Source organism: Priestia sp. SB1, from assembly GCF_038898415.1.
The window spans coordinates 221884-333993 of sequence record NZ_JBBJSS010000006.1 but is presented as its reverse complement, the minus strand read 5'-3'; the positions used below and the strand labels follow the sequence as shown (position 1 = coordinate 333993).

Here is a 112110-nt window from a genome sequence, read left to right as displayed (position 1 = left end):
TATGTACAAAATGAAAGAATTAAAAGAGCTGTGATACTGCTCAAAACAACTGATTTATCGATTAGAGATATTGCTCAAGAAACAGGATTTCCAGATGTTCACTACTTTACGCGGGTTTTTACAGCTTCAATGCGCAGTTCACCAGGACGTTTTCGTAATCTATATACAAAATTAAAAACAACTGCATATAAAGATTAGCCAACTCTTCTTTGCTTACATGTGTCCCAAGCAGAGGAGAGTTATTTTTATGGAATAAAACTAATAAGGTTCAAAAATGTCCTGAAAAGATAAAAAGTAGTCTTCTTAAAGCAAAGACGATTAAGATTCGGAATTATATAATAATAGCTATACTTTATTAAAATTAAATAAAAACGTTTACAATCAGTGTTTTTAGCTTATTGAGATTAAAAGCTGTAGACGAAATTTTTAGGAGGAGAAGACAATGAAATTATCTTATGTAACAGACAGTTTGGGACATTTACCTTTTGAAGAAATGTTAGATGTAATCACAGAGATGGGAATCAATACAATCGAAATGACCACAGGGGGTTGGTCTCCGGCACCCCATTTAAAACTAAATGAATTAGTAGAAAGTGATGATAAGAGAAGTGAATTTTTACATGCATTAGAAAAGCGTAACATCAAGCTTTGTGCGTTAAACTGTTCTGGAAATCCTTTAGATCCAGGTGAACTGGGAAGAGAACATCGGGAAGTAACGGATAAAACGTTTGAACTGGCAAAGTTATTAGGTGTAAAGAAAGTGATCATGATGAGCGGATTACCAGCCGGAAGTCCTGAAGACAAGATTCCAAACTGGATTACGTATACAGTAAGCTGGCCTCCAGTGTTAAAAGAGATTTTAGATTACCAGTGGAATGAAGTAGCCATCCCCTACTGGAAAGAGCTCGTTAAGAAAGCTGAAGCCTGCGATATTGAAAAAATCGCTCTTGAAAACTTCAGCTCTCAACTAGTCTATAACCCTGAAACGTTATTTAAACTTCGTAATGCGGTAGGACCTATCGTAGGATTAAATTTAGATCCAAGCCACTTAATCTGGATGGGCGCAGATCCTATTTTGTCAGCTAGAGAATTAGGAGCGGCCATTCACCATGTTCATGGAAAAGACGTGCGCCTTGAGAGACATCTATCAGCAGTGAACGGAGTGATGGAAACAAAAGAAGTGACGGATGTAGCAAATAGAGCCTGGAATTACGTGGCCGTAGGCTGTGGTCAAGATTTACAGTGGTGGAAAGAGTTTTTCTCTGTTGTTAAGATGATGGGCTATGATGAAGAAGTTTCTTTAGAAATGGAAGATTTAACAATGTCGGTTGAAGCGGGGTTTCGAACTTCTATTGAGGCATTAAAACAAACGCTTAGCTTTTAATTTAAAGGAATTTACACGTTCTAACCAGAAAAACCATATATATTGTTTTTTGGAGGAATACGATGAAAGAGCTAAAAAGGTTAGAACCGCTGCAAGCAGCTACACAATTCATTCTTAAACATTACCCTAACTGTCAAGGCGCATTACTCGCTGGAAGCGTGGTGAGAGGAGAAACTACGCGCACGTCCGACCTTGACCTTGTTATTTTTGATGAGAGTTTTACTTCTTCTTTTAGGGAGTCCCTCATTGAATTTGGATGGGCAATTGAAGTTTTTGCTCATAATCTGACTTCATATCAAGCCTTTTTTAAAAGCGACTGTAAGAGGGCTAGACCGTCACTGCCAAGAATGATTTCCGAGGGAATTATTTTAGAGGATAAAGGAGTGATGCAGGCTATAAAAAAAGAAGCTGCACAATTGCTTGAAAAAGGCCCTGAAAAATGGTCGGAAGAGACGATTAGATTAAAAAGGTATTTTATAAGCGATGCCTTAGATGATTTAATTGGTTCTTCAAATACAGGTGAATCACTTTTTATAGCCAATACGCTCGCTTACATAACGCATGAATTTGTTTTAAGAACGAATGGTCATTGGATCGGGGATTCTAAATGGATTGTCCGGTCTTTGAATGATTATAATGAACGCTTTAGCAAAGAGTTTGTAGAGGCATTTGATACCTTTTATAAAACAGGAAATAAAGATAAAGTAATTCAACTGGTGGATAAAGTGTTAGCGCCACATGGAGGCCGGCTGTTTGAAGGATTTTCACTGGGTAAATAGAGGTTGAATCAGTAGCCTTGTTAGAACCCCGCTACTATTTCTTGCTAGTAGTGGGGTTTGTTTTTAGGAATATTCACGTATGCTTAAAGAGTTTGCCCGTTATCAATCGTAAACACTTGGCCCGTTACGGACTCTTGCTTTACCTGAAACAAAATAGCATCTGCGATATCTTCAGGAGAAGAAATGCGCTGAAGAGGTAGGTTTCCTGCCAGCTGATACATTTTATCTTCGTTGCCAGACCACCATCTTGTATCGACTGCACCAGGAGAGATACAGTTTACTCGAATATGGGGGGCTAAGGCAATCGCTAACGACTTCGTCATCGTATGAATCGCTGCTTTTGTTGCTGCATAGGGAATGGAAGAGCCAATTCCAGTTTTGCCGGCAACACTTCCTACATTAACAATCGCCCCTGACTTTTGTTTTTTCATATGTGGAACGGCTGCTTTTACACAGTGAAACATGCCTTTTACGTTTACATCATATAAAGAGTCCCATACGTCATCCGTTGCAGACTCTAAGTCATGCATCGGGATTTGAGCAGTAATACTAGCGTTATTCACTAATCCATCTAACCGTCCGAATTGTGTAATCGTTTGATGAATCATTTCATTCACTTCGTGCTCGTTGGCTACGTTCGCTTTAAAAGCAAATGCGATGCCTCCTTTTTCAGTAATCTCCTTCACAACTTTTTTCGCTTCTGTTTCTGAGTTGCTGTAGTTTATCACAAGTTTTGCGCCTTTATCGCCTAGCTTTAAAGCTGTTGCTTTGCCTACACCAGTGCCGCCGCCGGTAATAATAAATACTTTATTTTTAAAATCATTTTTAAAATCGTTCATTTCTCTTAACCTTCCTTTCTCTCAACATCTTTTATTATATCTTCGATAGAAAAAAGGATATAATAGGTAATACTAAGAGAGGTATCATTTAAAATGATATCAACGGAGGAATTGAAATTGGAAAGCCAAGACTTACGAATTTTTAAATGTGTGGCAGAAGAAAAATCACTATCAAAAGCTGCGGAAGTATTAGGGTATGTTCAACCGCATATCAGCCAGCGAATAAAAAACTTAGAGGAAGAGTTAGGTACTAAATTACTGACACGTACAAATAGAGGAGTTACGTTAACGGATGAAGGAGAAGCTTTGTTTAACTATGCCCAGCGTATTTTACTGTTAATGGAGGAAGCTAAAGCAGAAGTTAATCCGAATAAGTTTAGAAAATCTTTAATCATTGGTGCGTCGCAGACAGTTTCTGCTATTAAAATTCCTTCTTTGTTCTCATCTTTTCTGAAAGAATATCGAAATATTGAAGTTAAACTAAAAACAGATAGAAAACAAGTCTTGCAAGAAATGCTTTCGTACGGGGAAATTGATGGACTTTTTCTTAGCGGTACCTATAACGGGGCTCAGTTTGAAAGAGTTTATCACTACGCAGAAAAGGTGGTACTCATCTCACCTACGTCTGAAGATATAGAAGAAAAAACCTCACCAATGCTGCTCATCAATAGTGATGCGAACTGCATCTATAGAAACAGACTATTAGCGTTTTCAAAAGAACATCATACACATAAAGCCAACATGATGGAATTTGATTCATTAGAAGCGATTTTACAAGGTGTCCGCGATGGACTTGGGATGAGTGTAGTCCCGGCCAGCGTAGTAAATTCTCGTGGTGATATGAAAAGAATTGAATACCAAGAGCTTGCAGAAGACGTTCAAATTGATTTTATAGTAAAGAAAGGGAAGCAGCGCTCGCAAAGTCTTAAAAGGTTTATTCGTTTTTTAGAAAGCCTATAGATTCTCTCTTCCCGCATCACTAAAAAGAACCCTTAATGCCTGAAATGCGCTTCAAGGGTTCTAGCTTTCTTATGTTCCAAAGATTATGCAGCTAATTTTCTACATTCATCCGCGCATTTCAAGCAGGCCTCTGCACATCTTTGACAGTGATCATGATCGTGTTTCTTACACTCGTTACCGCATTTTTCGCAAATTTCGGCGCAAACTCCAGCCAGTTCAGCAACGAAAGGCGTTCCTCTTTCTAAAGCTTGTTCCAAATATCCGCACATATCTGCACACTCTCTGTCAAAGCGAATACAGTCCACCATCATACCCACATTTTCTTCTTTTAGACAAGCATCAAAGCAATGGTTACAAGCACTCATACAGTCATGCAGCGTTTGAATAACAGTTTGATAATTTTCGTTAGACATTGTAAAATTCCTCCTTATTTTTTCTTCTCCCTATTACATTAGACTATAGTTTAGTTTAGTAAACATAATAAACATAAGAGTGCTGTAAAACTTATTAAGTAATGAGCAGTCTCTCTTTTTACGTTTAAATATAGGGGTGGAGGGTATGTGGTTGATAGATAAATCTTAAAGGAGTGTAGCACATGAGCTGGCTAGAAATACTTTCTTATATCGCTATTGCAATCGGAATTATTCAATTTTTAGTTATTACAATCGACGTGATCAGGCATCCGCAGATGATGTTTGTGATGAATATTGTGTGGCCTATTACGGGGCTATATTTTCCTGTCGCTGGGATATGGTTTTACTTTAAATTAGGGCGTAAAGATCGAAAAAAACACGATCATGCTCATCATTCCTCTGATCATACGCATGATGCTCATGAGGGTGATCATCACGAGCACCATCATAGTGAAAAGCCTTTTTGGCAAAGTGTTTTTGTATCGACTACGCACTGCAGCAGCGGGTGCTCGGTCGGAGATTTAATTGGTGCACCAATCGTATTTTTAACGGGATGGACGATTGCCGGAAGCGTACTTTTTGCAGATTACGTAGTGGAATTTATTCTTGCTTATATAGCGGGAATTGCTTTTCAATACTACGGTATGAGTATGAAAGATAACGGCTCAAAAGATGAGCTGAAAAACGCGGTAAAAGCAGATACGTGGTCGCTTATTGCGTTTGAAATAGGGATGTTCGGCTGGATGGCTTTATCACATTATGTCTTTTTTACACAGGCACCCAAACCAGACAGCGCGGTCTTTTGGTTCATGATGCAAATCGCCATGATTATTGGCTTTTGTACAAGCTATCCAGCGAACTGGGTACTTGTTAAAAAAGGTGTAAAACATGCAATGTAATTTTACTTGGGGCTGCTGCCGTTGATATCAGGTTTAAAGCTACAGGATGGGGCAGAATAGTATCGACTCCGAGTTTCGTCTAAAAAAGGAAATCATTTTAATTTAACAGGAGGAGATTTGATGTTTGATTACACGGTAAAAACATCGAAAAGCTTAGAAGAAGCGATTAGTTCTCTAGAAGAAAACTTAAAAAGCGAAGGGTTCGGTGTGTTGTGGAATTTTGATTTAACTGCAAAGCTACAGGAAAAAGGGCAGGACTTTCATACACCGTTTACAGTATTAGAAGTGTGCAATCAGAAAGAAGCTCAGCGTGTTCTTTCGCAAAACCTTTTAGTAGGATATTTTCTCCCTTGTAAAATGGTTGTATATCAAGATGAAAGTGAAACAAAGATTGGCATGCCTAGGCCTACGGCTATGATTAATATGCTTCATAATGAAGAGCTCCAAACACTAGCAGAAGACATCGAAACAAGATTAATACGCTGCATTGATCAATCTGTATAAGTCCTGTGATTCCGAGAAAGAAAATAACAAAACAAAAAGATACCTTTACGTAAGGTATCTTTTTGTTTTCTAACTTTATTAGGGTATGAGGAGTGGAAACGAAATTTTTGATACATGAATAATTTGCTTTCAGATGCCTAATCTAAAAGCAGACTGTAATAAAAAGGATGATATTATGAATTTTATTTGGCAATCTGTAATCTTGATTTTATCGGGAATATTATTACTAAGAATAGCGGGGAGGAAATCGATTGCTCAAATGACGCTCGCTCAGACGGTCGTTATGCTTTCTCTAGGTACCATCATCGTGCAGCCCATTGTTGAAAAAAGTATGTTAAAAGCGATTGGCGGCGCAGCTATTTTTGTTCTTGCTATTTTAGTTTTAGAGTACTTACAATTAAAATTTAATGGGTTTGAAAAATTTCTGACAGGTAAGTCTAAAATCGTTGTAAATAATGGTCAATTAGATACTAAGCAGCTTAAAAAATTACGTTTAACCGCCGATCAATTAGAAATGAGATTACGAAATGCAGGCATATCAACTATAAAAGATGTTAAAACCGCAACAATTGAACCAAATGGACAGCTAGGGTACGAACTTCAAGAAGATGCAGAGTCTTTGACTGTAGGTGACTTTAAACAGTTAATGAAGGTATATATGTCATCCTTTTCTCAAACAAATGGACCTTCGCAAGATTTACATAACGAGGTATCGTCTAACCCTTCTTCAGATATATTTGAAGAAATTAATCACGGTTCTAAACCAAACCCTAAATACCTTCAGTGATACAGTCACTAAAAAAGACGGCTTTTTCATATAATAATTATTAAGTAAATGAGCATAGTTGTTTTAGGTTCAAATCGCAGATGATTTGAACCTTTTTTGGGATTAAACTCAGAAGCTAACGTTTATAAATCATTACCACTATGTAGGATGGTTTTTATCGTATACATACTTGTAACGATCTACCAAGGACTTTTGTTTTTGAAAACAGAAATAGTTTATAAAAAAACAAAAGGAGTAGATTCTATGAAGGTTTCTTTTTCAAATTCTATAGAAAATGTTGAGTGGTCGAGAATGAAAGAAATTTATCACTCGGTAGGATGGACGAACCATAATGAAGAAAAAATTAAAAAAGTATTTCAATCAAGCAACGTAGTAACGATTGCTTATGATGAAGATAACATAGCAGGGTTTGGCAGAGCTCTTTCAGACGGTGTGTTTAATGCTGCGATTTATGATGTTGTGGTTGATGAGCATTATCAAAACAAAGGAATTGGACAGAAAGTTATAAAAAATTTGCTTGCTCAGCTTGACGATATTTCCTGCGTTCATCTTGTTTCTACAGCAGGTAATGAAGAGTTTTATAGAAAAGCAGGATTTCGGAAAATGAAAACCGGAATGGCTCGTTATTTAAATCCTTCTTTAGCGGAAGAGTATTTAGAATGAGCGATGTCTAAGATCATCGCTTATATAAATTAGCTTTATATATCCATATATAATTACAATAGAACTTCTTATTTTTTATCTAAAACGACTATTATTTATTAAAAAAGATATAAAAATTATTGTTTTTCGATAAATAATTGTTGATTTCCTTATATATACATGGTAAATTAATCCTAACAACAGTTATGGAGGATGTTTACATGAAACGAACAAATGGTTATCGAATTCTTTTTTATCTGGTCAACACGTTATTTTGGTTTAATATTTTTGTAGCAGGTATTATGGGCATGCTGGTTATTTATCTTCATTTTGACGACTCAATCTTACAGAACTCATCTTTTAATTTATCATTAGGAAAAGGATTGTTTGATATTAAGCTGAATGAAAGTCCCGATACAAAATTAGTCCAAATTTGGGTTCTGGCCTTATTGATTTCTTGTTTTCTATCGATTGCAATGCTTTGGAATTTTAAAGTATTATTTAAAAATGCAGCTAAGGGAATTATCTTTGTTTCAAGTAACACAAAAGCCATTTTTGCAACAGGTATTATCTTTTTAATAGGATCGTTTGCAGCTGGAGTTCCCAAGTTTTTTATAGCAGCTAAGTTAGCTCCTTTATTAAATGTCAAACATGGAACTATTACTATTTCATACTCAATAGATGGTATTCTGTTTATAGCAGCTGTTTTTATTCTTCTTTTAGGGGCCTTCTTTAAAAAAGCAGTTGCAATTGCCCAAGAAAATGAACTTACTATATAGGAGGTCAGAGATGATTAGAGTCAATTTAGATGTCATGATGGCCAAAAGAAAAATATCTTTAAATGAACTAGCAGATCGAGTAGGGATTACTAAAAGCAACCTCTCTATCTTAAAAACTGAAAAAGCGAAGGCCATACGTTTTACTACGTTGGAAGCCATTTGTGCAGTGCTAGATTGTCAGCCAGGTGACATTTTAGAATATGTACCAGATGAATAAAAAAAGAGGACGTAGATAAAATCTATGTCCTCTTTTTCTTTCTGGTGTTGAGAATTTATAATTTGTATATTTCAATTTAGTACTATATGGTATTATTTTCTTTAGTTAGAAGGGTATTTGAAATGAGTGTTTCCAAAGAAAATAAGCCGATTTTATTAACCGTTATTTTGCTGGCAGCTGCGTTTGTTGTATTTTTTGCAAATCGGCTGCTTCCCCAAAATTCAATTTTTCCAAGTGAAACCGGTGATTTGACCACTCTGCTGTGGCTGTTTTTTGCGATAGATATTGGCTTTATTGTGGCGTTAGTTTTAGGAGTTCGAACAAATAAGCCGAGCGTCGTGTGGTTTAGCATTATCACAAACAGCATCTTTTTTGTGTTGCTTTCTGCTTTGATGTTTTTATTAGCGATTGCAAATGGAATTTCTGAGCCGTGAGTTTATTATTTTTATTATAGGTGAATGATTAGGATTTAGAGAGGTTGATAGATATGATGATAGGCGATCCTTTACTGATTGCCCTGCTGCCAGGTGTACTTATACTCATGTTAACTTGGCTGTTCAGAAAAATGAAATGGAACAAGGTCATTAGAATGCTTCCTTCCATGCTAACCGTTATGGCTGCCGCTGTGTTTGTTTATATTGGCTATGTAGAAGTAAGAGGGTTTGAAGGCGCTGGCTATTTGTTTTTATCCGTATGTTTACTGTTGTTTGCGACTGTTGCATTTATCATTGCCAAAAAACCTGTACGATAATTTTTATAAACTTTATAAATTCTTTATAAATCCCTCCTATACTACGTGTAGGGGGGATTTAAGATGAAAAATATTATTTTAGAGGTAAAGAGCGTTTCAAAAAAAGTGAGACGTCGTCACTTAGTTAAAGAAGTATCGTTTCAAATTGGGGAAGGAGAAATATGCGGACTGTTAGGGCCAAACGGAGCTGGTAAAACGACGTTAATTCGTTTATTGACGGGGTTGATTAAGCCAACTGGGGGAGAAGTTTTTATTACTAATAAACCTATTGTTTCACAAAGAAAAGAAGCGCTGCAAAGCGTTGGTGCAATTGTGGAGTCACCCATCTTTTTTCCTTATATGACGGGAAAAGAAAACCTGACAAATTTAGCTCGATTGCATCCATTTTCAACAAAGCAAGAAAGGCAGCAAAGAGTGAAAGAAGTGCTTGATATTGTGGGATTAACCGGCAGAGAAAATGATAAAGTTCGAACGTATTCTCTTGGGATGAAGCAAAGGCTCGGTATTGCTCAAGCACTCCTAGGCGACCCGGACTTATTAATACTAGATGAGCCAGCCAACGGCTTAGATCCAATGGGCGTACGTGAATTGCGCGAGCTGCTTTTTACCTTAAAACGTGACTATAACAAAACGATTCTAATCTCTAGTCATTTACTGGATGAATTACAGCGAGTATGTGATCAAATTGTGGTGATGAGAGAAGGAGAGCTAATGTGGGACGGCGCTTTAGATCAGTTAGCATCCGGTAAAAATCTTGAAGATGCGTTTGTAGAGCTGGTGTTGCAATGAAGGAGCTGTTAGTAGCGGAGTGGGAAAGACTTTGGAAACGAAAAGTGGCCTGGCTGACCTTTTTGTTAGTGCCGGTGGTGCTGTTAGTTGCTTCTTCTTATCTCCAAAAACAAAATGGAGCACTCACAGTCGATTTACCACAGTATACGTTTGCGGGAAACTTTCCTGTGCTGAGCTTAGCCGAAATGTTATTTACAGTTTTTAATGCCATGTTCTTAGTTTTTATTACGCTCGTGGTTACTGAAGAGTACCGGTCAGGACAGCTGCGAATGGTTATGATCCGCTCGTATTCGTTTAAAGAAATTATCATCGCAAAGGCCGCAGTGATTTTGCTGTTTAATTTACTGTTTTTTATCACGTATTTCTGTGTGAGCTATGCGATAGGCTTTCTAATGTTTGAACACCCGCAAAGCTACTTTGTATTTTATCACAGTCATACTTTTAACATAAAAGAAGCGCTAGTATATAATCTTGCATTCTATGGATATGCCTATTTAACGACGATTGCAATATGCTGTGTGCTGTTTTTTATCTCTGTTATTAGTAAAACGACCACTACAGCTGTTGGAATTGGGGTTGCTTTTATACTAATCTCGTTTTCGTATCCGACTTTACTAAGAGGATTTAGGCAGTGGATGAGTGAAGAGTTTTTTGGACAGCTGTTTTTCACTTCCATACCGATGATTCAATGGCAGGGGATCACAGTCATGATGGCAGAGAAACCGCAGTTTGTAGGCTGGAATTTCGGCGTTTTAGGTTTTTATATTTTATTTTTTGGCGGTTTAACATATGTAGCTATTCGAAAAAAAGAATCGTTTCTATAAAAGGAGAGAAGACATGATGACAGGACTTTTTATCAGTGAATTAGAGCGAACGTTTAAACGGAAAAAGACAGCAGTGGTACTAGGTGTGTACATAGGATTACTTGCTTTTATTTGGTTCTTTTTCTTTCAAAGGGGAGGCATTTCATTTTTTGATGCGGCTCATGACGTAAAAATTGATTCTTTAAATTCAGCACCACTGCTTCTTCGAGACCTATCGTTTGTGATTACGTTTATTGTTATTCCTATGTTTGTGGCAGATAGTTTTAACGGCGAGTACACGTCCGGAGCGCTACGTATGGTATTAATTCGGCCGCATCATCGTTTGAAGCTGTTTTTTGTAAAGTGGGCAGTTCAATGTTTACTAGTTTTTATTATTCTTTGTATTACGTGGGTAGTGGGGACATGTCTTGGAAGAATGGTTATGCCTCATGTAAATGAAACCACATTTTTAGGCGGACATACGCTAGGGACTTTAGGGGCGTTACTATATTCGTTGAAATTTTACGGCATTTGTTTTTGCATCTTTATAGCGGTTATTAGTATCGGGAGTATCCTGAGTGTTCTTATGCCTAATTCCATTTTATCTTACGTCGCAACCATTGGTGCTTTAATTGGAAGCGTGTATGTGTCAGATAAACTAAGCTTCTTTTTCTCCGTAACCGATTCTGTTTTTCATGAATTAAGTAAGTCTAACTCTGAATTTTTAGTGAACCTATTATTTCCAATTTTACTCATTAGCCTTATAATAAACCTATTCGTGTGGAAAAAGAAGGAATGGGTAGGGTGAGCTGGAGATGAACCAAACAATTTTACTAGTGGACGACGAAAAAGACATTATTTCCTTTATGAAAGATGCGCTCCAAGATGAAGGATATGAGGTGGTGTTTGCTTACGAAGGGCAAGAAGCGTTAACAAAGTTAAAAATAAATCCAGACTTAATTGTGCTGGATGTGATGATGCCAGGCATGGACGGCTTTGCGCTTTGTGAAATGATCCGAAAAAGCATATCATGCCCCATTATCTTTCTAAGTGCCAAACAAACGGAGCAGGACCGAGTAAAAGGACTATTAGTGGGTGGAGATGATTACTTAGTTAAGCCTTTTAGCATGAAAGAACTAAAAGCCCGCATTTACGCCCATCTGCGCCGAGAGCAGAGAATTAACAGTAACTCCTATAACAGGCTTCATTTTGGAGAGTTAACCATTGATTTAAACGGCTATCAAATTTTACATAGCAATGAAGTGATCCCGTTTACTTCAAGAGAATTTGAGATTATTCATTTTCTGGCTCTTCATCCAGGTCAGGTTTTTACACGCGAGCAGCTGTATGAAAAAGTTTGGGGCTACGACGCGGAAGGGGATTCGTCTACGATTACGGAACACGTAAAGAAAATTAGAGCAAAACTATTAAAGTATGACGCAACACCTTATATCTCAACCGTTTGGGGCATTGGCTACAAATGGGTAAAATAAAAAAATGGATGAACCGGGCGACGTTAAAAGCGCAGTTTGTTTTATCTTTTCATTTGATTTTGCTGTATAGCCTGCTTGCGACGCTTTTAACGTGGGGAATCGTTATTGCAGTAAACTGGTTTCTTATGCCTGGAGCACTGAACCCCGCAAATTATTATGAAAAACAAATTCCTGATATTCTTCAGTTCGTAAAAGAAAAAGAAGATGCGCTCCTTTCAAAAGATGCTAAAAACCAAGTAGAATCGGTGATTCCGCTAGAAGGAATGGATTATCAAATTATAAATAAAAAAGGGCAAATTGTGTATGGGTCCATGTCCACTTCATACATAAAAAATAAACGGGATTTTTACTCTCAGGTCAATACCAATATCCGCTCAGGTAAATATATTATAAAAGTTTATCCGCTTTTTAATTCAAAAGACGAAGTAAACGGGGCGATTGCGCTAAGATATCAATTAAATATGGCTTCTGCTAATCCGAATATTAAATGGATCGTTGCGCTTGTCACATTTGTATCGCTAGCCAGTCCGTTTCTTTACTTTTATTTGTTTGCCTATTTATTTGGAAGACGATTTAGCAAAAAAATTGAACGGCCTTTTAACGAGCTGATGGCAGCTGCGAAAAACATCCAGCATAATAATTTAGATTTTTCGCTGTCGGTCACTCAAGACGCCAAAGAATTAAGTCAGCTGCTTCATGCCTTTGAAGAAATGCGAAAAGAATTAAAGCAATCGTTAGCTAAACAGTGGCAGCTAGAAGAAGACCGCAAAGATATGACGGCTGCGATTGCGCATGATTTACGAACGCCTCTTACGATTATTCATGGACATACGGAAATTTTAGTAGAAGGAAGCAAAAAGGACCCGGAGAGGCTTAATCGATATTTACATACAATCTACACGAATACACAACGTTCGATTCAACTATTAAATCAGCTGCAAGAAGTATCTGTGATCGAAAATCCGGGCTTTACTATAAAAAGTGAGCCAATTGATATACTTTCATTTGTTCACGAGAAAGCAGACGAGTTTCAGCTTTTATGTCAAAAAAAAGAGATTGCCTTTTTATCTTCGGTTAGTGAAACAGAAGCATCAAACCAATTTTACGGAGATCCTCAGCGCATTTCTCAAGTGCTAGATAATATTATTACAAACTGTATTCGCTACACGCCTGAACGAGGGGAGATAGGGTGGAATACCGTCATTCATCAGAACGAAGTAATCTTTGAAATACATGATACGGGTCCCGGCTTTGCGTTATCGAGCAAAGGGCAGGTGTTTAAAAAGTTTTACAGAGAAGATGCGTCGAGAACAAGCGGCCACGGAAACTTGGGGTTAGGTCTTTATATTGCTCATTCTATTGTGAAAAATCACGGAGGAAGCATCACAGCCGATAATAAAGAGACGGGAGGGGCATTGTTTAAGATTGTTTTTCCGATGGGAAAGAAGTAAACGCATAAAGAAGAACCCTCAAAAAAGAGAGTTCCAAAAAGGGTAAGTAAGAAAGAAATGTACATGTTCCTTTGGGGGGACTGCATCTGTACAGTAAAAGTTATACCCGGTATGCACTTGTTAAAACGTTGAAAAATAAACCAATCATGTAAAAAATAGATGAAATCAGCTTTTAGCATTTAAAAAAAGAATGCAAAACGGCGGTATACCGTATTCTGCAGTCTTTCTCTCGTTTATTTGCTTAAAAACTCTCTCATAAATTCATTCACTTTTTCTGGCTGCTCATGCTGAGGAGCATGCCCTACACCGTCTAAGCGATGAATCGTTACGTTTGGAGCGTACTCTTCAATTCCGTCTAAATTACTGTTTTCAAACGCTTCGTCCGCATTTCCCCATACAATTAAAGTCGGAGATTCGAATACTTTGTGCGGAAGGGAAACAGGTTTATGAACGCGCTCTTCAAACGGGTAAAGTGAAGACGCACGGTAGTAGTTAAGCATCGATTTCATCGCATTCGGCTGATTCCACGCCTCTACATATTTAGCTTCTTCTTCTTTTGTTAAATAGCCTTTTTTGATGCCGGGCTCCGTCAGCATGTTTCTTAACTTTTCACTATGATTCGCGAGTAGCTCATCTTGAGAGTTTGGCTGTTGGAAAAAGCTCATATAGCTGCTTGCTTCTCGCTGAGCAGGATTTTCAGCAAGCTCTCTTATAAATGTGTAAGGGTGCGGTGCATCAAACATCACTAACTTTTTGACATACTGCGGATATGTATAAGCAAATGCCCATGCTACAGCGCCGCCCCAATCATGCGCCACTAACACACACTCTTTTTCACCAAATGCTTCAATTAGTTGCTTTACATCTTCCATTAGATGGGGCATGCTGTAAGAAGAAATTTCTTCTGGCTTATCTGATAAGTTATAGCCTCGCATATCTACAGCTACCACGCGATAATCTTTGGAAAACTCTTCCAACTGATGGTGCCACGTGTACCAAAAGTAAGGGAATCCGTGTAAAAACAGCATAAGCTCGCCTTCACCTTTTGTTACGTAATGAAGATTTACATCATTTACTTTTACATAACCGTCTTTAAACATCTTACTCATCCTTTCGCTTTTAACCTTTATTATAGAAAAACTTTACTCTTTATTAGTTGATGTATCAAACAATAAGGTTTTCTTACGCGATAAATGAGCTATAAAGCTCTCTTAAAACCCTTATTTTGGTTATTATTTGTGAAATATAACCCCAGTTTTATTTTGAATAATCTTAATCTATTAGAAAAACTTGGAATTTAAAAGAGTATGTAATAAGATAGTATATGATAAATATTTCCATATATAGGAGGAGACATATGCAAAAGAAAATTCTACATACGGTGCTTTCACTGGCAGTAGGAGCAGGAATATTTGCTGTTGGCGGAGTTCCTACTCAAGCTAAGAGTCAAGATCAAAAGGTAAGTAACACATACACAATCGCTTTTAAAAATGGATTGCCAGACAACTATCAAGAGATTATTCAAAAAGCTGGTGGCAAAGTGACTAAAGCGCTTCCTGAAGTAGGAGGGATAGAAGCTCAATCTGAACAGGCTTCTTTTCTTAATAATTTAAAAGGGAATTCTTCGATCGAAGCTGCTAATAGGGAAATTCCTCTAAGCTTGGACAAAACATCAGGTAGTCCTTATAACTATCAGTCTAATATTATCAGTTCACAGAATGTAGATAATTATTGGGACTCTCAGTGGGATATTCAACGAGTGACAAATGGCGGAAAATCTTATGATGTAGAAACAGGCGGATATAAAAATAAAGACGGTAGTACAACTCATAAAGCAGTGGTGGGAGTAATTGATATGGGTATTGATGCATCTCATCCTGATTTAAAAAATAATATACTAGGTGGACGTAATCTTGTTCCGGCTGGAATGGACGAATCTGAAACTGGAGATCCCGCAGATATAAAAGATCGCAATGGACACGGTACGCATGTTGCTGGGATCATTGGAGCGAATGGAAAAGTAAAAGGAGTAGGACCAGAACTTGGAATACGTTCTTATCGCGTACTGTATTCAGAGCAAGCTCTTGGAATGCCTGCTTGGATTATAGACGGAATTATTGCCGCAACCAATGATAAAGTCGATGTGATTAATATGTCTCTTCGTTTCTATAATAATAACAAGATGACTATTGAAGGAGAAAGCTATAAATCAATTGCGGAAACACTGCTTTGGAAAAGAGCCATTCAGTATGCCGTGAAAAATGGCGTAACGGTCGTAGCCGGTAGTGGAAACGAAAGTTTAAATTTAGATAATAAAAAGGAAGTAAACGACTTTTTAAATACCCTGTATGAACCATATGGTATAAGTGTCAAAGGGCCAGCAACTGTCGTACCGGCGCAAATGCCAGGAGTAATTAATGTTTCGGCTTCCACAAAATGGTCGACTCAGCAGCTTGCTTTCTACTCTAATTATGGAAACAGCGCCATTGACATGGCGGCTCCAGGAGGAGATTTCGGAGAGAAATATGCAAAAACTAATGATCCTGCAACAGCTGATCCAAACAATTTAATCCTAAGTACATGGCCGACTTATTTAGGGACTTCCTATGAGTTAAACGCCGGTACTTCCATGGCAACTCCTCAAGTAGCTGGAATTGCAGGAGTTCTTAAAGCAGCTCATCCTGAGTATAAACCCGCTCAAGTAACAGCACGTATTAAGCAAACAGCTGTTGACTACGGAAAAAAAGGACACGACGCTTTATTTGGTTCAGGAGAAGCAAATGCTTATAGAGCGTTAGAAGATATAAAGAATTAGTACTTGTAATGGATACAGTAAAAAGTCTCCCTAAAACATTGCTTTTAGGGAGACTTTTTTGAAAAATTATCATCTTGAGCATTAGTGCTTTCTTAAAAATCACCGGCCTTGGCAATTCCTAAATTAGATTCAAAGTCAGTAATGTACACACAGGCATTTGTATATTTATCATAGGAATTATAGCGAAAGTTTCTGCTTATATTATAATCTCCACTTATAGGTTTATAGGATTGAATTGATTTAATTTGATCGTTAAGAGACAAATCAAAATTATGAGTGGCTTTTTTTAATTGCTCGAGCTGGAGCTTGGTGAAACTATCGCGGTGCTTTTGGATTTCGTCTTGCATGAGCTCTATTTTATATTTAGATGCGGTGTTGATATGATTAATCGCAGGCCCCATATCTTTTTTTATTTGTGCTTCGGAAGAATGAAAGTGTTTATCATCAAATGAGTCTAACACGTTACTGCTTTCTTCCGAAGTTTTTGTTGCATCTATAACGTCATGCATATTGTTCATGAGCGTAACTTCATAGATCGTCTTGCTTGAATTGAATTTTTTATAGGATGTTACATACTCTTTTTCTGTTAAAGTATCTACGTCTTTTGCTAAGTGGGCTATGCTTTTTTTTAGCTCGCTATCACTTTGTGTTTCTACTTTTGACGTACTATTAATAGACGCAGACAGCAGGTTAAAATCATTTTTGTAGCTTTGAAACGTTTTATCTTCTATCTTTCCGTCATTATTAATTAAGCGTTCGGACTCGTTTTGCAGAAATTTCAGCTCTATGGTCAGCTCTTTTTTTGCTTCGGTTTCATCTATGCTTTCATTGTTTGAACGTGCGTGACTGCACCCCATTAATCCAAGCGCCAAAGCGATTGTAAGGGTCCCCGTTGTTATCTTGCTTATGTTCTTCATGCTGAAACTCCATTTCTATTTGTTTATTACTTACTTATAAAGACTATATCATATAAATGGAATATTTATCTTTATATACTATTAAATGTTACATTTTGTATAGGTAAACTTAAAAAAGTATTATAATGGAATTTATAAAAATAGTACTAAAAGAAGATAAAGGTAATAGAAAAATTAATTATGCATTTATACTTTTTTACTATTAATATGACGTCTAAAGGAGGAAATCAATATGAGTGGAATTGCTAAAACCCCCGAACCGCCTTATTATGCCGTTATTTTTGCTTCTGAAAGAACAGAAGGCGAGAAGGGTTATGGAATAATGGCAGATAAAATGGTGGAGCTTGCATCTAAACAAAAAGGCTTTTTAGGAATAGAAAGTGCCAGAGATCAAGATTTAGGCATTACCGTTTCGTACTGGGACTCTTTAGAATCAATCAAAATGTGGAAAGAACATTCAGCTCACCGCGCAGCCCAGCACAAAGGAAAAACAGAATGGTATCAAACGTTTTCGCTTAGAGTGTGTAAAGTGGAAAGACATAGCTTTTTTGAGATGTAAGACGTATATGGCTGATTATTTTGCAACAAGGGAGAAGCCGTTATGTTTTATGGCGTTATAGGATTTATAGCCGTTTTTATCACTTTGTGTTCGATAGAAGCAAAGCTAAAAACACTCGTTAAGCAAAATGATAGAATCATTGATTTACTTGAGAAAAAGAATAGAGGATAAGAAAATGCTAATGAACTCACCGTTTATAGTGTCATCTCCTGAGTTTAGTTAAGGGAGATGTTTTATTTTAAGAGTGCATAAAAAAAACCTCAGTAGGAGGTCTAGTTATTACTTTTTAAAAAAGCACTTATAACAAGCTCACTTACTGTCGTATGTCATCTAGAGGCTGTATTAAAAGCTAATTATAAGGTAAGGTTATATCTATCGTTTCACCAGGAAAGACGAGCTGAACTTCTTTATTTGTTACTTATGATCGTTCAATTAATCACCGTATTTTTTTCTGTAGGTAAGAAACGTTATCAAATATATAACTGAAATCATTGTTAGAAATATTAGTGGCGAAATGCCAATGCCATCATAAGAACTTTTCCCTTGAAAAGTCCGGTAAATGGACTCTATAACTTCTAAAATCAGCATACCTATAACTACCACAAATGCGTATGATTGAGCCTTCGTACTGATAAACTTCTTTCTTTCATCACCTTTTCGAGAAGATGATGAAACAAAAATCAAAATTCCGCAAACTAACAGGATGAATGAATACACAACTTTAACCCAATCCATTCTTACTCCTCCTTATAATAAATGTAAAAAGTATTTTACATTTATTATTGTAGCATCAGTTCCATAAATGTCAAACTCTTTTTACATTGTAAATTATTTGTATAGAAGAATCGCTATAGAAGAGTGGATATCTTTAAATGGATTTTATAACACAATGTCACGCTACAAAGTGACTTAAATCAACTCCATTGGTAAAATGGAAGTAACAGGAATTTTTGTATTTCACCAACTAAAAGTGAGGTGGGTTGTTTGGTTCTTCATAAAAAAACAGTGTCCTTTGTTGCTCTTTTCTTTTTGTTATTAGTGATAAGCTCGAATTATGTGTTATATCATTCTTCTTTTGGACTTCAGTCGTTGCCTGGTAATTTCAACGGAGTAGTAGTAGGTTCTATTTTAGACTTAAGCCTTGTGGCTCCGCTCTTATTTCTAGCTTGGCAGCGTAAGTTCAGTCTAAAATACTTTATTGTATTAATGGCTACAGGCCTTATTGCTGCGCGTTTTATCATTCCGAGTGAATACTTGGCTTCTTTTCAGTCGGTTATGTGGCTAGGAGTTGGCATAGAAGGACTACTTATTTTGTTTGAACTTTCACTGCTATTTATGCTAGTCAAAAACGTACCGCCTATTTTAAGAAGGATCAAATCAAGCTCTTTACCGCTGTTATTTTCCTTTTCGCGGGCTGTAAACGAAAAGTTCTCCAAACAACCGTTTATACACGTACTGTGTTCAGAAATGCTGATGTTTTACTATGCGTTTGGAACGTGGAAGAAGCAGCCGAGTACTGAAGAGAATACGTTTACTCTGTATAAACGCTCAAGTTTTATCACATTTCAAATTATGATTATTCACGCGATTGTTATTGAAACATTAGGACTTCACTGGCTGCTGCACAATACGTCTATAATTCTTTCAATCGTTTTACTGATCCTTAATATTTATAGCATTATTTTCTTTATAGGAGATATTCAAGCATTAAGGCTTAACCCTTTACGAGTGGAAGAGGATCGCATATACATTTCGTTTGGTTTAGCTAAGCGTATGGAAATCTCTTTTAAAGATATTGAAGAAATAATAGAAGACACTCACATCCTGAAACAAAAAATACCCAGCACCACGATTGAATTTATCGCACGCGATTTTGAAACCGTTCATCCTGATCTTTTACTAACATTAAAATCTCCAGTAGAGGCGACGCTTTTTATGGGAATTAAAAAGAAATACCAGCAGGTCGCCATTCGTGTAGATGATCCACATGCGTTTAAGAAAATAGTCGAAGAACGTTTGGAGAAAAATAAACAAAATATGTAATCGGTGGGTTGAATTCGAAATTAACGAATAAAGAGGTCACGCACATTGAAAATCTACAAATTCAGTAAAGAACATGGCAAAAAAGTAGAAAAATATCAGTCGCATTTAGCTACTTATGTAAAAATAACACAAACAAATAAAGCGGCTACGATTGGCTATATGTATATAGATGGAGAAGGAACGGTAGGACATCACCCAGCGCCTATACCTCAGCTGTTTATCGTAGTCGAAGGTGAAGGATGGGTAACAGGAGGAGATCAAAAACGAGTATCCATTAAACGTGGAGAAGCGGCGATGTGGGAAAAAGGAGAGTGGCATACGTCGGGAAGTGAAGAAGGCATGACGGCCATTGTCATTCAATCCGAGGAGCTACATCCTGAAACATTTATGGAGAGAAAAAAGCACGCTTAGATAAATTATCTAGGCGTACTGCTTTCTTATAAAATGCCAAAATTTTTAAGGGCAAATTCAATTCCGTCTTCACCGGATTTCTTCGTAACAAAATCAGCAGCGCTTTTTAACGTATCAGATCCATTTCCCATCGCAATTCCAAGGCCGGCTAACTCGATCATATCAATATCGTTTTCGCCGTCTCCAAATGCGATAGCTTCGGAGTGATCGATGTTAAAATAGTTTAAGACGTTTAGGATAGCTACCGACTTTGTGATTTCTTCTTGAAGAACACTTACGACAAAAGGATGCCACCTTTTGAACATTAAATGAGGAAATCGCTGTGCATACTGTTCAGCCGTTTTTTCATCAGCGAATAAGCACATTAAATAAATATCTTCATCGTAAATACGCTCACTTATTTGAGGATAATCACTAAGCGATAGCGTTTCCTTCAGGGCTTTTAAAATATTATCATCTTTGATCCCATTCATGCTGAGCTCTTTTGTGTAAAATGAAAGGCCGTGATTTTGGGAGGCTGCGTATTCAAAGACTTCGCGCGCAACGTCCTTATCCATGGACAGCTTATGAATAACTTTTTCATCGTGTACAGTAAACGCTCCGTTTGCGGTAATGAGCGTATCTATACCTAATTCTCTAATTTCTTCACAGAGAGATAAAGGCCTTCCGGTAGCGGCTACGATTTTTAATCCTTTGTGCTTTAAACTTTTTACAATCTCTCGAGTTTTGGAGGAAATAGTCCCGTTTTCGTGATGAGTAAGAGTTCCGTCCACGTCAAAAAATACAATTTTATAGCTCATAGTAATCTCCTTGCTTAAACAGCTCGATCTTTTTTTACATTTACAAGCAGTAGCGCACAAATTAAAATAGCAGCTACATATAAAAGCGCAGAAACAACCGGTTTATGTAAAAAAGCAGTATGATTGTATGAAGAGTCATACAAATAAAGAGCGGCTAAAAATAGAAAAGGCAGTAGTTTCTTCATGCTGTCACCTCCTGGTTTTATTATACATATTTTCCTTGTATTTGTATGTAATCTTAATAAGAGTGATAGAATAATAGTATTTTACATAAGCAAAGAGAAAGAGAAGTGACTAATATGACTGTACATCACTATATAGGATCTCCTTATGAATTGCCTACAGGAAGTTTTGGCACAAAAGAAACGCTGGTGCCTTTATCCGAAGTTTCTTCCTTTAATCGAAATTCAAAGAAAGAAAAGATAATTACAATCTATGAAAAAGAAGAAGATGCGTACGGTATTAGTGTTAATCGTTTAACCGACGGGTATAGCGACATCAAGCACGTATTCACCTTGCCATATATCTACGAATTATCTTGTGATGCACATTCTAAATCAATAAGAGAGCTGTTTACTTATATTGAAGAACAGCTGATAGAGGGCTGTCACATGGAATTATATTCATGCTTAGACGGTGATGAAGCGGATGAAAAAGATTTAAGTCTAGATAGGAGTATTAACTTAAAAACGCTGTATTTTGGAAAGTATTATAAATTAGACAAAAAGAAGTATATCTATGAATTAGGGGAAATGTTCAAATTTGAAGACAAACAATTTGTAGTGGTGGTGAAATGAGGGGATTAGCCTGTAACCTTTAGATAAGAGTTATAGGCTAACCAGTTTAGGCAGACTAATATTTATAAAAAAGGCTTAATATACGGAAGGCTCAAACCAAAATAAATAACAAACGACATAAGCAAGTAACAGCCAATAACACTTCTTCTAACGAGTGTAGAAGCTTTCTTCAACCAGCCCCAGTGCTTATCTTCATAGTCAAAAATAAAGTAATCTAAAATGATGGATAGCGTGATAATAACCGCAATTAGTAACAGGCCCATATGTATCCTCGCTTTCGGTTTATGAAATTATTACCATTTATAACAATATACCTTATTATTCCATTCATTACAAAGTAATTTTCTATAAACGGTTTATCGACACTACTAGATTATGGTAAAATTCACAGAGTATAGTAGGATCATTTTTTAAAGAAAGATGGGAAGAAGTTGGATGTCGTAAAAGAAGTGAAGCTATTAAAATATCAAATGAGTCTCATGAAGCACATGATTAACGCAGAGGAACATCCTTTTTTTATGTTTGTGATTGATCATGAATTTGAAGAAAATCAAGTGAAGGCATTCTTGAAGATACTAGGTGTGTTTAGCTGCCGAATAAAAGGTGAAGAAATTTTCGAATGGTATCAAAATGATCAGCTGTTCTCTCAATTTAATCTTCCGTTCGATAAACTATATGCGTCAGAACAACCAAATTTAGAGGAATTAAAATCGGTTGTTGCTAAAATCTTTTATCAGGAATTTGAACTAGAATATTTATTGTACAGTTTAAAGAAGCAGTGTATTCAAATGGAAGTGTGTGATTTTTTCTTGCAGCGTTTAAAAACAGATTTGAAATAACTCAATTCCGAATGTGTTTAAACGTGGAACTTTTAAAGGTAGAGGAGGGTAGTGAGATGGCGCGAATTATTAATTTCTGGTCATTTATCTTTACGCTACTATGCGTTGGTTTCTTTTTCATCGCTTTTTATTATCCAGCGTTATTGAATATCAATCTTTGTTTAGCAATTATTCTATTTTGTATTGGTATCGCAGGGTTCTTTGGAATAAACAATTGGGTATCGGCTCTGAGAAGTATTTTGACAGTAATAATTAGCGGTGGATTAATCCTAGTAACAGGATTAATTATCTTCATCGGCAATCTTTTTTCATAGCACATACATAAGAGGTACAACAAAAGGTTCTCGTGTAGAGAATCTTTTTTTATGTACATGCAATTATCTAGAAAATAAAAATGAAAATATAAAAACCTTTTTATAAAACGCTTCGTCTAAGAACAAGAAAGGAGAGGCAGAAGTGAAAGAACTAACCGTAGAATGGATACACGTACAAGACAAAGAACTAGTGATAGATGAAATTATGGATCGATATGGACAGGAAATCTTGCAGCTAGCTTACTCATATGTAAACAGCGTAGCAGTTGCGGAGGATTTGACGCAGGAGATTTTTATTAAATGCTACAAAAATCTTTACAAGTACAGCGGTAGATCCAAGTTTCGGACGTGGTTATGGCAAATCGCAATTAACCACTGTAAAGACTTTTTAAAAAGCTGGTACAACAAAAACATCATACCGGCGACAGACTATTTTCCAAATCATATCAGTGAAAAAGAAAACATAGAGGAAGCTGTTATTCAACACGAAGAAGATCACGAGCTGATGTCAGCCGTTATGAAGCTGCCTACCAAATATAAAGAAGTGATTTACCTCTTTTACTATGAAGAATTGTTAATTAAAGACATTGCGCTCTTAACCAAAACCGGAACGAATACAGTAAAAACGAGACTGAGGCGTGCAAAATCACTTTTAAAAGAAATGCTGGAGGAATGAGTCATGGATAAACGTCTTAAAAATCTTAGAAAAACAATGAATCGTGAAGTATTTGCTCAGCTAACATTTACAGAAAAACATAAGAAAAGTATTCGAGAAAAAATAAAGCAAGAGACTCATAACGAAGAAGGAATTCTGCTTGCTATGATGCAGCTGCTTGTGCAGGAGAAAACGGGCTATGAGTTAGTCAGCTTACTGCAAAGCCGAGGAATTTTAAATTTTAAAGAAAACGAAGGGTCTTTATATATCATCCTGCATCGACTAGAGCTAAAAGGTGTATTGACGAGCAGCTGGCAAGAAGACGGAGCAAAATTTTATCAATTAAATCAAAAGGGGCGCAAACTGCTCAAAAAAGTGGAAGAGCAGCCGTTATCTAACCACATAAGTTTTAAAGAAATACTAGAGGGGTGAAGAAGGATATGAGTGAACAAAGAAATTCATTCTTGGAACAAGTGAAGGCACAAATAAAATCAAAAGAAGCCAAGGCATTTGTTTCTGCGGAATTGCATCATCATTTAAACGAAGTAAAAAGCTATTGGCTGCAAAAAGGGATAAGCGACGATCAAGCAGAAGAAAAGGCCGTTCATCAAATGGGAAACCCTGTCAGTATTGGTCGGAACCTTAACCGTATTCATCGTCCAAAAATAGACTGGGTTACACTAAGTTTATTTGCTGCCGCTCTGCTTCTAGGGTTTTTGCCACTGCTGTCTCAAGATGGTATGGTCGACAATCATTTCTCTACCTATAAGGTTGTCTTTGTTATCTTGGGAGCGATGCTAGCTTTAGTTATGATGTTTATAGACTATAGAAAGTTAGCCACTAAAGGGTGGTTATTCTATTTATTAGGTACCTTACTTTTATTATTTCTGACAACAAATTTTAACACATTTACAGAAGGTCAATCTGTTTTCAAAGTAGGGCCTCTAAAAATTGAAGGTTTAATGGCCATTCCTTTTTTCTTTTTGGCATGGGCAGGGTTCTTTCAAAGCAATCGCTTTAAAATGTGGAAATTCCTTCTTTTATTTCTTCTGTCACTGTATTTCTTTTTGCAGTGTGGCCTTACAACCCTCTTTATATATGTAACCTTGACCTTTACAATGATTTGGTGGAGTAAGTTAAATAAAAAGAAAATAGCCATTGTCTTAGGATCTGGCTTTGCGTTAGTCGCTGCTTGGGGCATAATTGGATGGATGACCGTTGCTTATTATCAGAAGTATAGAGTTCTCTCATTTATAAACCCTTATAATTCAGAAGAGTACTTTGGTCTTTCAAAGGTTCATCATTTATTTATGGATGCAGGATGGTTTGGAAAACATTCATTTGTCGATCAAATGATTCCTCAAGCTGACACGAACTTTGTATTTCTAAGCTTTACTTATTATTATGGGTGGCTGTTTGCATCTATTCTTTTTCTAGTTCTTTCTTTAGTTGTCGTCAGAATAGTGCTTATTGCTAAGAGAATTGGTGATTCGTATACTAAACTGCTGCTAGTAGGAGTTATAATAATCTATACGGTACAACTTGTTGGTCACGTAGGAATGATTGTCGGATTCTTTCCTATGACCAATATGTCTTTACCGTTTATTAGCTATTTATTAGCTATGGATGGATGCCGGTTCTGTTAAATGCATTCTTAATAGGAATTGTGTTGAGTATTTATAGACGCAAGAATTTACTGTCTACAAACACCTTGCATGCTAATCAGCAATAAAGTATAAATCGATAGACTCTTTTATAAACAAATAATTAATTATTTACTTTGTAAAGACAAACAAAACAAACGCTAAGATTCATTTGTCAGCGTTTGTTTTACAGCTAGAAGAACCCTTACAGGACTTTTGATTCTTTTTTATTTACATTCAAAAGAATAATCATTAATAATTGGATTATGTATTTCTACTATCGCATCTCCGCCGTTATCATAACATTTTGAGGTCAAAGTTTTTATTTCTGTACTATTAAAATAGCTATAACAGTTAATCAACACAGAGATTACTAGTAGTAAAGTAAGTAGAACAATTATGATTTCTTTTATTCCAGATTCAACGATAGATTTAATTTTTCATTCTCCTTTGCAATTTACATTAAAAGCTATAGACGTAGTAACAATGAGTCATAACGTTTAAATTTCAAGAGCTTGATTTTCGGATAGTCGAAAATCAAGCTTTTATTCTTTCATATAGAAAATTCAATAATCCTATCTAAATCTCGATTTTCTTACATTTTTAATTGACCTGTTTTATTCATAGTCAACTGTTGTTCCTCCAAACATAAACGTAATAATTCCTAATATAAAGAGTAGCTGAGAAATCATGCCTACTATACTGCAAATCAGACCGGCAATCGCGAGTCCTTTACCGCTTTGATTCGTAGCAGCTATTTGATTAGATGCTTTTTTGTAGAAGATAATTCCAATAATCCCTGTAATAAACCCAATGATTGGAATGAAAATAGATACGATACCTAGAGTTAGAGAAACAATAGAGTTGGTGTTTACTTGAGGTTTTGTATTAGTTTCCAATGAATTCACTCCCTATGAATTATATTTTTTGATTATACCATAAAAAGGAATAATATCCTTTTTACTAATAAAAGTAGAAATTTTTAGAATTATATGTGTCCCAGTATATGTTCTATTCGTTGTTTCATCAAACGTATGAAGGTATGTGCAAAAGAAACGTAGCTTTTGACTTTCCTATAAGAAAACCAGCTTTGTAGAGTATATTTACTGAGATAGCAGATTCTGCGCCATAAAATCAATTAACCTAAATTAAGGAAAATATGATACAATAATCCATAAGGATGTGAATAAATGGAATTGTTTATACCGGATGCCTTTCTGTATGTGTCATTTGCGATTATGACGGCCTTTTTTGTACATGCGGCTATTAAACTAGCTACCTTTCAAACGCTACATAAGCATGTTTGCCTGCAGCAAAAAGACATGTATCTCATACAAAACGTAAATCTGTTACGCGCTCAGAATCTCATATGCTGCGTGTATCACAAATTTAAATTTATACATTCTGTTCACAGACAAGAAGCAATAGGTGAACAAGATGATGAAGGTCCGCATTCGCCAGTATTTTTTTCGGTTAACTAAAAAAATACTGGAGGAATATAAATGTTAAAACATAAAAAGAAGCTTTTCTTTATTGCTGTTTCCGTTTTTCTACTTGCCGGCTGTGATTCAGCAAACGTGATTCAAAGTTCGCACACTCACTTTTTGGATCACTATTTTATTTATCCTTTTTCACTGCTCATTTTGTTTATAGGAAATACGTGGCTTCATCAAAGCGTTGGCTTTTCCATCATGCTTGTGACCGTTGGTGTACGTATGCTGTTGGCGCCTTTAAACATTCTTCAATATAAAAATCAGCTGAGCAATAAACGTATACAGCCTCAGCTTCAACAGCTAAAAGAGAAGTACAAAAATAAAGATCCTCAGAGTCAGCAGCAATATCAGCGTGAAATGATGGAACTGCTTAAAGAAAATGGAGCCAATCCTCTTATGGGCTGCCTTCCTTTACTTGTCCAGCTTCCGGTCTTTTCAATTGTGTACTACGCGATTAGACGAATAGATGAAATTAGCGCATCATCTTTTTTGTGGCTTGACTTAGGACATGCGGATCCGTATTTTATCCTTCCAATCGCTGCGGCATTAGCTACGTATTTGCAGACAAGAGTCATGCAAAAGGATGTAGCAGGAATGAATGGATCGCACGCAGTGTTATCTCAAATTCTTTCGCCTGTCATGGTGCTTTCATTTGGGATATTTTCACCGTCTGGTCTCGTTTTATACTGGATGACAGGCAGTTTGTTTATGATTTTTCAGTCTCTTGTATTAAAGAAGGTTTTTCAAGAAAAGGCAGTGCTTGAAGCAAAATGAATAAATTAAAAGGTTGCTTTGCTTGAAGCAGCCTTTTAATGAAAGGAGGAGTACGGTGAAAAAATATATTCTTTCATTCGGCGTAACAATTGGCACGATAGCACTTTTATTTTTTATTGGCAATACCTTTCATATTTCGTTACTTTCAGTTCAGTGGCTTTATGTAAACGAACCGGAAAATTTTCAAATGGAAGCAAAAGGCGGTTTGATACCGGTAGCCGTTGGGCTTATTCTTGGTTTTATAACAGACTACGTATTAAGTGAAAAAGAAAAAAAGCAGCGTCATCAATTATAGTGAAGGAAAAGGATCTTTTATGGGAGATCCTTTTTTTATTTGTGATTTGGGTAAAAAGGTAAGGCAAGAATAGTACAGGCAGATGTTGTCATACATATTACGGTCATAAAAAATGAATGAGTTAGAAACAAAGCTTTATGTCGTCATCGACTTTTTATAGTTTACTAGCTATAATTGGTAGTGAATCGTCATTTTTGTAAAAAAAAGGTGATATTACGAATCATCATAGGGATTAGATTGCACTAACTACTAATAGAGAAAGTGAAGTGAGCACATGACAAATCTTTTAGAAGTTAGAAACATGGCAAAATCGTTTGGCCGAAATGAGGTTTTAAAAGATGTTTCATTTCATGTATCTCCTGGATCTATTGTTGGATTTATTGGTGATAACGGAGCAGGGAAATCGACGACGTTTAAAGCAGTACTAGGATTAATTTCGAGAGATAGCGGTACGGTCGAAATATTTGGTGAAGACAATTTGAATAAAGATGCGACGATTAAAGAAGATATTGGCGTCGTGTTTGATGCGATTAATCTGCCGGTTTCTTTAACAATAAAACAGCTAAACAACGTTTTTAAGAAGCTATTTCATTCTTGGGAAGAAGCTGATTTTTACCGACTGATTCATTCTTTTTCACTGCCGGAAGATAAAAAAATACATATGTTTTCACGGGGCATGTCAATGAAATTATCTCTAGCGGTAGCGCTGTCTCACGGTGCTAAACTATTGCTGTTAGATGAAGCGACAGGAGGACTTGATCCTTCATCTAGAGAGGAAATATTAGATGAGTTAAAAGCTTTTGTGAGCGACGTTGAAAAAATCGCGAGCCATCTTGTTGTGATTAAAAGCGGAAAAATTTTATTAAATGAAGAAAAAGAGAAAGTGTTTGAGGAGTACGCAATTGCCGTTATGAATGAAGAGCAGCTAAACGTACTTCCCGAAGAGATAGTAGTAGCAAAAAGAACGTATGATACGAATGTCCGCGTACTCGTTACAGCTAAACATCAGCTGCCAAGTGGAACTGTAACTGAACCGATGTCGATGGAAGAACTAAGCGTGCTTTTAACAAGGAGTGAAACGTAAATGAAAGGTCTATTGTTAACGAACTACTACCTCATTCACCGAAGCTTTTTGATGTACACAGCGCTCGCCATAGTTATTTCTGCGGTCATTTTTTATTTTGCGGATCCTTCATTTTACCGTATTATAGCGATGTTAATTATTTTATTAATGGCAATGCCCGCGCTTGAAGTGATCAAATTAGAAAGTAAGACCGGCTGTGACAAATACGTGCTCACTCTGCCAATTAGCCGAAAAAATGTGGTGCAAAGCCACTATGTTTTTTACTTTTTAATTGTCGTCATCGGAACGACCCTGTCCTATGGTGTTTTCTCAATGTATTCGCTTATTTCTAAGAGTGCAGTAGAGAATATAGTAAATATCGTTTCGTTTGGTACATTTATCGTCCTTTTCGCCGGTGCACTTGCTTATCCGCTTCTTTATGTATTCGGAGCAGAGAAATCTGATGGAATAGTACTTGGAGGGGGAATGGGAGGTCTTTTCGTTGCGATTGCTTTACAAGGAGTTGTTGGGTATATAGTTGAAATATTAGCAGCATCCAGGTTACCGATCGCTTCTTCTTTGCATGTTCCTATTTTATATACTCTTTTTGGGGTGGGGATGTATATTGCTTCTTACTTTATTGCGCTGTCTATCTACCAAAGGAGAGAATTTTAGTGTGAATTGATTTTGAAGTAAAGACTACAAAGCGTTCTTTAAGGCTATTTATCAACCAATAGTTCAAATAAAAAAACAGCCATAACGTTTGATAAACCAAACAAAGAAGATCTCAAAAATATAACCGATATTATTGGTGATAAAGCTTAAGTGAAGGGTACTTTTAAAAAAGTTAATTGTGTCCTCTAAGCACATGTATTATAGTAAAAGATGCAGTTTTAAAATGTGAAAGGAGATCATATGGGGAATTTGTTTAAACGGGCTTCAAACGTATCAAAAACCGCTTTTATTGCTACACTGATTTTGTACATAATTATTGTAGCGTGTTTTATTCCGTCAATTGTATTTGCAGGAGCTTTCTTTGCTATAGTAATTAAAATAGCAGCAGCACTTTTAATCTTAGTAACAATCCTAGGAATGATTTATTCGTGCTTCATTAAAGGCGGCCAAAAATTTCTTTTTTTACTGTTACATGCCGCTTCTTTATTGATTGTTTTGTTTAGTATCTCTGCTTTTATGCTCGCTAAAAGCGCTGAGTTGACATAGTAAAGAGGAATTACATATGCAAAAAGGCAGGAGAAATCCTGCCTTTTTTATTTTTGTATGATTTCAACAGGACTCGTATGTTCTAGGGAGGCGCCGCTGACTATTTGGCTAAACTTGTTTAACAAGAAGAAAAGAAGGAAAAGGAAGAAAAAGAAGATGTGATAATTTGGAAATGATCATAGCTGTGACAGCGGGTATGGGTTTTCTTTTATCTTTTTACCCTGTTATGAGTGAAAGAAAGGGGAAACCTTTGAGTGAAAGCCAAACCTATATGATAAGAGGGCTAGCCGTAATCGTTCTTTTAGCCAGCGCTATAGCGGGAAGTTATTTTACCTAAACAGGATTGTGCTATTAATCGGTGCATCTCTTAATTGCTGACAAATAAATCGTATGCTGAGACTATCAAGCTAGGCGGGGTGAAAAAGAGGGGAGGCTAATACAATGAAATGGTATAAGCACGCGCTCATTCCTTTAGCTATAGGCTTTTTAAGCTTTGTGTGTTCTATCATTTATAGTAAGGCAGCGGCAAATCCGAGTCTTCAGCTGAACCAGTCGCTGTTTATTTCGATTGGTATAGGTATTGGAGCAGTTCCAGTATCCTTTTTTGTAGAGTATCAAAAGAACAAAGAAAATAAAAAGTTTCATAGCTGAGTTGTTTGCCGAATGTCTCTTAGATCTTTAGTTTGTTGAAATGGATGTGATAATCTGTTTATTCTTGTGAAGATTGGTTTGTTTGCTTTCGTTGTTTTACTTCACATTTCCTTTCGAAAACTGGTTTTGTATGCCCATAAAAAACAAAAGAAATCCCCAAAAGAAGGACGAAGGATATTAATAGGAGGAGTTTTGGTTATTTTGATTATCCTGTTATCCATTTTAAACTTTTTAAAGTATTACTACGGTGGTTAAAAAGGGCGGGCATATGTATTTTATATCTGTCTAGTCCTCGTCGATTAACCCATTGGTACCTCAACACTAGACTAGGAAAGTTTTTTAGGTGATCAATTCTGTAATGCATGAGATTCAGATAACCAAACGTCTCATGGATTCAAATGTAATTAAATCAATGGGCATCGTTATGTAGTTTACTCGCCAATTCTTCTAAACTGTCAAATTGTTTTAGTGAAATTTTACACATCTCTCGGCTGGACCCGATTAAAGAAATAAAAAGCCACTAATTACGATCAGTGGCTTAGAGAAATCTTCATTGTTGATGATTGTTATTGCTGTTCCGATTTAACCAGAATTTTAACTTGGTTTTTTTCTTTAATCAGGCTTTCAAACCCTTCTTCAATTACATCGTCTAGAGCTATCTTTTTCGTTACTAACTTTTCGGCTGAGAAGTAGCCTTTTTGCATAAGAGACAATACTGCTGGGAACACGTTACGATAGCCAATGATTCCTTTAACAGTTCGTTCTTTAATTACAATATCATTCGGTAGAATTTCTGCTCCTTTTTCCCATATGCTAACGATAATCGTTTCTCCGCCAATTCCCGTAGATTGGATGGCTTGACGTAATACAATAGGTACGCCTGTTACTTCAAATGATACATCTACGCCACCGTCAGTTAATCTAGCAATTTCGGCTACCGTATCTTCAACTTCAGCAGGATTAATGATGATTGCTCCTAATTCTTCTGCTTTCGCTTGTCTTTCTGGAGATAATTCAACTGCATAAATATCAGTTGCACCTGCTGCTTTCAACGCTTCAATGACAAGAAGTCCAATTGGTCCACATCCAAATACAGCAACTTTGTCTCCGGCTTTCACTTTACTTGAACGTACTGCATAAAGAGCTACTGCCGCTGGTTCTACTAGAGCACCTTGTTCATAAGATAAATCATCTGGAAGTTTGAATAAAAGTTCTTCGTCTACTGCGACATATTCACTAAGACCGCCACCGCCTCCGGCTAAACCTAAGAATCCCATTTGTTCATCTAGGTTATAAGCACCTTGGTGTCCGTGTGTAGCAAAGATTGGCTCAACAACCACACGATCACCAACTTTATAATGGGTTACACCTTCTCCAACCTCTACTACTTCACCTGAAAATTCATGTCCAAGCGTCACTGGAGCAACCTCATTAGTGAGAGGGTGCGGTTTATCAACTGGAATAAAGATGGGACCACCTAAGTATTCATGCAAATCACTACCGCAAAGTCCACACCATTTAACTTTCATTTTTACCTGACCAGCCTGTACAACTGGTTCATTTATTTCTTCAAGACGAATATCTTTTTGATTATGCCATCTTAGCGCCTTCATATACTCCATCTCCTTGTGTCATTTCTTTTACTATATCTATCAGTATACAACCAGATATACTTATGGTAAATTTAGTTAATATTAACGATTGTTAAGTAATACTTAACTAAAAGAAAAAGAGGGCATTATGAATATTGAACAATTAAAACATATAGTGGAAATAGATAAAACGGGTTCACTAAAAGAAGCAGCAGGTAACCTGCATATTACGTTACCTGCATTAAGCCAATCTATAAAAAATTTAGAGAAAGAACTAAATATAATGATTTTTCATCGTTCCAGAAGAGGATCTATTCCAACTGAAGAAGGTCATAGGTTAATTGAAAAGGCCAGCGCTGCTTTATTGAAAATTCAAGAATTTATGGATGAAGCAGAAGCGTATACAAATACAATGAATGGTGAAATAAAGATTGCAACCTACCCAGGACCAATGGAGATTCTCGTTCGCTTAATAACAGAAATTAAAAGAGAATATCCGAACATAAAGGCTTCTGTCTATGAAAATAGCACCGAGTATATTATAGATAAAGTTCTAGATGGGGAAGTAGATGTAGGTTTCATTACTTATACAGAAAAAGAAGAAAAAAAGTATCGGAACTTGGTATTTAAAAAGTTATTGGATGGTCATATGGTAGCTGCAGTAAATAAGAAGTCGCCATTAGCCACACAAACACTCATTACTGAAGAGATGTTAATTAACCAGCCAATTGTTTTATATAACGACAAGTATATTCAGGAATTTATGAAAGGTTTTAGTTCACTGCCATGTGATATCTTGTTTACTACCAATAATGTAGATACAATTCGTCATACATTGGAAAATAATACGGCAATAAATATAGGATTTGACTACGCATTTAAAACAGATGCTGGTTTATCTAGAAGTAATCAATATGTAGTCGTTAACTTTGCTCCACCGCACTATAAAACTTATTCTTTTGGGTATTTTTATAACGCCAATAATGGGCTTTCTAGAATAATAAGAGAATTCTTAAAGCGGATTCACAGAACTATAGTAAATAATGAATGATAAAGAGTGAAGGTTAAAAAGAATTATTTCAGAGAGAGGGAAATATGTGAAACGTCATTTAACTTTGCTTTTATCGTTATGTAGCAGTTTGTTCATTTTTTTATTGTCCCTGTTTCAATGGGATTTAGATGATCGTATAGGGAAATACGTAAGTCCATATATATGGTTATTCTTTGTCCTTCCTTTCTTTTTATTACTAACGCTGTGGACATTGATTTATCTCTTTAGTAGTAGAAAGTGGCTACCACTGGTTATTCAAGTGATAACCGTTGTGCTGTGGTTCTTCATTCCGTCTGAGCAGCTTAATTTAGACATAAACTTTAAACTCCATCAGCAGAAAAGAGAAGAAGTGGCAGCTCACATACAAAGTGGCGTCTTGAAAGCCGATGGAGTCGACTACCCATCGCTCATTCCTTTCTCCAATGAACCCGACAACTCATCGCTAATTGATCTACCGAAAGAGTATGCGAGTGTGTCCAGAGGTCGAGATGATGTTGCAGTAGAAACCAAAGGAAAGGCAATCTCCGTACTTTTCTTTACAAGCAGTGGACTATTCGGGCATTTCTCGGGTTTTGTGTATGACCCAAAAAACCGTAAACCTTCATCGGGCGATTTTGGTATGAAGTTTGATGAAATAGAAAAGATACAAAAGAATTGGTATTATATATCTTATTAGTAAAAACAGGGGCTTTGAATTATGATTCAAAGCTCCTGTCTTTTAGTGTTCACGTTTGTAATTAATTGGCCTTATGTAACCGAGCTTCCTATGAATTCGAATATAGTTAAACGAATGGAGGTAGGCGTGTCGTCTACTTAAACTTAAAGATTTTTAAACACAGCCTGTCCACATCCATTCATTCTATCGTTACTATAGGGTCTGGTTATCTTGCTTTATTTACAACAAAGAACCGCATTTTATCTAAAAAATAACTAAAAGAATAAAAAGTAAGAATTTTTAAGAAAATTTTAATAACTGTCTAAGAAACTTCTAATTTTCTCTTTATTTTTTTGTAAGTTGTCTCCTTTAAGATAGAAGTAATCGAGTAGCCCACCTTATTCTGAGAAAGCTCAATAAGGTTGTATGACGAAAATACGAATGGGTAACCTCACTACTTAAAATGGAGGCTGATGTACACTTATGAATCTAGAGGTTTTTCGAAATTACTCCTTGCAGCATTTGAAGAAAGATATACTATCGGGTATTGTTGTTGGCATTATAGCTATACCTTTAGGGTTAGGATTTGCGATAGCTTCTGGAATATCGCCTGTTACAGGACTGTATACAACGATTGTAGCAGGATTGTTAATTGCTATTTTAGGTGGATGTAGGTTTCAAATCGCGGGACCTACGGGTGCGTTTGTTCCTGTTTTATTAGGAATTGTGTTGCAATATGGCTATGAAAACTTATTAATTGCCGGCTTTATGTCAGGGATTCTCCTCATTATCTTTGCGCTATGTAAAGTAGGAGCTTTAATCAAGTATTTTCCGTCTTCTATTATTGTAGGATTTCAGTCAGGAATTGCGCTGATTATCTTCAGCGGACAAATTCCAAACTTCCTTGGGCTGCACGCGATTGACAAATTTCAATTTTTTCATTTGAATATAAAAGAGATCTTTGGTAATTTACACTTCATCAACATCTATAGTATCGCTACAGCAGGATTGTGCTTAGCTACGATTTTAATAGTTCTTTACTTTTCGCCTAAGTCGCTGGGAATGTCCTATTTACTTGGAATTATTGTATCAACGGGATTAGCATCTTTTTTCTTTGCAAATCAGTTTGAAACGATTGGTGCGATTTACGGAGAGATACCTCGTCATTTCCCGGCGCCAGCGTTTCCAGATATAACAGTGGAGAGGGTGGTAACTCTTTTACCTTCTGCGTTTGTAATTGCTGTACTTGTAGGGTTACAGTCTTTGCTGACAGCTCGCGTTGCGGATGAAATGACAAAGTCAAAGCACAGCAGCAAAAAAGAACTGATTGGCCAGGGAATCGTAAACATGGTAACGCCGATGTTTTCAGGTATTCCTGCAGCAGGAGAGATTGCAAGGACCGTTACCAATATTAAAAACGGCGCTTCATCTCCAATTGCAGGAATCACGCACGCTATATTTGTGTTGATTGTGCTGCTAGTGCTTGCTCCATATGCTTCATACGTGGCGCTTGCGAGTCTCGCACCCGTATTGATGGTCGTAGCGTGGAATATCAGTAAAAAAGAACAGTTTGCAAAGGTGATAAAAGAAAAATCATTTCATTCACTGGTTTTACTTACGACATTTTCGCTAACGGTGTTTACAAACTTGACGATCGGAATCGCCGTTGGATTATGCCTGTCGGGTGCCCACTTTATGATAAAAAAGAGCAAAGAAAAGCAGAAATTATTAAGAAAAACAGGTTAACGTAAAGTAGAATAATACGCGGAAAACCCCCACTGTAAGCTTGCACAGTGGGGGTTTTTTATAATATTTTAATTACTTTCCTTCAAACCAGCAGCGGGCGTTATCAAAAAGCATATGCTGAATCTGCTGTTTCGTTACGCCTTTTCTTTTTAACTCAGGCACGACTTCTTCTAATACAAAGCTCATCGACCATTTTGGAAAACGTTCTTCAATCACGCCTTCTGGAAACCAGTCCATTGTACAGCAGTAGTCTTGTGATAGAAACATGCGGTTTGAATAGCCTTGTTTAGCCAATTCAATGACCGTTTCATTTCTATTTTCAGTTGAACATTCTCTTGTCAGGCCGTAGCGGTCCATACCGATAAAGGCACCTTGATTTAATATGTTTGAAATATACTCAAGGTTATCCGTATCTCCCGTATGTCCAATCAGAATTTGATTTGGATTAGCGCCTTCATCGAGTAAGATGTCCAGCTGCTTTAAGCCTGTGCCGCTTGCAGGATGTGAATGAGTCATAATTGGTACGCCCGTTTTTTTATGAGCTCTTGCGACAGCGCGCATTACTTTTTCTACATCAGCCGTTACGCCAGGTGCATCCGTAGCGCATTTTAAAAAGCCTGCTTTAATCGATGTGTTTTGAATGCCGACTTCAATGTCTCGAACAAACAGGTCTGCCATATAGTCAATGCTCCGAGTTTGAAAGTGGGTAGGAATGTAGTTATACGTATAAATTCCTGTGGCTGCGATGATTCGAGTATCCGTTTCACGGGAAATTCGCTCAATAAAACGAATATCGCGTCCTTGTTCCATCACCGTAGGATCACAGATTGTTTTAACTCCAAGTTTCTTTGCACGATTTACTTGTTCGACTGCTTTAGCGATTTCTTGTTTCTCATCATATAAATGAGGAAACTGTGCGTGAACAGACTCAGAACGAACGTGCATATGCTCATGGATTAGTGTTAGCCCTAGTTCTGACGTGCTGACTGGGCCTGTTACAGAATTGATAAATGTCATGTGACGATTCCTTTCATTATATACCTGTAAATCAAACAGCTGGTGATTAGGTACAGTTTTACTATAATCTGTTTTTATAGATAGACTTCTGTTATAAAAAACACATATTGCATTATACAATATATAGGTTGTCTTACACAACACGCGAGACTTTTACTGACTATGACAAAAAATCCTTCTTTCCAAACAGGAAGAAGGACTAGTCATATTGATGATTATCCAGCATTTACACTGTAATTATCACCATTTAATTTACGGAATTTTAAATAGCTGCCAACTCTCCAAATGACAATATATATAAAAGCTAATGTCATCGTTAAGACCGCGAAGTCTATGGAATCTAAGCCTTTGAAGTACTGGCTCAAAGCCATTCTTATAAAAATAATGGCGATAATCACATATTTAAAATTCTTGTTTGGCTTTGAATAAATAAAGCCATCTTCTCTTACTTCATAGTCCGTTTGGCTAAGCATAATGAGCCCGAATATCACACCTAATACACCAGCAATCATCATTTCCCAGTAGGGTGGTAAGTGAAATGATTGGCCCGGTATGTGCATCATCTGACTTAGACTAAGAGAAAATGCAATGACTATAAAGAAAATAGGTGCTAATATACCAAGTCCATTCTTTTTAATGGGCTTATTTTTCTTTTTCATTTTTCTCCAAATAATGAATCCAATAAGAGCGATAACAAATAGATAAATAAGCAGCATTTCCATCGTCATGTTGCCTCCTTTTTCATTTCTATGTTCGTACAATCCACTATTTAGTATAAACACTAAAAGGCTGTAGATAAAAGTGCATTCTTTCATTTTTTACACATGAGAATTCTCACTATTTTTTAGTATTGTCGTTTTATGGTTTATACGTCTCGTTACTGTTTCTCTCTTTTTTACCACAATATGTTAGAATGGTAGAAAACGAGAAAACGTAGTGCAAGCAAATTTTGTTTATACGCTGCCATAGTTATAGAGGTGAATGAGTTGAGGTTAGGAAAGCAATTAAAAAAATTAAGAGAAGAACAAAAGATGTCAGAAGAAGAGGTTGCTACGCAGGTAGGTGTCCCTGTACAAAACATACATAAGTGGGAAAATAATCAGGGCTATCCTGACATTCAGCATCTTTTAAAGCTAGGAGACATCTACAAGACAACCATTGATGAATTTATTAAAAAGGATGCTGCATTACAAAACAGACTAAACATTGAGGAAGAAGAAAAAGAAGATGACTATGAACTGTTTCACCCAGGTTTTTATATCGGAATAGGTATTATGTTTCTTGGTACTTTACTTAGCCTGATTATCGGCAATCTTACAATTACGATGGTCACCAACATCGCGGGCATGTTAATTACTTGTTTTTATAAAAACATCTTAAAACTTTTAAAAGATGTCAAAAAGGATTTTTATGAACAAGGATAAAAGAGCAAGCTAGGTCATCCTATGAAATAGCAAAAAAACGATGAGGTGTACAAGGTGAAAGAGTTAAATTTAAATTTTATGACCATCTCTTTTTTATGTTTAGCCAGCTATTACTTCTTTCGAGTGGGTGCATACGCTTTAGCGAGAAAGTATGTAGATAAAACGTCTGAGGGAAGTGTTTTGAATTGGCCTGTAAATGTACTCGTGAGAGGCGATAAAAAAATGGAGTTCAGTGATTACGTCACATGGGCAGGTTTTTGTGCATTTTTGTACCGTGTGTAATCACAGTAAAAAAGGAGGAACGATCTTCTTATTTTAAAAGGAAGAAGCGTTGCCTCACATGGTCTTTGAGCTTGAATGATAAAAAGGTGAAAACATATAAAATCCTTAAAACGAATATAGGTTATCAATGAAACCTAAAGTAGAAAGGTAGTGTAGTGATGATCAAGTCAAAGCTTTTGTGGAAAGTTATTGGCCTAGAAATCTTAGTTATCTTTTGGTTTGTGGTAAACGGTGCATACGTGAGCATGACGCATCCTACTGCACATTATCTTCAGTTTTTAGGAGTTGTCCCTTTAGCAATAGGAATAGCTTTTTATCTAACAAAAACAAAAAAGTGGCAGCATTTTTTCTCCTTTCAACAAAACATGTCCTTTAGAACAAGAATCCTCGTTCTTTCTCCGCTTCTTTTGTATTTGCTTATTATCCTCATCGGGAACAAAGGTGTACACGGAAGTTCCATTGCAGATATTGTTCTTATTTTGCTTACCCAAACTCTAGTCATAGCATTTGTAGAAGAGATGGTATTTAGAGGATTTATGCTGAATTTGCTGTTATCAAAAAGCTATAAAGTAGCGGTTCTTCTATCATCGTTCCTATTTGCCTTTACGCACAGTTTGAATATGTTAAGCAGTCAATCGGTAGCAAATACAATTTTTCAAATTCTATTTGCATTTGTTATTGGGTTGGTCTTGGCTTTACTGATCGTTAACGGTCAATCGATTGGAGTGACGATTGTATTTCACGGCTTAAATAATTTTCTCCAGTTTACAAGCCCTGTCAACGCAAATGATTCTTTATTTGTTAATTACGCGCTGCTTCTATTTTTAAGCGGATATGCCTTTTATTTATGGAACCGAAAATCTACTTTATCTGTTTCTCACCATCAGATTAGTAGCTAGTTAAAAAGAGGTGGAGATGTAACGAAACCAGCCCAACCTAAAGACAAATAACTACTATACACGAGCTGAACCGCTTCTGACACCGCAGTTGATTTCCGTGCAAGGCTTCGCTTTCCGCGGGCGGCCGATGAGCCTCCTCGTCGCTTACACTCCTGCTGGGTCTCACCTGTTCCGCTTTCCCCGCAGGAGTCTTCGTCTTGCCCTCCAATCAACTGCTAGAAAAACCTACACACATGAAAATTATGTTTACCACAAACAAACGAACCACGAATCAAAAGTATTGATCAATGACTCATTTTTCACTTCGTCTAATCTCCTTTTGTCCCAGTCTCTTTTTAGTGTTTTAAAGCAGGGATTAATCTACCCAAAGCTGAATAACTTCTATGGCTAGTGTTACTCAATTTAATTTGTTGAGATTTTATTAAACGCAAAAGGGGAGAAACGTATGTTTGAAGAAAAAGTAGGGATTATTACGGGTGGAACGTCAGGGATTGGCTTAGCAACAGCGGAATTACTCGCAAAAGAGGGCATGCATGTTGTGATTGCTTCTAGAAATAGTGAAAAAGGAGAAGAAGCTCTTTCTAGATTAAGAAAGTGGTCTCCTCACTCTCTTTTTATCAAAACGGATGTAACGAATAGTCAAGATGTCAAAAACCTTGTGAGCCACACATACTCTACTTTTGGAAGAATTGATGTGGGCTTTAATAATGCGGCTAACACGGAGGCAGCTTCTAATGCTACCCATGAATTCAAAGAAGAAGACTTTGACCATTTAATAAACGTTACGTTAAAAAGCGTATGGCTTTGTATGAAATATCAGCTGCAGGTAATGACCAAACAAAACAGCGGTGTCATTGTGAATACGTCGTCAATGGACGCTATTTTATGTTCAGCAGGGACAGGCGTATACGCGGCTGGGAAAAGCGGTGTGATTGCTTTAACGAAGTCAGTTGCTCAGGAATATGGCCATCAACATATAAGAATTAACTCTCTGTGCCCAGGTGCATTTCGTACGCCTATGTTAGAAGAAAGGTTTTCAAATCTATCTGAAGACGAAAAAGCAAAGCTCAATGAATCCTATCAAAAGCTAAACGCGCTGGGCAGAATTGGTGATCCGGTTGAAGCCGCAAAAGCAGTAAAATGGCTCCTTTCTGATGATGCTTCGTTTGTTACGGGTCAAAACATTATTGTAGACGGTGGGATTGGATTTAGGTTTGAGTAAGAATAATGGAATAAAAAGATATTTAAGGGGATGCGTATGTCGTTCATTCTTAATAATTGTATGGCCATTAGTATCGTATTTACGGTAATCCTTTTTGTAAGTATCGTATGTAACAAAAGAACAGTCGCCCTTGTTATTTCATTCGTTACTATGTTATTCGGTTCATTTTTACTTCTTTATGCTTTTGCGAAAATAAGCGGGTTTGATGCTCTAGACATTCAAATAAAAGGTTTAATGATTATCGGAGAAGGTTTACTCTTACTTGTTGTTACAAGCGTATTTATTTCCGTCCAAGAGGCAAAAAAGAAAACGGTGTAAAGTAAAAGAGAAACTGGCTGCTAAAGGCGGTGATGAAATGGCAATTGGAGTGGCATTAACAGTTTTAGTAGTAGGGCTTATGTTTGCAAGCGGACTAAGCCGAGGGAAAACAGCTAAAAGAAAATATATGGTGTGGGGAACAACAACTATATTAATCATAGCTCCGTTCTTTTCGTGGGCCGTTTCAATTTTGTTTGCAATTAGTCAGGAAGAAGGTTTTGCAGGAGTTGCATTAATGATGTTATTGTTTCCTATTTTCTTTTTAATAGGACTCGTTGCGCTTTTAACAGGAGTCTTTAAAAAAGAGAGTGTGAATAAATCTATTTAAAAAAAGAAGGAACAATCAAGAGTACAATTGATGGTAATATAAATCCGAAATAACTAAGGTAAAACCTTTAATCTATTAATAAAAAAAGCCAATTCGTGTTAAATTCGAATTGGCTTTTGCATTTTTCGGAACGACTGTTGTACAAATACACCTTTGGCTACAGCAAGAATCTCTTTTATTACTCTTCTGATTTTGAAGATAGCACTTCTTTTTTTAGAAAGAAGCATAAAACAAAGGCAATGATCGTAAGTACAAATGCGTAAGTATAGATATGCTGAAACGATTCAATAAATAAAACTTTAATTTTCATAAATAATTCTGGAGTAAGTCCACTTGGAATTCCTCCTGCTGCCAGGCTATTCATATTATTTGCCATACTTTTAGGCAATTCATCGCCTAAACTGCTTAGATTTGACGTAAGTGTGGAAGATAATAGCGTCCCAAACATACTTACTCCGACAGTTGCGCCAATAGACTGAAACAATGGAACAGTTGCCAAGGCAATTCCTTTGTGTTCTTTTTCTACAGATTCTTGAACAATTAAGTTATCTCCACCGAACATAACGCCTAAACCAAGACCGGTGATAAAAAAGAAAATAATGACCTGCAGGGTAGTGGTACTAATATCTAATTTAGAAAATAAATAAAAACCGATAACAGGCATAATGAAAGAAATCACGAATAATTCGCGGTACCGAACTTTTGTTAATAGAAATCCAGAAACGATTGAGGTTGCAACAGCACCTACCATCATGGGCAAAGTTAAATACCCAGATTCTGTAGGAGTAAGGCCTAATACATTTTGTGCAAAGTAAGGGAAAGATGAGAATGAGCCCATCAATCCACAGCCTACAGTAAAAACAAGCAGTGACAATACTAAAATATTACGATTTCTAAATAGATGCAGCGGTACAATAGGTTCAATCACTTTTGATTCCACCCAAATAAACAGTCCAATTAAAATCACGCCTACACATAGTAGCGAAACGATAAATGGAGAGCTCCACGTATACCCTTCGTTCTCGACTAAAACAGGCGTAATTAATAACGAAATGATTGCAGCTACTAGAAGAATAGCTCCTGCCCAATCAATTGTTACTTTTTTTCTTTCATGTACTTCTTTTAACCCACTTGCTAAAAAAATGACTGCTATTAATCCCACTGGAATATTCACGAAGAAAATCCAATGCCAGCTTGCTTGATCTACAAAAAAGCCTCCCATTAGTGGGCCTAAAAGCATAGGGATAAACATTACTGGTCCCATAAACGCTTGAACTTTTGCTCGTTGTTCAACAGGGAACAAATCACTCGAAATCGTCATGGCTAATGGCATGAGGCCACCCGCGCCAAGTCCTTGAATTCCTCTTCCAATTAAAAGCATAATCATTGAATGAGAAAGCCCGCATATAATGGAGCCTCCAATAAAGAAAGCCATAGAAGCGAAGTAGACTTTTTTTCGACTAAATAAATCGGCTAATTTTCCTAGTATAGGCATGAAAGCAGATAGAGCTAGCATATAGATGCCTGCAACCCAGCCATACATAGATAATCCGCCAAGATCACGTATAATCGTTGGCATGGCTGTATTTACAACTGTTTCATCAAGCTCAGAAAAAATAATTCCAATCATTAATCCAGTCATTACTAGTATTTTATTGTTTTTATTATTTAAAACTTGTTCTCCAACATTTGAGATGTTTTCCATATTGCGTTTCCTCTCGTGAAATTATTAGAAATGATCACTAAACAGCATGTGAATCATTTCTCGTTATTATCTCTATTAGTCTCTCGGGGATTTCGGTTTCTAAATCTCGGTGTTCTAAATTCAGCACCGTCTCCCCAAGGTCCGCGCCCAAAACTTCTTGGACCATGCTCTGGATCACCACCAAAAAATCTGTGGTGAGGTCCAAATCCTCGTAGGTCATTATGGCGTCGAAATTCTTGATTTTCATCATGACCTTGTTTTAACATTTCTTCATCTAAATAAGTATTTAACTTTTGCATTAAATGTGAAAGAGTATCCTGCTCTTCTTCTGAAAGAACATCAAAGATGCCTGAGTTATTGTCTTGTTCCTCCGTAGCCTCGATAGCTTCTAGTCCAGCTTCTGTTAGCTCAACGGAAAGTACTCGCCGATCTTTCTCAGATGGCGTACGAACAATGTAACCTTTTCTTTCTAACTTACTAAGTAATTCACCTATTGACTGAGGTCTCATATCCAGTAAGTACGACAGCTCTTTTTGTGTAGTTTTAGGCTGCAATTTTAATAATTTTAATATCCGTCCTTGCCCCCGGTGCTGATCACCTAGTGCTCCAGCATCTCTTCGATTAACAAAGTAGTGTCGCTGGTATCTTGCCAGCTGTCTCTGGAACCTGAAAAATTGATCAATCAAATCTTGCTCGTGTAAATATTCGTTATCTCTTTCATTCATGATAAAAGCCTCCTTACTAATTTAACGCTGCACTTATCTACATAAAAAATTTTATCCTTTTAATAAGATAGGAAGGATTCATTTGAAATAAAAATAAGGTACCTTATCAAATAATAAAGGTACCTTACTAAAATGTCAATTTCTTATAAAAAAGATACTTTGACAAAGTTAAACATATGCATAAAAGCTGTATATTCTATAGAAATCCCTTACTTGATTAAGTAAGTTTACTAAAAGATATGATTACAAAATAAAGTGATAAAGCTAACTGTACTAAGTTAGCTTTATCACTTCATGGCGTTTTTCAATACGTTTTTCGATTTTCTCCATTGCTTTTTTATCTTTTAATAATGCTTGTTTATTTTCTTTTACTAGTTCTTCAAAAGATTTTTTCTGTTTAAACAAACTAACACTTCTTTCTCACTATCGTGTTTTTGAATGATGAGGGGGTATGGTTATTTATCCTCGGCATTAAAATGAAATGACTTCTCAGATTTTGCGATGACGACCGTAGCTAAAGAGTTTCCTACGACATTTAATGCTGAACGGCCCATGTCTACAAAGAAATCAACTGCTAATAATAAAGCGACTCCTTCTGCAGGTAAGCCAATTTCTTTAGCCGCAGCTAACAGTACAACGATGACAGCTGAAGGGACGCCTGCTAATCCTTTCGTCATAAGCATTAATAAACCAATAATCACAATAATTTGTTCAAGACTAAGAGGTAAGTTATATACATTGGCAAGAAAAATAATTGCTACACTGATATAGATGCTAGCTCCATCTAGATTAAAAGAGTAGCCGGTTGGTAATACAAAAGAAGTGACAGAACGTGACACTCCGAACTTTTCTAATCGATGAATGAGCAGCGGCATAGAAGCCTCTGAACTGCGCGTTGTAAACGTTAATAAAATCAAATCTCCGGTTCTTTTTAACAGTTCCTTATAAGGGATACGGAAAATAAGTGCGATAATCGGAAACACAACAAATGCCGTAATGGCAAAAGATAAATACGTAATACCTACAAATTGGCCTAAAGAAAGCAAGCTGCCAATCCCGTATTTAGCCACGCTAAATGAGATAAATCCAAATACGCCAACTGGGGCAAACGATACCGCGTATTCTACTACTTTAAACATAGCTTGTAGCCATGCTTCAAAAAATGTAATAACCGGCTTCGCTTTACCTTCAAGTGATGTAAGAGCTAACCCTACAAAAATACCAAAGAAAATAATCGGCAACAGCTTTCCTTGTGCCATTGCTTCTACAATATTGCTTGGAATAATACTTAAGAAAAACTCTCCAAAGTCGATGCCTTTTGCTAGGTTTCCTAACGAGGAAGTATCCACTGCACCTACATGCATATGTCCACCTACATTTGTTACTTTAGCAATGAGTATTCCTAATATAATTAATACTGTAGTCACAATCTCAAAATAGAGAAGCGTTTTAAACGCTACTCGTCCCAGCTTTTTTGTATCATGCATCCCTGTGATTCCTAATACAATCAATGGGAAAACAAGAGGGACAATCACCATTTGAATAAGCTGGATAAACGCTTTTCCTACTATTTCTAACTTTAAACCAACTTCTTTACTAACATAACCAACGATCAATCCAAGAATTAATCCGATAATTACTTTTAATCCTAAATTAAGCTTAAATTTCTTTTTTGCAGCCATCTGTCCAATTCTCCTTGTAGTGTAGTATTGTTTTTGCTTTAGTAACCTTTGAGAATTAGACAAGTACACATGCTATTATTATGCTTATTCACTATCGAAAGTGCATTCACCTAAAATACCTCCTTAAAATATCTTTTTACATACTAAAACAATTATTCCTATAAGTAAAGTGTGGATTTTGTTTATTCTTCGGGTTTTTATCTAAAATTGATGGTTTTAATGTTAAAAAAAGTAATATAAGCAGTGTTAGAAAAAGCGTAAAAACCCTGATATTTTAAGGTTTTTACGCTTTTATTAATGATCTATAAAACCATGAATAAGTCATACCTTATAATTCTGATAAAAATACTATAAATTATATTTTATATATGTTATTATGTTTACAGAATTTAAAGGAGTGTGTATGATGCCGTTTAGTTATGTTTCTCACTTATATTGTCCTAAATGCAAAAAAGAATATAGTCCAAAAGAAAAACATCAATTATGTGAATGTGGCTCACCGCTATTGGTAGCGTATGATTTAGAGAGATTGAAACCTAACTTGACTCCAGAAGATGTTCAAAGCAGGGAACCAAATTTATGGAGATATCATGAGCTTCTTCCAGTAGAAGATCCAGAAAACGTTGTTTCATTGGGCGAAGGGATGACTCCGCTTATAAAAATGCCTAAGCTAGGTAAAGAAATGGACATTCCAAACTTATATATGAAAGATGAAGGCATTATTCCAACGGGATCATTTAAAGCTAGAGGCGCCGCTGTAGGGGTGTCAAAAGCAAAAGAACTTGGCGTTGAACAGTTAGCCATGCCTACAAATGGAAACGCCGGAGCTGCTTGGTCGCTGTATTCTTCGCGCGCTGACATAAAAGCAACCGTTGTGATGCCAAAAGATGCGCCTGTTATTACACGAAATGAGTGTGCTGTCGCTGGAGCTGACCTTTACTTAGTCGATGGACTCATCAGCGATGCGGGTAAAATTGTCGGTGAGGCTATTAAAGCATGGGGTCTTTATGATGCTTCTACGCTTAAAGAGCCGTACCGAATCGAAGGTAAAAAAACTATGGGCTTAGAAATTGCTGAACAGTTTTCTTGGAATCTTCCTGATGTGATTTTATATCCAACAGGAGGAGGCGTTGGCTTAATTGGAATCTATAAAGCGTTAAATGAGTTAAAAGAGCTTGGCTGGATTAAAGGTGATCTTCCTCGTTTAGTTGCGGTACAAGCTGAAAACTGCGCGCCTATTGTAAAAGCATGGAATGAACGAAAACAAGAATCTGAATTTTGGCCGGATTCTTCAACCATCGCCTTTGGTATCAACGTACCAAAAGCAATCGGGGACTTTCTTGTTTTAGAAGCAGTCTACAATACAAATGGATGCGCGATTGCGGTGGACGAAGATAAGATTGTGGAGGAACAAAAAAAGGTTGCGCAGCTTGAAGGTTCGTTCATTTGTCCTGAAGGTGCTGCTACATTCTTAGCTGCACGCCGTTTAAGAGAAGAAGGATGGATCAAAGAAAACGAAACGGTTGTGGCTTTAAATACAGGGCTTGGAGTTAAATATCCAAACACGGTAGATATTGAAGTACCTATTTTAGAGCGAAATGGCAGCCTTACTAAAAAATAAAATAAGAAACATCCAAATAGATCTCCGACTTTAAGCAGTCTAATCGGAGATCTATTTTTATAATTTTATCTTGTCCAAATTATAAATGGTAAACTTAAAATTTAGGTTTGCTGCGTCCAGTTAATCAGTTTTCAACGGTTGGGGGATAAATTTATGCTTTTATCTCGTATGAGTATATTTCTTTTAAAAGAAAGCTAGGGGAAAAGTTTCTCACCTACAGCAAGAAGGGACTGGAGCAAAAGTATTTTTGTTAAAGGAAGGGCCGAACGAGTTTGATTCTTGAGGGAGAATCAAACTCGTTCGGATTTTTTCATTGTTAAGGCGAATAGAGGTTTCATGTATTCAATTGCTTCTAGCTTTTGATTGGAGGGCAAGACGAAGACTCCCGCGGACAGCGAAGTCTTGCACGAAAATCAAAAGAAGTGTAACAAGCGATTCATACTAAATTATTTATCTCATTTGTTCGTCTTAAATTGGAGAGATTTCTTTATGTCTCAACCTTTTCTAATGAGTCTTTATACAAAGTGACACGCTACAAAGTGACTAGAACCGACATCTTTATAGTCAGGTGGAATATCTGCACATTTCTTCTGGGCTATCGGGCATCTTGTCCTAAACTTACACCCAGAGGGAGGGGTAATCGGACTTGGTATTTCACCTTTCAAAATGATTTTTTCTCTTTTGATGGTTGGATCAGGTATCGGTATGGCAGATAACAGCGCTTTTGTATAAGGGTGCAGTGGATTTTTGAATAATTCATCTCTTGATGCCTGCTCCACAATATTTCCTAAATACATAATAGCAACCTTGTTACACAGGTGCTCGACGACGCTCAAATCATGTGAAATAAACAGATAAGACAAATTTTCTTTTTCTTGAAGTTCACTAAACAAATTAATAATTTGAGCTTGAATTGATACATCCAGTGCAGATACCGGTTCATCTGTTACAAGAAATTCAGGATTTAAAGCCATGGCTCTGGCAATGACAATTCGCTGACGCTGTCCGCCTGAAAATTCGTGTGGGTATCTGTCTATATGGTAAGGAGATAAACCGCATTTTTCCATAATCGACAAGACGTGATCTCTTACGTTAGTTCGTGAAGCTAACTTATGTTCAATCATCGCTTCTCCAATCGCTTCGCCTATTCTAATTCGAGGATTTAAAGAACTAAAAGGGTCTTGAAAGACGAGCTGTGACTGCAAACGGTAATGAATCAGCTCTTTTTTTGACAGCTTAAAAACATTCTTTCCTTTAAAAAATACGTCTCCGCTTGTTTTATTATGAAGTCTTAAAATGGTTTTTCCTAAAGTAGACTTACCGCTTCCTGACTCACCAACCAATCCGAAAATGTCACCTTTTTTAATTGAAAATGTTACTCCGTCCACTGCTTTTACCTGTTCATTTGCTGATGTAAATAACGTAGATTTGGAGGAGTAAAATTTTTTTAAGTTGTTTACTTCTAACAGCGTTTCACTCATTGATCTTTACCTTCCTTATAAAGCCAGCAGGCTGTGTAATGATTGTTTTCTGAAATGAAGGGAGGCGCTTTTGTTTTGCAAATATCCATACAGTGTTCACAGCGCTGGCTGAAATAACAGCTTTCTGTAAGGTCTGTAAGTTTTGGTACTTGCCCTGGTATTGAATGCAGCCTTTGTGTTCGTTTGCCGATAACCGGTTTTGAGCGAAGCAGACCCTTGGTATAGGGATGTTTTGGATTTTGAAATAGCTCAACTACCTGTGCTTTTTCTACGATTTTACCTGCATACATCACCATTACGGTATCAGCCATTTCAGCTACAACGCCGAGATCATGTGTGATAAATAAGATCGATGTACGAAGGTCATGTTTTATAGTTTGTAATAGATCTAATATTTGAGCTTGAATCGTTACATCTAGAGCAGTAGTAGGTTCGTCGGCAATTAATAGCTTAGGGTTGCACCCGAGTGCAATCGCAATCATAATCCGCTGAAGCATACCGCCGCTTAGCTCGTGCGGATAACTTTTTACTATTTTTTTAGCATTGGGTATCCCTAAAAGCGTAACAAGTTCAATGGCTTTATCATAAGCTTCAGCTTTACTGATAGATAGATGCTCTAATAGAGTCTCGGTAATTTGGTCTCCAATAGTGAATACTGGATTTAGAGATGTCATCGGTTCTTGAAAAATCATCCCAATGTCTTTTCCTCTAATTTTTCTCATCTCTTTTTTTGTTTTTTCTAATAGATTGGATCCATTAAATAAAATCTGACCATCTGTAATTTCCCCTGAATCAGAAAGTAGCTGCATAATGGATAGAGCCATTACGCTTTTCCCGCATCCTGATTCACCAACGATACATACCGTTTCACCAGGGGTAATGGAAAAGCTGACGTTGTTTACTGCTGTAACCGTACCTTCTTCCGTATGAAAAGAGGTGTGTAAGTCTTTTAATTCTAGTAAAGGTGTATTCATCTATTCATTACCTACCTTTTCATTTTAGGATCAAGCGCATCTCTTAAACCGTCTCCAAGAAGATTAATAGAAATGACCGTTAAAAAGATGGCAGCGCCTGGTGGAATCCAAAGCCAAGGTCGTTTTTTAAAATCAACTAAATTATTAGCTGCATCAATCATATTTCCCCAAGAAGGTGTAGGGGGAGTCACGCCTAGCCCCAAATAGCTTAAAGCAGACTCACTTAGAATAGCTCCTGCTACGTTTAAAGTAGCAACGACCAGTAACAAAGGGAAAATATTAGGGATTAAATGATAAAAAATCTTTCTTTTATCGCTTAAACCTAATATTTGTGTGGCTTGAATAAAAGGCTGTTCACGCAGTGAAAGAACTTGGCCGCGAACAAGCCTTGCAAGTCCAGGCCAGCCAATTAAACTGAGCATTAGCATAATAATATAAATACGGTATTCAGAAGGCGTTTTCCATTCTGATAAAATAGCGCCCATGATCAACAAAAGAGGAAGGCCAGGTATAGACATCAATATGTCAGCTAGCCGCATCAGCACTTGATCAATGATACCTCGGTAAAAACCAGCAACAGCTCCTAAAACAGAGCCAATTAAAACGGATAGAATCATAGAAGCAATTCCTACAGTGAGAGAAATTTGACCAGCAAGCATCAAGCGGGTGAGTACATCTCTTCCATACTTATCTGTACCTAACCAATGCTCTGCGCTTGGCGGATGATTCATTAAATTAACATTTACAGTACTGTTGACATAAGGAGAAAACAAAGGGCCAATAAAACTAAAAGCAATCATGGCAAGCAAAAAGAATAATCCGCTTATCGCTAATTTATTTTTTCGCAGCCGCATATACGTTTGTTTCCATAGTGATATTGGTTTTGAAACTGCGTCTTTTTGCGGCTGATCTGTTACTAATGAAGTTTCCATACAATAATCGCCTACTTTAACCGGATTCGCGGATCGACCGCTGCATATGTAATATCTGCTAAAAAGTTACCTATAATCGTTAAGAAAGAAAGTAACATCGTAAAAGACATTAAGACTGGATAATCCCTAAAGCTTAATGCTTCGAGCTGAATTCTGCCCACCCCGGGCCAGTTGAAAATTTGTTCAGTGATAATCGCACCGGAAAATAGCCCGGGCAGTTCAAAAGCTAACAGTGTAATAGCAGGAAGCAACGCATTTTTTAACGCGTGCTTAAAAATGATAGAACGTTCTTTTAATCCTTTTGCACGTGCTGTTCGTATATAATCTTGCCGAATGACTTCAAGCATTCCGGTACGAAAATATCTAGTTAATGAACCTACGCTTAGAAGTGTCAAAATCGCCACCGGGAGCACCATGTGCTTACTCACTTCTAGCAGATAAGCTAGCTTTGTTGTATTACTGCCTGTATCAATCATCCCTCCAATTGGAAGAATCCCTAAATCAACAGCAAAAAATTTAATAAGCAATAAACCAATAAAAAAAGAAGGGAATGACATAGCAGCAAAAACACCAAGTGTAACAAAGCCATCGAACCAAGAATATTGTTTTACAGCTGAAATAACCCCTGTAAATAGAGCGATTGTCCAGGTGAAAAATAGAGAAACTGCAGCTATAAGAAATGAGTTCCAAATGAATTTATTTAATAATGACGTTACAGGTTCTTGGTACTTTAATGAAAAACCAAAATCACCTTTTACTAAATCTGTAAACCACCTTACGTATCTTTCTAAAATCGGCTTATCAAGTCCATATAATTCTCGTAGTTCCTGAGCTCTTTCCGGAGTCAGTTTAGGATTTGAGTCGATATAATCCCCGGGCAATAAAGCAAAAAGAACAAAAATAAGAAAAGAGGTGCCAATTAAAATAGGAATCATTTGTAAAAATCGATAAAAAATATATTGTTTCAATACGTGTTCCTCCCTAAAAGTGCCCGGCGGCTAGGACCAGGCACTATTTTTTACCTATACATGAAAGCAGACTTCACTCTTTGATTGAAAGGTTTGGAAGGCTCGCAGAAATCCCAGTAAAATTATCTGGATTAAGTCCGCTAATGCGTGCATTATTAGCGTGAATAACTTTACGGTAATTCAGTAAAATAACCGGCGGATCATCAGATAATTCTTTATACAGTTCATGGTAAATCTTTTTGCGTTCGTTAATATCCGTAGTGCCAACGCTTTCTTCTAACAATTTATCTACCTTAGGGTTTGAATATCCTGCTGAATTATCAGGGTGAGTCGAAGCTAAATCTGCGACTGCATCGTCAGGGTCAGTAAGCATAGGGGTAGAAACAGCAGCTAAGTCGTAATCTTTTTTATTCAGCTTCGTCAAAAGAGTATTAAAGTCTAATACTTCCGGGTTAAATTGAATGCCGAGCGCCTTGTAATTTTCTTTTGCGATTGGAATAAAATCGTCGTCATTTCTGCTTGTTAAATAACTGATTTTCAGCTTAGTGCCACCTTTAGCTCGTATTCCGTCTTTTCCAACTTTCCATCCTGCGTCATCTAATAGCTTTTTAGCTTTTTTGACATCATATTTATATTTGTTGATGCCATCTTCTGTGTATGCCCACGAGACAGGAGAAACAGGTACATTAGCAACAGTGCCGTATCCTTTATATGTAACGTCGGTAATTTTCTGACGATCAAGGCCGTATATCAATGCTTGTCTGACGGCTTTATCTTTTAGATACGGCTTAGTATTGTTAATATACGCGTAGCTATAAGAGTTAGCCGTTGTCACTTTGATATTTGCAAAACCTAGCTCTTTAAGCTGCTCTACGCTTTCCGGTTCTGCTGGAAAACGGTCATAGTCTGTTTCGCCTGCTTCAAATAGTTGAGAAGTTGTTTCCGGCGTGGTTACTTTATAAATGAAATTCTTTACTTTAGGCGGGCCGTCATAATAGTTCTTATTTGCAACATAGCGTATTTCTTGACCAGGAATATATTTTTCTAGCTTGTAAGGGCCGGATCCTACAGGCTTAGAGTAAAGGTTTTTTAAATAATCTAAATGGCCGTACGTATAGTCTTTTCCGTAATAATCTTTTGATAGCACGATACCGCCTAGCAGTAAAAGAGCTTTTGCGTTTACTTTTTCCGTTGTGATTTTAATTGTTAGAGGATCAACCACTTTGATTCCTTCTATTGTTTTTGCTTTTCCATCTTTATAGTCTTTTCCACCTTTAATTGTAGCGGTCGCTAAGTCACCCCATCCGTCATAAGCTGGATCGTGAAGAAGTGTTAATGTAAAAGCTACGTCATCGGCAGTAAGAGGGGAGCCGTTGCTGAATTTTAAATCATCTTTTAAGTGAAACGTATAAACAAGCTGATCATCTGAGATTTCCCAACTTTTTGCTAAAATCGGAATGGGTTTTCCGTTTTTATCTAAATCTACTAAAGGGCTAAAGATAGGACTTGTTGCGTTTCCATCCCAGCCGTTGTCGTAGAAATAAGGCAAAAAGACGCCTCCGGGAGCTGACATTCCAGCAATAAACGTATCTTTTCTTTCTAGCGCTTTGGCTGGAATATTTCCTGTGTTAGAAGCCTTTATTACCTGATCTTTTATTTGTTTAATGTCGGCCGTCTGTACAGCAGAAGTTGTTTCCTTATTAGCTTTTTCATCTGTGCTACTATTTAGTGCACATGCCGATAAAAAGCTAGCAAAAGTCATTGTTAACACTAAACCAGTCATTTTTTTCATCATTTTCCACCCCAAGTTATATTTTCTTTGTGCAAAACCAGTAAACTTTTTTATCACTTCCAGTTCTATGTATAATAAAACATGTAATTCTTATCGAAAAAGTATGTTTTATTTTATGATATTTCTAAGATATGGGAGAGTCAATAAGTATCAAAGTGACTTCAGTTAAAGAAATATGACTTATCATAAAAAGTAATTTCTTGAAAATAAAAACTTAAAAACAGCACGCCGCATTTTGTAAAACGTTTTCATTTATCATAGAAAAAATGTAAAAAAAGTATTATATGTAAATTATTGTTATAGTTGTGAATCTTTATATTCAATATAATACGGATACATTTAGGTTTAAAGTTTGTCTCAGGGGGTATTCGAAAAAGGAGAGATGGCATCTTTACATCCAGAGAAACAGCTTGGTGAGGAAGTTGAATTCATTTGTCATATACTCAACTTGAAGAATATGCCAAAAGTCGCATTGTAAACCCGCTTGCTTTTACAGTAGAAGACCTACTTGAAGCCACGAACGATTATACGGAGAAAGGAGTTGAATTTCTATCCCTAGAACCCCAGCCAACTCTTAAAGTTTTATTCTATGGACCGAATCATCCAGTGCTGCACTTGTTAGAACGAGCTTTATATTTATTTTTGAAGCTACATAATTTTTGTAATAGAAACAGTGTATCTATTACAAAATAAAGCTTATATCTAATGGGTTGAAACAATAATTGTCAGATAACCTGAGTGGAAATTGCTACCAAGAACATTGTAAACCAAATGCGCTATCTTTAATGACTAGTTACTATTTCGGCGATTGTAATTCCATCAAAAGCGATCCCTATTTTTAGGCAAAAAACGTTTTTTTAGTAGCAACGAATTGTACGTTGAAATAAAAAAAGTTTATTTTGGTTTTAATTCATTTATTTATTAGTGTTTCTTCCTCAGCTTTTTTTGGCTTCAAACCCTTTAGCCATAACCTTTTTTAATATTTAACATCACATGAATAGTTTTCGTTTTTTACTTAAAAATAAGTAGTGTTCCAACACATTTGCATGTGAAATACAGTGAGTCAAATTTGACTTTACTACTCAGTCTTGTATAATCGTATACCGCGGAGGTGACGTGATGAAATGAAGTTTAACAAGAAAAAAATTAACGTCGTAGATATTGACAAAGCTAAAAAAAGCGTCTTTGCTACAGGAGTAGGAAACGCGATGGAATGGTTTGACTTTGGCTTGTATTCATATTTAGCCGTTATTATTAGTCAAAACTTTTTTAGTGCAGTTGAAAATGATCAGCTCAAATTAGTGTTCACATTTGCCACATTTGCGATTGCCTTTTTAATGCGTCCATTAGGCGGTGTTATATTCGGTAAAATTGGAGACAAGTTAGGAAGGAAAGTCGTTTTAACCACCACCATTATTTTAATGGCCTTTTCCACATTACTCATTGGGTTGTTACCTACATATGATCAAATCGGTATATGGGCACCCATCCTTTTATTAATTGCACGAATCATTCAAGGTTTTTCAACTGGTGGTGAATATGCTGGTGCGATGGTGTATATTGCAGAATCGTCTCCAGACAATAAGCGAAATGTGCTTGGAAGTGGACTAGAAATCGGTACACTTGTCGGCTATATTCTTGCTTCACTGCTAGCCAGCTTACTGTTTTTTGTTCTCTCGGATAAACAGATGGCCTCATGGGGCTGGAGAATTCCCTTCTTATTAGGATTGCCTTTAGGACTTATTGGTTTTTATTTACGAAGAAGTTTAGGGGAAACACCTATTTTTGAAAATGAACTTTCCAACGAAGACGAAGTTGAAGAAGAAAGCTTCCTCTCTATTTTAAAAAATCACAAAAAAGATGTGTTTGTTTGTTTCGTAGCCGTGGCTTTCTTTAACATTACAAACTATATGCTATTATCGTACATGCCTTCTTATTTGAATGAAATTATTGGTTTATCAAACACAGTTGGTACGGTATTAATTACGGCAGTTATGATTTTAATGGTGCCGCTTGCTCTTATGTTTGGAAAACTGAGCGACAAAATCGGAAACAAGAAAGTTTTCTTAATCGGTCTAGGCGGATTGAGCTTACTGTCAGCCTTTTCGTTCTATTTAATCAACTTAAATGGTTTGGTTTTTATTTCAATCGGTATTCTTATTCTAGGTGTTTTACTTGCTACGTATGAAGGAACAATGCCAGGAACGCTGCCAACGATGTTCTACACAGATATTCGCTACCGAACATTAGCGATTACGTTTAATGTTTCAGTTTCTATCTTTGGTGGAACGACGCCATTAGTTGCGACATGGTTAGTTCACGCAACGGGCAATCATTTAGCTCCAGCATTCTATTTAACGATTGTGAGCATCATCGGATTTTTCGTAATCTTGTTCCTGTTCGCGAACACTGCAGGAAAATCACTGAAAGGTTCATACCCTACAGTTGCTTCTAAGTCTGAGTACAATGAAGCGGTTGAAAATCCAAAAGATTCATTATGGTGGCACACAGAGCAAACAGAAAAATAAAGTAAATAATAAGCAGCTGCTACATTCACTGCTGCGTAAAATAGGAACACTCAAAAAGAGCCTTCTCTTTGTATAGAGCTACAAAGAGAAGGCTCTTTTTATCGTTCGATGATTTATTCCATTTCCTGTATTTGCTATCTGCGGTTCCGTATGTTACGATTAAATTAATTATTTTTGTTCGGTATAGGATTGAGAGAAGAGAAATCTCTTCAATAGAATTTTTTATCTTAAGATAGTATGGTTGGACAAGGGTAGTAATACAACCGTGGAGTATTCCACACCAGGAGGCACTATTATGGAACAAGGTACAGTGAAATGGTTTAATGCAGACAAAGGCTTCGGCTTTATCGAAGTTGAAGGCGGAGACGATGTATTCGTACATTTCAGCTCTATTCAAGGTGAAGGCTTTAAATCGTTAGAAGAAGGTCAAAAAGTAACGTTTGACATTGAACAAGGTCAACGCGGAGCACAAGCTGCTAACGTTCATAAAGTAGCATAATTAATCCAACGTAAAAGGACTCCACATAGGGGTCTTTTTGCTTTGGATTTTAATCATTAAAAAAGAAATGATTTTAAAAAGGTTACTTTAAACATAAGTATAGACATTGGAGACAAAAGCCAGTAAAGAAGAGCTACCTATATCCTGTGTCGTAAATAAATAGAAAAGAATGCCTTATAGCTGTAGAACGATAGGGTTTAGGAGCAGGTATTAAGGTATCAAATATAACTAACCTTCATTGGACTAGCCGTTGGAAAAGGTTGCTGACTATCAGAATGCTGATAACGTCTCAAATATAAGCTGCACATTATATTTCCCGATAAATAAAGTTAAAAATTTGATTGGTTTTGATATGAGAGAGGATGAAGGATATGAGTATAAGCTTATTTGCTAATGGAGAAACAGTAAGTATAAAAGCATCTAATGAAGTAGTGATCATCTTAAAAAGTCATTATGTGAAAAATATGAAAAGATATTCTTATACAGTTGATAAATATCCCAGTACATTTTTCTTTGAAGAAGAGTTAATGAAGCACGAATCATAATTATTCATGAAGAAATATTGATTTATAGTTTGGATTCCGCCAATACTATGCTATACTGAGTTTACCATTTGTATTACCGATTACTATTTTTGTATTAATAAGCCCTATTCCTCAGTGGATAGGGTTTTATTATTACATTTTCAAAGTAATGAAAAAGACAGACTCCATGGAGTCTGTCTTTTTCTATTTATGACGGATTACGCTTTTTGAACGTTAGTAGCTTGAGGGCCGCGTTGACCTTGTTCTACTTCAAATGTAACTGCTTGACCTTCGTCTAAAGATTTGAAGCCTTCGCTTTGGATTGCTGAGAAATGTACAAATACATCGTCTCCATTTTCGCGTTCGATGAATCCAAAACCTTTTTCTGCGTTAAACCATTTTACTTTACCTTGTTCCATAATTGTTGCCTCCTAGTGTGACACGCACACATTGTGTTACTATCCTTGCTCAAATCTACAGACGAAAGTTATGTAACTTATCAATCTTTACCGAACAAAAATAATTCTCCTTAAACTTAACAGAAATGATGACGTATTGCAAGGATAGAGTTTGTACAGCTAGAAGTTCTCCTTTGTCTATTTTGCACTATGTGAGCTAAAAAACGATACGTAAGCCTCCTCAGTTCAAATAAAGAGAATGTTTGTGGTACACTTAAATAGTAAAAAACATTTAAAAGCGAGGAATTATATGAACACAACTAAAAAACACCACAGGCCTAAGCGGCTAAAAATTGCTTTCCGAGCACTAATGGTCATTATCGGAGGGATTATTGCAGCTTACGGCTTAGAAACTGTCTTAATTCCAAACCACGTCTCAGATGGAGGGGTAACAGGCATTAGTATCGTTGCGTCAAACCTATTTGGATTACCACTAGGTGTTCTAATTGCCGTTATTAACATTCCTTTTGTATGGTTAGGGTATCAACAAATCGGGAAAAGTTTTGCTATATTTTCCATCCTCGGAATCGTCTCACTAGCTGTCGGTACAAGCCTCATGCATCACACTCCAGCGATTATTGAAGGAGATACACTACTCGTAACCGTTGTCGGCGGTATTATCCTTGGTTTTGGAATGGGAATCGCACTGCGTAATGGCGGCGCGCTAGATGGCATCGATATGCTAGCTGTACTGCTTTCTCGAAAATTGCCGTTTGGAACAAGTGATCTTATTTTGTTCTTAAATGCGTTTGTCTTTATTTTTGTTTCATTAGTATTTGGTCTGCAAGGCGCGATTCTTTCTGCAATTGCATACTTTATTGCATCCAAAGTTATTCACATCGTAGAAGTAGGTCTAAGCGGATCGAAAACCTTCCAGATTATCACTTCTCAGCCTGCGTTAATGGTAGAGACAATACGTGATCGTTTAGGTCGAAGCGCTACATATAAAGAAGCTTACGGCGGATACTCTCATGAGAAATTCAAGGAAATCACATGTGTAATCAACCGCTTGGAAGAAAGCAAAATGAAAGAAATTATCAATGAAATTGACCCGACGGCTTTTGTTACGGTATATGACGTAGCCGAAGTTAAAGGCGGTAATTTCCGAAAGAATAATATTCACTAACATCATCAATACATCGTAAGAACACTCTACCATATCCTTTTTTACTTAGGCGTGTAGAGATAAGAAAAAGCAGCGTGATATTTTACATCCGCTGCTTTTTCTTATCGTAAAATCCACTTGCTGAGCGGAGGGTTTTAAAATCGGATATGCTCAAAAAATGAGACGGTCAGAGTTAAAGTAGATAGGGTACCTGAAGACATTCACGTAATGATTTTTCCTTTGTATTTCTTCTTTGGAAATTTGACAACAGCGTTCCATATTATAATAGAAGCACTTGTTACTGAAAAAAGCCACATACAACTTCTTCCGCCGTCAAACAGCAGACTCAGATAGCCTACGTGTACCATATGTATTTGTATTCACTTTCCTCTCGTGCTGTATTTAACAAAGCCAACAGAAAAAATCTCTGAACGTAGAAGAACAGAGATTCAACAGAATGATGATTCTTATATCATACAAAGGATGACTTTTCCTGTCTCAGAAAGGTCATCTTTATCGTACCACCACCAAGGACTTGGCGCTGTGCGTTTTCTCACAGCGAGGGAAGAAAAACTCTGTTATTGTGTAGAGGTCGGAGTAAACTTTCTTAATTATGTGCGCTTCTTTCATATGTATCGAACCTGCTGACTAAGATCAGCAGGTTTTTTTATACTATGGGCTAGCTCTCCTCTTCAAGCGGGCAAGACCGGTTAATCTTTATAGACAAATAGACTTTATACCATTTTACCCATACGTAAAATAGGTTAAAATAAAGGGGTGAGGCGTGGAGAGAAAAGAGAAGAGTTAAATAAAAGGTATTTAACATCATAATCACAAGCTTGATGAGTGATTGTACTAAATGGTGAACGTTGAAAGGGGATACATAGTTTTGAACACAAAATATCTAGATTTACTTGCACAAAAGTATGATACGGAAGAAAAAGTGGTAACCGAAATTATTAACCTTGAAGCTATTCTTCATCTGCCAAAGGGGACTGAACATTTTGTCAGTGATTTACACGGCGAGTATCAAGCTTTTCAGCACGTGCTGCGAAATGGTTCAGGAAATGTAAAAGAGAAAATCAAAGACCTTTTTAAAAATGTATTATCTGACAAAGAAATCAATGAATTTGCGACATTAGTGTATTATCCTGAAGAAAAATTACCGTTGATTAAAGCGCAGTTTCGAAACAAACGAGAACTATATGAATGGTATAAAGAAATCATCGATCGTATGCTTAATCTCATCTCGTACGCTTCTTCTAAATACACGCGCTCTAAACTGCGTAAAGCGTTGCCGGATCAATTTGTGTACATTATTGAAGAGCTGCTATATAAAACGGATGAATTTACAAATAAAGAACAGTACTATACAAAGATTGTTCAGCAGATTATTTCTTTAGGGCAAGCCGATAAGCTTATTATAGGGCTAGCTTATACGACGCAAAGGTTGGTTGTGGACCATCTGCACGTAGTAGGGGATATTTATGATCGTGGACCTGAACCGGATAAAATTATGGATACGCTGATTAACTATCACTCCGTTGATATTCAGTGGGGAAACCACGATGTGCTATGGCTAGGCGCTTTTGCGGGCTCGAAAGTGTGTCTTGCCAATATTATTCGGATCTGCGCGAGATACGACAATCTAGATATTATTGAAGACGTATATGGCATTAACCTGAGACCGCTGCTTAACTTGGCGGAGAAATATTATGATGATAATCCTGCTTTTAGACCAAAAGTAAGCTCGAGTGACAAACTATCCGATCACGAGCGACTACAAATTACGAAAATTCATCAGGCCATTGCGATGATTCAGTTCAAGCTTGAAAGTCCGATTATAAAAAGACGTCCTTTCTTTAATATGTCAGAAAGGCTGCTGCTTGAAAAAATTGATTATGATAAAAATGAAATTACGATATACGGAAACACGTATCCGCTAGAAAACAGCTGCTTTGCAACGGTGGATCCGGCGCAGCCTGATAAGCTATTAGAAGAAGAAGAGCAGGTAATGGAAAGACTGCTGCTTTCCGTGCAGCATTCGGAAAAGCTGGCGAGACATATGAAGTTTCTTATGAAAAAAGGCAGCCTTTATTTGAAATATAACGGAAACTTATTAATACACGGCTGCATTCCTTTAGATGAAGAAGGAAACATGGAAAAAATGACGATAGAAGATAAAACGTATGCAGGCCGTAACTTGCTTGATGTGTTTGAACATTATTTACAAGAGGCTTTTGCACATCCTGAAGAAACGGATGATTTGGCAACAGACATGGTCTGGTACCTATGGACAGGAGAATATTCATCACTCTTTGGGAAACGTGCCATGACGACGTTTGAACGATATTTTATCAGTGATAAAGCAACGCATAAAGAGAAGAAAAATCCATACTACTATTTACGGGAAAATGAGGAAGTCTGCCAAAACATTCTCGCAGAATTTAATTTGAATCCTGATCACGGTCATATTATTAATGGTCATACGCCTGTCAAAGAAATCGAAGGAGAAAACCCGGTCAAAGCAAATGGAAAGATGATTGTTATTGACGGCGGTTTTTCAAAAGCGTATCAATCCACAACAGGTATCGCTGGATATACATTATTATATAATTCTTACGGCATGCAGCTAGTCGCTCACAAACACTTTAATTCAAAAGAAGAGATTTTATTAGAAGGAACGGACGTCTTATCCGTAAAGCGATTAGTTGATAAAGAACTAGAAAGAAAAATGGTTTTAGAAACAAACGTTGGAGAGGAATTGTTAAAAGAAATTTCGATTTTAAAAGATTTACGAAAATATCGCTATAGTTAAAGCTAAAAAAAAGAGCAGTATGCCCCTGGGCGTCTGCTCTTTTTTATTTAGCGGTACTACACCGTCATTTCCCAGCTCGACATTTCCAGCCAGTGCTCTTGTTCACGATAATCGGGCATAATTTTCCCGACAAGACGCCAAAAGGAACGATCATGATTCATGTGAACCATGTGGCACATTTCATGAACGACTACGTAATCAATGACGTGCTGCGGTGCCATTGCCAGCCGCCAGTTGAAGGTTAGCTGACGCTTAGAATCACACGTGCCCCACGCTTTTTTACTATCGGAAATCGAGATGGATCGCGGCTTTGTTTTAAAATGTTTTTGATAGGAGGAGATACTTTTGGTTACGAGCGCTTTACATTGTTGATAGTAAAAACGTTTGAGCGCTTGTTTTATCGCTTCATCGTCGTGCTGATTGACATAAATCTGAAGCGTGTTCGCTTCAAACACTACAGAATCCTTTGTAATGGTCGAATCGTGATGAATCTGTATCGGATAGTTTTTTCCTACATATAAAAAGCTTTCTCCGTGTTCATAGACTTTTTTCTTGGGTCCATGCGTTCTATCTTTCATTTCATTTATTTTTTGCTGAATCAATGCCCAGTTGTTCTCTAATAACATACGTACTTGTTCAGTAGAGGTTCCTTTAGGAGCAAGGACTTCGACCGTTCCGTATCCGTCTACTTTGATTGCAAAAGAACTTCGGTTTTTATATCGTATTTCATAATGGATACTCTGATTTGAAAAAGTGTGTATCATGTTATCCTCTATATTGTACGGTTAAGCCTCTTAGGAATTTTCGAGCAAAATTCTCTTTGCACGGTTTGTAATTTTTATGGCCTTTTTTTCGTAATAAAGCACCTAATTCTGCTTTAGATACACGTATTCCACCGTCGTCAAATACTTCTAACATCTCTTCGCTTGTTAGGGATAAAGCGATTTTCACTTTCTTTAATAAGACATTATACATATTTTGATTGCTCTGAACCGGCGCTGGAGGTGCTTGCCCTGGTTTAGGATCTTGTTGTCCTCTTTTAAAGGTAATAAAACCGTTTAAAAAAGAATCTAACATACTGTTCGTGCACGGTATATGATCGTCCTCATGAACTGCATCCTCGTCTTCTTCATCCGGTGTTCTCGTAAGGATTTTTAATACGTCTTCTTTGGTTACATCTTCTCCGCCAAGATTAAAGATCTCTACCATTTCTGTATTTTTTAAATCCAAGGCATATCGTAATCTAATTAAAATATCGTTATTATCCATTCTTGCTCCTCCTATAACTTGCTTGCTGTATGTAAAAATTATGACTGCCACAATCTGAACGGACTTGGTCAATATCAGTACAATTATAGTAACAGGTTCCGCTGGAATTCTAAGTTATTCCATTCATTTCTACAAACATATAACTTCTCATATTTATCAGCCTTCGTCAACTCTTGAAAAAGAACGATTTGCTCATATTATGTCCGAACAGACACTTTGCCATAACAAAAATTAGGCGCCGCAGTCTGCTAAAAGAAGCAGAGTCAGCTTTATTTTTTAAAGAAGGGATAGGGCAATTTTTGAATTTGGAGGATTCTTGTGTGCTGCTAGAATGATATACCTTACTAAATAAATAGTTTTACATATTTATTAAGTGTCCAATTAGGAGTATGATAGTAGTAAAAAAAGAAAGAGGTCAACAGATGAATTCAACATACTCACCAAGAGAATCAACCAAAATCAAAGCTTTATCCATGCATGCGCTTTTTATCGCACTGACGTTTGTAGCGACAATGTTTATCAACATAAAGCTTCCAATCATGGGTAACGGAGGCCTCATCCATTTAGGCAACGTTCCTCTTTTTATAGCGGCCTTTATTTACGGTAAAAAAACAGGAGCCATCGCCGGCGCTTTTGGAATGGGGTTATTCGATCTGATCTCCGGCTGGACAGCATGGGCGCCGTTTACGTTTATTATTGTAGGGGCCATGGGCTTTTTAGCAGGTCTTATCTCTGAAAAAGCACCTGGTAAAAGAGCACTTGTCAACACACTGGCAGTTGTTGCTGCGCTGATTGTAAAAGTCGTCGGCTACTATTTTGCTGAAGTGATTCTTTATGGTAACTGGATCGTTCCGCTTGGCTCTGTACCAGGAAATGTGATGCAAGTTGTGATAGCCGGTATCATCGTTGTTCCGCTTGTAGCGCGCTTAAAGAATAGAGCGGTACAAATTTAATCGCTCAATCGTAACTTGTTTTACCATTATCCTATCCTTAAGTGATATACTTGATGAAGGTTTATCAAGTGAAAGGAGCGGAAAACACCATGAAATATTTAAAATCACAGATGAAGCAGCTCATTAAAGACAATCAGGAACTGCAAGGTAAGCTGAACGGTTTGATGAAAGAGCACAGTCTAGAAAAAAACTTTGCTCTTAAAGCTTTATACCATGCAGAAGTGGCTGAAGGCGGGAAATATCAGCTTGCCTATCAAGCATTAGACGCCCCGAAAAAGTAATGGCCTTTTTGCTCATTCGTATATTTCTTCATTATAAAAAGGCAGCCAAATCGCGTATTTGGCTGTCTTTTTTAGCAAATAGAATGACATAGAATTGTTTTGGCTTTTGCACAACTTCTTTCTAACTGCTTAAATCTTGATAAATAGGGTATTGAAAAATAAATGCTAGCGATCGTTCTAATTATATAAGAAAAGAGGAAAATAGCGATGACCGTATGTGCTTTAGGACAAGCAAAAGTAGAATTATCAAATGGAGAAACAGTAAATTACCGAATGAAAAAAGGCGGAAAAGAGGTGCTTTTGTTAATTCACGGAAACATGAATTCTTCCCTTAACTGGGATGTGTTAATGAACGAACTTCCAGAACATATCACAGCTTATGCCATCGACCTAAGAGGGTTTGGAGACTCCACTTACCATACACCTATCCACACAATCAAAGACTTATCAGATGATGTCAAACTGTTTGCGGATGCTTTAAAGTTGTCTGCTTTTACAATAAGCGGGTGGTCATTAGGAGGAGCAGTTGCTATGCAATATGTGATTGATCATCCGAATGATGCCAAGAATTTAATTCTATTAAGCTCCGTCAACATCAAAGGCTATCCCATTCCAAGAAGAACGTTCCTAGAACTGCCTATTCCTAACAACTTTATACAAACCAAAGAAGAAGTAAAAGAAGCATTTAGAATGGTAGAAAACGCGAAAGAAACAAAAAACACATGGTTTTTAAAAATGATGCTGCGTCAATTTTTATATACAAAAAATAAGCCGTCTGCTGATCAATTTGAAAAGTATTTAGAAGGAACGATCAAGCAGCGCAACTTAATTGATATCAATTACGCACTCATGAGATTTAATATTTCAAACGACTTTAATGGTGTTGTTCAAGGGACAGGAGAGGTGGAAAAAATCACGATTCCTACTATGGTTATTCAAGGAGATGAAGATAAGATGGTTTCAACAAGAGATGCATCTGACATCGCGAAAGGCATAGGGGAAAATGCAACGTTAAAAATTATGAAAGGTGTAGGCCACTGCCCGCTGTTAGATGATTTAAGCAGTTTAATGGACTTATACAACGCTAATTTAAGTAAAGCTTAGGAAAAGCGAGATTTTCTTTCCTAACAAAAGTTTTATTATTGCTAGATGCAGCATGTTCTAAATTCACACAATCAAAATGGGCTGTCTGCAAAAGAGATACTATGAGATGAAAAAAGCGTGTTATCTTTTGAGGAAGCAGACAGCGAGCAAATAAAGCCACTACAAAAAACGTAAGGTCTTTTTAAAGAAGCTTACGTTTTTTTACATGCACGCAACATATTCAATTCTGTTTTTCAAAATAAAGAAAAAGATTGGTAATCCATTTTGATAGCACTATCACACCAAGATAAAATACAAATAAATGACCGTAAGTAGCCCATTCATGCAGCTGGAAAAAGCCAATCCCTGTTAATAACGGTTTGAAAATAAAAGCAAAAAATAAGCAAAGAATCGTTGCGTATAAATAGTAATTTTTATGATGGTTAATTGTCCATTGGTAAAGCAGCATAAAAGAGACAGGAATAAGCGAAGCATCTAGGCTAAAGCTTACGGGTATGATTGTGTTGATTTGGTAAGGATACGTCCACAGCCCGTTATAAACTCCGGCTGTATCACTATAGTGAAACCAAACGTGCACGTTAAATCCATAAAACCCTAAATGAAAGGCTTTTTTTCGATCAATTAAAAAGAAGAGAATGACTAAAGGCAAAATAAAAGCACTCAAGGTCACCCAAAACTGCCAAGAGCCTGGAGTGGAGTATTGCTGCCAGTATTCAGCCCACGTTTTGGCTAGATTTTCTTGTATGCTATGTATTTTTTTTAGATATTCCTGTTGGTTTGGTGTCAATGTAATCCATCCTTTTTAAGTAAGCAAAATTTCGTTACTTTTAAAATGCCCTTTTCTTAAGGTTTGGATACCTTTCCCTGTTGAGTTGTTTGTATTTTTCTGCACGCAAAACAATGTATGTATTCGGTGTAATCTGCATGTTTACGTCGATTTTGCTGCTCGGAGAGGCCGTTTATCAGCTCATCATTTAAAAAGCAGTTACAGCGACTGTTTTTTCCATTTTTATGAAACTTTTAGCGAGGTTTTTACGTATAAAAGGTATCAATAAAATAGTAGAAAAAGGAGTGGCTGTTTGTCTGAAGAAAAGAAAAAGGCAAATTATCTAGGAATGGGATTAGGTCTGGGCGTTGTGATGGGGGCTTCTCTTGGAATGTTGAAGGATAATATGGGGTTTGGTATTGCGATTGGGACCTCATTAGGGGTTGTTTTTGGAACGACGATGAATCAAAGAAACAATAAGGAATAGATTTCTGAAGAAAGGAGTAGAGAATGAAATATTTTGACGAAGCAAAAGAACTATGGGTAAACTATGTCCCGAGAAATGGGCAGTCGGATATTGTAGAAGGAGAGGTCCTCCGAGCCATTGAAAAGCTTCGCTGTGAAGCTCAAGGAAACGGAAATGCCAATTGGGACAGCGGGTTTGAGATGCTGGTGCTATATATACTAGACGTATTAAATGACCCGGACGTATTCAGCGCAGCTATGCTAGCCGAAATAAAAGCCGATGTTCACACCTTGCTTACTTCAGCAGAAGATCCGTATTTAGAAGACGACGTATACGATCGCTTGACGGATTGCGTCATTGTGTGGCATATAGCCAAAGGCGGACCTATCAAACGAGAAAAAAATCCTCAATTGTATAGATAAGCGAGAAAAAGGAGCTGTTTTAAACGGGCTCTTCTTTTTTTGATCCCCAACGCTTTGCTTAACCAACAACTATCTAATTGCATCATGTGCTAAATAAATACATATTAAAAATCAGCGGTTTACATCACAGCAGTGTAGCATAAGCTTCTTAAAAAATCGATTCATAAACGATTAAATGTTTGCTGACCTCCATAAAAAGTTTATAACTGACGCTGTTGCAAACGCCTGTATTATTATATTCTTTACTACATAAAAGATAAAGGAGAAGCGCCGATGTATATTCCAAAGTATTTTAAAGTAAATGATGAACAAATCATGTATGATTTTATTGAAGACAATGGATTTGCCACTTTGTTTTCATATCATAATGAAAAGCCTTATGCTACTCATTTGCCTCTGATGTTAGATCCGAAAGAAAAAGCTTTATACGGGCATTTCGCTCGTCCGAATCAGCAGTGGAAAGATGCTGAAAATCAAGAAATTTTGATTGTGTTTCAAGGGCCTCACTGCTATATTTCACCGTCTTGGTATGAAACGAATCAAGCTGTGCCGACATGGAATTACGAAGCTGTTCACGTGTATGGCACGATGAAAATGATTGAAGAACCTAAAGAGCTGCTTGGACTGCTGAGCAAGATGGTAGCGAAGTATGAAAGCCCGAGCAGTACATATACACTAAATGACGTTGACCCTGCTTATATGAATGGTTTAAGCAAAGGAATCGTTGGATTTAAGATCGATATTATTAAAATGGAAGGCAAGCAAAAGATAAGTCAAAATCATTCAGCAGAGAGACAGCAGTTAGTCATAGAAAAATTAGAGCAGACGTCTCGTGAAAATGAAACAAAAATTGCGGAGCTGATGAAGCAAAATGTGCAGCGCGTGCTTAAGAAGTAACCGCTGTTGGAAAAGATCAGCAGTTTGTTAAAGGGAAGATAAAGAGAAACTAACTATGTGTTTAGTTTCTTTTTTATGTTCACAACATTTTCTTGTTATTGACAAACAGGCTGTATATCCTTTAAAATTATCTTTAATTAAAGATAATTAAATTAAAGATAATTTTAAAGGAAGTTAAAAAATTTATACATTATGAAAAGAGGCGGAGCAGATGGAATTGTTAGGGTTGCATCACGTATCTATTTTGACAGGGAAAGCTGAGAAAAACTATCAGTTTTTCACTAAAGTTTTAGGCATGCGATTAGTAAAAAAAACGGTGAATCAAGATAACACTCAGTCTTACCACTTATTTTATGCAGATGGAGAAGGGACCCCAGGAACGGAAGTAACGTTTTTTGATATTCCAGGGCTTGCAAGAACGCATGAAGGTGCATCTGATATTTCGACTGTGTCGCTTCGCGTTAAAAGTACGGATTCTCTACACTTTTGGAAAGAACGCTTCGAGCAGCACGGAGTGGAATATGAAGAAATAGCTAAACGAGCTAATCGTGATACATTAGCATTTAAAGATTATGAAGGTACACGTTTGCTTCTTGTTGCGGACAACGGTGAAAAGGGGGTAAGAGCAGGCGTGCCGTGGAAGCGCGAAGACATTCCGTTAGAACATGCCATTATCGGCTTAGGACCGGTCACGCTAACGGTGGGCACGGCAGAACCAACAGTCGATGTTCTGACAAACATTATGGGATTTCGCTATGTGGGTTCTTATCCATCTTTTGCAGAAAATCAAAAGGATATTTTGGTTTATGCAACGGGTGAAGGCGGAAGCGGAGCCGAAGTTCATATTGAAACGAGACCCGATTTGCCGAAAGTTCGCTTAGGGCGCGGTGGCGTTCATCACGTTGCCTTCCGTGTTCCAAATGAAGAAGAATACAATAAGTGGGCAACTCGACTAAATGAAAACAGTCTGCCGAATTCCGGTAAAGTAGAACGATACTATTTCAAAGCACTTTATTTCAGAGAACCAAACGGCATTTTATTTGAATTATCAACGGACACACCTGGATTTGCGACCGATGAACCGCTTGAAACGATGGGTCAAACACTAGCGCTGCCCCCATTTTTAGAGCCGAAGCGCAAAGAAATTGAAGCGAAGCTGAGACCGCTAGATTTGGATGAAACACTATAAGATTTGTGGCTATTGAGACATGAAAAAACTCCAGTATTTATACTGGAGTTTTTTAGGTTAACACTCATCTTGCCAGAAACCGCAACCACATGCACCAATAATAATGAGTAAAATAAACAGTACGATGATAATGGCAAAACCATTACATCCATGATGAGGAACGCCATATCCACATTCAGGAACCATATATCCATAGTCCGGCATTGTATATCCGCAGTGTGGAATCATATGGTCATAAGCAGGAGCAGTATAGGCGTGGTGAGCCATAGCAGGTGAGAACGGCATATTTTCATTAGAACTAAAAGGTGCGTTTACGTTATTGTGCATTTTAATATCTTCCCTTCATTTATAAAACTTTTATAAAGCTTTGATAACTTATTCATATGTTCGAAGGTCCTCATATGAAGCTTATTCACAGCCCAATTATGGTTGATTAACTATATTTTATGGTGAATGGAAATGTAGCAGTTAGTTTTACAATGCTTGTGGCCTTATAAGTTATGTCAGAAGGGAAGGGGGTTACCTGTTCTAAATTGTATAACGCTGTTTCTAGAACTGGTTATGAGGAACGTTTTGATTTTCTTAATTCTATATCGTATACGTACCCAAGCTTTCGATGGTTCATAACGTCTTCAGGGGTTGTATTCCAAGGATACATCGGATCTCTAAAGTTTTGACCAAATGGCCCGTTTTTCAACGGCAGATAGTTTTGATTGCGGTGAACCATTTGCCATACAGCCCAAATACGATCCACATTTGCGTGGTGTAAAAAGAAGACAGGATCATTCGGAGCAGTAGGGACAACGCCCATCTGTCCGCCAACCCAACGGTGTACACGATTGTGAAGCTGTGGCCCGTTAATAAATCCTTCAAGCTGATTACGAAAGCTGTTTTGGCTGGTCATATCCCAAGGCGGCGTATCATACTGAGTTATTTTTAAAGCATCCAGAACATCATCTCGAGTAGGGAGTGTAGGCGCCTCTTTCGTTGCCCCGAAATTACGTTTTAACCCTCCAGAAGGATTTCCTTGTTCATCGATTGTCGTCCAGCGCCCAGCTGCAAAGGGACCGGTATCGACGATAAAATCTTTTTTAGGGTTTCCGTTTCCGCCCATAAAATCTGCGCTCCAAATTTTTGATTGTGATGGATTCTGCAGCTGTGCATCCGTTTCCCACTCCCAATAAGGAAGGGTTACTTCTGGATTGATCGACTGAAGGTCACGTTCGAATCGCAAAAGGTATTCACGATGCCACGGCAAAAAAGCAGAACTCATATGTGCTGCATTTCGATCGCTGCCAGGAGGCGTATGAAATTTACCTGCTGCACCATGCCAGGCTACATAGCGGTCATATATTCCTTTTTCCTTTAGTATTAGCACGGCACGAATAAAATCTCTTTTTTCGGTGTCTGTAAGATGTAATACGTTTTTTCTGACTTTATATTTGTTACTCATTTTTAAACCTCTTTCTTAAAAAAGAAGCAAAGGGCTGTTTCTTTTTTATACTTAGAATATGTCCAAGAGGTAAAAGTGCTACTGTCATATCTCTAAAATTTCACAGCCTAAATTTGGATTTTTTACATATCAAATAGACTTTAAATCAATTATTAACTTTTTAGAGCTGTAGATAATGAGAAGAGGTATAATGAAAAAAGCAGGCGTGAGCCTGCTTTTTTCATTGTATATATTAGTGTTAATGACCTATTGGATACATGGTCGTTACACTATAGTCGTAGTCTTTGCCTCTGTAGTCGGTATACACAACTCTAACTTCTTGGTTTAAAGAACTAATATATTTTTCTTTAACGTAATTGCCAGATTTATTATTGGTGCCGTCTTCACCTTCGTTAATGACTTCTTCGGCAATAGACATGGCTTGTTTTTCATTTAAATACTTGCTAAATTGGCTTTTACCATGGTAATTGTCCGCTCCTGGTTTTTGCATATGCGCGACAATGTGGCAATATCCGTATTTATCATTTCCTTCTTGTAAGACAAGCTCTTTGCCGGTAAATAACCTGTCGCTTTGAGTCTCTGCAGAGCATTCGTTGCTTGATGTAGTGTCCGATGTACTGCTGGATGTGCTGCTTGAATTTTCATGCTGCTGAATGAGGGAAATAGGTGAATTGTTGGTAAATACAGCGATGAGAGCAATCACAAGTGCTACAATGGTGTATAGTATTTTGCTGTTTTTAAAAAAATCCATTCCTTTATGCGTCTCCTTTTTGAATCAACGTTAAAATCAAATCAACTTTCTTTTCTAGCTGATCGATTAAGTTTTGTTTTACTTGTTCTGATTGTAATAAAGCGCTTCTTAGTTCGTCCATATCTTTTTGCATATACGCACGGTTTTCTTTTTCTTGCTGCAGCTCTCTTTGAAGAGCGTGTATCGTGGACAGCAATTCTTTATCTTGGTTCATTTCTGCGTTCACCGCCTCTGTATTGATAAAAAGCAACGTATGCCCACTATATAAAATACCACTATCTCTGCTGTAAATCGACTATTTGGATAGGAAATGGGCCCTCCCGGGTGAGGTTTTAGCAGGATATTGCTAGTTGAGAGGAGAATAGTATGGTTTACCGTAGATTGATAAGCTGCACAGAAAAGAGGGAAGAAAATGTTTCCGGAATTAGAGACAAAACGGCTGATATTAAGAAAAATTGTAGAAAATGATGCGGGTGAGATTTTAGAATGCTTTTCTGATGAAGACGTGCTGCGCTATTACGGGCAAAAATCTTTAGAATCGATTGACCAAGTGAAAGGGATCATTGAGAATTTTTCCAAAGGCTACGAAGAAAAGCAGTTGATTAAATGGGGGATTCAGCTAAAAGGAAACGAAAAGCTGATTGGCACAATAGGGTTTCAAGAGTGGTCTTCAGAGCATAAAAAAGCAAATATAAGCTATGCTCTTTTTCCTGAGCACTGGAACAAAGGATACGCAACGGAAGCCGTTCATGAAGCGATTTCTTATGGCTTCCACAAACTTCAATACAATCGCATAGGAGCGATTGTATTTACGCAAAATAGCGGATCTATCGCTTTGTTAAGCAAAGTAGGATTTAAAAAAGAAGGGACGTTAAGAGAGTACCTATATCAAAACAATATCCCGTTTGATACATATGTTTATTCGCTGCTGCGCGGGGAAGCAAAGATATAATTGTAAGCACAAAAAAAGGAACATGGGGAGATGTTCCTTTTTTTGTGCCTATATTTGCTATTAGAACGTACGTGCAGCTTCTTTAGCGCGAGCAATACCGTCTTCTTTAATTTCTTGTGCTTTATCTGGCATTGCAGCCTGTCCTTCTACAAATAGGCTTCCGATAGAAGGAACCCCGAAGAAGTTCATCATAATGCGCATATAGCGGTGACCCATTTCTAGTTCACCAGCAGGGCCGCGAGAGTAGATACCGCCGTTTGCTTGAATATGGAATGCTTTTTTATCTGTTAATAGACCTACAGAACCTTCTGCAGTGTATTTGAATGATTTTCCGGCTACTGCTACAGCATCTAAGTATGCTTTCATCACTGGAGGGAATGAAAAGTTCCACATTGGTGTAACAAATACATATTTGTCTGCTTGAGCAAATTGGTCACTTAACTCGTTTAAGCGAGCAACTTTGCGCTGTTCTTCAGAAGTAAGTGTATCAAATTCTGCGCCGCTTCCAAGTTTGCCCCATCCGCTGAATACATCGCCGTCGATGTGAGGGATATGCTCTTGATATAAGTTAACGTGAACAATCTCATCCGTTGGGTTTACTTCTTTATACTCATTAATAAATGCATCTCCCGCAGCCATACTGAATGATTGCGTAGCATCGTTAGGGTTTGCTGTAATATATAATACTTTTGCCATAATTCTTTTCACCTTTCTGTTTTCAATATATAAATGTTGTTTTATGAATTAAAGATAATGTGTTCGAAAACATCTACTACGTTATTAATAGTAACTTAAGTAACGAATTTAGTCAAAGGTTTTTTATTTGGTTTTATCATGTTCACAAACATTTTTAAGAGTATTACGCTTTTGGGTTTTATGGCTGAATCCTTTAAGAGTAAGGGATTTTTTTCAGTTTGAAAGGTAAATTTAAACGTTATTTATTTAGAGGAACTATCTTTTTCGAACGTAGATAATTAAAAAAAGAAAAAGAAAGATTATGTATTTTTGTTTCATACGTTATTAATAGTAACAAAAGCTAACAGCGTTTCATCTTTTCTTTAAACCTATTTTCAGCGTAAAATGAGCAGGAAGGTGATCATTATTTCAAGGGAAATATAAGGGAGGGGAGAGTAAAGAAAAAGACCTCGATCTGCTTCGAAGTCTTTTTGATTCTTATTGCATTTAAAATGTTTTGGCCATTGAATGCGCTTTTTGAAGTGCTTTTTCTTTAATTTGCGGAATTTGATCCGGAAATTTTACCTGCCCTTCAATAATGATGTTTTCGAACACTTCAATACCAAAGAAGTCCATCATGATTTCTAAATAGCGGTGGCCCATTTCTCTTGCCATTTCTGGACCTTCTGAATACACGTCTCCGCGGGACTGAATGTGAAGTGCTTTTTTTCCTTTAAGCAATCCCTGAGCGCCTTCTTTTGTATATGTAAAGGTTTTACCTGACACGGTAATCGCATCAATGTACGTTTTCATGATCGCAGGAACGGAAAAATTCCACATTGGCGTGACAAAAATATATTTATCAGCAAGTACGAACTGTCCGCCTAGTTCGGCTAACCTTCCCACTTTTAATCGTTCATCCGTTGATAAATCCTGGATGGAGGAGTGAGAACGAAGCTTTTTCCATCCGTTAAATACGTCTGCATCTAAGTATGGAATATCTGCTTGATATAAATCTAAATGAACCACATCATCTTCTGGATGTGTTTGCTTATACACATCAATAAATTCTTTCCCTACAGCCATGCTAAGCGATTCGTCTTCAGCTAAAGGGTGTGCAGTAATATAGAGAACATTTGCCATGATGCTCATCCTTTCTATGGAGTAGTTTTATTAATCTTGGACCCAGCTTTCTGCCCACTGGCTAATTGGTCCTAGTATTTTACCTAACTCTGTTCCTTTTTGAGTCAGCGAATATTCAGAACGAATAGGGCGGTCGGGAATGACATTTCGGACAACGATTCCGTGGTCTTCAAGCTCTTTAATCCGTTCTGTCAACAGCCTTCTGCTTAAAGCTGGTATACTTTCATTTAATTCACTAAAGCGTTTAGGACCGCTCATAAGCACATAGATGATTAATCCTGTCCACTTCTTGCCAATCAGTTCGAAACTTTTTTCTACTTTAGGTTGAATATCTTTTGGTTCGTCCATATTACGTATCCTCCTTCAAACAATATGGATGAAAAATAACTTATGCATTTATTGTAACAGAAAAAGCGTAAAAACATGTGGAAACTTTGGGTGAAGCAGGGTGAAATGAATAAATTCACTAATGTTTGTACCTTGCCTTTTGTTTTATAAAAACTTTTCACACATAGGCTTGTCACAACATACGATGTACGAATTCATTTTAAGAAAAGGTGGTATGGTCATGGCAGGAGTTATTAACATCTGTAACACGAGAATTAATGGTATGGCAAGAAACGGATCGATGAATTTTGGAGAAGTTCTTCACAACGGACACACAGCGGATGTTAAATCTGTTGGAATCAACTCAACCTATGGAGACATTTCAGCTGCTTGTGCGCGAATGAAAAATACAAATATGGATGCAGATATATTTGATCAAACGGCTGTTGCGAATATTGATGGGGTATATGGAAATCAGCTATAAAAGAGAGCTGCTTATAACACATGAAGTTATAAGCAGCTTTTTTATGCTGAGAAGTAGAACACTTATTTATGATAAAAGAATGTGTTTCTAATTCAATAGAATGATCTACTAAAGTTCGTGAATCTATTATATACGCCTTTTCTAAAAAAATTTATATATTGTACAAGCACCCCGTCATTTATTGAATAGTATATAGAGGAAAAACAAAGAAAGGATGATTAAAATAGAATTATATGATTCCTATTACAACCGTTCCGATGGAAAATACTATATTAAAAAGAAAAAAAAGAGTCCAAATCCCTTAAAAGAGACCAAAAATAAAATAAATAAAGCAGACCATTCATTATATAGTATGAGTATAAAAAATAATCATAAACAACCTATTAAAGTGAGTATTATTATGCCTACTTATAATAAATACCACCAAACCTCTCTTTCGCTTTACGGTTTATCTAAACAAACGTTTCCCCACGCTCAGTATGAAGTCATTCTAGTGGATGACGCTTCTTCTGACAACACACCTAACATTTTAAAAGAAGCTGATGTCCCGTTCAAATTTAAGTATATCCGTATGAAACAAAATAAAGGGCGCTCATCTGTGCGCAATATAGGAATTAACCATGCTGAAGGAGATCTTTTAATCTTTTTAGATGGGGAGATGCTAGCTCCTCCTGCTTTTATTGAAAATCACTATAAACATCATGTGCATGAATCCGATCTTGTGGTTACCGGAGCTATGCATTATGAAGGAGTCTACACGTTTATTATGCCAGACTATAATGAAGATCAAATGGCGCACTTAAAAGAACTGGTCGGCGGGGATCCTGAGTATAGAAGATCGTATGAAAACTATGAACAGACGAAGTGGCATTCAAACGTTCCTTATCCTCTTGTAACAAAAGAAGACATTGATACAAACCGTTTTCAACGTTTATCATTTCCTAATCGCTATTTCCTTAACAGCGGGCTAAAACATTTCGGAGAGCGACTTGAGGGATTTACGCTACCTTATATTGCATTTTTAAGTGGAAACGTATCAGTGAGAAAAGGGAACTTAAAAAAATCTGGTCTTTTTGATGAAAAGTTTGTTGGCTACGGGGCAGAAGACTGGGAGCTTGGATATCGATTGTATAAAAATGGTGCACAATTTGTTTTAGATCCTTCAACAGTTGCTTATCATCAGGAACATGGGATATCGAAGCGAAAAGTGAAAGAGCAATGGGGCAATCACTATCGTTTTGTGAAAAAACATCCGAATATAGACGTTCTTATTCTATCTCTCGAATGGAAAGAGCTTCCGTTTATGCATATGCATAAAACATTAGTTGAATATAAAGCGCTGGAGCAGCGTTTTCCTGATGAATATAAGGAATTTAAACATGCTTTTCGCGTCATGCTGTATAGAATCATTGAATATTTAAATAGTGGACAGCCCGTGACGAAACTTTACGATCTCCCAGGAGGATCAGAGGAAAGAATAAAAATTATTCAGCAGTTCGAAACACTGCGCCCTCGTGGATTTGAGTACTTGGCGAGTTCTTTTGAACAAATCTATTACCTATAGCACTATTATATGAAGAAAAAGATATAATATCATCTCTTAAAAATTATCTCGTCGTAAAAGCCCCTCAGCTTACACCCACAAATTGAGGGGTTTATTTCTATACCTATTTTATATAAGGGGAGAAAACATGAATCAAAATTCACCAAAGTATGTTGCGTTAACGTTTGATGATGGCCCCTCAGCTTACACGGCTGCCATTTTAAAAATTCTAAAAAGATATAATGTACGTGCGACCTTTTTTGTCGTTGGTTCGGAAGTAGAAAGGTTTTCAAAGCTGATCCAACGTATCCATAGAGACAAGCACGTAATTGGAAATCATACGTGGAGTCATCCTGATATTACAACTCTTTCTAAGCGTGAATTGTGGAAAGAAATCACTTCTACAAATGCTCAAATAGAGAAAATCATCGGTTATTCTCCCAAGCTGTTTCGTCCACCTTACAGTTTGATAAATGATACAGCTCTTGCTGCCATTAAGGAATTGGGAATGACGTCTGTTCTATGGAATATAGATAGCCAGGATTGGCGTGAAGAAGATCCACTGGCCATATGCAAACATACGATTAAAAATCTACAAGAAAAGAATCTTATTGTCATGCACGACGGAGATCGATACGGCAGCGGAGCGCGGGACCATATTGTTGCTTCATTGCCAAAACTCATTAAGTATTTAATAAAGAACGACTATCAATTTGTAACGGTTCCTGAATTTCACAGAGTCGCATACAAGATTGAAGGTTGGTCTTAAGTAGAAAAAGGAATGGTTCTTAGTCATTCCTTTTTTAGATGTATGAAATAAGATAAAATGGATAAGGATTACATGTATTAGGTTATAGAAAGACTAGATAGAGAAACGTGTTTGAGAAATGAGGAGTTTGCGGTGAGAGTAGTATAAAAGTATTTCAACTTATAGAGAGAGTGATCGTTAAAGCATGTGGTCATCATAAATAAAATTGGAAAAAAATGAATCTTTTTAGAGTATGATTCGTACTAGTAAATAGATACATAATTTTTATGAAGAAAAGAGGTAATACATTGAGAAACAAAGGTTTGATCGCTACGATTGTTGTGTTAGTGCTTATTGTAATTTACGGAATAAGCTCTTACAATGGCCTCGTTAGCGCAGAGGAAGATGTAGATAATAAATTTTCCCAAGTGGATAACCAACTAAAAAGACGATCTGATTTAATTCCTAACTTAGTGGAAACGGTAAAAGGCTACGCTAAGCATGAACAGGAAGCAATTGATTCAGTCACTCAGGCAAGAGCGCAGCTAGCGGGAGCGAAAACGCCTGAAGATAAAGCTGATGCAGATCAGCAATTAAGCGGCGCGTTAAATCGCCTGCTTGTAGTGGTTGAAAAGTATCCGGATTTAAAAGCAAATGAAAACTTCAGAAGCTTGATGGATAGCTTAGAAGGAACGGAAAATCGACTCGCTGTAGCGCGTAAAGACTATAATGATGAAGTTGCAAAATATAATAAATCCGTTAAGGGATTTCCTAAAAACATGTTTGCGCGCACGTTTGGGTTTGATGAAAAATCATATTTTGAAGTAACAAATGAAGAAAAACAAGCGCCGAAAGTTGATTTCGGGAGCGATAAGTGATGAAATTTCTTGCTTCGTTTGCTTTATTATTATCTCTTTTATGTAATACGGTAAGCGTTGCTTTTGCTGCACCTGATATCCCAAATCCGGTAGGCGATATTTACGTTCAAGATTTTGCTCATCTGTTAAATGACCAGGAAAAAGCGGATATCAATCAAATGGGCAGAAAGTTAGATGATGAAACGAAAGCTCAAGTAGCGATTCTTACGGTGAATTCATTAGGTGATTCGGATGTAGAAGAGTACGCAAATGAAGCGTTTCGAAAGTACAAACTCGGTGATAAAAAGCTGAACAATGGCGTTCTTATTTTGCTCGCTAAAAAAGAACAAAAAATCCGAATCGAAGTAGGGTATGGGTTAGAAGGAGCTATCACCGATATCAAATCTGGAGAAATCATTGACTCTTATGCTATTCCTAACTTAAAAAACGGCAAATACGATACGGCGCTAGAAGCTACATATAAAGCTGTTTATAACCAAGTCGTAAAAGAGTATGATTTAGGAAAAGATTTTGAACAAAAAGTGCCAAAAGCATCCGCTTCTTCTGATAGCGGTGTTCATTTCACACCCCTTCAAACGCTGCTGATTGCAGCTGTTATTGTGGGCTTGCTTATCCTTGACTTTGTCTTTTTTAAAGGAGCCATCACTCAATTTCTGCTAAACTTCCTTGTCATGTTTGGAGGAAGAGGCGGCGGAGGTGGCGGCAGTGGAAGCGGTCCTCGCGGAGGGGGAGGCGGCAGCTCCGGAGGCGGCGGAGCGAGCCGAGGCTGGTAAAAAGGTAAGAGTTAAAAGAGGCTGAGATAAAATTAGGTTAGTTGAAAGAAAATCCGAACGTGATGGATTCTTGATTGAGAATCCAACGCGTTGGGATTTTTTGTTTGTATGGTGATCCTAGCTTTCATATCTTCATTCAGTTCCTTCTAGCAGTTGATTGGAGGGCAAGACGAAGACTCCTGGGGGGAAAGGCTCACCGGCCGCGTCATGAGCGGTTCAGCTCATGTATTCTATTTGTACTCATTTAGATGAAATAATTAGGGGTATCTCAACCTCTTTTTTGCTTTGTGTGCCTATATCTTAAAAAATAGATTTTTTCCATTGTATAAGCATAATCAAAAAAAATTAGGGAACTAAGAAAAAAGTTAGAGATTTACAAATAAAAAGGAAGGTTTTATATGAATACATTTAGATGGATAGCGGCAAGGAAACAGCTTTCTCCTCGCGCGTTTAAAGATGAGTTAACTAGTCAAATCTGGTTTAGTCCCTTAATTTATGCTTTCTTTTCAGTTCTTTTAGCTGCACTGACGCTGTTTCTTGACTATTATTGCAAAGTAGGAGAGAAGGTTCCTTCATTTTTTTCAATCAACATGGATTTAACGAATACGTTAGTGAGTACGATTATGCCCGGGATTTTATCGATTACCACATTTACCTTTAACTTAATGCTTGTTGTGTTTACATCATTTGCAGCTCAGTTTTCTCCTCGCGTGTTAAAAAACTTTGCTTCTTCTAAGTCTACTCAGCGAATTTTAGGTATTTTTATAGGGAGTTTTTTGTATACACTTTTTGTCTTTCTTTTTTTAAACAGCTCTCAAGTAGACGGATATTTTGCGATTCCGTTTGTGACGACAGCCCTTTCTGTTTTTAGTGCGGGCACGTTTGTCTACTTCATTAATCATTCTGTTAAGTGGCTGCAAGTAAATCATATGACTCAATCGATGAAAACAGCGTCCATAAAAGCAATTAAGACAACGATTCGCGAGGAACTGGAGATTCATCGAACGCAGTCTAGTCATAGCGAACAATTTTCCTTTCCAGAAGGAGAGAAAAAGCCGGTATGTATTCAAACATCTGGCTATATTCAAACGTTGAACTACAGTCAATTGATTCACTGTGCCAAAGAGCATAATTTAGTGATAAAAATGGAGCGTGAAGTAGGGGATTATGTGCTCAGCGGAACCGTATTGTTTTATTATTGGCATAGAGATTCGACAGAGCACGATAAAATGGATTGCACCGTCTTTCACCAATATATCCATGTAGGGAAATCTCAGACTGATATTCAAGACACGACGTATATTATTACCAAGTTTGTCGAGATGGCAATTAAATCACTAGGAAATGATGACTTCAAAACGGCGGTTAACTCCATTCACCAAATTAGCGATATTCTTCGGGAAATTTGTGCTGCGAGTCAATTTTCTTCTTACTTAGTTGATGATAAAGGCGTGATACGAATGGTGATCCCTGACAAAAAGTTTGAGGACTTTTTATATGATGGATTTGCTAATATCCGGCACTATGCGAGACGGAATATTATCATTACGATGGAGCTGCTCAAAACGCTTGGAAATCTCGCTGAGGCCATTGGGCCAGCTTATTATGACGACATCTGGGAGTTTGCCGTATACATTTCTAAAGGCTTTGAAGAAGAGTATTTATTTGTTCAAGATAAAAAATATTTTTTACATATTCTTTGCGATTTAGCGGTTTCCACAAAAAAAGAAGAGCAGTATGAACAAATCGCCAAACAAATGAAAGAATAAAAAAAGCCGAAGTCAGACGCTGACTTCGGCTTTTTCTTTATTTATTTGAACGTTTTAAGATGCTTTTAGCATGTGAAAATGTATCAAAGCTTGCTTTTCCGTGATACGCACCCATTCCGCTGTCACCAACGCCGCCAAATGGAAGGTAGTGAGATGTCATGTGATTAATTGTATCGTTAATAGAACCGCCGCCAAATGACACGCTGTTTAAGATGTGATCTTGGACTGCTTCATCTTCAGAGAAAAGATAAAGTGCCAATGGTTTTGGACGTTTTACGATTGCTTGGATTACTTCTGAGATTTCATCGTATACGATGACTGGAAGAATTGGTCCAAAGATTTCATCTTGCATCACATTGTCTTCCCATGAGATGTTGTCAAGAACAGTTGGTTCAATAAACAGACGAGAACGGTCCGTTTTGCCTCCAAAAACGATATCTCCGTTTGTTAAGAAGCTGTTAAGACGATCAAAATGCTTTTCGCTCACTACGTGAGGGAAGTCTAGATTTTGTGAAACATCTTCGCCGTACGTGTTTGTTACGACTTGTTTTAAGTTAGCTAGCAGCTCGTCTTTTACATTTCGCTGAACAAGAATGTAGTCTGGCGCTACGCACGTTTGGCCAGCATTTGCAAATTTACCGCGCGCAATACGTTTAGCTGCTTCTTCAATATTAGCATCTTCGTGTACAATTGTAGGACTTTTTCCGCCTAGTTCTAGCGTAACAGGCGTTAAATGTTTAGCTGCAGCTTCTGCTACAATTTTGCCGACCATTGTACTTCCTGTAAAGAAGATGTAATCAAAGTTTTCTTTTAGTAAAGCCGTGCTTGTTTCCACTTCACCTTCGACTACAGTCAAGTATTCTTCAGGAAAGTTTTCATTAAACATCTTAGCAAGAAGGCTTGACGTATGAGGTGTTAATTCAGAAGGCTTTAACACCACGCAGTTACCTGCAGCAATCGCGCCTACTACTGGTGATACAGCAAGTTGGAACGGATAGTTCCAAGGTGCAATCACTAGAGCTAAACCGTATGGATCTTGATAAATGTAGCTTTTTGCTCCAGCGTGAGTAGATGGTGTTTCTACTTCTTTTGGCGCTGCCCATTCTGCAAGATTCTCAACTGCAAAGTCGATTTCGCTTAGTACAAGACCAACTTCTGCACGTTTTGCTTCCATTTCTGGTTTGTTAAGATCAGCTTTTACTGCTTTTAAAATGTCGTCTTCATGTCGGACAACAAGTTCTCTTAATTTTTTTAGCGTTTCGATACGAAACGCAACGTCTTTTGTTTTACCGCTGTTGAAGAATGAAAGCTGTTTTTTTGTAAGTTCTTGATAGTTATTCATCAGAAAGTCTCCTTTTACTTCACATTTTTAGCTCTTTACTTATTGAATAGAACTAGCTGCTTATTTCCAAGTCGTAACCGTATTGACCGGTAGACGGTAAGAAGCATGGCCTTCGCTTGCTGCTTTTCCGATTGAGATAAGCATAACTGGAAGATAACGTTCTTTATCTAGACCGAATGCTTCTGCGATTAAGTGTTTTTCGTATCCGCCGATTGGATTTGTATCATACCCGTGAGCACGAGCCACAAGCATAAGCTGCATAGACACAAGACCTGAATCGATCAGCACGATGTCTTTCATATCTGCTTTTGGCATGTTTTCGTAAATCGGCTTAAAGAAATTTAGCTGCTGTTCTTTAATGTCTTGCGGCATATAGCCAAGCTCTACGGCCTTGCCGAAAATCTCATCTGCATATTCAACGTTATTCATATCACCAAACACGGCAATAACAGCTGAAGATGTATGAACTTGTTCACTGTTAAATTTCGCAAGTTCAGCTAGCTTTTCTTTTCCTTCCGGCGTTTCAATTACAACAAAGCGCCACGGCTGCATATTAACAGAAGAAGGAGCGCGCATAGCTTCTGTAAGAATTTCCTCCATTTCCTCACGGCTAATTTTTACTGAAGGATCATATTTTTTAATTGAACGACGTTTTAAAGCAATTTCGTTAAAGTCTTTTGTAGTCATAGTCATTATTCCTTTCTTTTTAGGCGTTAAACTTATTTATTGTCATTTCTATATTTTTGATTGTGGACAATTGTTTGACATATCAATAATTGATATATCAACAATATAATACATTGATTTAAGAATTGCAAGGGAAAAAGTTTAAACTTTTGAAGTGGTGTGAATTGGAAGTGTGAAGATTCATTCTCCAGGGAACAAACAACTACAAAGAGAGTAAGGAAAAAAGAAATGATAAAAATGATCAAACAAAAAGTTTGACTACTTTATTTCTCTTGGTTACGATAAGTAACGAAAAGAAACAAAAGTGAATTTGTTACTTTTTAAATGAATGACAGTTTGAGAAAGAAGAGATAGAAAAATGTTTATTCTCTTTTTAAAACTTAAACTGTATTTGTAATTAGTACAGTATAACAAGACATATTAAACAGGAAAAGTAGGAGGACTTCAAGATGTATACAGATTTAAAAGATAAAGTAGTAGTTGTAACAGGCGGATCAAAAGGATTGGGTCGCGCAATGGCCGTTCGTTTTGGTCAAGAGCAGTCAAAAGTGGTTGTAAACTACCGCAGCAACGAAGACGAAGCGCTAGAAGTAAAAAAAGAAATTGAACAAGCTGGCGGTCAAGCAATTATTGTTCGAGGCGACGTAACAAAAGAAGAAGACGTTGTGAACCTTGTAGAGACAGCTGTTAAAGAATTTGGCACATTAGACGTTATGATTAATAATGCTGGTGTTGAAAACCCGGTTCCTTCTCATGAATTATCATTAGAAAACTGGAATCAAGTAATCGACACAAACTTAACGGGCGCGTTTTTAGGCAGCCGCGAAGCGATTAAATATTTTGTTGAAAATGATATCAAAGGAAACGTTATTAACATGTCTAGCGTTCACGAAATGATTCCTTGGCCATTATTTGTTCACTATGCAGCAAGTAAAGGCGGCATGAAGCTAATGACGGAAACATTGGCTCTTGAATATGCACCAAAAGGAATCCGCGTGAATAACATTGGACCTGGGGCAATTGATACACCAATTAACGCTGAAAAATTCGCTGATCCAGAACAGCGTGCAGACGTAGAAAGTATGATTCCAATGGGCTACATCGGTAACCCGGAAGAAATCGCGTCAGTTGCAGCATTCTTAGCATCATCACAAGCAAGCTATGTAACAGGTATTACATTATTTGCGGATGGCGGTATGACAAAATATCCTTCTTTCCAAGCGGGAAGAGGTTAATAAATAGAACTGAAAAAAAAGACCTCGGAATATTCCGAGGTCTTTTTTTTTGCAATAAATGCGCAGAACATTTACCAAATATTGAAACTTTTATTGAAGTGTTACGTATATAAGCTAACACCTAATAAAGGACGTGTTGAGATGGTGCCAGAGAATATTCAACAAAAAATAAATCAGTATAGAGGTTTTTATATCAGCTTAAAAAATGAGCTCAAATGGAAAGTGGCAGATCACAAGCAGTTTATGGCTATCGCTTCTATGTATGCAGTGAAAGGTAAATCGCTCGAGCTTCAGGATTATCTCGAGTTAAGCGACTATATTAAAAATCAAGTAGGGATGTTTTCTACGTTAAAATCATCACAGCGTTTTACAATAGCAGCTATGCTTGATACTCGCTATGAGAATCCAAAAGAAACGTTTCATGAGTTTCTTGACGTATATGATCAGTTGATACAAGGCGGATTTACGAGAGGCGCTTTTACGTACATTGCGGCTTCGGCTATGCTGTCGAATGAGTCAAGCCGAAGTCATAAAGAAATGGTCCGAAGATCCGCAGAAATTTATCAAGGCATGAAAAAGAAGCATCTTTTCCTTACTTCAAGCGGCGATGTACCTCTTGCCGTTTTATTAGCTGAAACGAGCGAGTCTACTGATGATCTCATGCATGAAATTGAACACTTCTATACAACATTGGCGCAGCATGGATTTAAAAAAGGAAATGACCTTCAATTTTTAAGTCATATTCTTTCAATCGATAAAAATTTAGATGCAGATACTCTTATTGAAAGATGCGTATCAGTAAAAGAAGCCTGTGAATCGGCAGGCATGAAAGTAAAAGCGATGCATTATCCGGTCATTGGCTTATTAGCACTGTTTGAAAAACCAGAAACTGAAATTGAACTTATCCATGAAGTAGTGAAGCAGTTAAATGCAGATAAACTTTTTAAATGGCAGAAAGACGTCAATGTTATGCTGGGGGTTAATTTGGTTATCAGTGAAAAACTGAAGGATTCTAGAGTGATCGAAACGGGCATCTATACAACGATCGAAACGATTATTCAAGCTCAGCAAGCAGCTATGCTAGCGGTTATTGCGAGCACTTCAGCAGTTGCTACTACTACGACTACTTGATAAATTAAAGAGCTATAAAAGAGAGAGGGAGACATAACTACATCAATGAAAAGATCCGAACGTATTTAATTCCCACTCAAGAATCAAACTCTTTCGGACCTTTCTTCAACTTAAATACTTTTGTCTCATCTTCTCTCTTAAAAAGTATAAACCTCGCCATCATCTGGAACTAAGACACGGGACGCCATATCTTTTTCGTTGATAAAGCTTTTTAACTCTTCTCTTGATAGCGTCCAGTGATTGACAGCTTCCATATGGATAGAAAGAATCGTAGCATGAGGAGCCGCTTTGTGCACTTCGTAAATATCTTCTTTCCCCATCACAAGAGAACCGCCTTCTAAAAACTGATTATCGCCGCCGTTTACGACAATGACATCCGGTTGATGGGTGTTGATTTCTTCTTCAACAGCGGAATACCATACCGTATCTCCAGCTACATAAAGCGTTTTTTCGCTCTTGTGTTTAAAAACAACGCCGCATACTAAACCAGTACGCTTTAAAATTTCTCCTCTTCCGTGTTCACCTTTTGTTTTGGATAATTGGATGCCTTCAAAGACCGTGTTCTTTGTTAGTACTTCTACATTTTTAAAACCATCAGCTCTTACTACTGAGGCATCTTCTTCATTTTGAACGAACATTTTGATATCGTTTGGCAACGCCTGCTTAGCGGCATCGTCAAAATGGTCCAAATGAAGGTGAGTGAGAATGACGGCATCAATACCATCAATAATCTCTTCAACGGATAACGGTAAGCTTACTAAAGGATTGTTTTGATCTTGTCTGATCGAATTTGGAAAGGGAGGGTACGTGCCTTTTTCCGCTAACATGGGATCAATTAAAAACGTTTTTCCCCCGTATTCAACAAGTAAAGTGGCATTTCGAATATGTTTAATCTTCATCTCTATCTCTCCTTTTTTGATCTACCTCTAGTTTATAGGATGAGCTGTTTTCAAATCCATAAACAAAATCAAGTCTTTTAGCACTTTTACTTGATAAATGAAAGAATATTAGTCAAAAGCAAAAAGAACCGAAACAGTGCTGTTTAGGTTCTTTTTAAGATTTCTTTTATTTCTTTATATACACATACTTGGTTGCGTCCATGTTGTTTGGCAGCGTACAGGGCGATATCTGCTTTATTCAACAGCTCATCTAACGTTTCATTTTCTTGTTTTTCCGCTTGTGCTACTCCAAGACTTAGCGTAACAGAAATGGTTTTTTCATTAATCAGTAAGGGCTGAGTCCCGACGTGACGGCGAATTTGCTCAGCAAGCGTTTCGCCTTCAGATAAAGTATGGCCCTTTAGCGCGAGTACAAATTCTTCACCGCCGTACCGAGCAAAAAGGGCTCCTTGCGGCAATACGGACTCGCAGGCTTTTACGACATGTACAAGCACCTGATCGCCCGTATAATGGCCATACGTGTCGTTTACTTTTTTAAAATAATCAATATCAAGTAAAAGAAGTGTAAAAGAAGATGCGGACTTTTTTGCTTCATCGAACGCTTGCTTGCTGTGCTGAAAAAATGCCCTGCGATTATAAATTTGCGTCAGCTCATCGTAATAAGCTTGATTTTCAAGCTTTAGCTGAAGTCTTTTTAGCTCCGTGATATCTGTAAAAATAAGCAGCAAGCCGTGACTGTTGTTAGCATACTGCAAAGGAGAAGTGCGAACTTGATACGTAAACGAAGATTGATCTTCAGAAAAAAGCTCCAGTTCATGACTGCTTTTTGCATTTTCTAATGTAAAAGGAAACGAACGGCCGGACAGCGTCACCCAAACATCAGCAAAACGTTTTCCAAACATCGCTTTTTTTAGCTGAGGAAACATGTTTTTAGACGCTAGGTTAAATTCAATTAATCTGTAGCTTTCATCAAGTACGATAACGCCGTCATTGATGCTGTTAAATATCGCGTCTTTAGCAACGGGCATAACTGTAAACATACGCGATGAGTTAATGGACCATAAATATAAAAATGAAGAGACCCATAAAACCATCGGAACTGGATCAATTCCCTGCGGCGTAAAGCCCATTAAATAGATAAAAGCGGTGACGATAGGGACTAATTGACCGACCATTAATGAAATTAACTGCAGGCGATAAGCTTTGGCTGTTTCTTTCCAGCGATAAACGGCGAGCAAAAAAGCAACGAACATAGACGAAAAGATGAACATGCCGTGAATTGTGTACCATGGCCCAATTTCTTGATGAACGTAAGGAGCACCTAGAACGGGATCAATTTCAAACACGCGGTAATGAAGGTGATGCCAGTCATTTGTTGCGACCATAATCAAACTAATAAATGGAATGATAAAAAGGGTAAAAATATGTTTTTTTCTTACCTTTATGCCGACATACTGCATAACAAACAGCAGTCCTGCAGGAGGCGAAAAAGGCATGCCCACGTATTGAATAACGGTCCAAAATTTCATTTCTCCGAGGTTAACGGATAGTAAGCTAAACGCCGCACCCATACAATAAATGGTGGTGAAACCTGTATGAAGAATAAATAAATGCGCAATGTTAGCGTAGTGGTGACGCTTAATAAATACGTAAAAACATAAGTATAGATTAAGAACACCTGACGTGCAGATAAGCGTTATATAAGCTGTTAAATCTAAATTCACAATTGTATCCCTCATCAAGAAAGCATTTTTAGTTAAATGTAGCACAGTTGAAATGAAATGTGGATATTTTATGTAGGAAATTAGTAGTACAGGGAATACAAGGGTAGTTCAAGACGATGAAAAAATGGTGCCTAAACAACAAGTAATTGAAACAAACGGAGAAGATTTATCTTCATCTACAAAAGTCAAAGTTTCTCAGTGAAAAACACATGCCTGAAAACACGAGATGTCCTTCATCTCCGTGTCTTCAAGCATATTTTTATTGGAGTTCTATTTAAGTTTTATAAAGGTGTCATCTGCATTTTTTTCTGTCTAAAAAAGACCCAATCCGTAAAACCGATTTCTTTAAGACGCTTTTTTACTAATTCAAAGTCGTCGCCAATACGCCCTGGGTCATGAGCATCGGAACCAAATGTAATGTGTACCCCGTAGTGCAGGGCTCTTTCTAAAATATCGTCTGCAGGATACCAGCCTCCGCAGTCTTTGGTTTTGCCTGATGTATTCACTTCTATAGCAATGTCATGTGCCGAAATCACTTTTAGCGTCTGATCAATGACAGCTGTCTCGATAGAAGAAAAGGAGGGATAGAATCCTTTCATGGCATCAATATGGCCAAGAATCTGAAACATTCTGCTTCGGGCGGACTCTTGGATCAATTGATAATACGTTTCTTTCGTGCGCTGTTTTTCTTTTTGAGAAAGTCCTTCCCAGCGCGTTTTATGAAAGATACTGATTTCATCAACTTGATGGACAGAGCCGATTATGTAGTCAAACGGATATTTTTCATAGTGGCTTTGATATATTCCCGCATGCTCAGGAAAGAAATCAGACTCCACGCCTAACAGCACTTCAATTTTCTGTTTATATTCTTCTTTTAGTTTCAAAATCTCAGCTACATATCCGGAGAATGCGCTTTTTCCCATCGCAATATGAGGAAACGGCTGGTCTTCTTTGCTTGCAAAATAAGGAGAATGATCCGAAATCCCAATAATATCAAGGCCTTTATCAATAGACGCCTCTATATAATCTCGAATCGTTCCGCGAGCATGTCCGCATCGGTCGTGATGGGTATGAAAATCAAATTTTAAATCAGCGTTCATGTTTCATCACCTCTGTCATCTTTTTGTGTGGTGTATAGAATATTCTACAAAGAAACAAAGTATCCCTCGTAGAAATGGCTGAAGAGAATATTTCTTGAATTTGCGGGTGATTCATCTACTAAAAAGAGTGTACAGAAACAAGTTATTTTATTTAATTTGCTGTAAAAATTGAATTGGAATCCGTTCCAAAAGTTACATTTGATTTGGCTTATTAAAACGCATATACTACTCATACACGATCTGAAACAACGTTCAGGTAATCGCTGCATCATTTGATGTAGAGGAAAGTCCATGCTCGCACGGTGCTGAAATGCCCGTAGTGTTCGTGCCTAGTGAAAAAATAAGCTAGGGCAGCTTGGCTTATAGCTTAGCTGACGGCGGGAAAAACCACCTAAGTCCTCGGATAGGGTCGAGTATCCCTGAAAGTGCCACAGTGACGAAGCTTTGCTGGAAACAGCAAAGGTGGAACGCGGTAAACCCCACGAGCGAGAAACCCAAACAATGGTAGGGGAACTGTCTTGAAGGAATTTAACGGAGAGACGGACGGTTACATGCGTAATCGTAGATAGATGATTACCGCCTGAGTACGAGATTAAAATCGTTTGCAGTACAAAGGTACAAAACATGGCTTATCGAACGTTGTTGAAACAGAGTCTAACTATAATTATGTAACCAAAACAAACCAATGGGGTTTGTTTTTTTGTTTGTTATTTTTCAACTCATAGCCGACTCATTGATAGAGTGCTTGAATTCCCTTACTATATGTAAATACATATTGCCTAAATTGTTGTATAGTTTACTTGTACTTACTAAACATGGGGAAAGGGAGAAGATGAATGATTAAGAAAATGGAACATACGGCAATTATTGTTAGAAATATGGATGAAACGATTCACTACTACGGGGATATGTTTGGCTTTAAAGTTCGCCTTCAAGGCTCTACCGAAAAAAGAGAGATGGCTTTTTTGTATCTTGAAGAACAGCCGGGTATTGAAATTGAGCTCATTCGAGATATTGATCCGATTGGCGAGTATACCAAAAGCGGGATTGTTAACCATCTTGCCTTTACGGTAGAGGATATAAATAAGGCGATTCAACATTATAAGAGCAAAGGAATTGAATTTTTATCATCTGAGCCTCAGCCAACGCTTGAAGGTGGCCGTATGATTTTATTTCACGGACCAAATGAAGAATTGCTGCAGTTAGTAGAACGAGTTAAATTCTAAAAAAGTCTACTTTAAGGGGTACATACAAGAAAAAATGTGTTTTAGATTCTCAAAAAAGACCTTTCTTTTAGTGTGATAGAAGGGTCTTTTTGCTGTGTAGTTACTATGATATCTTAGTTAGCTTTTTAATAATTCCCTTACGTTTCAGGACAAATTCTTCTTTCTGCTAGAAAATGATGAGTATAAAATTTTAATAAGAGCCGTATACAGCAGTCATCAAGATGAACTAAAAACATCCTCGAGTATGTTTCCATTTTTTATCGTAACACCTGCTATTTATAATGTATAATTCATTATAATCATATTTTTCATACATCTATGTAATGGATAGAACGGTTAATAAGGAGATGGTACAAAGTGGAGTGGCAGCAGTTTAAATATTTTCAAACGCTAGCACGTACGCAGCATATGACGCGCGCGGCAGAAGAGCTGTTAATTACGCAGCCTGCGCTCAGTCGTTCAATCGCTCGTTTTGAAGAGGAAGTAGGAGCACCGCTATTTGATCGGCAAGGACGTTCCATTATATTAAATCAATATGGTAAAGTTTTTTTAAAGCGTGTAGATAACATAATGAAAGAATTTGATAAAGGACAAGAGGAAATTCAAGCGTTGCTAGATCCTGAAAAAGGGCAGGTGTCACTTGGATTTTTACATACGCTCAGCACGGATTTGATTCCAGATTTAATCGCTTCGTTTCGCAGTTTATATCCTAAGGTGAATTTTCAGCTGAGGCAAAGTCCTTCGCACGTGCTTCTTGAACAGCTGGAGCTCGGCGAACTGGATCTTTGTTTGATTGCGCCGATGGAAGAGAAATCGTTCATTAAATGGCAGCATCTTTGGAGTGAAGAGCTGTTTGTAATCGTACCGAAAAATCACCGGTATGCTGATCGTGAATGTATTGCACTAGAAGAAATTGCTGAGGAATCATTTATTCACTTAAAAGAAGGCTTTTCTCTTCGTCTTACGTTTGAGCAGTTATTTGAAGAGTCAGGAAGAATGCCTCACATCATGTTTGAAGGAGAGGAAGCTGATACCGTAGCGGGACTAGTAGGAGCCGGCTTAGGAATTTCTATCCTTCCAGATTTACACGGAATCGATCAAAGCAAAATAGTGAAAATCCCATTAGCTAAGGCCAACTGCCACCGAGTCATTGGACTAGCATGGATTGAAGGAAGATATCTATCACCGGCTGTTAAACAGTTTAGAAACTTTGTTTTACATAAATTTAATGATCAGAAATAAAGATGCTTCATGGCCTAGGCTTGTTTATAAACTTAGTCCTTTTTTCGTTGGAATAATCGTTTTAAAATCGATCTCTTTTTACCTACTACGCTGCTTTCTTTTGAAGCTTCTACTAATTCTGAAATGGCCTGCTGTTCACGCAGACTTTTACGCAAAGATTGAATAAGCTGCTTATCTTTTTCCTGAAGAATTTGTTTTGTATCAGGCTCTTGTTGGGGTGAAGGCTGTACCGGCTGTTCGGGAGGTGTCGGCTGCTGGTCATCGGCCTCGGGCTGGTCAGCTGCTTCTGCTGTGTCCTCTTTGTCTTCGTCAAGAGACACGGCAGCTTGATCCTCGCTTGTAGTCAAAGAGAATTCTTTTTGCAGCGCTTCATTGATTTCTTCTGCTTGACAGCCTTCATCATAAAGCTGCTTAATTTTCAGTAAAACGGTCGCAGCTGCAGCTTCATATTGTTTTGGTCGATGATCTTCTTTTTGTATAAAGAAATCTTCGAATTTATCTATGTATCTTCTGATAGTTGAAGTAGGAATACTCGTTTCTTCAGATAATTCTTTTACACTAAGCCATTTTGTCATTTTCTCACCACTTTTTAAATGATTACTTATTCGTCAGCATCAATTTGAAATTGTACTAGTATCTACTGTTTATCTTATCATGTAACGCTTCTACGTACTTTGCTGTGTTGATTTCTGTAACGTTTTTATAATCACAGTGTCATAAATAAGGGATAAGCTGCCACTCGCGCAAAGATTTGCTAGTTGAAGAATAGGAAATACAAGCATTTACCTGAAGAATGTTGCACAATGATGAGCGTACTTCTTATGTATTATCTTATAATGTTGCTGAAGAAAAATCGAGTGATTACTTCACGGTTTATTAATTATGGTAATGTTGTACTAAACAATAAAAGGAGGGACAGCATGAGTTTTACAGAGCGAGCAGTAGCCCTTATTAAACAAATTCCTCGCGGAAAAGTCATGACATACGGACAAATTGCCCGCCTGGCTGGAAGCCCTCGAGGTGCGAGACAAGTTGTACGAGTACTGCACTCGATGAGTAAGAAACATAATCTCCCCTGGCACCGAGTCATCAATTCCAAAGGAGAAATTGGGTTTAAAGACGAAGAAATGCATGTTGTCCAAAAACTTTCACTCGAAGCGGAAGGAATACTCGTTTCTTCGGATGGAAGACTTGATCTTAAAGTCTATCTTTATGAACCTGACGTGCATAAATAACAATTGAGATAAATGATCGAGTATGAATCGCTTGTTACACGTCTGTTGATTTCCGTGCAAGACTTCGCTTTCCCCAGGCGGCCGCTGAGCCTCCTCGTCGCTTACGCTCCTGCGGGGTCTCACCTATTCCGCTTTTCCTGCAGGAGTCTTCGTTTTGCCCTTCAATCAACGGCTAGAAGCACCTGCATTTACCCTATTAATAAAAAAATCCGAACGAATTTGATTCTCCATCAAAAATCAAACTCATTCGGAACTTTCTTCAACTAACTTACTTTTGTTATTTATGTTTTTCAAAAGCGAGCTTTAATCCAAACCCGATTAACACGACGCCCGTTGCTTTATCCATAAAACGCTGCACGCTAGGTGTTGTAAGCCATTTTCGTAAATAGTTAATAAAAAAGACGAATACGAAAAACCACGTGATCGCAAGGATCGTATACGTTATTCCCATAAGAAGCAATTGAAGCGTTACGTTTTGATTGCTTTGAACAAATTGAGGTAAAAAAGTTAAGAAAAATACCGCTACTTTTGGATTAAGAACGTTTGAGACAAGGCCTTGACGAAAAGCGGACGTTTCTTTTGACTGCTCCTCTTTTTCAGAAGAAGGTATATTGCTTTTTTTGGAAAGGAAAGCAGAGATCCCTAAGTACATTAAGTAAAGGGCTCCTGCGTATTTTACGATTTCAAATGCAAGAGCTGACTGAAGGAGAAGAGCCGATAAACCAAACGTGGCGGCGAGCGTATGAACTAAAGAGCCGCTCGCTAAGCCTAATGCCATTTTATAGCCGCCCGTTTGTCCATCTGCCATCGTTCGTTTGGTAATAAGAGCCGTATCGATACCAGGGCTCATAATTACAAATAATGTGAGAACCAAAAAGGTCAAGATGTCGTTCATTTTTTTCTTCCTCCTCGCTGTGATAGTATTAAATTATAATTTATTTATTAAATATAATTTAACATAAGCAACGCTGTTTATTAAGTTTAATTTAATGAAATTAAATTTAATTAAACATCTTTTACGGAGGAATCATCATGGAAAACATAGATATTGGAAAAAAAGTAGAGAAATTTCGAAAAGAAAAGGGACTAAGCAGTCGTGAATTAGCAAAATTAGCGGATGTCACGCCGTCTATGCTAAGTCAAATTGAACGAGGGTTAGCTAATCCGTCTATTTCAACGCTTAAGATTTTAGCTAAATGCCTCGGCGTGCCTACTTTTAGCTTTCTGCTTGAAGACATAAATACCTCTCATTTAGTCGTACGGTCAAACGAGCGTAAAACGATGAAGGTAAAAGAGCTCACGTATTCGCTAGTATCACCAGATTTTACTGGAAATCTAGCTACGGCGATTATGGAAGTCCCTCCCATGATGTCTTCATCTGAAACTCCTTTAGCACATAAAGGGGAGGAAGTGGCATACGTTTTAGAAGGGAAAATTAAAGTGTATTTGGACGAGGAAGTATACGTGCTAGAAAAAGAAGACAGCGTCAAAATTCCTTCTCATCTGAAACACAAATGGGACAATCCGTTTGATGAGAAAGCCGTTATTTTATTTTCCGTTACGCCGCCGGTATTTTAAATTTATTAATAGGAGGTATGCTAGTTATTCTTCATTATCGGGTACTTTATTATATAAATGTGATAAAACTATCATGTTTGTGAGAGTAAACAATTGATAAAATAGAATTGTTGGTAACCTCTACCTAAGAGACTACATACTAAATACTTTTTGGAAAGGTGTTGAAAGGTAATGAAGAGATGGAAAGAGATGTTTTACACTTCAAAGCTTAAAAAAATGATGCCTGCACTGGCTCTATCATGCGCGGCGGTTGTAGGCTTTTCAAACAGCGGAGTACAGGCTGAAACGGTGAAGTGTCAAAAACAAGAAACTAAAAGTAATCGAGAGTTTGCTAAGCTTGAAGAAAAATATGATGCGAATCTTGGCATTTATGCATTAGATACCGGTACAAATAAAACGGTAACGTATCACCCGGACGAGCGTTTTGCTTATACGTCTACCCATAAGGCTCTTGCTGTCGGTGCACTTTTACAGCAGAAATCAATTGAAGATCTCAACGAACGAATCTTTTATACGCGCGATGACCTTGTGAACTATAACCCTATTACAGAAAAACACGTGGATACAGGCATGACCCTTAAAGAGCTCGCGGATGCATCGCTTCGCTACAGCGACAATACGGCAGGGAATTTAATTCTGCAGCAGCTGGGCGGACCGGACGGATTTAAAGAAGCTTTAGAAAATATAGGAGACGATGTAACGCTGCCTGAGCGGTTTGAGCCGGATTTAAATGAAGTGAATCCAGGAGAAACCCACGATACAAGTACACCAAGAGCACTTGCTTCAAGTCTTCAAACGTATGTACTTGGACAGGCACTTCCTGAAGACAAACGTGCACTTTTAACGGATTGGATGAAACGAAATACGACAGGGGATGCCTTGATACGAGCGGGCGTGCCAAAAAGCTGGGAAGTAGCTGATAAGACAGGCGCAGGCTCCTACGCGACGCGAAATGATATTGCCATTCTTTGGCCGCCAAATGGAGATCCAATTGTTCTTGCGATCCTTTCCGATCGTACGGAAAAAGATGCGGAGTATCATGATAAACTGATTGCAGAAGCGGCTAAACAAGCGGTCAAGGCTCTTAAAGCTACTTATAAATAAAAAATTGGATAATAGTAGTTTAAATGTAAAAAAAAGATTGATAGAACATTCTATTATTAATGAGACAAAATATAGGAAGGAAGTATCTGTTATGAAAAAGATTTTTCCAATTGTTCTATCTTTCGGTTTATTAACAAGCGTATCTCTTGGCACGGTTTCAAACGTAGATGCGGCAGCTAAATCTTACAAAAACTGTACCGAATTAAACAAAGACTACAAAGGCGGCGTAGCTCGTACGGCTAATGTAAAGAATAAAGGCGGCAAAACAAAGTACAAACCGTATGTTTCAAAAGCACTGTATGATGCCAATACAAAGCTAGATCGAGATAAAGACTACATTGCCTGTGAAAAATAAATACTGAGTGACTCATCCAAGCGCTTATTGTAAGCGCTTGGATTTTTTAATATCATCAACTTCTGTATGTTGCGAGCTGAGATCAAAAATTAGTCAAATCGCACAAATTAATATCAGAAAATTCACATAAATAATGATGAACTTGCGTTAAAATTCGTATACACTATGTACATGTTAAGTTAAGTTACATCTAATGTTAGAAGTAAGAGGGGAAACATCATAAAAAAGGAGTTGAGTATATAGTGTCTACAAATGCAACAAGTTCCGTTATAGAAGAGGTGCATTCTCATCAAGATAGGGGGCTTGATCCGTCACTAAAGCCAAAAAGGGATGCGGATCGAAAGCTAACTCCACTGGCCTATATGTTTATGTGGATTGGAGACGGCGTTAATTTAGGAAATATGACGCTTGGTGCGAGCTTAGTAATTGCGGGTACAGCGGTATTAAATCTTTTTCAAACGTTTGTGGCAGCCATTATTGCTATTGGTATTATTTCTACTTTTTTTGTGTTAAACGATCGAATTGGCTACAGGACGGGTATACCGTATGTGATGCAGCTTCGAATGTCTTTTGGCATAAAAGGCTCCGTTATATCGTCTCTTTTACGAGGTATTCCAGCTATCATTTGGTATGGTTTCCAAAGCTGGACAGGCGGTACAGCTTTAAACGAAATTGGTAAAATTGTGAGCAAAGGGGCTTTTGACAATCTTATTCTTTGTTTTATTATCATTCAACTGCTGCAAATTGTTCTTTCGCTGTACAGCTTCCACGCGGTTAAATGGGTAGAGATGCTTGCGTCGATCATTATATTGCTTGGTCTTGTGTATGTATTTGGTGTTCTTTTAACGTCTCATAGTGAGGTAGTAGCAGAGAAGTGGGTACATACAAAAGGCTCGTGGGGACTTCCGTTCTTTTCTTTCATCATGATGTTTATGGGTAATTATGCGGCGATTTTCCTAAGCGCAGCCGATTACTCCAGAGAGCTAAAGCCAGGCATTAGCGACAAGAAACGCGGATTTTTATATTTTACACCAATTCTAGTAGCCTACGGATTTGTTCTTACAATCGGGGCTATGCTTGCTTCTGCTACGGGTATTTCCAATCCAGTTAAAGCGTTCGCGGTTGTAGTCGATAATTCGTATATCACTGTTGCTGTATCAGCATTTATTGTGATTGGCGTGATTGCCGTAAACATGGTGGCAAATATTATTCCGCCTACGTATGTCATTACGCTGCTGACAAAAGCAAACTATAAAGTAGCGGTTACGATTACCGGGCTGCTTGCCTTTTGCTCGTTCCCTTGGGTGCTTGTTCAAGATTCATCAGCTGCAGGTCTTGGTTTGTTCATTTTGATTTACTCTGCTTTTTTAGGGCCGATTGTTTCTATTTTACTAGTCGATTACTATATTTTACGGAAGCAAAAAGTGAATGTAGAGGAATTGTATCAAGAAAAAGGGCCATTTTCCGGCTACAATCCATGCGCTTTGCTTGCGATGCTCATCGGTGCAGGCGCTGCGTTTATTGAAGTTGATTTAGGCTGGATTATAGGAGTAGTAGTCGCAGGAGTTGCGTATATTCTTTTAACGAAATTTGCTTTTAAACAGTCAAAGTTCAAAAAAGGAACCATCTTTGAACAATAATATTCAATAGATAAAAGTCTTTGCTTACGGCAAAGGCTTTTTCTTTTATCGCGTCAGAGCAAATCTCTTTGTCTAGTTTCCTAAAAAGTGGGTAAAGTAAAGAAGAGTAAAAAGTAACCTCTATTAGGAGTTGCTTTGAACAGAAGCGCATCTAATGAATCGCATCAATCATAGCTTAAAGGAGAGGGCAGAGTATGTATGAATTTAGAGTGTATACTCTTCGAGATGGAAGCGAAAAGGTAATCAAAACGCTGAAACATGAATCGTTTGCTGATGAAATTCAACGAGCGGGAATTAAGCAAACAGAAATTGCGCAAACGCAGCTAGTAGATAAACCGAGATAACGTATTTGCATTTATTTTTACATTTAAAAAAGCCGGTTTCCTGTGTCTTCACGCAGGAAACCGGCTTTTCTGATTTCTTATAGTTCTTCACCGTTTGTTTCAATTACATGTTTATACCAGTTAAAGGAATCTTTTTTGTAGCGCTCCATCGATCCGTTTCCTTCGTTGTCACGGTCGACATAAATCATCCCGTATCGTTTTTTCATTTCGCCTGTTGTAAAAGAAACAATATCAATAATTCCCCACGGCGTGTAGCCCATTAAATCAACACCATCGTACGTTACAGCTTTTTCTAACGCTTCGATGTGCGATTTTAAATATTCAATTCGCGATGCGTCATGAATGGAACCGTCTGCTTCAACCGTATCGATGGCGCCAAATCCGTTTTCTACAATGAATAGCGGAATTTGATAGCGGTCGTAGAAACGATTTAACGTATAGCGCAAGCCCGTTGGATCGATCGACCAGCCCCAATCGCTTGATTTGATATAAGGGTTTGCTACGCCGTTTGGCAATCCGCCGTTTACGATATCACCCGTATTATCAGCTTCAACGTCGCTTTTAACCGTTGTGGACATGTAATAGCTGAAGCCTAAATAATCTACTTTTCCGTCTCGTAAAATTTCTTCGTCACCTTCTTCAAACGGAATGTGATAGCCTTCTCGTTCGAATTCTTTTAACGCGTAGCTCGGGTAATAGCCGCGAACTTGAACGTCAGGGAAGAAGTAGCGCTGTCTCATTGTTTCTTCTGCTAACATCACGTCTTCAGGGTTTGAAGAATACGGATAGATTGGCACATGTGACACCATTGCTCCGATTTGGAAATTTGGATTGATTTCTTTTCCTTTTGATACGGCAAGAGCGCTTGCTAAAAGTTCATGATGTCCCGCTTGATACATCACTTCTTTTGCATTTTCACCAGGCTTTACAGAAACGCCTGAGTTCGTCCATAAGAATAGAGGATTGTTTACGTCCATTTTGTTGTTGATTTCATTAAACGTCATCCAGTACGTGACTTTGTCTTTATAGCGGTCGAAACAAACTTCAGCGAATTTCACAAAGCAATCTACCACTTTTCGGCTTCTAAATCCGCCGTATTCTCGAGCTAAATGCAGAGGCATTTCAAAGTGAGACAGCGTAATAACCGGTTCAATCCCGTGCTTTAACAGTTCATCAAATACATCGTCGTAAAATTTTAGTCCTTCTTCGTTTGGCTCAGCTTCATCGCCTTTAGGGAAAATACGGCTCCAGCCGATAGACGTTCGCAAACATTTTAAGCCCATTTCTGCAAACAGTGCGATATCTTCTTTGTAGCGGTGATAAAAATCAATCGCTTCGTGATTTGGATAGAATTTATCTTCTTCCACTGTTTCAGTGATTTGTCGCGGTACACCGTGCGCACCTGCAGTCATAACGTCTACTACGCTCGGTCCTTTTCCGCCTTGATTCCATCCACCTTCAAATTGATGAGCTGCTAATGCGCCGCCCCATAAAAAATCTTTTGGCATCTTTGTCATTGTTAGTTCCTCCTTATTTCACTACGGTAAATAATGTTTGATTTAGTCCGCTATTTTCAACATCTTCAACGATTACTTCTCGGTAAGCGTTTGAATTTGTGATAATAACCGGTGTAATCGTTTGTAACCCTTGTGTTTCAATAAATTCTTTATCAAATTCAATCAGTAAATCGCCTTTTTTAAACTTTACACCGTCTTCTACGTGCAGGGTAAACGGCTTGCCGTCTAACGTAACGGTATCTAATCCAATATGAACAAGTAATTCAACGCCGTATTCTGAACGAAGGCCAATGGCATGCTTCGTTGGTGCTACCATGACTACAGTTCCGTCAAAAGGTGCATAAAGCTTGTTATCTGAAGGATCAATCGCTAATCCTTCTCCCATCGCACCTGAGCTGAATACTTCGTCCGGTACGCTAGAAAGTGGGATAACTTTCCCGCTAAACGGTGCGCTGATCGTTTCTTCATTTTCGTTCGGGTTGCTGACAGCTACTTCGTTTAAAGGAGCAGCTGCAGCTTCTTTTGCTGCGTCTTCTCCGTAGCCAAATACTTGAATAAGCACAACTGGAAGAATAATCGCAATAGCACATCCAATTAAAATTCCCCAGATTGACATCGGATAGTCTTGGCTAATACCGTTTACAATGGTCAACGGTCCAGGCAATCCTGCGTAAGCAAAGTAATATGGGTGAAAGAAACTTGCTACAACGGCACCAATAGCACCTGAAACGCATCCAAAGATAAACGGCTTTTTAAAACGTAAGTTTACGCCGTAGATAGCTGGCTCTGTAATACCAAATAATCCTGTTATTCCGGCTGATACGCTTACTTTACGTGCTTCTTGGCTTTTTGCTTTTAAAATAACCCCAAGCACCGCTCCAACTTGAGCAACTACGGCAATTGTTTGATACGCTTGAAATGAATCTCTGCCGTTTAAATCAAAGTTTGCAAGCACCATCGGCGTAATTCCCCAATGTACTCCAAAGATAACAACAATTTGCCAGAAGCCGCCAATGATTGCTCCAGCTAAGGCAGGTACGTTTTCAGCTAAAAAGTTATAGCCGTGAGCGATTCCGTTAGCTCCCATCGTTGTAACGGGGCCAATGAGTAAAATCGTTATAGGAACCATAATCACCATACATAAAAACGGAACAAACAGCGGTCTAACCACTTCATGAATGCTCTTGTTTAGGAACCTTTCAAGGTAAGACAAAATCCATACTAAAAATAAAGGCGGTAAAACAGAAGAAGTATAGATTGTTTCGGATAAGGGAAGACCTAAAAACGAAATGCTGCTTCCGTCGGCAATTTTGGCCGCCATTTCTGCCCATGTTGGACTGACTAATGCGGCACAGCACGCCACTGCGATGTAGGTGTTGGTTTTAAAATGCTTGGATGCTGTGATGGCAATAAAGATAGGTAAAAAAACAAACGGTGCCCACGAAATAAAGCTTAATACTTGATAGGTGCCCGTTTTGGCAAAGCTATCCGAAAACAAATTAATTAAGATTAACGAGCCCTGTAAAATTCCTGCCGCTGCTAAGATGTATACAAACGGTGCAAACACAGCGGACATTGTAGCAATCACACGGTTTAAAATCGTGCCTTTGTTTTCAGTTTGCTCCTCTGCTGTATCCAAATTTACTAAACTAGCAAACTCTTCATAAACGTCTCCTACGTGCTGTCCAATAACGACCTGAAACTGCCCGCTGTTTTCAACAACCGTAATGACACCAGCCATAGAAGATACCTTACGTTTGGCTTCTGGCTTCGAGCGCTTTAATACAATTCGCAGCCTCGTAGCACAGCGTGTAGCGCTTACGATATTTTCTTCGCCGCCTACTGCATCTAAAATATCTGCTGCAAGCTTGTGATAATCTCTAATTTTCCCTCCCATATGTTCAACCCCCTTGTTGAGTATACGCTTTCAGTATAATTGTACCGATACAATTTATCAATACCCAAATAAAATAATAATCAATAAATAATTTAAGTTTATGGGATGGAGTTAGATTATGGTATAATCGTGTTATTCTTGAGACAAATTCAGTAAAGAGGTATAGCTATGATCAAATACCAACAAATTGCAATTGAAATTGAAACCTATATTGAAGAACACAAGCTTCAGCAAGGAGACAAGCTGCCGGTATTAGAAACGCTGATGGCACAATTTGAGGCGAGTAAAAGTACAGTAACAAAGGCCTTAGATCTATTAGAGAAAAAAGGCGTTGTTTTTCAAGTAAGAGGAAGCGGCATTTTTGTCCGTCGTCATAAACGAAAAGGCTATATTGGCTTGCTTTCCAATCAAGGATTTACAAGTGAACTTGAAGATTTTCAGTTAACGTCGGAAGTAATTGAGCTAGATGTACGGAAACCGACGCAAGAAGCGGCTTTAAATTTAAACATAGAAGAAAATAGCGACGTCTATTATGTAAAAAGAGTACGGTATATTAACGGCCAGACGCTTTGTCTGGAAGAATCGTTTTATAATAAGTCCATCGTTACGTACTTAAATAACGAAATTGTTTCTCAGTCTATTTTTCATTACATTAAAGAAGGTCTTGGCTTAAAAATCGGGTTTTCTGATCTATATCTTCACGTCGGCAAGCTGAACGAAGAAGAAGCAAAGTACTTAGGATTAAAAGAAGGCGATCCTAAATTATTTATTGAAACACTCTTTCACTTAGCGAACGGCCAGCCGTTTGACTTTTCAAAAGTGACATATAACTACGAACAGTCTCAGTTCTTTTTACAAGCAACGAGTCATGTTTTATAAAAAAGTGCCCGTCTCTCAATTACTAAGGAACGAGAGGCAGGCACTTTTTTTCATTTCTTTGATAAAAACATGAAAGAAGATAAAGATTGTAATAAATAGGAAATTAATATACGATAAAATGGTTACAGGGTTTATAGAAATAAGGAAATGAGGTGCTAAGTTGAAAAAGATGCTGAGTTATCTTATTCCAATGCTTTTTATGTTTGGTCTGCTTTCCATGAATTTATTTCAGCCGACTAAAGGCGATTTTATCGCTGTAGGTGTGATATCGATTCTTGCAGGTGCCGTAATTGGTTTTATAATGAACATAGGTTGTGCAGTATTAAAAACAGTCAAAAATAAGGTGGAGTAAACTGATTAGAGGCGGTGGAGGTTTTGAGTGAAAGTATCATCATTCAGCCATATGCTAGTAAGTATCAACAAGAAGTAGTGGACTTAATTCTTCCTATTCAGCAGCAAGAATATCACATTCCAATAACGGAGAAAGATCAGCCCGATTTATTTAAAATCGAAAGCTTTTATCAACAGGGCAACGGAAACTTTTGGGTTGCTGTTTGCAACGAAAAAGTAGTGGGAAGCGTAGCTTTAATAGACATTGGAAGCCGCCAAGTAGCGCTACGGAAAATGTTTGTAGCCAAACCTTATAGAGGAGCCACCTTCAAAACAGCTCACCGTTTATTGCATACAGCCATCGGGTGGGCAAAAGAGAGAGAAGTGGAAAGAATATACTTAGGAACCACCTTACAATATAGGTCTGCGCATCGATTTTATGAGAAAAATGGCTTTCAAAGTATAGAGAAAGAAAAGCTGCCTGCCAATTTTCCGGTGATGAACGTAGATAAAAAGTTTTATACATATGGGGTGTAAGTTGTGCTATTATGCAAAATCATATCGGTTAGTGTAATGAACGATAGCGATGTGTCTGTAGCAAAACATCTAAAAAGACGGTCTATGTATAATAATAGACTGTCTTTTTAGATAGCTTGTTTATCAAGATAGATGATAGCCCAAACGGCAGTGAACAGCTCAACGTTACAATAAGGATTCGCGGAAAGAGACTAAAAGCCGATATTCCGTCACTTAGCAAAAATAAAGCTAATACGGCGAGTGCTCCCATGATACCGAAAAGAAGATATAGAATTAGTTCAATTAATATTTGAAATGAAGCTATGTATTTCATGATGTTTGCTATCGCTATTGAACAAGGGATGCCTACTATAATAATAAATGGAGCGGTAAGATACACACCAATAAGCAAAGTCGATAAATAATCTACTATACTTGTATAGCCAAGAGAATTTAATTCAAATATTTCTATGCAAACTGCACCGCCGCATATCGATGAAGTGATAGTTGAGAGTATTCGTTTAATAAGCTTCACAGTCATTCACCTAGACTTATTTTTTATCTAGAATAGCAATATAGTTTAAAAAATACTAGCATCTATTAAAAGAAAAGTGGAAATAGTGTTGGGGCTGCTATAAGAAATCTTATATCTTAGCTTCATAACAAAAGCCGCTAGGTTCTTATCTAGCGGCTTTTACTTTGGCAAAGTCTCTTGGTAATGAACTCTTTTTTTAAATAGTAAATCGTCTAATTGAGCAATTAAAATCCCCGCAATCACAATAATAGAACCAACAAGGTCTTTAAGCGTAAACAGCTCATGCAAAAAGAGAACGGCAAACAGCGCAGCAAAAATAGGCTCTGTTGCAAAAATAAGTCCTGTGTGAGTAGGAGTTGTGTAGCGCTGCGCAATGGCTTGACAAATGAATCCAATCGCGCTGCAAAGAACGCCAAGACCTAAAATCGCAATCCATGATGATAACGTAGTTGGAATGCTGGGGTGTTCAAATAAAAAGCTGCAAATCAGTGCAAATAATCCAGCAAACCCTAGCTGTAAAATGCCGAGAGCAATTGGGTTTTCATTTTTCGTAAACGTGCCGGTCAGCGTAATGTGAACTGCATAACATAGTGCGGTTCCGATGCAAAGTACATCACCCGTATTCATATAAAAGGAGTGCTTTAAAGTTAACACACCTATACCGGTTAGGGTAGTGATGATTCCGAGCCCAATCGGCCAAGAAGGAAGCTTCTTCACTAACACGCAGTTGAGCAATGGAACAAAAATGACCGTTAAACTGACAAGAAATCCGGCATTTGAAGCAGACGTCATGCTGACGCCAAACGTAACAAATGAAAAAACTGAAAACAGTAAAAAGCCTAAAATAGCGGATGATAAAATCGTTTTGCGCGTGATTTGCCGTAAAGGCTTATGAAAAAACAGCCCGGCAATGAAAAAAGCAATCAAACATCTAAGCGCAATAATGGTAAATGATCCGAGTGAACTCAGCCCCATTTTCATAAACACGTACGACATACCCCAAAATACGTTTACCCCAATCATCATCATATTTGCTCGTGTGCGGTAACTCACGTTCAACCCTCCATTTTTTATCATGTACCCACAGTATACAAAGGAATTTGATATTAATAAAATGAATCTTTATAATGATGAACGTGAATTAAATTCATGTTGGGGTGGGATAAAATGAGCTTAGTGAAATATGAAATTTTAAACAAAGTAGCGGAAGTGAGAAGCTTTACAAAAGCGGCAGATGCGATGGCGCTAACGCAGTCAGCGGTCAGCCATGCCATTACAAATCTTGAATCGGAATTTGGCTTCCCGCTTGTAAATCGAAACAGAGCGGGTATTACCTTAACAACAGAAGGCGAAACGATGCTGCTTGCCATTCGAAAGGTTCTGCAAGAAAATGAAAAAGTTCATCAAGAAGCAGCCAGTCTCTTAGGCCTTGCAAAAGGAACCATTAAAATCGGTATTTTTAAAAGCGTGTCGACCAAATGGCTTCCTGAAATTATTCAGCTGATGGAAAAAAACTACCCTGAGATTCAAATTCAGCTCAAGGAAGGCGACTACCTTGAAATTGAACAGTGGCTGCTAAGCGGAGAAATAGACTGCGGCTTTATTAACATTACGCATTCAAGTCAATTTCATATTATTTCTTTAAAAAAAGACCCGCTGCTGTGTGTCGTATCAAATCAAAGTGCTTTGTATCATCAAAAAAACGTTTCCTTTAAAGATTTAGAGAAAGAACCGTTTATTATGCCGACATACGGCGGATATCATGATATTAAGCAATTGTTTGAAGAACAGGGGGTTCAGCCTGAAATTCGCTTTGAATTAATGGATGAAAGTGCTATCCTATCGATGATTACGTATCACTTAGGCATTAGTATTTTACCTGAAATGCTTTTGGATTCAATCCCGCAAGAGCTGCGTGCGATTCCGTTTCAAGTGGATAGCTACCGTTCGATTGGTCTAGCTACTCGTTATCATCTTTCACCTGCAGCCAAAAAATTTGCTGAAACAACGCAAGCATGGCTGCAGGATTCGGATAAATAGGAGATTATTTATAGAGTAAAATCGGTTAATTCATAAGACTCTTAGGAACTAAGCGCATCTTTGTGCTATAATAAAGCTATACAATTACCTATTAGTCATCATTGATGACTAATTTTTTTTGGAGGATATTATGGAAGATTTATTACAATTAAAGAACAAGAACATTGTGATTATGGGAGTTGCCAACGACCGAAGTATTGCTTGGGGTGTTGCAAAAGCCCTTCATCAAGTAGGAGCAAACTTAATTTTTACATACCGTAAAGAACGTTCACTAGGAAAATTGAACAAGCTTTTAGAAAAAAATGAAATTCAAGCATCATTAATTGCTGAATGTGACGTAAACAGTGACGAAAGCATTGAAGCAGCGTTCAAAAAAATCGGAGAAGAAGCAGGTACAGTTCACGGAGTGATTCACTCTGTTGCGTTTGCTCATTCAGAAGATCTAAACGGCGAGTTTATTAATACGTCAAGAAGCGGATATGCATTTGCTCAAGACACAAGCGCTTATTCATTTATCGCTGTAGCGAAAGCAGCAAAACCTCTTATGACAGAAGGCGGTTCTCTTGTAGCAATGAGCTATCTTGGTGCAGAACGTGCAGTTGAAGGCTATAATGTAATGGGCGTAGCGAAAGCAGCACTTGAGTCTTCAGTAAAATACTTAGCATTAGACTTAGGAAAAGACAATATCCGCGTAAATGCGATTTCAGCAGGCCCAATTCGTACGCTTGCAGCAAAAGGCATTTCTGACTTTAACCAAATTCTTCACAAAGTTGAAGAAAAAGCACCTCTTAAGCGTAACGTAACGCAAGCAGAAGTTGGCGACATGACGGTTGTATTACTGAGCCACCTTTCACGCGGCGTAACAGGAGAAATCGTACACGTAGACGCTGGCTATAATATTGTAGGTTAATTGCAAAACACCTTCTCGAATGAGAAGGTGTTTTTTTCATGGGAAGACAAATGCATCCCAAAAAACACAGATCCCTTAAAGAAATATTATTAGCAATAAGGTGAATGATAAGAAATATTCATTCTATACTTCTAGATAAATACGTGCTTCCACTTGTAAAACAAGAGCTCATGCCTATAAGTAAAGAGAAGAAATACGTAATTTAATTCATAATTAATCAAACGCCTATATTTTAAAATAGATAAGCTCTAAATTCTAAAAAGAACATATGATGTGGCAAAGGAAAAGGAGTTGACGAAATATGCATCAAGGACAGCAACATTATATTCCATGGGAACAATGGCATCATCAGCATCCTCAAGGCACGTGGAATCAATGGCATCAGCAACATCCTCATGTCCCTTGGGAGCAGTGGCACAAACAGTATCCGCACGGCACATGGAATCAATGGCATCAACAACATCCATACACACCTTGGAATCAGTGGCATCAGCAGTATCCGCACGGTTCGTGGAATCAGTGGCATCAGCAAAATCCATATGTGCCATGGAATCAGTGGCACCAGCAGCATCCACACAGTTCGTGGAATCAATGGCATAATATTTATCATCAAAGCTAATCAGCTTTTTACCACAAAAGGTCCAGTTCCCAAGGAGAACTGGACCTTTTGTGCGCAGATGGTGAATGGTGCAGTAAGCTTATTTTTTAGTCATTTATATGAGCCCAGGTGATGCATGAAAACGGAAAAGTCTGTTTGGTCTATAGGGGAGGGGGTACACACAGTAAAGGAGATTAAAGAAAACATTCATGATTCCTAAGGTGTATAAAGTGGATTGATTCGTATGAAAGGATTCATGTAAATAAGTAAAATTAAATATAATTTTCTCGCTTGACAATATACCTATAGGGGTATAATATAAAGCGTGTAAACAACATCAATTCAATAGCAAGGCGGTGATTGTTATGCTCTATATAGCAGTATTGTTGCTTGCTACTTTATTTATTGCATACAGACGTTATTATCCAGTTAAAGGAATACAGTGCATACGGGAATCTGAAGCAAAAGAACTTGGGCGAACGGTTGTAGATATTCGTCATTATCATGAAGTTCATGATTCGATTAGTATAGTTATTCCGTATGCGTATCTCAAACGCTTTTATTCAGAAATTCCACAGGGAAGCGTTCATCTGATTGCTGGAGATAGAGTGGAATTAAATTTAGGCGTACGGTTCTTACGAAAAAGAGGTTTTCAAGTGCGCAGCTATGAGTTAGCAGCGTGTAAGTGTCAACGTAAAGGAAAGAAAGGGGTATTCGATTATGGAGTATAACCAACAAGTGAAAAATCGGCTGCGCCGAATCGAAGGGCAGTTAAAAGGCGTGCTTAGCATGATGGAACAAGGAAAAGACTGCCGAGACGTCGTGACTCAATTATCTGCTGCAAGAAGTGCCATTGATCGCACAATGGGAGTTATTGTGAGCAGTAATCTTGAACAGTGCGTCAGAGAAAGCCTGGAGCAAGGAGAGCCAACGGAAGGGTTAGTGAAAGAAGCTGTACAGCTGTTAGTGAAAAGTCGTTAATCGTTGTCACCTTATTTAAGGTTGACGAATATCATTATTTAATATAATATACCCTTACAGGTATATGTATATAAAAGGAGAGATAATCATTATGAAAATTGATCAAGTTTTAGATGCAAAAGGATTAGCGTGTCCAATGCCAATCGTAAAAACAAAAAAGGCAATGGATACTTTAACAACAGGCCAAGTATTAGAAGTGCAAACGACAGATAAAGGTGCTAAAAGTGATCTAACAGCTTGGGCAAAATCAACAGGACACGAGCTTATTGATTTTAAAGAAGAAGGAAGCACATTTATCTTTTACATTCAAAAGAGCTAATTTTTTTAGAATTAAATATACCCCATAGGGTAATAGGAGGAACAACATGACTGAGCAAAAGAAACGAACAACAATTGTATTATTTAGCGGTGATTATGACAAAGCGATGGCAGCTTATATTATTGCTAACGGAGCGGCTGCTTATGACCATGAAGTGACGATATTCCATACGTTTTGGGGATTGAATGCGCTTCGTAAAGAAGAAATGGTGCCGGTGAAAAAAGGATTTTTAGAAAAGATGTTTGGCAAAATGATGCCGCGCGGTGCGGATAAAATGGGCTTATCTAAAATGAACTTTGCAGGTATGGGACCTAAAATGATTAAAAATGTCATGAAAAAGCATAATGCCCTAACGCTGCCGCAGCTTATCGAAATGGCACAGGAACAAGACGTTAAGCTAGTAGCTTGTACAATGACGATGGATCTTCTAGGGTTACAGGAAAAAGAGCTGCTAGATAATATTGAATATGCAGGCGTAGCGGCGTATTTAGCCGACGCAGAAAACGGAAACGTAAACTTATTCATCTAAAAGATAGCTCATGAAGCGAGGGTCAATATGATTATCAATGCGCTTATTATCGTTTTTCTATTGTGGTTTCTGTATCAGCGTTTTGCAACAGTAAAAGGTATTCAGCAAATAGCCACAACGGAGTTAAAAGCAAAGTTAAAAAATAAAGATAACCAGTTTATCGATGTGCGAACACCACATGAATTTCGTACCAAACATATTAAAGGGTTTCGAAATATTCCTTTATCAGAATTGCCAGCGCAAACAGGTCAGCTTTCAAAAGACAGAGAAGTAGTCGTTATTTGTCAAAGCGGAGTGAGAAGTATGAAAGCAAGTAAGCTGTTGAAAAAGCAAGGTTTTATATCCATTACCAACGTTAAAGGCGGCATGAATACGTGGAGATAAATCAAGAAGGAGGAGACGCAGAGTGAAGACAATAGCAGCACAAGAAGTAGAACAATTAGTAAAAAAACAAGAACAAATTCACATTTTAGACGTGCGTGAAGTAGAGGAAGTAAAAATAGGTAAAATACCAAACGCGTTAAATATTCCGCTTCCTTTATTGGAATTCCGTATGCATGAGTTAGATAAAGCAAAGAATTATATTGTTGTCTGTCGTTCTGGTGGCAGAAGCGGAATGGCAGCTCGTTTTCTTGAGCAGAAAGGCTACAGTGTAACGAATATGACCGGCGGCATGATGGAGTGGAAAGGGGAAACGGTCTAATTTTTTTAGATAAAAATATACCCCTACTAGTATTTAAACCAAGGAGGAAAAAGAAATGATGCAAGCAAACTTCGTATTAGATGCAAAAGGGTTAGCATGTCCAATGCCAATCGTAAGAACAAAGAAGAAAATGAATGAATTAGAAGCAGGTCAAGTGCTAGAAATTCAAGCAACGGATAAAGGCTCTACGGCTGACTTACAAGCGTGGGCAAAAAGCACAGGTCATGAGTATTTAGGTACCGAGGCAGCAGGTGACGTTCTTCACCACTTTCTTCGTAAAGGCGGAGCTGAAGAAAACGTAACGCCAATTCCTGAAATTTCATTAGAAGAATTTGCGAAAAAAGTAGAGCATGATGAACATCTTCATATTTTAGACGTTCGTGAAGTAGAAGAATACGATGAAGCTCATATTCCAGGCGTAGTTCACATTCCGCTTGGTGAAGTAGAAAAACGTTTCAATGAGTTAAATAAAGAAGATGAAATTTATATTATTTGCCACTCTGGAAGACGAAGTGAAATGGCAGGCCAAACAATGAAAAAGCAAGGATTTAAACATTTAATTAACGTGGTTCCCGGTATGCGTGACTGGACGGGTAAAGTAGAATAACCAATCGATTATAATGGATTAAAAAATTTTGATAGTTCATATACCTAAGGAGGTATTTTAATATGACAGTACATGTACTTACTGCAAAAGAAGTTACATCTAAAATTATCAATAAAGAAGCGTTATTTATCTTGGACGTTCGTAACGAAAGTGATTTTAGCGATTGGAAAATTGAAGGTCATCAATTTCAGCATTTAAATGTTCCATACTTCGATCTTTTAGACGGAGTAGAAGAAATCTTAGAAAAAATCCCTTCTGATAAAGAAGTATTAGTTGTTTGTGCTAAAGAAGGTTCATCCGTGATGGTAGCTGACATGCTTTCTGAAGCTGGTCTTACCGTATCGTACCTTAAAGGCGGTATGAAAGCGTGGAGTGAATATTTAGAGCCTGTTAAAGTTGGCGATTTAAAAGACGGCGGAGAGATCTATCAGTTTGTTCGTATCGGTAAAGGGTGCTTATCTTATATGATCGTATCAAACGGTGAAGCGGCTATTATTGATGCGACGCGTATGGCAGATGTGTACATCCACTTTGCCAAAGAACTTGGTGTCACGGTTAAGCACGTGTTTGATACGCACCTTCATGCAGATCACATTTCAGGAGGAAGAGTTATTGCGGAAGCAACAAATGCAGCGTACTGGCTGCCTCCAAAAGATGCAGAAGAAGTGGTTTTTGACTACAAGGCTTTAGAAGAAGGCAGCGATGTCGTGATTGGTAACACAATGATTACGATTCAGCCTCTTTATTCACCGGGTCATACGATTGGATCAACTTCTTTTATCTTAGACGATCAATATTTGCTTTCAGGTGATATTTTGTTCATTGATTCAATTGGACGTCCTGATTTAGCTGGTATGGCTGAAGACTGGGTAGGCGATTTGAGAGAAACGCTTTATACACGTTATAAAGCATTGTCAGATGAGTTAATCGTATTACCAGCTCACTTTATGATTATTGATGAGCTAAATGACAACGGAAGCGTAGCTGAAAAGTTAGGTGCGTTGTTTGCGGAAAATCATGGATTAAATATTGAAAACGAAGCAGAGTTCAGACACTTAGTAACAGATAATTTACCGCCGCAGCCAAATGCGTATCAAGAAATTCGTGAAACCAACATGGGAAAAGTAAGCCCAGATGAAGAAAAACAGCGTGAAATGGAAATTGGACCAAACCGCTGTGCGATTCGCTAAAACCTAAACAAAGGAGAGAGAGAAATGGAATCAAATAAAGTACTAGATGCAAAAGGGCTGGCATGTCCAATGCCGATTGTTAAAACAAAAAAAGCAATGAATGAATTAGAAGCAGGTCAAGTGTTAGAAATTCACGCAACGGATAAAGGGGCAAAAAATGACCTTGGAGCCTGGGCAAAATCTGGCGGTCACGAGCTTCTTCATACAGAAGAAGGCGACGTTCTTAAATTTTGGATTAAAAAAGGATAAGAAATAATAGACGAAAAGGGTATCTCTTGTAAAAGGTACCCTTTCCTTATATGAAACGGAGCGACTATAGATGGATCTTACATTTATCATCACGCTTTTTCTTATTGGATTTATTGGGTCGTTCATTTCCGGTATGGTCGGTATTGGCGGGTCTGTTATTAATTATCCGATGCTGTTGTATATTCCTCCATTAGTAGGAGTAGGAGCATTAACGGCTCATCACGTCTCAGGTGCAGGAGCCATTCAAGTATTCTTTGCGACATTAGGCGGCGTATGGGCGTATCGAAAAAGCGGATTTTTAAACAAATCATTAATTTTATACATGGGCAGCAATATTCTAATTGGGAGCATGCTTGGAAGCTACCTCTCACATTATATGAGTGAACAAGGATTAAATGTTGTATATGGAGTTTTAGCTCTTATTGCGGTTATGATGATGTTTATTCCAAAGAAAAATGTAGATAAGATAAAAGAAGGCGAACTTCAATTCAATAAAGGACTAGCTTCTATTTTATCACTGCTTATTGGAGCCGTAGCAGGAGTGTTAGGAGCAGGGGGAGCCTTTATTTTAGTTCCTGTGATGCTTGTGGTGCTTAAAATTCCAACTCGAATAACCATCGCAACTTCACTAGCCGTTACCTTTATTTCTTCCATTGGTTCAACGGTTGGAAAGCTGGTGACCCATCAAGTCCCATTTATACCGGCACTTATTTTAGTTGCGGCAAGTTTAATTGCCTCTCCAGTCGGTGCAAAAGTTGGTCAGAAAATGAATACAAAAGTGCTTCAGTGGATCCTTGCCGGTTTGATTTTAGCAACGGCAATTAAGATTTGGTGGGGGCTACTATAAAAAAGCTATGGATTCCCATAGCTTTTTTTATATTGTTCCATTACTTTCTACATACGTTTCAAGCGCAGGGTGAAATTCTTTTTGATAGTGGTTAGACGGACACACTTTCACTACAGTCGCGTGAAGTGCATTAGATTTTGATGTATTTAACACTTGCTTACATTTTGGGCATCGTTCATTAAACAGAAAATGAAACCATTTCACTTTTCATCACTCCTGTACTAAAACCTTTAAATCTTATCGAGTTAATAAGGATTATAACGAGTTTTATACGGCAGGTCAATGAAAAGGGAAAGGAATCTTACATAATGGTTTACTGAAATAAATATATTTGTATAAAAAATTAAGAATTTGTAGAATTTATTGTTTATTTATTTGAATTTTATGTTATCCTTTTTAACATACATTAAATATAAGGCCACATTTATCGTACGACCTTTGAATTGTATTGCAGATAGGGAATAAGAAAATATATATTGAAAGGAGAAAGGGAGAGTCAGAGAGGACGCACATGCTAGTTGTCTGTTAAAAAGGCATCTTGCAAGCTGTAAAAGCTGCATAATCTCATGAATAGAAGCATCTGTCTTAATTTTTCTGACTATTCGAATAATTATTTTTACCATTGAAAGTTTGAGTCACTGCAAAAGTTTAA

Annotated in this window: 137 protein-coding genes and 1 other RNA gene (1 of these 138 only partly in view); 92 read left to right on the top strand and 46 right to left on the bottom strand. The window is 37.5% G+C overall.

The window, feature by feature from the left end; genetic code table 11:
• The 3 genes from WKH56_RS23600 to WKH56_RS23590 all read left to right on the top strand — a co-directional run.
• Positions 1-198, top strand: partial view of an AraC family transcriptional regulator gene (locus WKH56_RS23600; protein ID WP_048019455.1) — the final stretch only. The gene continues 705 nt to the left of window position 1, outside the view; 198 of the gene's 903 nt are visible here — the last part of the coding sequence; the start codon falls outside the window, past its left edge; its stop codon occupies positions 196-198.
• 244 nt (positions 199-442) lie between these two features.
• The gene (locus WKH56_RS23595) at positions 443-1384 is read left to right on the top strand and encodes a sugar phosphate isomerase/epimerase family protein (protein WP_310884000.1); all 942 of its coding nucleotides are present in this window, start codon (positions 443-445) and stop codon (positions 1382-1384) included.
• A gap of 62 nt (positions 1385-1446) precedes the next feature.
• Positions 1447-2163 carry a nucleotidyltransferase domain-containing protein gene (locus WKH56_RS23590; protein ID WP_048019457.1) on the top strand — a complete coding sequence of 239 codons (717 nt, stop codon included), beginning with the start codon at positions 1447-1449 and terminating at the stop codon, positions 2161-2163.
• 83 nt (positions 2164-2246) lie between these two features.
• Here the strand turns inward: WKH56_RS23590 and WKH56_RS23585 are convergent, their stop codons facing one another.
• Positions 2247-3002, bottom strand: coding sequence for an SDR family NAD(P)-dependent oxidoreductase (locus WKH56_RS23585; RefSeq protein ID WP_048019458.1), 756 nt, complete (start codon positions 3000-3002; stop codon positions 2247-2249).
• Positions 3003-3119: 117 nt separating this feature from the next.
• On the opposite strand from WKH56_RS23585, the gene WKH56_RS23580 reads away from it, so the two are divergent.
• On the top strand, positions 3120-3962 hold the full coding sequence (locus WKH56_RS23580) for a LysR family transcriptional regulator (protein WP_310883999.1): 843 nt from the start codon (positions 3120-3122) through the stop codon (positions 3960-3962).
• Positions 3963-4045: 83 nt separating this feature from the next.
• On the opposite strand, the gene WKH56_RS23575 is transcribed toward WKH56_RS23580, so the two are convergent.
• Positions 4046-4375 (bottom strand): four-helix bundle copper-binding protein, encoded by a 330-nt coding sequence (locus tag WKH56_RS23575; protein WP_310883998.1) that lies wholly within the window; start codon positions 4373-4375, stop codon positions 4046-4048.
• A gap of 182 nt (positions 4376-4557) precedes the next feature.
• Here WKH56_RS23575 and WKH56_RS23570 point away from each other — a divergent pair, with 182 nt between their 5' ends.
• The 13 genes from WKH56_RS23570 to WKH56_RS23510 all read left to right on the top strand — a co-directional run bounded on the left by WKH56_RS23570 (position 4558) and on the right by WKH56_RS23510 (position 13490).
• The gene (locus WKH56_RS23570; RefSeq protein ID WP_310883997.1) at positions 4558-5274 is read left to right on the top strand and encodes a DUF4396 domain-containing protein; all 717 of its coding nucleotides are present in this window, start codon (positions 4558-4560) and stop codon (positions 5272-5274) included.
• Positions 5275-5394: 120 nt separating this feature from the next.
• A complete protein-coding gene (locus tag WKH56_RS23565; protein WP_310883996.1) occupies positions 5395-5778 on the top strand; it encodes a DUF302 domain-containing protein in 384 nt (127 codons plus the stop codon).
• A 175-nt stretch (positions 5779-5953) separates the two neighbouring features.
• Positions 5954-6565, top strand: a complete 612-nt coding sequence (locus WKH56_RS23560) for a DUF421 domain-containing protein (RefSeq protein ID WP_063247464.1) — start codon at positions 5954-5956, stop codon at positions 6563-6565.
• A 243-nt stretch (positions 6566-6808) separates the two neighbouring features.
• Entirely contained in the window at positions 6809-7228 is a 420-nt protein-coding gene (locus WKH56_RS23555) for a GNAT family N-acetyltransferase (protein WP_048019462.1), read from the top strand.
• A 200-nt stretch (positions 7229-7428) separates the two neighbouring features.
• Complete coding sequence (locus WKH56_RS23550; protein WP_048019463.1) at positions 7429-7986, top strand: DUF2975 domain-containing protein; 558 nt, start codon at positions 7429-7431, stop codon at positions 7984-7986.
• A gap of 10 nt (positions 7987-7996) precedes the next feature.
• Positions 7997-8203 carry a helix-turn-helix domain-containing protein gene (locus tag WKH56_RS23545; protein ID WP_048019464.1) on the top strand — a complete coding sequence of 69 codons (207 nt, stop codon included), beginning with the start codon at positions 7997-7999 and terminating at the stop codon, positions 8201-8203.
• A gap of 122 nt (positions 8204-8325) precedes the next feature.
• Positions 8326-8637 carry a hypothetical protein gene (locus tag WKH56_RS23540; RefSeq protein WP_310883995.1) on the top strand — a complete coding sequence of 104 codons (312 nt, stop codon included), beginning with the start codon at positions 8326-8328 and terminating at the stop codon, positions 8635-8637.
• Positions 8638-8690: 53 nt separating this feature from the next.
• Positions 8691-8954, top strand: a complete 264-nt coding sequence (locus WKH56_RS23535; RefSeq protein WP_048019466.1) for a YesK family protein — start codon at positions 8691-8693, stop codon at positions 8952-8954.
• Positions 8955-9017: 63 nt separating this feature from the next.
• Positions 9018-9743: an ABC transporter ATP-binding protein gene (locus WKH56_RS23530; protein WP_048019467.1), complete on the top strand. Its 726-nt coding sequence runs from the start codon at positions 9018-9020 to the stop codon at positions 9741-9743.
• Positions 9740-10567 (top strand): ABC transporter permease, encoded by an 828-nt coding sequence (locus WKH56_RS23525; RefSeq protein ID WP_048019468.1) that lies wholly within the window; start codon positions 9740-9742, stop codon positions 10565-10567. The genes WKH56_RS23530 and WKH56_RS23525 overlap by 4 nt, the downstream gene beginning before the upstream one ends.
• Before the next feature lie 13 nt (positions 10568-10580).
• Positions 10581-11354, top strand: coding sequence for an ABC transporter permease (locus WKH56_RS23520; protein ID WP_221832390.1), 774 nt, complete (start codon positions 10581-10583; stop codon positions 11352-11354).
• Positions 11355-11361: 7 nt separating this feature from the next.
• Entirely contained in the window at positions 11362-12039 is a 678-nt protein-coding gene (locus tag WKH56_RS23515; protein ID WP_310883994.1) for a response regulator transcription factor, read from the top strand.
• A complete protein-coding gene (locus tag WKH56_RS23510) occupies positions 12027-13490 on the top strand; it encodes a sensor histidine kinase (protein WP_310883993.1) in 1464 nt (487 codons plus the stop codon). The genes WKH56_RS23515 and WKH56_RS23510 overlap by 13 nt, the downstream gene beginning before the upstream one ends.
• A gap of 233 nt (positions 13491-13723) precedes the next feature.
• Here WKH56_RS23510 and WKH56_RS23505 read toward each other — a convergent pair whose 3' ends face one another.
• Positions 13724-14590 carry an alpha/beta fold hydrolase gene (locus WKH56_RS23505; RefSeq protein ID WP_310883992.1) on the bottom strand — a complete coding sequence of 289 codons (867 nt, stop codon included), beginning with the start codon at positions 14588-14590 and terminating at the stop codon, positions 13724-13726.
• Between the two features lie 257 nt (positions 14591-14847).
• Here WKH56_RS23505 and WKH56_RS23500 point away from each other — a divergent pair, with 257 nt between their 5' ends.
• Positions 14848-16305 carry a S8 family serine peptidase gene (locus tag WKH56_RS23500; RefSeq protein ID WP_342836817.1) on the top strand — a complete coding sequence of 486 codons (1458 nt, stop codon included), beginning with the start codon at positions 14848-14850 and terminating at the stop codon, positions 16303-16305.
• A gap of 92 nt (positions 16306-16397) precedes the next feature.
• Here WKH56_RS23500 and WKH56_RS23495 read toward each other — a convergent pair whose 3' ends face one another.
• Positions 16398-17222, bottom strand: coding sequence for a hypothetical protein (locus WKH56_RS23495; protein ID WP_310883990.1), 825 nt, complete (start codon positions 17220-17222; stop codon positions 16398-16400).
• Between the two features lie 232 nt (positions 17223-17454).
• Between WKH56_RS23495 and WKH56_RS23490 the strand changes: the two genes are divergently transcribed.
• Positions 17455-17781: an antibiotic biosynthesis monooxygenase family protein gene (locus WKH56_RS23490; RefSeq protein WP_048019474.1), complete on the top strand. Its 327-nt coding sequence runs from the start codon at positions 17455-17457 to the stop codon at positions 17779-17781.
• Between the two features lie 42 nt (positions 17782-17823).
• Entirely contained in the window at positions 17824-17952 is a 129-nt protein-coding gene (locus WKH56_RS23485) for a hypothetical protein (RefSeq protein ID WP_277348689.1), read from the top strand.
• A 261-nt stretch (positions 17953-18213) separates the two neighbouring features.
• Here the strand turns inward: WKH56_RS23485 and WKH56_RS23480 are convergent, their stop codons facing one another.
• Entirely contained in the window at positions 18214-18516 is a 303-nt protein-coding gene (locus WKH56_RS23480) for a hypothetical protein (protein WP_168761069.1), read from the bottom strand.
• Between the two features lie 249 nt (positions 18517-18765).
• On the opposite strand from WKH56_RS23480, the gene WKH56_RS23475 reads away from it, so the two are divergent.
• Positions 18766-19824: a beta-carotene 15,15'-monooxygenase gene (locus WKH56_RS23475; RefSeq protein WP_168761068.1), complete on the top strand. Its 1059-nt coding sequence runs from the start codon at positions 18766-18768 to the stop codon at positions 19822-19824.
• 45 nt (positions 19825-19869) lie between these two features.
• Positions 19870-20235, top strand: a complete 366-nt coding sequence (locus WKH56_RS23470; protein ID WP_168761067.1) for a cupin domain-containing protein — start codon at positions 19870-19872, stop codon at positions 20233-20235.
• A 26-nt stretch (positions 20236-20261) separates the two neighbouring features.
• On the opposite strand, the gene WKH56_RS23465 is transcribed toward WKH56_RS23470, so the two are convergent.
• Both WKH56_RS23465 and WKH56_RS23460 read right to left on the bottom strand, forming a co-directional pair.
• Positions 20262-21035 (bottom strand): Cof-type HAD-IIB family hydrolase, encoded by a 774-nt coding sequence (locus WKH56_RS23465; RefSeq protein WP_168761066.1) that lies wholly within the window; start codon positions 21033-21035, stop codon positions 20262-20264.
• A gap of 14 nt (positions 21036-21049) precedes the next feature.
• A complete protein-coding gene (locus WKH56_RS23460) occupies positions 21050-21220 on the bottom strand; it encodes a hypothetical protein (RefSeq protein ID WP_310883989.1) in 171 nt (56 codons plus the stop codon).
• A gap of 114 nt (positions 21221-21334) precedes the next feature.
• Between WKH56_RS23460 and WKH56_RS23455 the strand changes: the two genes are divergently transcribed.
• Positions 21335-21832: a hypothetical protein gene (locus WKH56_RS23455; protein WP_310884531.1), complete on the top strand. Its 498-nt coding sequence runs from the start codon at positions 21335-21337 to the stop codon at positions 21830-21832.
• Between the two features lie 62 nt (positions 21833-21894).
• On the opposite strand, the gene WKH56_RS23450 is transcribed toward WKH56_RS23455, so the two are convergent.
• On the bottom strand, positions 21895-22095 hold the full coding sequence (locus tag WKH56_RS23450) for a hypothetical protein (RefSeq protein ID WP_310883988.1): 201 nt from the start codon (positions 22093-22095) through the stop codon (positions 21895-21897).
• Between the two features lie 168 nt (positions 22096-22263).
• Between WKH56_RS23450 and WKH56_RS23445 the strand changes: the two genes are divergently transcribed.
• From WKH56_RS23445 to WKH56_RS23425, 5 genes are all read left to right on the top strand, one after another.
• Positions 22264-22671, top strand: coding sequence for a DUF1878 family protein (locus WKH56_RS23445; RefSeq protein ID WP_048019480.1), 408 nt, complete (start codon positions 22264-22266; stop codon positions 22669-22671).
• Positions 22672-22727: 56 nt separating this feature from the next.
• Positions 22728-22985: a hypothetical protein gene (locus WKH56_RS23440; protein ID WP_048019481.1), complete on the top strand. Its 258-nt coding sequence runs from the start codon at positions 22728-22730 to the stop codon at positions 22983-22985.
• A 142-nt stretch (positions 22986-23127) separates the two neighbouring features.
• Complete coding sequence (locus WKH56_RS23435) at positions 23128-23661, top strand: sigma-70 family RNA polymerase sigma factor (RefSeq protein ID WP_048019482.1); 534 nt, start codon at positions 23128-23130, stop codon at positions 23659-23661.
• 3 nt (positions 23662-23664) lie between these two features.
• Positions 23665-24072: a PadR family transcriptional regulator gene (locus WKH56_RS23430; protein ID WP_048019483.1), complete on the top strand. Its 408-nt coding sequence runs from the start codon at positions 23665-23667 to the stop codon at positions 24070-24072.
• 8 nt (positions 24073-24080) lie between these two features.
• Complete coding sequence (locus WKH56_RS23425; RefSeq protein WP_310883987.1) at positions 24081-25286, top strand: FtsW/RodA/SpoVE family cell cycle protein; 1206 nt, start codon at positions 24081-24083, stop codon at positions 25284-25286.
• A 614-nt stretch (positions 25287-25900) separates the two neighbouring features.
• Here the strand turns inward: WKH56_RS23425 and WKH56_RS23420 are convergent.
• Positions 25901-26182, bottom strand: a complete 282-nt coding sequence (locus WKH56_RS23420) for a DUF4190 domain-containing protein (RefSeq protein WP_033580207.1) — start codon at positions 26180-26182, stop codon at positions 25901-25903.
• A gap of 291 nt (positions 26183-26473) precedes the next feature.
• Here WKH56_RS23420 and WKH56_RS23415 point away from each other — a divergent pair, with 291 nt between their 5' ends.
• From WKH56_RS23415 to WKH56_RS23385, 7 genes are all read left to right on the top strand, one after another.
• Complete coding sequence (locus WKH56_RS23415) at positions 26474-26764, top strand: hypothetical protein (protein WP_310883986.1); 291 nt, start codon at positions 26474-26476, stop codon at positions 26762-26764.
• A gap of 21 nt (positions 26765-26785) precedes the next feature.
• Positions 26786-27550, top strand: coding sequence for a membrane protein insertase YidC (gene yidC / locus WKH56_RS23410; RefSeq protein ID WP_310883985.1), 765 nt, complete (start codon positions 26786-26788; stop codon positions 27548-27550).
• Between the two features lie 55 nt (positions 27551-27605).
• Entirely contained in the window at positions 27606-27845 is a 240-nt protein-coding gene (locus WKH56_RS23405; RefSeq protein WP_047750370.1) for a hypothetical protein, read from the top strand.
• A 274-nt stretch (positions 27846-28119) separates the two neighbouring features.
• Positions 28120-28929, top strand: coding sequence for an ABC transporter ATP-binding protein (locus WKH56_RS23400; RefSeq protein WP_310883984.1), 810 nt, complete (start codon positions 28120-28122; stop codon positions 28927-28929).
• The gene (locus tag WKH56_RS23395; protein WP_310883983.1) at positions 28930-29583 is read left to right on the top strand and encodes an ABC-2 transporter permease; all 654 of its coding nucleotides are present in this window, start codon (positions 28930-28932) and stop codon (positions 29581-29583) included.
• A 240-nt stretch (positions 29584-29823) separates the two neighbouring features.
• Complete coding sequence (locus tag WKH56_RS23390; protein ID WP_033580213.1) at positions 29824-30129, top strand: hypothetical protein; 306 nt, start codon at positions 29824-29826, stop codon at positions 30127-30129.
• Positions 30130-30570: 441 nt separating this feature from the next.
• Complete coding sequence (locus WKH56_RS23385; RefSeq protein WP_033580215.1) at positions 30571-30780, top strand: hypothetical protein; 210 nt, start codon at positions 30571-30573, stop codon at positions 30778-30780.
• A gap of 566 nt (positions 30781-31346) precedes the next feature.
• Here WKH56_RS23385 and WKH56_RS23380 read toward each other — a convergent pair.
• Positions 31347-32393, bottom strand: a complete 1047-nt coding sequence (locus WKH56_RS23380) for a 2,3-butanediol dehydrogenase (RefSeq protein WP_310883982.1) — start codon at positions 32391-32393, stop codon at positions 31347-31349.
• A 127-nt stretch (positions 32394-32520) separates the two neighbouring features.
• On the opposite strand from WKH56_RS23380, the gene WKH56_RS23375 reads away from it, so the two are divergent.
• From WKH56_RS23375 to WKH56_RS23365, 3 genes are all read left to right on the top strand, one after another.
• Positions 32521-33423, top strand: a complete 903-nt coding sequence (locus tag WKH56_RS23375; RefSeq protein WP_310883981.1) for a LysR family transcriptional regulator — start codon at positions 32521-32523, stop codon at positions 33421-33423.
• Positions 33424-33469: 46 nt separating this feature from the next.
• Positions 33470-34099, top strand: a complete 630-nt coding sequence (locus WKH56_RS23370) for a hypothetical protein (RefSeq protein WP_310883980.1) — start codon at positions 33470-33472, stop codon at positions 34097-34099.
• 501 nt (positions 34100-34600) lie between these two features.
• The gene (locus WKH56_RS23365; RefSeq protein WP_342836808.1) at positions 34601-35824 is read left to right on the top strand and encodes a SulP family inorganic anion transporter; all 1224 of its coding nucleotides are present in this window, start codon (positions 34601-34603) and stop codon (positions 35822-35824) included.
• Between the two features lie 72 nt (positions 35825-35896).
• On the opposite strand, the gene WKH56_RS23360 is transcribed toward WKH56_RS23365, so the two are convergent.
• Both WKH56_RS23360 and WKH56_RS23355 read right to left on the bottom strand, forming a co-directional pair.
• Positions 35897-36841 (bottom strand): phosphotriesterase family protein, encoded by a 945-nt coding sequence (locus tag WKH56_RS23360; RefSeq protein ID WP_310883978.1) that lies wholly within the window; start codon positions 36839-36841, stop codon positions 35897-35899.
• A gap of 215 nt (positions 36842-37056) precedes the next feature.
• Positions 37057-37569, bottom strand: coding sequence for a CcdC protein domain-containing protein (locus WKH56_RS23355; protein ID WP_080974269.1), 513 nt, complete (start codon positions 37567-37569; stop codon positions 37057-37059).
• A 258-nt stretch (positions 37570-37827) separates the two neighbouring features.
• On the opposite strand from WKH56_RS23355, the gene WKH56_RS23350 reads away from it, so the two are divergent.
• The 3 genes from WKH56_RS23350 (at position 37828) to WKH56_RS23340 (ending at position 39446) form a co-directional block, all read left to right on the top strand.
• Positions 37828-38265 (top strand): helix-turn-helix domain-containing protein, encoded by a 438-nt coding sequence (locus tag WKH56_RS23350; protein WP_342836806.1) that lies wholly within the window; start codon positions 37828-37830, stop codon positions 38263-38265.
• Between the two features lie 54 nt (positions 38266-38319).
• Positions 38320-38547, top strand: coding sequence for a hypothetical protein (locus WKH56_RS23345; RefSeq protein WP_310883976.1), 228 nt, complete (start codon positions 38320-38322; stop codon positions 38545-38547).
• A 158-nt stretch (positions 38548-38705) separates the two neighbouring features.
• Positions 38706-39446: a CPBP family intramembrane glutamic endopeptidase gene (locus WKH56_RS23340; protein ID WP_168761054.1), complete on the top strand. Its 741-nt coding sequence runs from the start codon at positions 38706-38708 to the stop codon at positions 39444-39446.
• On the opposite strand, the gene WKH56_RS23335 is transcribed toward WKH56_RS23340, so the two are convergent.
• Complete coding sequence (locus WKH56_RS23335) at positions 39443-39658, bottom strand: hypothetical protein (protein WP_310883974.1); 216 nt, start codon at positions 39656-39658, stop codon at positions 39443-39445. The two genes, WKH56_RS23340 and WKH56_RS23335, sit on opposite strands and share 4 nt — an antisense overlap.
• A gap of 233 nt (positions 39659-39891) precedes the next feature.
• On the opposite strand from WKH56_RS23335, the gene WKH56_RS23330 reads away from it, so the two are divergent.
• The 3 genes from WKH56_RS23330 to WKH56_RS23320 are packed head-to-tail and all read left to right on the top strand — an operon-like array spanning position 39892 to position 41314.
• Complete coding sequence (locus tag WKH56_RS23330; protein ID WP_221832446.1) at positions 39892-40668, top strand: SDR family NAD(P)-dependent oxidoreductase; 777 nt, start codon at positions 39892-39894, stop codon at positions 40666-40668.
• A 36-nt stretch (positions 40669-40704) separates the two neighbouring features.
• The gene (locus WKH56_RS23325) at positions 40705-40986 is read left to right on the top strand and encodes a hypothetical protein (RefSeq protein ID WP_221832694.1); all 282 of its coding nucleotides are present in this window, start codon (positions 40705-40707) and stop codon (positions 40984-40986) included.
• Between the two features lie 37 nt (positions 40987-41023).
• Positions 41024-41314, top strand: coding sequence for a hypothetical protein (locus tag WKH56_RS23320; protein WP_048019508.1), 291 nt, complete (start codon positions 41024-41026; stop codon positions 41312-41314).
• A gap of 178 nt (positions 41315-41492) precedes the next feature.
• Here WKH56_RS23320 and WKH56_RS23315 read toward each other — a convergent pair whose 3' ends face one another.
• The 4 genes from WKH56_RS23315 to WKH56_RS23300 form a co-directional block, all read right to left on the bottom strand.
• Positions 41493-43019, bottom strand: coding sequence for an MDR family MFS transporter (locus WKH56_RS23315; protein WP_013058109.1), 1527 nt, complete (start codon positions 43017-43019; stop codon positions 41493-41495).
• A 53-nt stretch (positions 43020-43072) separates the two neighbouring features.
• The gene (locus WKH56_RS23310; RefSeq protein WP_016766587.1) at positions 43073-43744 is read right to left on the bottom strand and encodes a MarR family winged helix-turn-helix transcriptional regulator; all 672 of its coding nucleotides are present in this window, start codon (positions 43742-43744) and stop codon (positions 43073-43075) included.
• 273 nt (positions 43745-44017) lie between these two features.
• A complete protein-coding gene (locus tag WKH56_RS23305) occupies positions 44018-44149 on the bottom strand; it encodes an FbpB family small basic protein (protein ID WP_013058107.1) in 132 nt (43 codons plus the stop codon).
• 50 nt (positions 44150-44199) lie between these two features.
• Positions 44200-45426 (bottom strand): dicarboxylate/amino acid:cation symporter, encoded by a 1227-nt coding sequence (locus WKH56_RS23300; protein ID WP_168761051.1) that lies wholly within the window; start codon positions 45424-45426, stop codon positions 44200-44202.
• Between the two features lie 406 nt (positions 45427-45832).
• Here WKH56_RS23300 and WKH56_RS23295 point away from each other — a divergent pair, with 406 nt between their 5' ends.
• Positions 45833-47047 (top strand): threonine synthase, encoded by a 1215-nt coding sequence (locus tag WKH56_RS23295; RefSeq protein WP_048019510.1) that lies wholly within the window; start codon positions 45833-45835, stop codon positions 47045-47047.
• Between the two features lie 515 nt (positions 47048-47562).
• Here WKH56_RS23295 and WKH56_RS23290 read toward each other — a convergent pair.
• The 5 genes from WKH56_RS23290 to WKH56_RS23270 form a co-directional block, all read right to left on the bottom strand.
• Positions 47563-48528 (bottom strand): ABC transporter ATP-binding protein, encoded by a 966-nt coding sequence (locus WKH56_RS23290; RefSeq protein WP_048019511.1) that lies wholly within the window; start codon positions 48526-48528, stop codon positions 47563-47565.
• Complete coding sequence (locus tag WKH56_RS23285) at positions 48525-49502, bottom strand: ABC transporter ATP-binding protein (protein WP_048019512.1); 978 nt, start codon at positions 49500-49502, stop codon at positions 48525-48527. The genes WKH56_RS23290 and WKH56_RS23285 overlap by 4 nt, the downstream gene beginning before the upstream one ends.
• Before the next feature lie 11 nt (positions 49503-49513).
• Entirely contained in the window at positions 49514-50434 is a 921-nt protein-coding gene (gene opp4C / locus WKH56_RS23280) for an oligopeptide ABC transporter permease (protein ID WP_048019513.1), read from the bottom strand.
• A gap of 11 nt (positions 50435-50445) precedes the next feature.
• Positions 50446-51402, bottom strand: a complete 957-nt coding sequence (locus tag WKH56_RS23275; protein ID WP_048019514.1) for an ABC transporter permease — start codon at positions 51400-51402, stop codon at positions 50446-50448.
• A 73-nt stretch (positions 51403-51475) separates the two neighbouring features.
• Positions 51476-53197 (bottom strand): ABC transporter substrate-binding protein, encoded by a 1722-nt coding sequence (locus tag WKH56_RS23270; RefSeq protein WP_155404461.1) that lies wholly within the window; start codon positions 53195-53197, stop codon positions 51476-51478.
• 429 nt (positions 53198-53626) lie between these two features.
• Here WKH56_RS23270 and WKH56_RS23265 point away from each other — a divergent pair, with 429 nt between their 5' ends.
• From WKH56_RS23265 to WKH56_RS23250, 4 genes are all read left to right on the top strand, one after another.
• Complete coding sequence (locus WKH56_RS23265) at positions 53627-53887, top strand: hypothetical protein (protein ID WP_155726317.1); 261 nt, start codon at positions 53627-53629, stop codon at positions 53885-53887.
• A 431-nt stretch (positions 53888-54318) separates the two neighbouring features.
• The gene (locus WKH56_RS23260) at positions 54319-55722 is read left to right on the top strand and encodes an MFS transporter (protein ID WP_033580232.1); all 1404 of its coding nucleotides are present in this window, start codon (positions 54319-54321) and stop codon (positions 55720-55722) included.
• 295 nt (positions 55723-56017) lie between these two features.
• Positions 56018-56221, top strand: a complete 204-nt coding sequence (locus WKH56_RS23255; protein WP_014459099.1) for a cold-shock protein — start codon at positions 56018-56020, stop codon at positions 56219-56221.
• Between the two features lie 371 nt (positions 56222-56592).
• Positions 56593-56766, top strand: coding sequence for a hypothetical protein (locus tag WKH56_RS23250; RefSeq protein ID WP_168761049.1), 174 nt, complete (start codon positions 56593-56595; stop codon positions 56764-56766).
• Between the two features lie 197 nt (positions 56767-56963).
• Here WKH56_RS23250 and WKH56_RS23245 read toward each other — a convergent pair whose 3' ends face one another.
• Positions 56964-57164, bottom strand: a complete 201-nt coding sequence (locus WKH56_RS23245) for a cold-shock protein (protein WP_025908891.1) — start codon at positions 57162-57164, stop codon at positions 56964-56966.
• A 289-nt stretch (positions 57165-57453) separates the two neighbouring features.
• On the opposite strand from WKH56_RS23245, the gene WKH56_RS23240 reads away from it, so the two are divergent.
• Both WKH56_RS23240 and fbp read left to right on the top strand, forming a co-directional pair.
• Positions 57454-58329 carry a YitT family protein gene (locus tag WKH56_RS23240; protein ID WP_013058095.1) on the top strand — a complete coding sequence of 292 codons (876 nt, stop codon included), beginning with the start codon at positions 57454-57456 and terminating at the stop codon, positions 58327-58329.
• An 868-nt stretch (positions 58330-59197) separates the two neighbouring features.
• Entirely contained in the window at positions 59198-61126 is a 1929-nt protein-coding gene (gene fbp, locus WKH56_RS23235; protein WP_048019516.1) for a fructose-1,6-bisphosphatase, read from the top strand.
• A gap of 56 nt (positions 61127-61182) precedes the next feature.
• On the opposite strand, the gene WKH56_RS23230 is transcribed toward fbp, so the two are convergent.
• Both WKH56_RS23230 and WKH56_RS23225 read right to left on the bottom strand, forming a co-directional pair.
• Positions 61183-61890, bottom strand: coding sequence for a M48 family metallopeptidase (locus tag WKH56_RS23230; RefSeq protein ID WP_033580234.1), 708 nt, complete (start codon positions 61888-61890; stop codon positions 61183-61185).
• Position 61891: 1 nt separating this feature from the next.
• Positions 61892-62395: a YehS family protein gene (locus tag WKH56_RS23225; protein WP_048019518.1), complete on the bottom strand. Its 504-nt coding sequence runs from the start codon at positions 62393-62395 to the stop codon at positions 61892-61894.
• A gap of 422 nt (positions 62396-62817) precedes the next feature.
• On the opposite strand from WKH56_RS23225, the gene WKH56_RS23220 reads away from it, so the two are divergent.
• The 3 genes from WKH56_RS23220 (at position 62818) to phaZ (ending at position 64733) form a co-directional block, all read left to right on the top strand.
• A complete protein-coding gene (locus tag WKH56_RS23220; protein WP_048019649.1) occupies positions 62818-63348 on the top strand; it encodes an ECF transporter S component in 531 nt (176 codons plus the stop codon).
• Positions 63349-63437: 89 nt separating this feature from the next.
• Positions 63438-63629: a hypothetical protein gene (locus tag WKH56_RS23215; protein WP_013058089.1), complete on the top strand. Its 192-nt coding sequence runs from the start codon at positions 63438-63440 to the stop codon at positions 63627-63629.
• Positions 63630-63836: 207 nt separating this feature from the next.
• Complete coding sequence (gene phaZ, locus WKH56_RS23210; protein ID WP_048019519.1) at positions 63837-64733, top strand: intracellular short-chain-length polyhydroxyalkanoate depolymerase; 897 nt, start codon at positions 63837-63839, stop codon at positions 64731-64733.
• Between the two features lie 220 nt (positions 64734-64953).
• Here phaZ and WKH56_RS23205 read toward each other — a convergent pair whose 3' ends face one another.
• Positions 64954-65520 (bottom strand): CBO0543 family protein, encoded by a 567-nt coding sequence (locus tag WKH56_RS23205; RefSeq protein ID WP_255901863.1) that lies wholly within the window; start codon positions 65518-65520, stop codon positions 64954-64956.
• 292 nt (positions 65521-65812) lie between these two features.
• Between WKH56_RS23205 and WKH56_RS23200 the strand changes: the two genes are divergently transcribed.
• From WKH56_RS23200 to WKH56_RS23185, 4 genes are all read left to right on the top strand, one after another.
• On the top strand, positions 65813-65986 hold the full coding sequence (locus tag WKH56_RS23200) for a glycine zipper domain-containing protein (RefSeq protein ID WP_168761048.1): 174 nt from the start codon (positions 65813-65815) through the stop codon (positions 65984-65986).
• 23 nt (positions 65987-66009) lie between these two features.
• Entirely contained in the window at positions 66010-66387 is a 378-nt protein-coding gene (locus WKH56_RS23195) for a hypothetical protein (RefSeq protein ID WP_048019521.1), read from the top strand.
• 273 nt (positions 66388-66660) lie between these two features.
• Positions 66661-67284, top strand: coding sequence for an FMN-binding negative transcriptional regulator (locus WKH56_RS23190; RefSeq protein ID WP_048019522.1), 624 nt, complete (start codon positions 66661-66663; stop codon positions 67282-67284).
• Positions 67285-67495: 211 nt separating this feature from the next.
• Complete coding sequence (locus WKH56_RS23185) at positions 67496-68473, top strand: ring-cleaving dioxygenase (RefSeq protein ID WP_048019523.1); 978 nt, start codon at positions 67496-67498, stop codon at positions 68471-68473.
• Positions 68474-68530: 57 nt separating this feature from the next.
• Here WKH56_RS23185 and WKH56_RS23180 read toward each other — a convergent pair whose 3' ends face one another.
• The 4 genes from WKH56_RS23180 to WKH56_RS23165 form a co-directional block, all read right to left on the bottom strand.
• Positions 68531-68800: a YjcZ family sporulation protein gene (locus WKH56_RS23180; protein WP_048019524.1), complete on the bottom strand. Its 270-nt coding sequence runs from the start codon at positions 68798-68800 to the stop codon at positions 68531-68533.
• Between the two features lie 232 nt (positions 68801-69032).
• On the bottom strand, positions 69033-69926 hold the full coding sequence (locus WKH56_RS23175; protein WP_063247439.1) for a tyrosinase family protein: 894 nt from the start codon (positions 69924-69926) through the stop codon (positions 69033-69035).
• 238 nt (positions 69927-70164) lie between these two features.
• Positions 70165-70629, bottom strand: a complete 465-nt coding sequence (locus WKH56_RS23170) for a hypothetical protein (protein ID WP_342836800.1) — start codon at positions 70627-70629, stop codon at positions 70165-70167.
• 52 nt (positions 70630-70681) lie between these two features.
• Entirely contained in the window at positions 70682-70903 is a 222-nt protein-coding gene (locus WKH56_RS23165; RefSeq protein WP_342836798.1) for a hypothetical protein, read from the bottom strand.
• Positions 70904-71089: 186 nt separating this feature from the next.
• Here WKH56_RS23165 and WKH56_RS23160 point away from each other — a divergent pair, with 186 nt between their 5' ends.
• Complete coding sequence (locus tag WKH56_RS23160; RefSeq protein ID WP_048019527.1) at positions 71090-71629, top strand: GNAT family N-acetyltransferase; 540 nt, start codon at positions 71090-71092, stop codon at positions 71627-71629.
• Positions 71630-71689: 60 nt separating this feature from the next.
• On the opposite strand, the gene WKH56_RS23155 is transcribed toward WKH56_RS23160, so the two are convergent.
• From WKH56_RS23155 to WKH56_RS23145, 3 genes are all read right to left on the bottom strand, one after another.
• Positions 71690-72325 carry an FMN-dependent NADH-azoreductase gene (locus WKH56_RS23155; protein WP_048019528.1) on the bottom strand — a complete coding sequence of 212 codons (636 nt, stop codon included), beginning with the start codon at positions 72323-72325 and terminating at the stop codon, positions 71690-71692.
• A gap of 486 nt (positions 72326-72811) precedes the next feature.
• Complete coding sequence (locus WKH56_RS23150; protein WP_310883973.1) at positions 72812-73447, bottom strand: FMN-dependent NADH-azoreductase; 636 nt, start codon at positions 73445-73447, stop codon at positions 72812-72814.
• A 30-nt stretch (positions 73448-73477) separates the two neighbouring features.
• Positions 73478-73795, bottom strand: coding sequence for a winged helix-turn-helix transcriptional regulator (locus WKH56_RS23145; protein ID WP_013058076.1), 318 nt, complete (start codon positions 73793-73795; stop codon positions 73478-73480).
• Positions 73796-74015: 220 nt separating this feature from the next.
• On the opposite strand from WKH56_RS23145, the gene WKH56_RS23140 reads away from it, so the two are divergent.
• The 6 genes from WKH56_RS23140 to WKH56_RS23115 all read left to right on the top strand — a co-directional run bounded on the left by WKH56_RS23140 (position 74016) and on the right by WKH56_RS23115 (position 79969).
• Positions 74016-74258, top strand: coding sequence for a spore germination protein (locus tag WKH56_RS23140; RefSeq protein WP_013084095.1), 243 nt, complete (start codon positions 74016-74018; stop codon positions 74256-74258).
• 352 nt (positions 74259-74610) lie between these two features.
• Positions 74611-75822: a glycosyltransferase family 2 protein gene (locus tag WKH56_RS23135; RefSeq protein WP_342836795.1), complete on the top strand. Its 1212-nt coding sequence runs from the start codon at positions 74611-74613 to the stop codon at positions 75820-75822.
• Between the two features lie 127 nt (positions 75823-75949).
• Positions 75950-76570, top strand: a complete 621-nt coding sequence (locus WKH56_RS23130) for a polysaccharide deacetylase family protein (protein ID WP_310883971.1) — start codon at positions 75950-75952, stop codon at positions 76568-76570.
• Between the two features lie 287 nt (positions 76571-76857).
• Entirely contained in the window at positions 76858-77427 is a 570-nt protein-coding gene (locus WKH56_RS23125) for a LemA family protein (RefSeq protein ID WP_080754488.1), read from the top strand.
• Entirely contained in the window at positions 77427-78200 is a 774-nt protein-coding gene (locus WKH56_RS23120; RefSeq protein WP_310883970.1) for a TPM domain-containing protein, read from the top strand. Before WKH56_RS23125 ends, WKH56_RS23120 begins: the two co-directional genes overlap by 1 nt.
• A 398-nt stretch (positions 78201-78598) precedes the next feature.
• A complete protein-coding gene (locus WKH56_RS23115; protein WP_243494915.1) occupies positions 78599-79969 on the top strand; it encodes a DUF2254 domain-containing protein in 1371 nt (456 codons plus the stop codon).
• A gap of 37 nt (positions 79970-80006) precedes the next feature.
• Here WKH56_RS23115 and WKH56_RS23110 read toward each other — a convergent pair whose 3' ends face one another.
• Positions 80007-81311 carry an aldehyde dehydrogenase gene (locus WKH56_RS23110; protein ID WP_048019534.1) on the bottom strand — a complete coding sequence of 435 codons (1305 nt, stop codon included), beginning with the start codon at positions 81309-81311 and terminating at the stop codon, positions 80007-80009.
• Between the two features lie 60 nt (positions 81312-81371).
• Positions 81372-81998, bottom strand: a complete 627-nt coding sequence (locus tag WKH56_RS23105; RefSeq protein ID WP_080968611.1) for a nitroreductase family protein — start codon at positions 81996-81998, stop codon at positions 81372-81374.
• A gap of 449 nt (positions 81999-82447) precedes the next feature.
• On the opposite strand from WKH56_RS23105, the gene gdh reads away from it, so the two are divergent.
• Together gdh and WKH56_RS23095 are read left to right on the top strand one after the other, a co-directional pair.
• On the top strand, positions 82448-83233 hold the full coding sequence (gene gdh / locus WKH56_RS23100) for a glucose 1-dehydrogenase (protein ID WP_034650269.1): 786 nt from the start codon (positions 82448-82450) through the stop codon (positions 83231-83233).
• Between the two features lie 141 nt (positions 83234-83374).
• A complete protein-coding gene (locus WKH56_RS23095) occupies positions 83375-84364 on the top strand; it encodes a DUF4003 family protein (protein WP_243494914.1) in 990 nt (329 codons plus the stop codon).
• Between the two features lie 137 nt (positions 84365-84501).
• On the opposite strand, the gene WKH56_RS23090 is transcribed toward WKH56_RS23095, so the two are convergent.
• From WKH56_RS23090 to WKH56_RS23080, 3 genes are all read right to left on the bottom strand, one after another.
• Positions 84502-85263 (bottom strand): MBL fold metallo-hydrolase, encoded by a 762-nt coding sequence (locus WKH56_RS23090; protein WP_243494913.1) that lies wholly within the window; start codon positions 85261-85263, stop codon positions 84502-84504.
• A gap of 143 nt (positions 85264-85406) precedes the next feature.
• Entirely contained in the window at positions 85407-86987 is a 1581-nt protein-coding gene (locus WKH56_RS23085; protein ID WP_243494912.1) for a sensor domain-containing diguanylate cyclase, read from the bottom strand.
• 281 nt (positions 86988-87268) lie between these two features.
• On the bottom strand, positions 87269-88087 hold the full coding sequence (locus WKH56_RS23080; RefSeq protein ID WP_063247432.1) for a histidinol-phosphatase: 819 nt from the start codon (positions 88085-88087) through the stop codon (positions 87269-87271).
• Between the two features lie 248 nt (positions 88088-88335).
• Between WKH56_RS23080 and rnpB the strand changes: the two genes are divergently transcribed.
• The 3 genes from rnpB to WKH56_RS23065 all read left to right on the top strand — a co-directional run bounded on the left by rnpB (position 88336) and on the right by WKH56_RS23065 (position 90555).
• Positions 88336-88724, top strand: an RNA gene (rnpB, locus tag WKH56_RS23075) — RNase P RNA component class B.
• Positions 88725-88923: 199 nt separating this feature from the next.
• Positions 88924-89313, top strand: coding sequence for a VOC family protein (locus WKH56_RS23070; RefSeq protein WP_048019541.1), 390 nt, complete (start codon positions 88924-88926; stop codon positions 89311-89313).
• 357 nt (positions 89314-89670) lie between these two features.
• Entirely contained in the window at positions 89671-90555 is an 885-nt protein-coding gene (locus WKH56_RS23065) for a LysR family transcriptional regulator (RefSeq protein WP_033580265.1), read from the top strand.
• A gap of 32 nt (positions 90556-90587) precedes the next feature.
• Here WKH56_RS23065 and WKH56_RS23060 read toward each other — a convergent pair whose 3' ends face one another.
• Positions 90588-91130, bottom strand: coding sequence for a MerR family transcriptional regulator (locus tag WKH56_RS23060; protein ID WP_063247429.1), 543 nt, complete (start codon positions 91128-91130; stop codon positions 90588-90590).
• 345 nt (positions 91131-91475) lie between these two features.
• Between WKH56_RS23060 and WKH56_RS23055 the strand changes: the two genes are divergently transcribed.
• Positions 91476-91790 carry an MGMT family protein gene (locus WKH56_RS23055; protein ID WP_034263833.1) on the top strand — a complete coding sequence of 105 codons (315 nt, stop codon included), beginning with the start codon at positions 91476-91478 and terminating at the stop codon, positions 91788-91790.
• 34 nt (positions 91791-91824) lie between these two features.
• Here WKH56_RS23055 and WKH56_RS23050 read toward each other — a convergent pair whose 3' ends face one another.
• Together WKH56_RS23050 and WKH56_RS23045 are read right to left on the bottom strand one after the other, a co-directional pair.
• The gene (locus tag WKH56_RS23050) at positions 91825-91959 is read right to left on the bottom strand and encodes a hypothetical protein (protein WP_279401084.1); all 135 of its coding nucleotides are present in this window, start codon (positions 91957-91959) and stop codon (positions 91825-91827) included.
• Between the two features lie 108 nt (positions 91960-92067).
• Positions 92068-92685: a LysE family translocator gene (locus tag WKH56_RS23045; protein ID WP_243494911.1), complete on the bottom strand. Its 618-nt coding sequence runs from the start codon at positions 92683-92685 to the stop codon at positions 92068-92070.
• 137 nt (positions 92686-92822) lie between these two features.
• Between WKH56_RS23045 and WKH56_RS23040 the strand changes: the two genes are divergently transcribed.
• The 5 genes from WKH56_RS23040 (at position 92823) to WKH56_RS23020 (ending at position 96811) form a co-directional block, all read left to right on the top strand.
• The gene (locus WKH56_RS23040; RefSeq protein WP_243494910.1) at positions 92823-93368 is read left to right on the top strand and encodes a helix-turn-helix domain-containing protein; all 546 of its coding nucleotides are present in this window, start codon (positions 92823-92825) and stop codon (positions 93366-93368) included.
• Between the two features lie 171 nt (positions 93369-93539).
• Positions 93540-94472 carry a class A beta-lactamase gene (bla, locus tag WKH56_RS23035; RefSeq protein WP_243494909.1) on the top strand — a complete coding sequence of 311 codons (933 nt, stop codon included), beginning with the start codon at positions 93540-93542 and terminating at the stop codon, positions 94470-94472.
• A 91-nt stretch (positions 94473-94563) separates the two neighbouring features.
• On the top strand, positions 94564-94827 hold the full coding sequence (locus WKH56_RS23030) for an excalibur calcium-binding domain-containing protein (protein ID WP_243494908.1): 264 nt from the start codon (positions 94564-94566) through the stop codon (positions 94825-94827).
• Positions 94828-95069: 242 nt separating this feature from the next.
• Entirely contained in the window at positions 95070-96467 is a 1398-nt protein-coding gene (locus WKH56_RS23025; protein WP_310883968.1) for an NCS1 family transporter, read from the top strand.
• A 194-nt stretch (positions 96468-96661) separates the two neighbouring features.
• Entirely contained in the window at positions 96662-96811 is a 150-nt protein-coding gene (locus tag WKH56_RS23020; protein ID WP_013058052.1) for a hypothetical protein, read from the top strand.
• Positions 96812-96888: 77 nt separating this feature from the next.
• Here the strand turns inward: WKH56_RS23020 and bglA are convergent, their stop codons facing one another.
• Entirely contained in the window at positions 96889-98328 is a 1440-nt protein-coding gene (gene bglA / locus WKH56_RS23015; RefSeq protein ID WP_310883967.1) for a 6-phospho-beta-glucosidase BglA, read from the bottom strand.
• 13 nt (positions 98329-98341) lie between these two features.
• On the bottom strand, positions 98342-100225 hold the full coding sequence (locus tag WKH56_RS23010) for a beta-glucoside-specific PTS transporter subunit IIABC (RefSeq protein WP_028414577.1): 1884 nt from the start codon (positions 100223-100225) through the stop codon (positions 98342-98344).
• Positions 100226-100393: 168 nt separating this feature from the next.
• Here WKH56_RS23010 and WKH56_RS23005 point away from each other — a divergent pair, with 168 nt between their 5' ends.
• The 3 genes from WKH56_RS23005 to WKH56_RS22995 all read left to right on the top strand — a co-directional run bounded on the left by WKH56_RS23005 (position 100394) and on the right by WKH56_RS22995 (position 101971).
• Entirely contained in the window at positions 100394-101104 is a 711-nt protein-coding gene (locus WKH56_RS23005) for a GntR family transcriptional regulator (protein WP_014459154.1), read from the top strand.
• 169 nt (positions 101105-101273) lie between these two features.
• Entirely contained in the window at positions 101274-101456 is a 183-nt protein-coding gene (locus tag WKH56_RS23000) for a hypothetical protein (RefSeq protein WP_223546684.1), read from the top strand.
• Positions 101457-101479: 23 nt separating this feature from the next.
• A complete protein-coding gene (locus WKH56_RS22995) occupies positions 101480-101971 on the top strand; it encodes a GNAT family N-acetyltransferase (RefSeq protein ID WP_047750417.1) in 492 nt (163 codons plus the stop codon).
• A gap of 82 nt (positions 101972-102053) precedes the next feature.
• On the opposite strand, the gene WKH56_RS22990 is transcribed toward WKH56_RS22995, so the two are convergent.
• Both WKH56_RS22990 and WKH56_RS22985 read right to left on the bottom strand, forming a co-directional pair.
• Positions 102054-102485 carry a hypothetical protein gene (locus WKH56_RS22990; RefSeq protein ID WP_310883966.1) on the bottom strand — a complete coding sequence of 144 codons (432 nt, stop codon included), beginning with the start codon at positions 102483-102485 and terminating at the stop codon, positions 102054-102056.
• A 159-nt stretch (positions 102486-102644) separates the two neighbouring features.
• The gene (locus WKH56_RS22985; protein ID WP_310883965.1) at positions 102645-103538 is read right to left on the bottom strand and encodes a DMT family transporter; all 894 of its coding nucleotides are present in this window, start codon (positions 103536-103538) and stop codon (positions 102645-102647) included.
• Positions 103539-103652: 114 nt separating this feature from the next.
• Between WKH56_RS22985 and WKH56_RS22980 the strand changes: the two genes are divergently transcribed.
• The 13 genes from WKH56_RS22980 to WKH56_RS22920 all read left to right on the top strand — a co-directional run bounded on the left by WKH56_RS22980 (position 103653) and on the right by WKH56_RS22920 (position 111458).
• A complete protein-coding gene (locus tag WKH56_RS22980; protein ID WP_310883964.1) occupies positions 103653-104525 on the top strand; it encodes a LysR family transcriptional regulator in 873 nt (290 codons plus the stop codon).
• A 130-nt stretch (positions 104526-104655) separates the two neighbouring features.
• On the top strand, positions 104656-105435 hold the full coding sequence (fabI, locus tag WKH56_RS22975) for an enoyl-ACP reductase FabI (protein ID WP_014459159.1): 780 nt from the start codon (positions 104656-104658) through the stop codon (positions 105433-105435).
• Positions 105436-105736: 301 nt separating this feature from the next.
• Positions 105737-106054: a hypothetical protein gene (locus tag WKH56_RS22970; protein ID WP_045290693.1), complete on the top strand. Its 318-nt coding sequence runs from the start codon at positions 105737-105739 to the stop codon at positions 106052-106054.
• 344 nt (positions 106055-106398) lie between these two features.
• Entirely contained in the window at positions 106399-106764 is a 366-nt protein-coding gene (locus WKH56_RS22965) for a sulfurtransferase (RefSeq protein ID WP_221832501.1), read from the top strand.
• The gene (locus tag WKH56_RS22960; protein ID WP_028409367.1) at positions 106754-107014 is read left to right on the top strand and encodes a metal-sensitive transcriptional regulator; all 261 of its coding nucleotides are present in this window, start codon (positions 106754-106756) and stop codon (positions 107012-107014) included. The genes WKH56_RS22965 and WKH56_RS22960 overlap by 11 nt, the downstream gene beginning before the upstream one ends.
• A gap of 91 nt (positions 107015-107105) precedes the next feature.
• On the top strand, positions 107106-107333 hold the full coding sequence (locus tag WKH56_RS22955) for a sulfurtransferase TusA family protein (protein WP_028414566.1): 228 nt from the start codon (positions 107106-107108) through the stop codon (positions 107331-107333).
• Positions 107334-107379: 46 nt separating this feature from the next.
• Positions 107380-107862, top strand: coding sequence for a DsrE/DsrF/DrsH-like family protein (locus WKH56_RS22950; protein WP_221832503.1), 483 nt, complete (start codon positions 107380-107382; stop codon positions 107860-107862).
• Between the two features lie 27 nt (positions 107863-107889).
• Positions 107890-108246 (top strand): rhodanese-like domain-containing protein, encoded by a 357-nt coding sequence (locus WKH56_RS22945; RefSeq protein WP_221832505.1) that lies wholly within the window; start codon positions 107890-107892, stop codon positions 108244-108246.
• 22 nt (positions 108247-108268) lie between these two features.
• Positions 108269-108565, top strand: coding sequence for a rhodanese-like domain-containing protein (locus WKH56_RS22940; RefSeq protein ID WP_221832507.1), 297 nt, complete (start codon positions 108269-108271; stop codon positions 108563-108565).
• Between the two features lie 55 nt (positions 108566-108620).
• Positions 108621-109172, top strand: coding sequence for a sulfurtransferase TusA family protein (locus WKH56_RS22935; RefSeq protein ID WP_063247416.1), 552 nt, complete (start codon positions 108621-108623; stop codon positions 109170-109172).
• A gap of 62 nt (positions 109173-109234) precedes the next feature.
• Positions 109235-110362, top strand: a complete 1128-nt coding sequence (locus WKH56_RS22930; protein ID WP_221832509.1) for an MBL fold metallo-hydrolase — start codon at positions 109235-109237, stop codon at positions 110360-110362.
• 24 nt (positions 110363-110386) lie between these two features.
• Complete coding sequence (locus tag WKH56_RS22925) at positions 110387-110611, top strand: sulfurtransferase TusA family protein (protein WP_221832511.1); 225 nt, start codon at positions 110387-110389, stop codon at positions 110609-110611.
• A 70-nt stretch (positions 110612-110681) separates the two neighbouring features.
• Positions 110682-111458 (top strand): sulfite exporter TauE/SafE family protein, encoded by a 777-nt coding sequence (locus tag WKH56_RS22920; RefSeq protein ID WP_034263899.1) that lies wholly within the window; start codon positions 110682-110684, stop codon positions 111456-111458.
• 27 nt (positions 111459-111485) lie between these two features.
• On the opposite strand, the gene WKH56_RS22915 is transcribed toward WKH56_RS22920, so the two are convergent.
• The gene (locus tag WKH56_RS22915; protein WP_014459168.1) at positions 111486-111662 is read right to left on the bottom strand and encodes a hypothetical protein; all 177 of its coding nucleotides are present in this window, start codon (positions 111660-111662) and stop codon (positions 111486-111488) included.
• Positions 111663-112110: the final 448 nt, after the last annotated feature.

Excerpts from the sequence above, each read along its gene's own strand:
- WKH56_RS23595 (WP_310884000.1), top strand. The coding sequence starts at position 443 with ATGAAATTATCTTATGTAACAGACAGTTTGGGACATTTACCTTTTGAA.
- WKH56_RS23590 (WP_048019457.1), top strand. The coding sequence starts at position 1,447 with ATGAAAGAGCTAAAAAGGTTAGAACCGCTGCAAGCAGCTACACAATTC.
- WKH56_RS23585 (WP_048019458.1), bottom strand. The coding sequence starts at position 3,002 with ATGAACGATTTTAAAAATGATTTTAAAAATAAAGTATTTATTATTACC.
- WKH56_RS23575 (WP_310883998.1), bottom strand. The coding sequence starts at position 4,375 with ATGTCTAACGAAAATTATCAAACTGTTATTCAAACGCTGCATGACTGT.
- WKH56_RS23570 (WP_310883997.1), top strand. The coding sequence starts at position 4,558 with ATGAGCTGGCTAGAAATACTTTCTTATATCGCTATTGCAATCGGAATT.
- WKH56_RS23565 (WP_310883996.1), top strand. The coding sequence starts at position 5,395 with ATGTTTGATTACACGGTAAAAACATCGAAAAGCTTAGAAGAAGCGATT.
- WKH56_RS23560 (WP_063247464.1), top strand. The coding sequence starts at position 5,954 with ATGAATTTTATTTGGCAATCTGTAATCTTGATTTTATCGGGAATATTA.
- WKH56_RS23555 (WP_048019462.1), top strand. The coding sequence starts at position 6,809 with ATGAAGGTTTCTTTTTCAAATTCTATAGAAAATGTTGAGTGGTCGAGA.
- WKH56_RS23550 (WP_048019463.1), top strand. The coding sequence starts at position 7,429 with ATGAAACGAACAAATGGTTATCGAATTCTTTTTTATCTGGTCAACACG.
- WKH56_RS23545 (WP_048019464.1), top strand. The coding sequence starts at position 7,997 with ATGATTAGAGTCAATTTAGATGTCATGATGGCCAAAAGAAAAATATCT.
- WKH56_RS23540 (WP_310883995.1), top strand. The coding sequence starts at position 8,326 with ATGAGTGTTTCCAAAGAAAATAAGCCGATTTTATTAACCGTTATTTTG.
- WKH56_RS23535 (WP_048019466.1), top strand. The coding sequence starts at position 8,691 with ATGATGATAGGCGATCCTTTACTGATTGCCCTGCTGCCAGGTGTACTT.
- WKH56_RS23530 (WP_048019467.1), top strand. The coding sequence starts at position 9,018 with ATGAAAAATATTATTTTAGAGGTAAAGAGCGTTTCAAAAAAAGTGAGA.
- WKH56_RS23525 (WP_048019468.1), top strand. The coding sequence starts at position 9,740 with ATGAAGGAGCTGTTAGTAGCGGAGTGGGAAAGACTTTGGAAACGAAAA.
- WKH56_RS23520 (WP_221832390.1), top strand. The coding sequence starts at position 10,581 with ATGATGACAGGACTTTTTATCAGTGAATTAGAGCGAACGTTTAAACGG.
- WKH56_RS23515 (WP_310883994.1), top strand. The coding sequence starts at position 11,362 with ATGAACCAAACAATTTTACTAGTGGACGACGAAAAAGACATTATTTCC.
- WKH56_RS23510 (WP_310883993.1), top strand. The coding sequence starts at position 12,027 with ATGGGTAAAATAAAAAAATGGATGAACCGGGCGACGTTAAAAGCGCAG.
- WKH56_RS23505 (WP_310883992.1), bottom strand. The coding sequence starts at position 14,590 with ATGTTTAAAGACGGTTATGTAAAAGTAAATGATGTAAATCTTCATTAC.
- WKH56_RS23500 (WP_342836817.1), top strand. The coding sequence starts at position 14,848 with ATGCAAAAGAAAATTCTACATACGGTGCTTTCACTGGCAGTAGGAGCA.
- WKH56_RS23495 (WP_310883990.1), bottom strand. The coding sequence starts at position 17,222 with ATGAAGAACATAAGCAAGATAACAACGGGGACCCTTACAATCGCTTTG.
- WKH56_RS23490 (WP_048019474.1), top strand. The coding sequence starts at position 17,455 with ATGAGTGGAATTGCTAAAACCCCCGAACCGCCTTATTATGCCGTTATT.
- WKH56_RS23485 (WP_277348689.1), top strand. The coding sequence starts at position 17,824 with ATGTTTTATGGCGTTATAGGATTTATAGCCGTTTTTATCACTTTGTGT.
- WKH56_RS23480 (WP_168761069.1), bottom strand. The coding sequence starts at position 18,516 with ATGGATTGGGTTAAAGTTGTGTATTCATTCATCCTGTTAGTTTGCGGA.
- WKH56_RS23465 (WP_168761066.1), bottom strand. The coding sequence starts at position 21,035 with ATGAGCTATAAAATTGTATTTTTTGACGTGGACGGAACTCTTACTCAT.
- WKH56_RS23460 (WP_310883989.1), bottom strand. The coding sequence starts at position 21,220 with ATGAAGAAACTACTGCCTTTTCTATTTTTAGCCGCTCTTTATTTGTAT.
- WKH56_RS23455 (WP_310884531.1), top strand. The coding sequence starts at position 21,335 with ATGACTGTACATCACTATATAGGATCTCCTTATGAATTGCCTACAGGA.
- WKH56_RS23450 (WP_310883988.1), bottom strand. The coding sequence starts at position 22,095 with ATGGGCCTGTTACTAATTGCGGTTATTATCACGCTATCCATCATTTTA.
- WKH56_RS23440 (WP_048019481.1), top strand. The coding sequence starts at position 22,728 with ATGGCGCGAATTATTAATTTCTGGTCATTTATCTTTACGCTACTATGC.
- WKH56_RS23430 (WP_048019483.1), top strand. The coding sequence starts at position 23,665 with ATGGATAAACGTCTTAAAAATCTTAGAAAAACAATGAATCGTGAAGTA.
- WKH56_RS23425 (WP_310883987.1), top strand. The coding sequence starts at position 24,081 with ATGAGTGAACAAAGAAATTCATTCTTGGAACAAGTGAAGGCACAAATA.
- WKH56_RS23415 (WP_310883986.1), top strand. The coding sequence starts at position 26,474 with ATGGAATTGTTTATACCGGATGCCTTTCTGTATGTGTCATTTGCGATT.
- yidC (WP_310883985.1), top strand. The coding sequence starts at position 26,786 with ATGTTAAAACATAAAAAGAAGCTTTTCTTTATTGCTGTTTCCGTTTTT.
- WKH56_RS23400 (WP_310883984.1), top strand. The coding sequence starts at position 28,120 with ATGACAAATCTTTTAGAAGTTAGAAACATGGCAAAATCGTTTGGCCGA.
- WKH56_RS23395 (WP_310883983.1), top strand. The coding sequence starts at position 28,930 with ATGAAAGGTCTATTGTTAACGAACTACTACCTCATTCACCGAAGCTTT.
- WKH56_RS23390 (WP_033580213.1), top strand. The coding sequence starts at position 29,824 with ATGGGGAATTTGTTTAAACGGGCTTCAAACGTATCAAAAACCGCTTTT.
- WKH56_RS23385 (WP_033580215.1), top strand. The coding sequence starts at position 30,571 with ATGAAATGGTATAAGCACGCGCTCATTCCTTTAGCTATAGGCTTTTTA.
- WKH56_RS23380 (WP_310883982.1), bottom strand. The coding sequence starts at position 32,393 with ATGAAGGCGCTAAGATGGCATAATCAAAAAGATATTCGTCTTGAAGAA.
- WKH56_RS23375 (WP_310883981.1), top strand. The coding sequence starts at position 32,521 with ATGAATATTGAACAATTAAAACATATAGTGGAAATAGATAAAACGGGT.
- WKH56_RS23360 (WP_310883978.1), bottom strand. The coding sequence starts at position 36,841 with ATGACATTTATCAATTCTGTAACAGGCCCAGTCAGCACGTCAGAACTA.
- WKH56_RS23355 (WP_080974269.1), bottom strand. The coding sequence starts at position 37,569 with ATGACGATGGAAATGCTGCTTATTTATCTATTTGTTATCGCTCTTATT.
- WKH56_RS23340 (WP_168761054.1), top strand. The coding sequence starts at position 38,706 with ATGATCAAGTCAAAGCTTTTGTGGAAAGTTATTGGCCTAGAAATCTTA.
- WKH56_RS23330 (WP_221832446.1), top strand. The coding sequence starts at position 39,892 with ATGTTTGAAGAAAAAGTAGGGATTATTACGGGTGGAACGTCAGGGATT.
- WKH56_RS23325 (WP_221832694.1), top strand. The coding sequence starts at position 40,705 with ATGTCGTTCATTCTTAATAATTGTATGGCCATTAGTATCGTATTTACG.
- WKH56_RS23320 (WP_048019508.1), top strand. The coding sequence starts at position 41,024 with ATGGCAATTGGAGTGGCATTAACAGTTTTAGTAGTAGGGCTTATGTTT.
- WKH56_RS23315 (WP_013058109.1), bottom strand. The coding sequence starts at position 43,019 with ATGGAAAACATCTCAAATGTTGGAGAACAAGTTTTAAATAATAAAAAC.
- WKH56_RS23310 (WP_016766587.1), bottom strand. The coding sequence starts at position 43,744 with ATGAATGAAAGAGATAACGAATATTTACACGAGCAAGATTTGATTGAT.
- WKH56_RS23300 (WP_168761051.1), bottom strand. The coding sequence starts at position 45,426 with ATGGCTGCAAAAAAGAAATTTAAGCTTAATTTAGGATTAAAAGTAATT.
- WKH56_RS23295 (WP_048019510.1), top strand. The coding sequence starts at position 45,833 with ATGCCGTTTAGTTATGTTTCTCACTTATATTGTCCTAAATGCAAAAAA.
- WKH56_RS23290 (WP_048019511.1), bottom strand. The coding sequence starts at position 48,528 with ATGAGTGAAACGCTGTTAGAAGTAAACAACTTAAAAAAATTTTACTCC.
- WKH56_RS23285 (WP_048019512.1), bottom strand. The coding sequence starts at position 49,502 with ATGAATACACCTTTACTAGAATTAAAAGACTTACACACCTCTTTTCAT.
- opp4C (WP_048019513.1), bottom strand. The coding sequence starts at position 50,434 with ATGGAAACTTCATTAGTAACAGATCAGCCGCAAAAAGACGCAGTTTCA.
- WKH56_RS23270 (WP_155404461.1), bottom strand. The coding sequence starts at position 53,197 with ATGATGAAAAAAATGACTGGTTTAGTGTTAACAATGACTTTTGCTAGC.
- WKH56_RS23260 (WP_033580232.1), top strand. The coding sequence starts at position 54,319 with ATGAAGTTTAACAAGAAAAAAATTAACGTCGTAGATATTGACAAAGCT.
- WKH56_RS23255 (WP_014459099.1), top strand. The coding sequence starts at position 56,018 with ATGGAACAAGGTACAGTGAAATGGTTTAATGCAGACAAAGGCTTCGGC.
- WKH56_RS23250 (WP_168761049.1), top strand. The coding sequence starts at position 56,593 with ATGAGTATAAGCTTATTTGCTAATGGAGAAACAGTAAGTATAAAAGCA.
- WKH56_RS23245 (WP_025908891.1), bottom strand. The coding sequence starts at position 57,164 with ATGGAACAAGGTAAAGTAAAATGGTTTAACGCAGAAAAAGGTTTTGGA.
- WKH56_RS23240 (WP_013058095.1), top strand. The coding sequence starts at position 57,454 with ATGAACACAACTAAAAAACACCACAGGCCTAAGCGGCTAAAAATTGCT.
- WKH56_RS23230 (WP_033580234.1), bottom strand. The coding sequence starts at position 61,890 with ATGATACACACTTTTTCAAATCAGAGTATCCATTATGAAATACGATAT.
- WKH56_RS23225 (WP_048019518.1), bottom strand. The coding sequence starts at position 62,395 with ATGGATAATAACGATATTTTAATTAGATTACGATATGCCTTGGATTTA.
- WKH56_RS23220 (WP_048019649.1), top strand. The coding sequence starts at position 62,818 with ATGAATTCAACATACTCACCAAGAGAATCAACCAAAATCAAAGCTTTA.
- WKH56_RS23215 (WP_013058089.1), top strand. The coding sequence starts at position 63,438 with ATGAAATATTTAAAATCACAGATGAAGCAGCTCATTAAAGACAATCAG.
- phaZ (WP_048019519.1), top strand. The coding sequence starts at position 63,837 with ATGACCGTATGTGCTTTAGGACAAGCAAAAGTAGAATTATCAAATGGA.
- WKH56_RS23195 (WP_048019521.1), top strand. The coding sequence starts at position 66,010 with ATGAAATATTTTGACGAAGCAAAAGAACTATGGGTAAACTATGTCCCG.
- WKH56_RS23190 (WP_048019522.1), top strand. The coding sequence starts at position 66,661 with ATGTATATTCCAAAGTATTTTAAAGTAAATGATGAACAAATCATGTAT.
- WKH56_RS23185 (WP_048019523.1), top strand. The coding sequence starts at position 67,496 with ATGGAATTGTTAGGGTTGCATCACGTATCTATTTTGACAGGGAAAGCT.
- WKH56_RS23180 (WP_048019524.1), bottom strand. The coding sequence starts at position 68,800 with ATGCACAATAACGTAAACGCACCTTTTAGTTCTAATGAAAATATGCCG.
- WKH56_RS23175 (WP_063247439.1), bottom strand. The coding sequence starts at position 69,926 with ATGAGTAACAAATATAAAGTCAGAAAAAACGTATTACATCTTACAGAC.
- WKH56_RS23160 (WP_048019527.1), top strand. The coding sequence starts at position 71,090 with ATGTTTCCGGAATTAGAGACAAAACGGCTGATATTAAGAAAAATTGTA.
- WKH56_RS23155 (WP_048019528.1), bottom strand. The coding sequence starts at position 72,325 with ATGGCAAAAGTATTATATATTACAGCAAACCCTAACGATGCTACGCAA.
- WKH56_RS23150 (WP_310883973.1), bottom strand. The coding sequence starts at position 73,447 with ATGGCAAATGTTCTCTATATTACTGCACACCCTTTAGCTGAAGACGAA.
- WKH56_RS23145 (WP_013058076.1), bottom strand. The coding sequence starts at position 73,795 with ATGGACGAACCAAAAGATATTCAACCTAAAGTAGAAAAAAGTTTCGAA.
- WKH56_RS23140 (WP_013084095.1), top strand. The coding sequence starts at position 74,016 with ATGGCAGGAGTTATTAACATCTGTAACACGAGAATTAATGGTATGGCA.
- WKH56_RS23135 (WP_342836795.1), top strand. The coding sequence starts at position 74,611 with ATGAGTATAAAAAATAATCATAAACAACCTATTAAAGTGAGTATTATT.
- WKH56_RS23130 (WP_310883971.1), top strand. The coding sequence starts at position 75,950 with ATGAATCAAAATTCACCAAAGTATGTTGCGTTAACGTTTGATGATGGC.
- WKH56_RS23120 (WP_310883970.1), top strand. The coding sequence starts at position 77,427 with ATGAAATTTCTTGCTTCGTTTGCTTTATTATTATCTCTTTTATGTAAT.
- WKH56_RS23115 (WP_243494915.1), top strand. The coding sequence starts at position 78,599 with ATGAATACATTTAGATGGATAGCGGCAAGGAAACAGCTTTCTCCTCGC.
- WKH56_RS23110 (WP_048019534.1), bottom strand. The coding sequence starts at position 81,311 with ATGAATAACTATCAAGAACTTACAAAAAAACAGCTTTCATTCTTCAAC.
- WKH56_RS23105 (WP_080968611.1), bottom strand. The coding sequence starts at position 81,998 with ATGACTACAAAAGACTTTAACGAAATTGCTTTAAAACGTCGTTCAATT.
- gdh (WP_034650269.1), top strand. The coding sequence starts at position 82,448 with ATGTATACAGATTTAAAAGATAAAGTAGTAGTTGTAACAGGCGGATCA.
- WKH56_RS23095 (WP_243494914.1), top strand. The coding sequence starts at position 83,375 with ATGGTGCCAGAGAATATTCAACAAAAAATAAATCAGTATAGAGGTTTT.
- WKH56_RS23090 (WP_243494913.1), bottom strand. The coding sequence starts at position 85,263 with ATGAAGATTAAACATATTCGAAATGCCACTTTACTTGTTGAATACGGG.
- WKH56_RS23080 (WP_063247432.1), bottom strand. The coding sequence starts at position 88,087 with ATGAACGCTGATTTAAAATTTGATTTTCATACCCATCACGACCGATGC.
- WKH56_RS23070 (WP_048019541.1), top strand. The coding sequence starts at position 88,924 with ATGATTAAGAAAATGGAACATACGGCAATTATTGTTAGAAATATGGAT.
- WKH56_RS23060 (WP_063247429.1), bottom strand. The coding sequence starts at position 91,130 with ATGACAAAATGGCTTAGTGTAAAAGAATTATCTGAAGAAACGAGTATT.
- WKH56_RS23055 (WP_034263833.1), top strand. The coding sequence starts at position 91,476 with ATGAGTTTTACAGAGCGAGCAGTAGCCCTTATTAAACAAATTCCTCGC.
- WKH56_RS23045 (WP_243494911.1), bottom strand. The coding sequence starts at position 92,685 with ATGAACGACATCTTGACCTTTTTGGTTCTCACATTATTTGTAATTATG.
- WKH56_RS23040 (WP_243494910.1), top strand. The coding sequence starts at position 92,823 with ATGGAAAACATAGATATTGGAAAAAAAGTAGAGAAATTTCGAAAAGAA.
- bla (WP_243494909.1), top strand. The coding sequence starts at position 93,540 with ATGAAGAGATGGAAAGAGATGTTTTACACTTCAAAGCTTAAAAAAATG.
- WKH56_RS23030 (WP_243494908.1), top strand. The coding sequence starts at position 94,564 with ATGAAAAAGATTTTTCCAATTGTTCTATCTTTCGGTTTATTAACAAGC.
- WKH56_RS23020 (WP_013058052.1), top strand. The coding sequence starts at position 96,662 with ATGTATGAATTTAGAGTGTATACTCTTCGAGATGGAAGCGAAAAGGTA.
- bglA (WP_310883967.1), bottom strand. The coding sequence starts at position 98,328 with ATGACAAAGATGCCAAAAGATTTTTTATGGGGCGGCGCATTAGCAGCT.
- WKH56_RS23010 (WP_028414577.1), bottom strand. The coding sequence starts at position 100,225 with ATGGGAGGGAAAATTAGAGATTATCACAAGCTTGCAGCAGATATTTTA.
- WKH56_RS23005 (WP_014459154.1), top strand. The coding sequence starts at position 100,394 with ATGATCAAATACCAACAAATTGCAATTGAAATTGAAACCTATATTGAA.
- WKH56_RS23000 (WP_223546684.1), top strand. The coding sequence starts at position 101,274 with ATGCTGAGTTATCTTATTCCAATGCTTTTTATGTTTGGTCTGCTTTCC.
- WKH56_RS22980 (WP_310883964.1), top strand. The coding sequence starts at position 103,653 with ATGAGCTTAGTGAAATATGAAATTTTAAACAAAGTAGCGGAAGTGAGA.
- fabI (WP_014459159.1), top strand. The coding sequence starts at position 104,656 with ATGGAAGATTTATTACAATTAAAGAACAAGAACATTGTGATTATGGGA.
- WKH56_RS22970 (WP_045290693.1), top strand. The coding sequence starts at position 105,737 with ATGCATCAAGGACAGCAACATTATATTCCATGGGAACAATGGCATCAT.
- WKH56_RS22965 (WP_221832501.1), top strand. The coding sequence starts at position 106,399 with ATGCTCTATATAGCAGTATTGTTGCTTGCTACTTTATTTATTGCATAC.
- WKH56_RS22960 (WP_028409367.1), top strand. The coding sequence starts at position 106,754 with ATGGAGTATAACCAACAAGTGAAAAATCGGCTGCGCCGAATCGAAGGG.
- WKH56_RS22955 (WP_028414566.1), top strand. The coding sequence starts at position 107,106 with ATGAAAATTGATCAAGTTTTAGATGCAAAAGGATTAGCGTGTCCAATG.
- WKH56_RS22950 (WP_221832503.1), top strand. The coding sequence starts at position 107,380 with ATGACTGAGCAAAAGAAACGAACAACAATTGTATTATTTAGCGGTGAT.
- WKH56_RS22945 (WP_221832505.1), top strand. The coding sequence starts at position 107,890 with ATGATTATCAATGCGCTTATTATCGTTTTTCTATTGTGGTTTCTGTAT.
- WKH56_RS22935 (WP_063247416.1), top strand. The coding sequence starts at position 108,621 with ATGATGCAAGCAAACTTCGTATTAGATGCAAAAGGGTTAGCATGTCCA.
- WKH56_RS22930 (WP_221832509.1), top strand. The coding sequence starts at position 109,235 with ATGACAGTACATGTACTTACTGCAAAAGAAGTTACATCTAAAATTATC.
- WKH56_RS22925 (WP_221832511.1), top strand. The coding sequence starts at position 110,387 with ATGGAATCAAATAAAGTACTAGATGCAAAAGGGCTGGCATGTCCAATG.
- WKH56_RS22920 (WP_034263899.1), top strand. The coding sequence starts at position 110,682 with ATGGATCTTACATTTATCATCACGCTTTTTCTTATTGGATTTATTGGG.